Source organism: Pseudofrankia sp. EUN1h, assembly GCF_001854645.1.
GTDB lineage: Bacteria > Actinomycetota > Actinomycetes > Frankiales > Frankiaceae > Pseudofrankia > Pseudofrankia saprophytica.
Window position 1 is genome coordinate 1 of the sequence record NZ_MBLN01000003.1, and the last position, 115,343, is coordinate 115,343.

A 115,343-nucleotide genomic window follows, 5' to 3' on the forward strand; every position below is an offset into this window, starting at 1 on the left:
GTGGATTCCGCCCGCTTCTTCGGGCGAATCAATCCTCTTTAGGCTGGTGGAGTGCAGTTATTCGAACCGTGCGGTATTCACCCTGCTGTCGACCTTGAGGGCCTTCCGGGAACGGGCCGCGTGGGCGAGCTCGGGTGAGCTGGCACGGTCGCGCCCGCCCGTCTCCCCCTCCTCCGAGCTTGCGCTGAAGGGGACGGTTGGCCGTGGTGGCGCCAGATTTATCGCTTCGCAACGGGCAGCAGGCCGCGGGCCAACGACGTGTGACAGCCGGGTCGATGACCATGCATGCTGTCCGGGAGCATGCCGTGCGATCTCGTCGCGCATGCCTGGGATCGGGGGTACGCATGGGAGAAGGGCTCACGACTGGCGAGATCGGCGCACTCGCGGAGCTGTTCACGGATCCGCTGTCTGCCGGTCAGTTGTTGAACGGGGCCGGTCTTCGCCGAGCGCATCATCCAGCATGGGTGGCGGGACTGAGCGCGCACCTTTTCTGGTCGGAGGTGTCGCGCCTGCTTGCCGCGGGTGTGTTGGCTGACGGCCGGGACCGGCTTCTGGCCGCGGCGCATGCCTGGTTTCCCGCCAATCCGGCGTTCGTGGGTGGCCCGCTGCCCGGCGGCGCCGCGGGCGACGTGGTCGCCGCGGTCGTCGCCGCCCGCCTGGCCTGCCTAGAGGTCATGTGGCTGGTCGCAGACGCCACTGCCCGGTCGTTCGGTAGCGCCGTCGCCCGCAAGGGAGCCCGCAGGTTCGCCCAGCGCGCTGCCCGAGAACACGGCACTGACGCCGACGCCCTTCCGGCTGGCAACGCCCGAGGCCTCGCCCGCGCGGGCGGCGACCGACTCGCGGACTGGCTCGACCAAGGGCGTGGCCGTTCCCTTGACCGCGCGCACCAGCTGACCGACCAGCTGGCCGCCGCCTTGGACCGCGCCCGTGAACTTGGCGGCGATGACAGCCCCGGGCTCGACCGGGCGTGTTACCTGGCACACGATCTTGTCAACCGGCTACGGATCCCCGCCCTTCGCGATCTGCGGACAATGTTGGACACGCTCAACGACCTCGGCGAGCACCTGATGGGCACGGTCACGGTCGAGGCCTCCGGACTGGACCTGTCCGCGCTGAAGGGCGTCGGCCTCGACGGCCTCGACCTGCTGGCCGGCGTGACCTGGACCGAGGAGACAACCTGGCCACCTCACCTGACCGAACCTCTACGCGCACGGTCCATCGAGACCAGCCCCGGTATCTACCAGATACGCGGTGACGAGGCCTGGGCACTGGCCTTCGCGGACGTCGACCGGCAGCTCGACGACGTCACGGCCACGCCAGCTCCCACACAGCGTCGCGAGACGAGCGGACCAGAAGACATGACCAGCGACGAACCCGCCTGGGCGTATAGCCAAGAGCCCGAGCCTTTGCCGCATACAGACCAGTAGGCGGAACGTTAACGATGCGGGCGCGGTACCTTAATGACCCGCTGACGACCGGGCCCCACGGTCGCGGCGGCCTCGGCCAATAAAGCTCATTTTCCCGGACGTGTCGCTCCGAAATAGTCGTCTCCCGCCCACCTGTACGGGGCGACGTGTACCACCTTGCCCTGTCCCGGAGCGCTGATCATCTGGCCGTTTCCGATGTAGATCGCGACGTGGTGGATGTTGGTGGCGGTGCCGTAGTAGACAAGGTCGCCGATCTGGAGTGGTTCTCCGGGTGGGACTACGGGGCCGGCTTCGTACTGGGTCTGGGCGGTGCGGGGCAGGTCACGGCCGGCGGCGCGGTAGGCAGCACGGGTTAGGCCGGAGCAGTCCCAGCCGCCCTCGGCCGGCCCGTCTCCGCCCCACAGGTAGGGAAGGCCGACCTGTCCCTGGGCGTAGAGGACGGCGGCGTAGCCGGCGTCGGACGGCGCGGTGTCGGCGGCGAAGCCGCTGGTCGAGCTGTACTTGTCAACCGCACCCGAAGACTTCAGTCGGTCGGCGCCGTGAGCTGGACACTGAAATCTTGGAGTGCGCCTAGTTGTGTGCGATCGTCCGGTTGATCTTTCAGTCGGAGGTCCGGCCGGCGCTCGCCCGCGGATTCAGCGCGATGTAGCTGTAGCCGGTCCCCGATTCGGTGTGGGGTTTTCACTCGTCGCGCGGGGCTGTCTGGCGATGGCGCCAGTTGTCTATGTGGGTGAAGTGAAGGTGGGAGTCGTGTCGTCGGAGCCCCGCCACAGGTACGCGGTCAGCCGTTGCCCGCATGCGCGTTCCTCGTGCGGGTTGGTGGGTGGGGGCCAGCGAAGCTGTTGGTAGAGGGCGGCGCGGTGCAGGTCGTAAGCGGTCTCGATCAGGTCACCGAAGAGCTGCGCCCGGGTCGGGACGGTAACGACAATCGTCAGCGCGGCGACGCCGAGGCCGATCGGGACGGCCAGGTAGGTGAAGGGAGCGAACGCGCAGAACAGCAGGCCCCACATGGCGGTGGTGACGGCGGTGTCGAGGCTGGCACGGATGGTGAGAATCTCCTCGCGGATCGCGTCGGGGAGCAGTGTCCAGATCCTGGGCCACAGCGCGACGGTGTCCAGGCCGTACTTGTCTATGGGGCGGCGTTCGGCGGCGCGCAAGATGTTTCCGATCGGTGTGGGCATGAAGTAAGCGGGCGCGGCGGGCCGACGACGACGGCGACGTTCCAGCCGGGTATAGGTGGCGAGGTCCTCGGCGGTGGGGGCGGTTGACTCGTGGGCTCGGTTGTAGGCCTGCTGCCAGGCCGAGGCCTCGGCGGCGGCGCGGCGCGCGAGCCTGTCGGTGAGCCGGTGATGTAGCGGTCCGGCCCATGCCGGCCAGTAGCCCTCCAGCAGCCGCAGAGCGGGGGTGGCGAGTCGGTTCATGACGATCCCGGATGCGGCGACGGCGAGCAGGACGGTCAGGATGACCGCGACCTGGGTCGCGGGGGTCTGCCGGTCGAGCCAGCCGGTCTGGGTGGACAGGGTGTGCAGGCCGCCTCGATGGCGGGCGAAGGCAGCCAGCCCAGCTAGCCAGAAGACGAGTGCGGGGACGGAGGCGGTGGCCCATCGGTCGGCGAGCTTGTTCCCGGCGGCCTCCCAGAATGCGGTGAGCACGCGGCCGTCAGCTCCGGACCAGCGGGACCTGGTGGGTTTTGCAGTCCGGAACCGGGGTGCCGATTTCTGGCCGGTACCAGACGTAGTCGCCGCCGCGCGGGCAGGTGTAGCGGTTCGCGCCGATCAGTCCGGCGTCACCGGCTGGAGAGGCCATGCCGCCGGCGCCACGCGGCACGTAGGGCGGCTGAAGGTAGGGCGGCCTGTAGTGGGGTGCGTCGGCCAGCGTCTCGGCGAGGAACCAGCGGGTGTCCTCATGTTCGTCAAGCACCATCTGAAGCTGGCTGCTGGTCTGCACCCGGCCGGCGGAGCTGTTGAGGTGGTCGGCGATCTGCCGGTCCAGAGGTCCGGCGGCATCCGGTCCGACCAGGTCTGTCAGGTAGGGCCGGATCGTTCGCGCGGCTTCCAGCACCCCGTCGTCATAGGTTCCCATCAGTCCCCCTGCGCGCGTCGTACTGATCTCACGACCGAGTTTTCCAGGTTCACGTCAGGCGCCGCTGTGGATGTGCGACGCCCACACCGACGGCATGTGTGCCCATCGGTTGCGCAGCCGGCGGGTCGCGGCATGCAGCGCGGCAGCTGCGTCGATGACGCCGTCGGCGTCAGGGAGGGCGGTGTAGATATCGCGGGCGAGGGTCGCGGCGTGCCGATCATTGATCGGCGACAGGGTGCCGATCACGTGCCGGTAGCCGGCTAGTTGGAACGCCGAGGCGAGGTGGATCGCTTCGTCGGCCAGCCGGTTACCTGGGCGGGCTGTCGAGCAGGCCGATAGGAACGCCAGCTGAGCATCGTCCAGACGCAGCCGGGCCACGTCGACCACGGTCAACGGCTGCTGCCGGTGGTCTTGGAGGAGCAGCCGACTGGCAGAAGGGTGACTGGGGTCGCTCGACCCGTGGCAGGCGAGATGCGCCCACCCCGCCGTGGGCAGCGCGGCAAGCACCGCCGCGCGGGTGGCCTGAGGTCCGACAAGCGTGCTGGTCCGGTCCGGGAAACGCTGCTGGAGCATGGCGACCTCCGCATCCGCACCGGGAAGATCAGCGGCCTCAGGGGTGTGCGGCATCGCCACCACCAGCCGGCTGTCCGAACCGAGCCGTCCTCGGTCGACGTCTCTGTCGCCTGAGTGGGTCCGGCGGGCGTAGATCAGCGCCCGGATGGTCGGGGTGTAGGACGACACCACTCGGTCAACCACCGTTTTCGGGGCGGGATCGAAGCGGGTGGCGTGGTGGCCGGCGGCGTGCAATGGCAGGAACGACAGCAGTCCGGACACACACCACCACAGCCGCGGCCACTCCTCGTCCTTCTGGGGCGGTCCGGTGATGCCTAACCGGTCCAGGACCGGGCCGGTGACGGCGTCCCACAGCCAGCCGAGCGTGTCCGCCAGCCGCCGTTGCGCGGCACCCCAACCTTCGGTACCTCCGTCTGGCGAGGACACCTCGTCGAGGGCTGCGAGGAATCCGTCCGCCTGGTCGTAGACGGCCTCGGTAGTTAGAGCCACCAGCGGCACCGGCTCCAGGACACCTCCGGTGGTCAGGATCAGCGCGTGCGAGCCGAACCGGGAGACGTTGACGACGACGACCGGACCGCTCGCCGCAGCCGCCGTCAGGTCCTGCACCGGTGGTGGACGCAGGAAACGCGCGAAGGCCGGCAGGTCCCGGATCTCGCCGATCGTCTGGTCGAATGCGTCGGCTAGCTGCCGCCGTCGCTCCACGTCGCCGCGTGCTACGTCGACGTTATGGTCCCACCCGGGAGGTGTCGTCACCGGTCGCGTACCCAAGCCATCGGCCCTGTCGAGGTCGTCACGCAGAGCGATGAACCGTCTGGCTAGGTCCGGAAACTGCTCAGCGAGCGCGGTCAGGTCGGTGCGGGTGTCCAATGCCTGACCCAGCAGGACCCCACGGCCCTGCTCGAAGAGTTCGATCGCGCGTTCCGCTAGGCCGGCGTGCACGCAGCATGCCGCCGCTTGCGATCCCAGGCCGCCTAGCTCGGCGAGTAGATGTTCCTGGTCGCCTCGGGCGAGGCTACGCGGTGCCACCCGTCCCAGGAGGTCAACGGCTGCCGCGAAACCCGCGACGGCCTCGTCCCACCGCATCCCGTCGGCAGCGGTGTGTCCCCAACCGCGTGCGGCCCGCGCGCGAAGCCGAGGTGACGCCACCTCGACGGCCACGGCGGCCCGACTCGCGGCGATCGCCTCGTCTAGATCCGCCTGGTCGCCGTACTGCTCGAACCGGAGGCTTAGGGCGGTGCCCAGGTTAGAGAGCCATGCGGCGCGGTAGGGATGATCGGGCGGGCTGGCGTCCAGCGCCCCGCGGCACGCCATGACCGCCTCGTCTAGATCGGCCTGGCTGGGTGATCGCTCGAACCGGGTCAGCAGGGCGATGCCCAGATTGGAAAGCCACGCGGCGCGGTAGGGATGAGTGGGTGGGCTGGTGGCCACTGCGTCGCGGCCGGCGGTGACCGCCTCGTCCAGATCCGCCTGGCTGTCCAACAGTTCGAACCGGGTCAGCAGGGCGCGGCTGAGGTTGGACAGGTAGCTGGCCATGCCCGGATGGTCGGGTGGGCTGGTGGCCACTGCGTCGCGGCCGGCGGTGACCGCCTCGTCCAGATCCGCCTGGCTGTCCAACAGTTCGAACCGGGTCAGCAGGGCGCGGCTGAGGTTGGACAGGTAGCTGGCCATGCCCGGATGGTCGGGTGGGCTGSTGGCCACTGCGTCGCGGCCGGCGCTGACGGCGTCGTCCAGATCCGCCTGGCTTCCCGTCCACTCGGACCGGATAAGCAGCGCGGCGGCGAGGTTGGACAGCCATCCGGCCCGGTGGGGATGGTCAGGTGGGCTGGCTGCCAGCGCCGCCCGGCCGGTGCTCACGGCCTCATCCAGGTCTGCCTCGCTGCCCGTCCGCTGCGATCGGATACGGAGCGCAAGACCAAGATTCGCCCCTGCCGTGGCACGGTCGAGATGATCGGGTGGACTCGCCGTCACCGCGTCGCGGGCGGCGCCGATGGCCTCATCCAGATCCGCCCGGCTGCCCAACAGTTCGAACCGAGCCTGTAGCGCCGTGCCCAGGTTCGTTACCAGAGCGACCTTCGCAGGGTCGCCGGGTGCCCAGGCGGCCAGCGCCGCCCGGCCGGCTCTGATGGCCTCATCCAGGTCCGCTTGGCTGCCCGTCCGCTCGGACCGGAGACGTAGCGCGGCCACATGGTTAGCCACCATCGTGGTTCTTTCCGGGTGGTGTGAGCTGACAGCCAGCGCTTCGCGGCCTGCGCTCACGGCCTCGTCCAGATCCGCCTCGCTGCCCGTCCACTCGGACCGAATACGCAGCGCGGCGGCCAGGTTGCCCAGTCGTTTGATCATTTCCGGATGGTCGGGTGGGCTGGCAGCCACCGCGTCGCGACCCACGCTGATGGCCTCGTCCAGATCCGCCCTGCTGCCCCACCGCTCGGACCGGGTACGCAACGCCGCCCCGAGGTTGGACAGCCATCCGGCCAGGTTGGGATCGCCGGGTCGAAGGGCGGCCAGCGCCGCGCGGCCTGCGACGACTGCCTCATCCAGATCCGCCCTCCTGCCTGACCACTCGAACCGGACATACAGTGCGGCAGCCAGATTGGCCAGTATCCCGGCCTGCGCCGGATGGTCGGAAGGACAGATGTCCAGCGCCTGCCGATGCAGGTCGATCGCCGCGGTCAGCCCGGCACGGTCACCGGTACGCACCGTGTTCCGCATAAGTTCCTCGGCGCGCATCGCCGTGATCTGCAGACGGGCGATTAAGACGGGATTACGTCTGTCGAGTCGCGCTCGGAACTGTTCCAACCGTGCCCACACCTCTGCTACCGCCTTCATCGCGACGTTGCTACACGCCCCTGCTCGCCAAGTTAAGAGATCATATTGGCATCAAGGGTCGAGTTGGGTCCTGCCTACCGATCGGTCGGCTCCACTTAACGATCTAACCAGCACGATGATGGTGTCCGCCGCCCGAAGCCGGACATGGAGGACGCCGTAGGGGCCGAGGTCACCGCCGATCAGCGGACGACGCCCGACGCGTCCTCGCGCGCCACCTCGACCACCGACTCGGCCCACATCGCTGAACGGCGTGCACGGAGCGCGAGCGGCCGAGGCCGGCAAACGGCGCTCCAGGCTCCCGTCGTCCGCCGCCTGCGCCCGTGTCAGCCAGCGGTTGGCGTACTCGCTCCGAGGTAGAGCTCTGATCCCCATCGGGCACCCACCGTCGCGGGAAACGGTTCGACGCGGACGTAAGCCCCCTCGTGAGGCGCGTCCACCATCATCGCCTGGCCATTCTGGATACCAAGGAAGATGCCGACATGGGTGACCTTGGCTGGTCCGCCACCGAAGAACACCAGGTCCCCCGGCAGCAGGGGCCTATCAGCTGAAACAAGCGGGCCGGCGTTGTACTGGCCCTGGGCCGTACGAGGGATCTGGGMACCCGCGGCGGCATAGGCGGCAGCCGTCAGACCACTGCAGTCGAACCCGGGCTCGCCATTACCACCCCAGACGTAGGGCTTACCGATCTGCCCGCAAGCGAACTGAACGGCAGTCAGCGCGACGCTACTGAAATGATCTATCCCGGACTGAAACGATGACTGAAATGTAGCGCACGCTACTGAAGCGTTCGGGTTCGGTTCAGAGTACTGGGTGGCCTGGGTGAGGACCTGAGCGACGTAGGAATCGTCATGGTTATACGCCCACAGCGCCCCGGTCAGGTCGGTGGCGACGTGGTTGTCGCACAGGTAGGCCGCGGCGGCGTAGACGGCGTCCTGGGGGTTGTGGAGCGACGGCGGGTCCGCGCCGCCCGCTGGTAGCTGGTGGTGGGCGACGACCTCGGCGAAGGTCGGGGCGAGGAACTGCATGGGACCGCCGGCGCCGGCGCTGTTGGTGCCGCTGGCCACGCCCGGCAGCCGACTACGACCGTGATCGGATTCGACCTTGCCGATGGCGGCGATTGTCGTCCAGGACAGGCCGGGGCAGGTCGCGGCGGCCTGCATGTAGAGGTTCGGCGGCGGCACCTGTCATCACGATGAGCAGGACCACGGCGGCGACGGCGGCGGTGAGGTATTTGGTCGTGGTCGCTCACCCCCCGGTACCGCTCGGGGGCATCGGTGTGGGCGGGCGCAGGCCCGGYCGTGCCGAGGTGTCACCAGAGCGGCCGTCGATCGGGTCGGGGGGTCGTAGCCGGGGCCAAGCGGAGGTGAGCTGGTCGAGGGGGAGCCGTCCGCCGCGGGCCGTGGTCAGGGGCAGCCAGCGGGGAAGGGTGGGATCGAGCTGGGCGTCGGCGGGGGCGAGGGTGGCGGCGGTGGTGGCGACCGGGACCATGTCKGGCTGGTCGAGCCCGGCCAGCGCCGTGGCGAGCGTTCGCCGCGCGTTGGTCTCCCGTCCGGCGGTGGGGAACCAGAACAGCACCGGGGTGCTGATCCTGGTCGCCGCCGCGAGCCGGCCGTAGTCGCCGATCTTCAAAGCGAGCCGGCCCAGCTGTTCGGTGGCCCAGTCGAGTTCGAGGAACCATTCGATCTCGCCCCGGGCGGTGCTCCAGCGGCCGTAGGCGTCGGGGCGGACGATGTCGCCGAACGCGCGTAGGCAGCGGGTTTCTGACCACCAGGCGGTCAGGGTGCCKGGTGGGGTGGGGCGGCGGGCGTGGGCGATCAGGGCGGTGAAGAAGCCATTGACGGCGACCGTGTGCGCCAAGCGCAGCGAGTGGGCGACGGCCATCGCACGGGTGTGGCGGTAGCCGGTCTCCTTCAGCTCGATGCTGTCCTCGGCGGCGAGCACACTGGCGCCGGCGATGTCACAGACGTAGTGCGCCGGGGGCTGGCCCTGCCCGACGGGAACCAGGGGCTGGAAGCGGTCGAGGACCCGCCACCGGTAGAGCTCGAGTAGCCGGCGATTCGCGGCCCGTTGGCTGGACCAGCCGACCTCGACGATCTGGTGGGTGGTCAACACCCGGTGCTCGTGGGCCAGCCGGGTGATCCACCGGTCGCGGGGCGAGAGGTGGCGGGCGAGATAGGTGACCAGCGCGGCGTCGGCAACGACCCGGCCGGGGGCCCGGGGCGGGATGCGCAGGGCACGTTGGGGCTGCGGGTAGGCGACCATGAGAACTCCGTGGTGTCAGCTGGCGGATCGGCGGGGGTCGGCCTGTGGCTGCGGGGCCTGTGGGTCCGGCGGCGTCGGTGCAGGGGTGGGTGTGCGGCGGCGCAGCTCGCGGCGGATCTGCGCGGCCCGGCCGGGCACTGGGGCGGGGAGCTTCTCGGTGCGCAGCGTGAAGGCCGGTGCCTCTTCTCCGACGACGACGAGGCGGGTGGCCGCGTGGAAGCGGCCGAGGTTGGCCAGGTCGTGCTCGGACAGGCGGGGCTCGACGTGGCGGACGAGGCGCTTCGCGTCGGCCGGCGACATCGTGAAGTAGATCTTGCTGCGGGCGTTCGCGGCGATGCTCTCTTCAAGGTGCCGTGGCAGCTGGGCGAGGTTCTGGTGCGCCAGGGTGATCCCGAGGCGGTAGCCGCGGGCGGCGGCGAGCATGTCCTCCAGCGCGTACGGCAGCGTGAGGAAGTTGTGGGCCTCGTCCAAGAACAGGCTGGCGTCCGGCCGTTTCCCCTGGGGCATGCGGGCGCGGCGGGTGGTGGCCTGCCAGACCGAGGACACGACGATCGAGCCCATGAGTGCCGCGGTCTCGACCCCGAGGGCGTCTTGCGCGATGCGGACCAGGCACACCCCGCCGTTGTTGAGCACGGCGTCCATGTCCACTGTCGAGGGGCCGGCGGCGATCGCGGCCCGGACGAACGGCCGTAGCAGGAAGCCTCTGAGTTTGTTCATCAGCGGGGCGACGGCGTGCGCCCGCGCCGGTTCGGACAGCGCTTCGTACCACTGCCAGTGGATCGGCGGAATGACCAACCTTCCGGCAGACGAGGGTCGCCGTCGTGCATGATCCGGCCGACATCGGTGCTGGCTTTTCGGACGGCAACGGACTCGACCAAAGCGAAGACCCGCTCGAGGCCCACGGCGGCGATGATCCGCCCGACTCTGCCCTCGCAGACAGTCCAGCAGTCCTAGGTCGGCTTGCAACCGACGCAGACCGTGCGAGCCGAGTCGCGGCGAAGCGCGCGGCCTCTCCGAAAAAAATCAGGCACGAGTCCGCATCCGGACTCATTCCCAGTCCGACAACGGACCGAACAACAGATGCCTTTCCGGGCCCAGACCGGCCTTTCATATGCGCCAGATCAAGTTCCGGAGCCGACGATTTTCCCTGCACCTCCGGGCAATCGCCACACCTCGGCCGCGGTACTATTTCCACGCACGGCCCGGGTACCGCACCATGCCCTCCCGGCACTTCCTGCGCCGCTAGTCCGATCATCCCGACGGCCGCGCCGGTAACCGACGCACAACTCGCCCCGGCCCCGCGGTCCAAAAGGTCCAACAGCCGTTCCTCAGCCACATCCGTTCAGGTGATCGTTCCAAAGCAGTCAGCGGACGTGGCAGCGAACGTGGCGATGGCATTGCTGCGACTGATCCAACGGGTCATGGACCGACGCACAGGGGAGGCACCGACGGTGCCCGAGGAGATCTCGACGCCGCCCGAGTAGGCAGAAGGGAAACTCGCATGACGATCCGGTTCGCGTTCTACGGCCGCGTCTCGACCGAAGACCAGCAGGACCCGGAGGCATCCCGGGAATGGCAGCTGACCCGCGCGCGGGCGCTGACCGCGAGCCACGGTGCGATCGTCGCCGAGTACTTCGACATCGGCCACTCCCGGGCGCTCCCATGGAAGCGCCGCCCACAGTCGAACCTGCTCCTTCAGGAGCTACGCGACCCCGGGCGGGGCTTCGACGCGGTTGTCATCGGAGAGCCGCACCGGGCGTTCTACGGCAACCAGTTCAGCCTGATCTTCCCCGTGTTCACCCACTACCGCGTTGCTCTGTGGGTACCCGAGGTCGGCGGACCGATCGACCCGGACAGCGAAGCCCACGACCTGATCATGTCCGTCTTCGGCGGGATGTCCAAGGGCGAACGCCAACGCGTCAAGATCCGCGTGCGCACGGCCATGGAAACTCAGGCCCGCGTCGAGGGTCGGTTCCTCGGTGGCCGTCCGCCCTACGGCTACCAGCTCGCCGACGCCGGTCCGCACCCCAACCCAGGCAAGGCCGCCGATGGCAAGCGCCTTCATGCTCTGGAGAAGGACCCTGTCACCGCACCGGTAGTCGAGCGGATCTTCGCCCTGTTCCTCGACGRCATGGGCTTCTTCCTGATCGCGCAGACCCTGACCGACGAAGGCATCCCCTCACCATCTGCCTACGACCGGACCCGCAACCCCCATCGTGACGGCGTTGCTTGGTCCAAGAGTGCCGTGCAGGCGATCTTGGCCAACCGTCGATACACCGGCCACCAGGTGTGGAACAAGCAGCGCAAGCATGAGGAGCTACTCGACGTCGAGGACGTCGCCCTCGGCTACGAGACCAAGCTGAAGTGGAACGAGAAGGACAAGTGGGTCTGGTCGGAGCGCCCCGCGCACCCGGCAATCATCGACGAGAGCACCTTCCTCGCCACCCAACAGCGCCTCAGCACCCGCGGCCCGGCCTCAGGACGCATCGGTACGCCGCGAACACAGCATCCCTACGCGCTTCGAAGCCTGCTGTTCCACAAGCAGTGCGGCCGGCGCATGCAGGGCAACTGGAACCACGGCCATGCCCACTACCGATGCCGCTACCCCGAGGAGTACGCCCTCGCCAACCACGTCGACCATCCTCTAGCCGTCTACGTCCGCGAGGACGCCGTCCTCCCCGCGCTTGACGCCTGGCTCGCCACCGCGTTCGACCCCGACCACATCGAAGCAACGCTCACCGCGCTGGAACGGGCACAGCCCGACGACTCCCCCGCCGCGGACCCGCTGCGACAGACCATCGTCACCTGCGACCGCAAGCTCGCTCGACACCGCGCCGCCCTCGAAGCCGGCGCAGATCCGGCCATCGTCACCGGCTGGATCGCCGAGGTCCAAGCCGAACGCGCAGACGCCGTCGCGGCCCTCGAACGCCGAGGCGACCGCCACCCAAACCGGGCGAGGCTCACCCGCCTCCAGATCAAGGCGCTCGTGGACGGGTTCGGTGGGCTGCTCGCGATCCTGAAGGAGGCCGACCCGGCCGACAAGGCGGAGGTCTACCGCGAACTCGGCCTAAAATTGACGTACGACCACGAGACGGAGACGATCATGGCCGAAGCCAGACCAAGATCATCCGTGTGCGCAGTGTCTGTGTCCGAGGACGGACTCGACCCATTCCTACATGATCGGTCTACGTGAGGTCTTCGACCTCGCGCTCCTCGCCGGAGGGAACGGGGCATACCGATGACCCGCACCCCTATGACGGCTGCCTCAACCCGGCCTTGAGATCGCTCCTGCTCCTGACCCGCGCGTGTGGCGGTGCGCCAATGGCTGTCCGCTGGTGCTTCGCTACGTTCCCTGTATGAGCTACGACATCATCTTCCTGCGACGGGAGCCTGGCCAGTCGTGGGAAGACGCGATCAACGCGCTCGAGGGCCAGGACGACGCACCCGCAGACCCTGMACACCCGCCGAACTGGGATCAGGTGGTCGCGGGAGTACGCACGCTGCTCGGCGAGGTGTCAGTCCGAGAGAGTCCCCAGGCATGGGAGATCCACCATGAGCCGACCGCCATCCAGGTGAGCTGCTTCTCCGGCGAGTGGTCCATCACAGTGCCRTACTGGAGCGAGGGACACACCGCCAGGAAGATCGCCGAAGACCTGCGCGGTCTCGCCGCCATCGTCCACGCCTCGACTGGACTCGACGCATACGACCMGCAGGTCGGCGAGGCCGTCCTGTCCGATGTCTGGGCGCCGGCGCGGGCCGCCTCCGTCTTCGACCAGGTCGCCGAAAGCTTCAACACGCGAGGCATCACCCGCGGTTGAGGTCGTCGCCACCGCCCGGCTCCGGCATGTGCGAAAGGCGTGGCCTCGCTTGCCGAGGCCCGTCCAAGCGGACCGGCTCCAGACAGGTCTGGCCGTGCCGATGCGTAGGAAGGATTCCGGTGCCGCCAGGACTGATCTTTGTGTTGCACTCGATCGGAGTCGCCTCTGATCCAGACGAGTACCAGGAAACCGAGAGAGGGCTGGGCGGATCCTTCCGGCAGCTGTCAGAGCTACGGAGCGACCCGGACATCGAGCGCGACGTGTCGGAACTCGCCGGGCCGCAGCTCGGGACGTGGCTGGCAAGCCTTCCGGTAGGCCGGGACGTCGACGTGCGAGTCGCCTGGCCCGTCGACCGGATCGGCGCACGGATGACGTGGTCGACCTTCGTCGACCACGTGTCGGACCTCTGGTACCCGTCGATGGACGACGTCGTGATCCTCATCGAGGCGAACCGACTCCTCGTGCTCGACCACGAGGAGCGCATCACCCTGTCGCACCTGACCTCTCCGCCCCACAGCTCAGAAACCACGGCCGCCCCGGAGGCGGCGCCATGAGATGCCCAGTGTGCGCGTACACACCCTCAAGGTCGACCGCCGCGACGGAAGCCCTCCCCCAGCCCCGCCAAGGCGCAAAGCCCAACAGCCGTCCGATCACACGCGCCTAACAGCCATCAGCACGAACAACCTCATCCGCCACACAAAACCGCAGGTCAAGCAACCAGCAGCCAGTTGCGCGCAACACATTCAGAACCTATCTAGCCGCCCGATTACAAGACGGCCATTCCCGTGTTTCCTGCTACCGTCCAGTATCAGGAAATGCCGATTGGTCCACGTCGCGGCCACGATAGGTGTTGTGGCGGGTTTCCTGATGCCGGRAAATGCCGCGCCGTCCGTACGCACAATGAGCACACGTCGGCCACCGATGACCGTGATGCCCTACAGTCACGGCCGGTGATGGCGCGTCGTCAACTGCCGATCCGGACGGACTGGATCCGGCTACCTGGGGTGACGCTGCGCAGGTAGCCGGTGTGGGGGCTCGGAGGCCACGGCATGATCGGATGATGGCTCGCAGCCGTCCTCGTCCGCCGGTCCCGGTCTCGGAGTTCACCGGCTTCCGGTTCCCTCCCAAGGTGATCGTTCTGGGAGTTCGCTGGTACCTGCGATTTGCACTGTCGTACCGGGATGCCGAGGAGCTGCTGGCCGAACACGGCATCGAAGTTGATCACGTGACTGTGTACAGGTAGGTGCAGCCCTTCACGCCGCTGCTGGTCGACGCGGCCCGACCGTGCCGGCACCGCCCGGCCGACAGGTGRCACGTCGACGAAACCTACATCAAGATCGCCGGCAGATGGCGGTACCTGTATCGGGCCATCGACCAGCACGGCCAAGTCATCGACGTGCTCGCCAGCGAACGGCGCGACCAGCTCGCGGCCCGCCGGTTCTTCCAACGAGCGCTCATCCACGGCCGCCAACCAACCGAGGTCACCACAGACAAAGCGCCCGTCTACCCGCGGGTCCTCGACGAACTGCTGCCCGAGGCATGCCATGTCGACGCGCGGTGGGAGAACAACCGGATCGAGCCCGACCGCAGCCGACTCAAGGCCCGGCTACGGCCGATGCGCGGGCTCAAACGGCTGCGCTCGGCCCAGACAGTCAGCACCGGACACRCCTTGATCCAGAACATCCGCCGCGGTCACTACGAACTCGCCGTCGACACCGATCCACGACTGCGGCTGTCGGTCGCGTTCACCGAGCTCGCCGCATCGGTCTGATCCTCAAGCCTGCCAGGCCTCCGCGCGCACCCCGGCCCTCCGAATGCAACAGGCAGCGTTGAAGACGTCCGACGTCGTCGCTGCACGTGCCATGGCCGAATTATATGCCGATATCGGCATGCTTCAAGGGCGGTGGCTGGCCCTGAGCCGGCCCTGGCCTGACGAGTCGAGGACGGGCCCTCGCGCCGGCCGTCGCGCGCGGGCGGCTGCGAAGTTTTGCTTTCGGCCCGCGATGACGGGGTGGGATCGTCGAGGGCGACCGCCGGCCCGGCGGGGACCGACGACGCAGGACGCGATGACGGCGGACGACGGCCTGGCAGCGGGGGGAATCGGATGGGGTCCGACTGGTCCGGCCGGCCTGACATCGTCTGGGTGACGGCGCTGCGCGCCCTCGACGAGCAGCACCGGACCACGTCGCTGGTGCGGCTTGGCCTCCTCGCCGTCATGTGGGGGGCGGTCGCGACGCTGCCCGCCCACGAGATTCCCCGGGGCGCCGGTCAGCTGGCGATGGTGACGGTCGGCTGTGCGCTGTCCTGCGTGCACGCCCGGCCTGCGTTGATGGACGCGGTCGAACGGCTGCAGGGCGCCGGGCAGCTCGCGGACCATCTCGTCGGTACCCGCGGACGGGCGACGTTCGACGTGCCCGGCCTGTTGGAGGCGTTCGGGGTGGTGGCGGCGGGGCTGCTGTTCGCCGGCCCGTGGCCGGTCACCGGGTTGTCCGTCGCTGTGCGGTCGGCTGCGATCCTCGCGGCGGTGGCGTTCGCCTGGTTGGTCGGCTTGAACTCGCTGATCGACGCCGGCTGGTACGCGCCGTACGCCCCGGTCGTCATCGGGTCGGACCGGAGCGATCAGCCCGCGCCCCGGGTGCTGCTGTTGTTCCGCCGGCTGGGCGTGCTGCTGCTGGCCAGTCTGGTCGCGCTCATCGTCGCCGTTCCCTGGTCGCCGGAGGTGAGCGAGGTCCCCGTCGCGCTGCGCGTGGCGGCCGTCGGCAGCGTGCTCGCCCTGGAGATCGTGCGGATCTGCTTTGAGCAGCTGCTCGCCGCCACGGTTGCCACCGTGCGCGACGCCGAGGACATCGTGCGCAAAGGTGCCGCACAGGACCTCCACAGCCTCACCAAGAACGCGGTGCGCCTGGTCGCGCAGGCGGTCGAGGAGGCGGAACCGAACCCTGCCGAGCTCCGTGCGCGCGTCCGCGACCTGCTCGTCGTGGTCGAGGAAAACCGGCTGGAGATGCTGACCGGCGACGGCGCGGCCCGGGTCCAGGACGTGGCCGCGCTGTGGCAGGCGGTCGTCCGGGTCCTGCCCGAGGCGCGCCGCCACCGCTGCCGCCTGGTCGAGGGCGGGAGCATCGTGCTGAGCTCGACCGACTACCAGCTGGCCCGGCGTGCCCTGGCCGACCTGGTGATGAACGCGTTGAACGCGGGCGCGAGCCGGGTGGAGGTGCGCCTCGCGGTCGGCGCCATGGCGGCGGATGACCGGTTCGCGCGGTTCGAACTCGACGTGACCGACGACGGCCCGGGCATGCCGCCGGACGCTTTGGACGACCCGGCCGGCAGCCTCCGGCTGCTYGACTGGGAGCTGCACCGCTACGGCGGCGCCATCAGTTTCGAGCCGGCGCCGGATCGGGGCGCGACGGTACACGTCCGCTGGCGGTCCCCGCGGGGGAACCGCGATGGGACAGACGAACCTCGCTGCGCTGCGGATGGCTGCCAGCGACCCGGGCGCGCGGCTGACCCGACGCCCGATCGGGTTGGGGAGGGCCGATGACGATACGGGTGCTGGTCGTGGACGACTATCTGGGCGCCGAAACAGCCGTTGCGCGGGCGCTTGTCGACGCCCCCGACGTGGAGGTGCGCGGCGTGCGCAATCCACGGGATCTGGCGGATCTGCTGGCTGTGGACTGGGACTTCCAGCTCGCGTTCGTCGACCTGCATTACGGGCGGGGAGTGCGGGAGAGCGGGCTGGCCGCCCTGGACAGCCTCGCCCAGCGGGAGATCCCCTGCGTCGTCCAGACGGCGGACGGCGAGGACAACCGACTGTTGTTCTTGCTAGCCGTGTTCAAGTTCTTCCCGGACACCTGGACCCTGGCTCCGAAGTCCGCGGGCCATGAGCCGGTCCGGCGCGCCATCGCGGCGCTGCGGGCCGGTTACCGACCCGACGACGGGGCCGCCCGCCGGTACAAGAAGGCGGCGCCGCTGCTGGACCGGCTCATCACGCGCCCGAGCGATCTGCTGATCTGGCGCGCGCTGCTGAACAACTTCCGGGAACCACAGGTCGCGCAGGCCGCCCACGTCTCCAAACGAGTCGTCTCACAGTTCACCGCCGACCGTCGGCCGGTCGTCGCGCAGCTCGAGGCCGACCTGCTCGACCGGCGCGCCGATCCGGCGGCCGACGCGGACGAACGCGGTGCCAACCTGCTCGAGGTTTCCGCGTTCGCCCGGCTACACGCCGACTTCTTCAGCGCTCCTGACGTGGAACGGCTGTTCAGTCGGGCCCGCACGGCCGGATGAGCGACGACGAAGGCGGCTGGTTGCCCTGCCTCGGCCTCGCCCTGAGCCACGGCCCCCTTGTCGCCTTCGCCGTGTGCCTGGCTGTCAGCCCGGTCGTCCATGCGCTGATCGCCCGGATCCTGGAACGTCGCTGGCTCTCGCCGCGCGGCGAGTTCGTCGCGCTTCTCTACGGGGATCCGCTGCTCGCGGTGGCCGCGGGCTTTGGCGTCGTGCTGTGCCCGGACGGCCCGTCGGCGTCGGTCCGTGCCGTGGTGCGCGGCGCACCCGCGTGGGCCATGGTCGCGGCCTGGCTCGCCTTCGGGCTCTGGCAGTGGTGGGCGGAGGTGCACTCACGGCTGTACGTGCCCGCGCAGGCCGTGGCGCCTACGAAGATCTGGCACCAACTTGTCGTCTACCCGGTGCTGGGTTATCTCGTCGTCGCTGCGACGGTCGCCGGGCTGGCTTCGCCCGGCCTGTCCGTCGCCCGGGTGCTCGCCCGGATCACGATCGTGGCCTGCGTGGCTGCCTGGACGGTCGCGAACGTCTACGACCGCCGGCACACCAAGCTCGGCCACCCGCCCTACGACTGGCGCCGGCTGCGGCCTACTCCACCGCCTTGGCCTCGGTCTTCCCGCTCGCTGCGCGTCGGCGTCCACCCGGCCGACTGACCCCGTCCGTCGGCCACGCGTTGCCATCCAGGTGATGGCCATCCCACCGTGACCGTCGCCGCTTGACCGTCGCCGGCCGGCGCCGCGAGAGCCGGCTGCGAAGTTTCGCGGGCGGCGGCGCGCAGAATGGCATATCGCCGCGCGTTCTGGGCCGCCAGGCGTGACGGAAGTACGCGCCGCGGGGCGCGCATCTGATCGCTGTTTCGTCTCCAAATCCGCCGCATTCTGGATTCAGGCGCAATTCCGCAGGAAGCCAAGGAATTCAGAAAGAAGGCGGGGACGGAACCATGGAGACGCTGCAACAGGACGACCCGCAGCGGCTGGGAACGTACGAAATCGTCGGGCGGCTGGGTGCCGGGGGGATGGGGCAGGTCTTCCTGGCCAGGTCCCGATCGGGCCGGGCGGTGGCGATCAAAGTCATCCGGCCGGAGTTCGCGGGTGACCCCGAATTCCGGGGCCGCTTCGCGCGGGAGGTGGCGGCGGCGCGCGCCGTGAGCGGCGTGTTCACCGCCGCGGTCGTCGATGCCGATCCGCTCGGCCAGCGGCCGTGGCTGGCCACCGAGTACGTCCGCGGCCCGTCACTGCTCGCGGCGGTGACCCGCCACGGCCCGCTGCCGGCCGCCTCAGCCGCCGCCCTCGGTGCCGGCGTGGTCGAGGCGCTTGCCGCGGTGCACCAGGCAGGTCTGGTGCACCGCGACCTCAAACCGTCCAACATTCTGCTCGCCGCCGAGGGCCCGAAGGTCATCGACTTCGGGATCGCCCGATCGATGGAGGCCAACGCGGCGACGCGCACCGCCGGCATCATCGGCACGCCGGCATTCATGGCGCCCGAGCAGGCGGGCGGCCCCCCGGAACCGAGCCCGGCGAAGCCCCTGAGCCGCGCGGAGTGGTCTCCGACCGTGGCCATCGCACCCGACGTCACGCCCGCAGCGGATGTCTTCGCGTTCGGCGGAGTCCTGACGTTCGCGACTACCGGATATGGCCCGTTCGGCCACGGCTCTGTGCCCGAACTGCTGATGCGCGTCGTGTACGGCCAGCCGGATATCGGGCATGTCCCGCAGAGTCTGCGCGACATCGTCTACGACTGCCTGGACAAGGATCCAACCCGACGGCCGACGCTCGACCAGATCCTGGACCGGCTGACCGACGCCGTACCGAACGTGCCGGACCTGCATCACCCTGGCTGGCTGCCGCCGACCCTGACTCAGGTCATTCTCGCGACGCCGTCCGTCCCGCCCGACACCTTCCGGTCCGCCGCCACCCCGGCGGGCGGCGTCTCCTGGCCGCCGCACCCGACGGGCCAGCGAGCGTCGGCCAGTCAATCGCAGGCCAACGTGGCGGCGGGAGGATCAAGCATTCCAGGCGTCGCCGCCGACCCTGCGGCGAACGGCCGGCCGACGGGCACCGACTGGCGGAGCGATCCGGCGGTACCGCACTGGATGGAGGCCAGAGACGGTCCGGGGCCGTTCACCGGCACCGGCACCGACGCCGGCGGGAATGCGTTCAGCCGAGCGACGAACCCGCCGCCATTCGACTCGTCGGTAGCATCGAGCCGCGCACGCCGAACGGCGCGGCGCTCGGTCGGTGCCGCGGTCGCGGTCGGCGCGCTGCTCGCGACGGGCCTCACGCTGGGACAAGGCTGCGCCGGTCCCACGCCTCCCGACCCTCCCGTGCTCTCCTCGCCTCCCTCGACGACTCCGCCTTCCTCAACGACTCCGCCTTCCTCGCCGCCGCCAACCGCTGACAGCGACTTCTCTTTCAACTACGGTTCCTCCGCCCCGTACAGCTGCAACCCGAAGCCGAGGTCCCTGTGGGACAGCGATACGGCGCCGACCACGATCACCTTTGTCAACAACCGGTCCGAGCAGATACAGATCTTCGAGCACGACCAGTACGGGAACCGGCTGACGCTCCAATACAGCACGCTGCCGCCCGGCAAGCAGACCACGATCAGCACCTACACCACGTACGCGTACGAGGTCGCCGACGACGCGCTGCGCTGCCAGGAGGTGTTCGTCCCCGCATATGGCGGGAGCACCGTCGTCGTCCGCTGACCGGCATCGATGGAGCATGCCTACGCTCGCTCACTATGACTGCCGATCCGCGTCCGGGGACACRCGCAACGGTCATCGTCGAAGCCGACCAGCCGTCATCCTCACGAACAGTCTCCACGGAAACCACATGGCCTTCTACCGGCGCATTCCGCGAAACCGCTGCTGCGGGCCGCAGGACCATGCATGCCCGCTGGGGCCCGGCGCGTCGGGCCGGAACCACCGTTCGTGCGRCTCTGTCTCACTTTCGGCTCTGGCGCACATTCGGTGGTGACGCACAGTGATTGTGAGACGCAACATCGCCCACGCCGACTTCGTCCTCGTTTGCGGCTTTCCAAGGCCGCGCGGCGGCGACATCCCGACCTCGCGCACGATTGTGACGCCGAGGACGACCAGCTCGCCGTGTATCCGCCGATAGCCCCAGCCGGTGTTCTCGCGGGCCAGGCGCAGCACCAGGGCGCGGATCGAGCGCACGGTGCGAGGCCGTCCGCGCCGCTGGGGGCGGGAGATGGCGGCGTGGTGGCGGGCGATCAGGTTGCGATGCCAGCGAAGGACGGTCTCCGGACGCGCCAGCAGGTGCAGGCCGCGCAGCGTTGGCCGGGGCAACGCGTGCAGGAGTGCCGCCAGCAGCGCACGGTCGGTGGGCTGGAACCGGATCCGCTGGCCGTCGAGCTGGCGCTGCAGCACGGCGATCTGGTGCCGCAATGTGAGGATTTCGACATCCTTGTCACGATCACTGCGAGGCAGCAGGCGCAGCAGCGCGAACACGTTCGTGACACCGAGGTAGGTCAGTCGAAGCACCACGAAGCGGGATCCTCCCGCAGTCACCGCCCCCGACGGGCACCAGGCACCGGGAGGGCCCAGGATCGGCCGCGACCGTCCCGATCAGCCCGGATATACTTTTCGGCAAGTACAGGGCCAGCACCGCGGCCGCATGGTTCCACAGCCGGTCAGGCTCGGCGGTCCGCAAGGCCTGATGAGCCAAATTGGCGAGGACGCTCTGGTCGAAACGGGCCTGCTCACGATCGGTCACATCGGTACTGATCGATGCCACCTGGCTGACCTCGCCACAAGGATCGAAGATCGGCCTGATGTGTAACTCGTAGTGCCGCCCGAAGGCCTCATGGATGTCGCAGCCCGGTTCCCCGTCCATCGCTCGCCGTATCAGCTCCAGCGCCCGCGGCACGTAGGCGAACACCTCGAATATCGACGACTGCTCGGCGGCCTTCAGGTCATCGATCAGGTCGGGGACGCTCATCACCTGACGTCGACACCTGACGTCGACCCGCCTTCGTACAGTTCGGGCATGCCGTGCACCCAGAGTGCGAGGAGGGTCCGGCTGTCCGATGCCGGGACAGGGCCATCCCCGGCAAACCCGTCCAGCGCCKCGGGTCGGCTACAGGGTCGCGACGTCGGTCCGACGACGGTCCGGCTTGAACGGCAGCGTGGTGACCGTCGCTCGGATCTCCCGCTGGGGCGTTCCAGGTCGGCCCCAGACGACTACGACGTCCGCGCCGGCGACCGCGCGGTCACGGTCGATCACACAGAGCGAGATCATGGCCCGAAGGTTAGAACTCAGGCACCGGCCGGTCGAGACACCGACAGGGTTGCCACAGACCAGGACCTGATCGAAACTGGGGCCAAGACGGCGAGGAATGTCCATCTGTTCCGGGATGTCGCCGCCGTGTAGCAGCGACGCAAACACTTCGCCGACGTCATCCGCGTTCCACACGAGGCCAACGAGCAGTCGGGCCGGCCCTCCGATCTCAGCCTGCGAGACCAGCGCCTCCCGACCAAGGAAATCGTGATCTGAGATCTTTCCCGAGGTGCCCCAGCCGAGCTCGCCCGGTCTCCGGAAGTAGTCGGTCAACCCATTCTTGGGAACGAAGCTCCCACCCATCACTCCACGCCTGAACTGTCGCGGAGCTCCGGGCGTCACGATCGCCGCCGGCAGGTAGTCCAAGCCATTCGTCGCGATTCCCGCCTCGATGTGCTGCACAGGCTGTGAGCGGAATCCGAGCTGACGGATTCCGAAATCCTCACCAGCAGCCAGGATGGTCGACCAGATCCCGCTCGCGGCGTTCGCGGATCCATGCACCTCGTACCCGAGTTCTCCCGAGATTCCGGTCCGCAGGACGTGCACCGGAATCTGGCCGATCTTGGCGGGCCGGCTTCGGTTGAAATTGACGTCGCGAAGGCTTTCCCCGGTCGCCTTCTCGAGCACAGCCAGGGACGTGGGTCCCTGTACTCCGAAGATAAATCTGTCCGGGCTGATGTCCGACAGCTCCGCGTCCCAGCTTCCGCGACTGAACTGCCACTGCGCCCAGTCACAGCTTCCCGCGGTGTAGACGAACTCCTCTGGACCAAGCCTGCACAGGACGCCCTCGGAGGCCACCCAGCCGTTCTCGTCGAGCTGGACATGATGTTTGACCTGCCCGGTCTCGAACCGGGACAGGTCGTTCATGCCAATCCGGCTGAGGAATTCCAGTGCCCGCGGGCCCCGTAGGTGCAGTTTGCTGAGAGACGTCCAGTCGCCGATGTAGCAGGACTCGACGTGGGCAACGCTTTCCTCGACCCAGTTCGTGTACTCCAGCGGAAGTAATATCTGCGCGAAGCGCCCGAAAGTTCCCTTTAAGTTCGCTTCGTCCTGGATTGCGGCCGCCGGGCTGAACAGAGCCGGGCGCTCCATGATGAACGAGGCCTCGGGAAGGTCAAGCAGTTTCTTGTAGTCCTGGCGCTGTCGCGACAGCACGTCCATCGCATACCTCACAATATTCATCGAGACATCAAAAGAGACCTAGACTCCGACCCAGGTCGTCCGTACTCCTGCGATGCGGCGCCGAAAGGGTGGATCTAGCGTCCAGATTTCCGCGGGTGCCTGCCACCAGTCCCACCACAGAGCTGCACCGGACCGTTCCGACCTAGGGCGCTCCGGAGGGGCTCCCTGCTCAGATCCGCCTTTGGGCATCTCCATCGATGCTGCGCAACGGGGTTCCACGAGGATCGCCAGTCTATGACACCTCTACCCCGCGGAAGCGACGCCGGATGCAACCTTTGATTCTCGATCCGGCGCGACACCCAGACGGTGACCTCTTGACGTTCGTCCGACGATCTGGGAAACCCTAGGACCGGTCGAAGGTCGCGATGCCAACCTGCGCGCAGCTCGAGCTGACCAACCTGGCCACCGACCAGCGTGCGTGATCATTCACGCTTCGACCCCACGGGTTTTCGGGTCAGGTCGCCATGTCGGCTGGTAGGTGCAGGGCGTGGAGGGCGGTGAGGGCGTCGACAGATTGCTGGACGTCGTRCACGCGGACGGCCCACGCGCCGGCCATCGCCGCCCAGACGTCGACGGCCAATGAGGCGGCTGCCCGCCCCGGTATAGGCCGCGGGACTCCGTCCGGACCAGCGAGTAGCTGGCCGAGGAACGACTTGCGTGAGGCGCCGACAAGGACCGGCAGACCGAACGCGACCAACCGGTTCAGGCCAGCGAGCAGCGACCAGTCGTGCTCGCTTCGTTTGGCGAAACCGAGCCCGGGGTCAAGCACGAGTTGGCCGGGATCGACACCCGCGGCGACGACGGCGTCCACCCGTCGGCGCAGTTCGGTGAGGACCTCGGTGGTGACATCGCCGTACTCGGCCGCGGCGTACATCCGCCGGCTGTGGGCCCGCCAGTGGGTGAGTACCCACGGAACGCCGGCGTCCGCAAGCAGATCGACCATGCCGGCGTCGGCGAGCCCGCCGCTGACGTCATTGACCAGCACCGCGCCGGCGGCGAGCGCGGCCGCGGCGACCTCGGCCCGGGTGGTGTCGACGCTGACCTGCACGCCCGCCGCCGCGAGCTCCCTGATCACCGGCATGATCCGCCGGCGTTCCTCCGTGGCGTCGATGCGGGCCGCTCCCGGACGTGTCGATTCGCCGCCGACGTCCACGTAGGCGGCGCCGGCCTCGTGCATGGCCAGACCATGGGCAACGGCGGCTGCCTGGTCGAGGAACCGCCCGCCGTCGGAAAACGAGTCGGGTGTGACGTTCAGGATGCCCATGACCAGGCATTGGCCGGCTCTCGGCACAAAAGCCTGGCCACGGCGGTCGGCAACGTTTCTCGCGCTCTGCACGCTGCTAAGACACCTGCCTCGTTCGCTCTGATGATCTGTCGTGATGCCGTGCTTCCGCGAACTATCCGCTTCGTCGACCGCCGTGTTCACATCGACGCCCGCCGTCCGATGACCAGTCGGGACGGGCCTCCGGTGCCGGTGCGCGAGGGGTTCGGATCGTGCTCGCCCGGCACGGCGGAGGTGACTTGTACGGTGCGGTACGTCATGTCACGAGACCGCCGACGGGCGCAATGCCCGGGATGTCGGCACGACGGTCGGCCTGCATGGCCCTTCGAGTGAGCACCGCCGCCTTGGCGAGGAGTTCGGCCCACTCGGCGGCGGGCCGGGAATCCCAGGTGATGCCTCCGCCGGCGCCGTACACGCCGCAAGCCGTTTGCCGGTCGACCACCGCCGTTCGGATCGCGACGCTGAAACGGGCCCGGAACGGCGCGGACGGCGGTGCGACGAGACCGACCGCTCCGCAGTACACCCCGCGCGGGCCAGTCTCGACATCGCGGATTACCTCCATGCTGCGCCGCTTCGGCGCGCCGGTGACCGAGCCGCACGGGAACAGCGCGCGGAAGATGTCCACGAGGCCGCGATCCGGATGCAGACGGCTAGTGATCTCGGAGGTCAGCTGCCAGACGGTCGGATATCGCTCGAGGGCGAACAACCGCGTGACCTCGACGCTGCCCACGAGGGCGACCTTGGCGAGGTCGTTGCGCAGCAGATCGACGATCATGACGTTTTCGGCGAGCTCCTTGGGGCTCGTCCGCAGCCGTCGCGCCTGATCGCGGTCCTCCGCGGGGGTGCGACCGCGCGCGGCGGTGCCCTTCATGGGTCGCGTCCGGAGGCGGTCCCCGGCCCAGTCGAAGAACAGTTCCGGGCTGGCACTGATGACGACGAACCGGCCGAGGTCGAGGTAGGCGTTGTACGCCGCGAGTTGCGCGCGCGCGAGCCGGGCGTAGAGGAGGTAGGGGTCTGCGTCGACGGCGGCGCGTAGCCGGTCGGTGACGTTGCACTGGTACGTCTCTCCCGCCGCGATGTGCTCGCGTACACGGGCGACGACGCGGGCGTGATCGTCGGCGGTCCAGTCCGGCGTCCACCGCGCGGGGCCCTGGGCCGCCGACGGCGKGGGAACCGGCGGGACCTCGGTCGGATCGCCGCACAGGCCGAACCAGATCAGCGGCGGGTCATCGGCCGACGCCGGCGCCACGGCCAGCCCCTGGTCGAATCCCGGCGCTGCCTCGTAGGAGACGTATCCGAACGCCCAGGCACCCGCGGCGGTGGCGCGCTCTACCTCGGCCAGCACGGAGACTACCTCGTCTGGGCGCTCGGCCGTGAGTACCTGGTGCGGCGGCGGGAAGGCAAGGGCACGGCCCGCGACAAGGTCGTCGAAGCGAGCCCAGAGGTGCGGGATCGTCATGGGGTTTCTCTGTGGGAAGGGCGGCGCCGTGTTCTGGCTTGTGCGCCGCGCGACTCTGCTCTGGTGGTTCCGCTGGCTCTGACCGCCAGTGCGGCGCTGGGTGGCGGCCGACGTGCCTAYGGCTGTGGCTGCGTCCATTGAGCGGCGCGCAGCGTGTTGACCATGAGCATGGCGATCGTCATGGGTCCGACGCCGCCGGGCACCGGGGTGACGCGGTCGGCGATACCCTCGAGCTCCGCGGTGCGCACGTCGCCGGTCAGCCCGGTCCTCGTGCGGTGGATACCGACGTCGATGACGATGGCGCCGGGTTTGACGTGCTCGGCGCCGATCAGGCCGCGCACGCCGGTCGCCACGACCAGGATGTCCGCGAGTCGGGTCACCGCTGGCAGGTCCGAGGTCGGCCGGTGCGCGATGGTCACCGTGGCGTCGCGCTGCAGCAGCATCTCGGCCATGGGGTGGCCGACCAGCGCGGATCGGCCGACGACGACCGCGTGTCTTCCGGCGATCTTGATGCCATCGGCGTCCAGGAGCTCGATCACGCCGCTGGGCGTGCAGGGGCGCAGCCCGAACAGGCCGCGTGCGAGCAGGCCAGCGCTTTCGGTGGTGAGGCCGTCGACGTCTTTGGCCGCCGGGATCCGGTCGATGAGTGGGGCTGGGTCGAGGTGGGGAGGCAGCGGCAGTTGCAGCAGGATGCCGGAGACGGACGGGTCGGCGACCAGTTCGTCGATGACCGCGGCGACCTGCGTCTGGGTGGCGTCGGCTGGCAGGGAGCGGTGCAGGTCGCGCATGCCGGCCTCGCGGACGGCGCGGCGCTTGCTCGCGATGTAGACGGCGCTGGCCGGGTCGTCGCCGACGAGGATCGTGGCCAGGCCCGGAGCGGTGTCTGGCCCGGGGTAGGCGGCCGCGACGTCGGCAGCGACCTGAGCGCGAACCCGCCGCGCAATCGCCGTGCCGTCGATCTTCATGGTCATGAATCGGCTCCCGAGGCTGTCAGGCGAAGACGATGGTGCGGTTGGCGTGGCGGATGACACGGTCCTCGCTGTGCCAGCGCACGGCGCGGGACAGTACGAGCCGTTCGACGTCGGCGCCGCGGCGCTGCAGGTCGGCGACGGTGTCGGCGTGGGTGACCCGGACGACGTCCTGCTCGATGATCGGGCCCTCGTCGAGGTCCTCGGTGACGTAGTGCGCGGTGGCGCCGACGAGCTTCACACCGCGTTCTTTTGCCTTGGCGTACGGGCCGGCGCCGATGAAGGCCGGGAGGAAGGAATGGTGGATGTTGATGATGGGCACTCCGACCCGCGTGATGAGGTCGCCGGAGAGGATCTGCATGTAGCGGGCCAGCACGACGAAGTCCACGTTGCCGCGGAGCAGGCGGAGGTGCTCGGCCTCGGCGGCGGACTTGTCCGGGCCGGCCGACGGTACGAAGAAGAACGGGATGCCGAAGGCGCGCACCTCGTCGGCGACGTCGGTGTGGTTGGAGATGACCATGGACACGGTGATCGGGAGTTCGCCGCCGCGGTGCCGCCAGAGCAGGTCGAGCAGGCAGTGGTCGGCCTTGGAAACGAATATGGCGACGCGCTGGGGAATCGACGTGTCTCGCAGCGTGTAATGCAGCTCGAAGCCTTTGGTGAACTGCGCCCGCAGGTCTTTCTCGATCTGGGGCAGTATCGCCTTGAGCCGGTCGGAACTGAAGACCGTACGCTGGAAGAACGACCCACCCTGCGGATCGTCAGAGTACTGGTCCAACGACACGATGTTCGCCCCGTGCTGGCTGAGCACCGAGCCGACGGCCGCCACGATGCCGGTCCGGTCGCGGCCGTGCACGATCAGCGATGCCTGATTCCTGGTTCTCGTTGTTGGTGACGCCTGCGGCGCGGGAGCTTCCTGGGCGACCGTCACGTCAGCCTTCTTTCCTGAGATGATCGATCCATTCCGACGTGGTCCGCAGCCCCCCGAAGGTGTAGAAGTGCAGCTTGACCTCGCCGTGTCGCCGCGGGTCGTAATCCGTGGCGAGGGTGTGCAGGAAGCGGTCGGGCCCGGCGGTGCCCATGAGGTTGGTCAGCGACAGACCGTATTTCTTCGCGATCGAGGCGCTGGTACCGACGCCGAACCGCGCCGCGTAGCGCAGCAGCCGGCGCACCCCTGCCGGGCCGGGCACACCGATACGGACCGGCGCGTCGACGCCGCGTTCGCGGAGCGCCTCGGTCCAGGTCAGGACCGAGTCGACGTCGAATCCGAACTGCGTGATGACATCACCGGCCAGACCGCGTTCGGCAAGGGACGCGTGCTTGTCCCGCAGGGCAGGCCAGAGGATTCGGTCAGGAATATCGGGGTGGCCTTCGGGATAGCCGGCGACGCTGGCACGGCGGACGCCGTACTGCTCCAGCAGGCCGGACTGGATGACCGACAGCGCGTCGGCGTAGGGTCCATGTGGGACGCTCGGATCACCGCCGACGACGAAGACGTGCTCGCCGGTGCCGTCGGCCTGTAGAGCGGCGAGAAACACCTCCAGCGACGCACGCGACTCCAGGCGGCGGGCTGAGATGTGCGGCACCGGGACAAAGCCGTACGCCTTGACGGCCCTGGCGGCCGCCAGCCGCATCTGTAGATCCTCGTTGCCGAGGAAGGTCACGTTGATGCAGGTGCCCGTCGGGATGGACTCCCGCGCCAGGTCGAGTTCCTCAATGTCCTTGCCGGTCATTTCGAGGGATACGTCGTGCAACAGCGTGGCGAGACGCCCGGCCTGCTCGACGGGTAAGGAAGTCATCGTTCTCCTCGGTTCCAGGGTCCGTTCTGTGCCGGGGGCGAGGCAACAGGCCCCCTTCGCCGCCGCGACGCGGCCGTCACGCTGGGAGGGCTCGCCAGCTGGCCGCGCCGCGGCGGTGAGACGGAGGTCCGCTGCCGGCCGACCGGCAACGGACGACGTCGTGACACTTGCTGACCCGGTCGGCCCGTTTTGTTACTGCTGGATGTGTCGTTACTGGTCGTTGTGGCGGTACTGGGTGCGCGCGTGCTCGTTGTACGGCGCGGGCTGCACGGTGGCCCGGATGCGGGGGAATCCCAGATCAGCGTCGGCCGGTGTCCCCGAGCCGGGATGGTCGCCCCAGACGACCTCCACCCGGGTGCCGGGCGCGGCGTGCGCTTGGTCGACCAGCGACAGCGCGATGATCGATCGGTACGGGTGTGACGACGCGATGTGGTAGGTCGTGCCGACCAGCGCCGAGCTGGCCTCGACACGGTGGCGGGCGTAGCTGAGCACGAAGCCCGGCTCGTCGCCGAGCACGGAGCGAACGTCGTCGTTGTCGAAGACCAGCGTGACCTTCGCCCAGCGAACCGCGTCCTTCGCCTTCTCCAGCGCGTCGCGGCCGATGAAGTCGCGGTCCAGGCGGATCAGCCGGCCGTACCCGAGCTCGTACGGCGTGACGTAGTAATCCTCGATGTCGTCGGAGTAGAAGCTGCCGTGCAGCGGCCGCTGTCCCTCGATCCCGAACAGCGRCAGCCAACGGCGGTAGCCCAGCAGGTCCGGGTCGGTATAGATCGCGGGCGTCGGGGATGGGATCCAGCCGCTCTCCACGGACGCCGTGGTGTAAGCCAGCGCGCCGACATGCACGAGGCCGAACGGCTCGCCGGCCCGCATCAGCGTCTCCTTGACATACGCGCCATCCGCCCAGTCACCGATGAACTCGTAGCCAGGCTGCCCGGCCATGCCGTGCCGCAGGGCACGGAAGTTCCGTCCGCCGAGCGTGACCGCCGTGGCGTGGAAGAACCTGGTCGCGGGCAGCGGCCCGCCGAACGCGCGCTCGACCAGCTGCCGCGCGAGCGGTCCCTGGATCTGGTAACGGAACAGCTTCGGGTCGCCGCCACCGCGGAAGGCCGACGACGGGTCGGTGGTGAAGGTGACGTCGTAGCCACCCTGCTCACCGTGGTAGCGCACCCAGTGCTGGGACGCCGGAATGCCGCTGAGCGTGTACTGCTGCTCGGCCCGGCGCAGCAGGATCCCGTCGGTGACGATGAACCCCTCGTTCGTCACCGGGATGATCTGCTTGGCCTGACCGACCGCGAACGTCTCGTAGTTGTTCGCGCTCACCGCGGCGAGCAGCCTGGTCGCGTCCGGCCCATCGATGACCATGTCGTACATGTGATGCGACAGGTCCGAGATGGCCACCCCGTCATGCCAGGCCGCCTGCTCCTGCCGCCAGCCCACGTACTCGCGCTCGACAACCTCGGGCGTCCAGGGCGCCGCGCCTGGCTTCCACAGCAGGCGTAACGGCGAGCCGGCCTTGTCGATGCCGTCCTGAAGACTTGGAACTGTCATGCCTCTTCCTTATGTCGTCCACTGCATAGGTCCGCGTCTCAAACGAGCTGCGCATCGAGCTTGTTGTGGGTCCGCGCCGCGGCTCTCCGTAGGGCAAGTGGCACACCCTTTGCTTGGACAACCCGAGCACGGCCCTGTCCACGCCCGCTGGAAGCACCATCCATATCGACGCGGAAGCCCACGGCCCTCGCGCCGCCCGAAGCATGCTCGGTTTGCACACGGCGGGCCGCACGCCGCCGCCAGCCCAGGTGGTTGTCCATGAATCGGTGTGAGGTGGCGGACGACACGCAGGTCCCGACGCGGTGGTCAAGCTATACTTCCAGGGTGGATAGTGGGCGCCGGCGAGCGCGGATCCTGCGCGAGGCGGCCGCGCTCTTCATCGCGAACGGGTTTTCCGGAGTCACCATGGATGACGTGCAGACCGCCGTGGGTGGCTCGAAGGCGACGCTGTACAAGTACTTCAGCGACAAGAGCGACCTGTTTCGGTCCGCCGTGGAAATGCTTATCGACGAGCGCAGTCAACCCTTGACCTCCTTTCATCCAAGCGGCGGCGACCCCGTCGAAACACTCAAGGAGTTTGGGCGGCATTTTGCCGCGATCGTGCTCGATTCCGGAGCCATTGCGCTCCATCGTCTCGTGACATCGGAAGCGGAACGGGTCGACGGGCTGGGGCAGATGTTCTTCCAACACGGTCCCGCGGTGGGTAACGCCATCCTCGGCCGTTATCTTGGCACGCTGCGCGACGCGGGCATCATCGAAGTCGCGGACCCGGTGCTGGCGGCATCCCAGCTCTACCAGGCGATGCTGGGCTCGCTGCAGATGCGGCTGCTGATGAATACCGCCGACCGGCCCACCTCGCAGGAGATCGAGTCGAGCATCACCCACGCGGTGAACACGTTCGTCGACGGCACCCGGCTCCGGACACCGCAACCACGGGCCGCGGACGCGACAACGCGGTGATGGGCAGTGCCACGTCCGGCTCATCGCACTCACGACACCCACGCGCGTCGCGGATACCTCAGCTCAGCGCTTGTCGGCGGGAAACGGACGATCCACGACGGTGGCGCGAATCGTGGTCTGCGCGTGCCGCTCCACCGTGGGATTGGCGGAGCCGCCGTTCGGCTCACCCCAGACCAGCTCGACCTGGTCGCCGTAGGTCGCGCCATCCTCGTCGATCATGCAGATCGAAATCCAGCCGCGCACGTTCGACGTGTAGCTGCACAGCGTCGACACCCCGACGAGACGTCCGTCCTTCTCCACCCGGTCGAACTGCGACGCGGAGTAGAACGCGGCTGGCATGTCGATGTACTTGAACCGCTTGTCGGCCGGTTCGTACATGCTGGCGAAGATCCGGGCCACATCGTCGCGCTCCCAGGCGAGCCACGCCTTCCGGCGGTGCGGCTCGCCCTTCCGCCGCTGCAGCGCGTCGCGGCCGATGAAGTCGTGGTCGAACTTCAGGATGTGACCGTAGCCGAGATCCCAAGGTGTGGTGTAGTAGTCCTGCACCTTGTCCGAGGCGAAACTGCCGCCGAGCGAGAGGTTCGCCTCAAAGGTTCTGGCGTTCAGCCACTCCCGGTATGCCTTGAGGTCGTCCCCGGTGTAGACCGCCGGCACGGTGCTGGCGATCCAGCCGGACTCCGTGGCGACCGAGGCGTACGCGCGGGCACCGACCTGGCGGATGCCGAACTGCTCGCCGGCCTCGAGGAGCGTGTCCCGGACACCGTCGATCTCCGCGTACGGTCCGAAGAACTCCAGGCCGGGGAACCCCGACATCCGATGGTTGAGGGCGGTGACCTGGTGGCCGCCGATGGCGAACGTGCCCATCGTGAAGAAGGGGATATCGGGCATGGCGCCGCCGTTGACCTTCTCGAAGATCCGCGCCGCGTTCGGTCCTTGCAGCTGCAGGCGGAACAGCTCCCGGCCATGCGGGTTCTGCGCGGTGCGCTCGTCACGGCGCAAGGTGACGTCGTAGCCGCCGGTCTCGGCGTGGAACTGCACCCAGTTGAGCGCCGGTGGTCGCCCGACGAGCCGGACCAGGTTGTCGGCCAGGCAGAACAGGATACAGTCGCCGATCATGTAGCCGTCGTGGTTGCAGGCGATGAACTGCTTGGCCTTCATCGGGCCGAAGCCCTTGAAGGAGTTGGCGCCTAAATCGGACAGCAGGCGATAGCAGTCGGGGCCGGTGACCCTCAGGTCGGTCATGTGGTGYGACAGGTCCATCAGGGCGGCGGTGGTACGCCAGCTCTCCTGCTCATCGCGCCAGTTGGTGAACTCGGCCCGGATCGGGAACGGGTACGCTCCCGATCGGCCGCTGCGCATCAGCGTCAGCGGATCGCCAGCCTTACGAATTACGTCTTCAAGACTCGCCATGGGACATCCTTCCGGTCGTTGCCGCGTGCTCGGCCTTGCCCGGCCACGAACAAGGACACGAGGTCGGTGGCCGATGGTGCAGCCATCCGTCCACCAAGCGGTTGCCTCGCCTGAGGACTCGGCCCAGGACCTGCCGTCCTGGGATCACTGCGACGAGGAGGCGGTCAGGTGAGTAAGCCACGGGATAGGTGGAGGAGTTCTACAACTCAACGGCAGAATCGGTACTGTACCGTACAGTACTGCTTGTGGCTTGCGGCCGCAAGGTCGCCGTCACCTTCATGTCGTCGTTCTCCATGACGGTGAAAGGGGTCATCGAGGGAGCTGTGTTGGTTCCCGTGGCACCGACGTCGGGCAGGGCGATCTCGTGGGCTACGAAAGCCCCGTCAGCTCGACCGCGAGTACCGCTGCCTGTTCGGCGTCTCCCGTATCCGCGTCCGCGACGTGCTGAGGTGAGCGTCGGCGACCTGCCCGCGCCGCCGCTCCCTGTTGACGTGGATGGCCGGCCGGAACTCCGCGTCCGCTGGCGTGGCCGGGCGGTGTTCGGCGCGCCGCGGCGCGCCGAACACCCCTGGAACTCGTGCCGTCGTCGTCATGGAGCCGGCAGGTTCCCGGCCTCCCGACACCGATCGGCTGTCCTGACCGGCAAGGGAAGCACCCGCCCCGCCCGGAGTGGGTGGCCCGCGGTCAGGTGCTCAGCTCAGTCCCCAGAGAGTCTTGAACTTCGCTGGGAAGTCGGCCGGTCCGTACCACTCGCCCGAGGCCTCCGCCGCGGTGGTCACGGAGATGTCCTTGATGTTGTCCCGCGTGAAGATGCGGATGGGAATGTCATAGCTCGGAAGCTCCTTGCCCAGCATCATCCTGAGCGCGGCGTCCGCGTCCGCCCAGCCCTGGTAGGCCGCGGCCTGACCGACGTCCATGTGCAGGAACGTCCCGGCCGCCAGCATCTGCAGGCCGTTGATCTGAGCGGCCGTGGACACTCCCTTGACGGCGGCCGCCCGACCGGACTGCTGGACACCGGCGAACGTCGGCTGCAGGTACACCTCGAACTCGGAGACCACGTAGTTCACGCCGGGAGTCGAGAGGATCGCCGAGCTGGTTGACGGCGCGATCAGCTGGAAGTTCGCCGACGAGATCCTGTTGAGCGTGACCTTGCAGCCGGGGCAGCGAGCGCTGAACTCTTTTTGTGCGGCGGCCACGTAGGCCTGGGTCGAGGCTGTGTCCGTGGCGACGTTGATGACCACCGTCGCCTTCCCGCCGGAGTCGGCGATGATCCAGTCGGCGATGGCCAGCAGCCCCTTCGTGCCGGAACCCTCCAGGTATCCGAGCTTGGGGCCGGCCGGGTGCGCCGGGTCGGGGATCTGGTCGGTGATGAGGACCGGAATGTCCTTCGCCTGCGCGGCCGCGAAGCTGTTGGCGGCCAGCGCGTAGGGGATCGAGTCGGTGATGATCGCGCCCGCGCGCGCGCCGGTCGCCTGGTTGACGCACGCCGAGATATCGGACGGGTTCGCCTTGCCGTCGCAGGTCTGCACCTCGATCCCGACCGAGCCGAGCGCTTCGGTCAGCGCCTTTCCGGTCACGTTGAGCTGCGGCGCCTGCCGGGTGATGGGAATGAAGTAGACAACCTTTCCGCGCAGTTGCGCGACATCGCCCAGCGGTGTCGTCGGGACCGGGTAGGCCGGCCGCGGCTGGGACAGCTCGCTGACAATGGCCGCGGCGTCGCCAGAGGTTGGCGCCGAGCTGGATGCCGACGGCTGGTCGCCCGACGTCGAGCCGGAGGAGCCACAGGCCGCGGCCGGCAGAAGCGCGGCCAGCGCCGATAATAAGACGACTCTCATGCGTGCCTGGCGCCGCGCGGTCAGGCCGAAAATTCGTCGAGTAGTTCTCACGGGTTTTTCCTCTCACGTCTGGAGCCGCGATCCTCGTCACGCCCCGGGTGGGTCTGCCGGATCAGGTCGGCGGTATGTGCCGTGTTCCTGTGGTGCCATGCTCACTTCGGAGCGCCCGGTAGCGGAATCGGCGCGGAAATGAACGCGTGATGCCGAGCCCGGGACGCCCTCCGGGGCTCGGGCCTGCGCCCCGAGCTCCGGACGAGTCGATCTTGTTTTCGGAGGTCGCGGCCGCCCAGCCGCGGGCGCCGACGGGGGTCCGGGCCAGGTGAGCGCTGTCAGGACGGTCCTGGATGGCACCTCGATGGCCGTCGACATTCGTCGTGGCGGCTAGCATGGGATTCGTGTCGAGGATGAAAGCGGCGGACTATCGGAAGGCTCTCCTGCGGGCGGCCGGCGAGCTGTTCACGGCCCGCGGGTACGCCGGCGTGACGATGGAGGACGTGCTCGCCGAGGTCGGCGGGTCGAAGTCGACGATGTACAAACATTTCGGCGACAAGACCGAGCTATTTCGCGCCGCGGTCGAGAGCCTTCTTGACGAGGGGACAGCTCCGCTGCGCTCGTTCACGCCCGGCGGCACGGACCTGACGTCCACACTGATCGCGTTGGGCGAGCACTTCGCGACCGTCGTCCTCAACCCGGGGTCGATCGCGCTGCATCGGCTCGTCACCGCCGAGGCGGAACGCGTCCCGGGTCTGGGGGCGGCCTTTTTCGAACACGGACCAGCGTTCGGCCAGGCCGTTCTCGGCAGATATCTGCGGCAGGCTTGCGACGCCGGCCTCATAGCGTTGCCGGATCCGGTCAAAGCAGCCGCGCAGCTCTATCAGGCGATGCTCGGCGACGCCCAGATGCGCCTGCTGACCGGGGCGCCGAACCAGCCGACCGGAGCCGAGATCCGGGAGAGCATCGTGGACGCCGTCGACTTTTTCCTTCATGGTGTGTCCCGACGGCCGGCCGGTGGCACGGACGCGCGCCGTGCATAGCGGGAGCTGGGTGTGCCGGGTCCGGCGGTCACGCCGCGAGTTCCGGCATACTGGCCAGCCGGTCCTCCTGCTCGGCCATCAGGGCGAGGTGGCGGCGCAGTGTCAGGCCGGACCGGTCGGCGGCGACGCCGGTCTTCTGGACGCCGTCGCCGTCACAGAGCTGTTCGATCCAGCGCATTCCTTCTACGTCCTGGCGGAACCCGTAGCGCTGGGGGCGCCGGACCTCGTCCGAGATCGCGCCGTCACTGGTCACGCTATGACGCGAGACGGCCCAGGAGTAATCGTCCTCGACTTCACCCTTCGCGGGCGTGAACGAGCGGTGGGGACACCGGTTCGACAGCACGACGGGCGTTCCGTCGGCTCGGCGTATCAGGAGCATGCTGCGCTCCACTAACTGGCGCTCGACCGGAGTCGTCGTCAGTTCGTCCGTGCGGGCGATGAAGTACCAGTGATTACGCGGGAGAGGGATGATACTGCCGGCGAAGCGTTGCATGGCAGTTCTTTCTTTGTCGGGACGGCCGGACCGCTCGTTATTCCAAACCAGGTACCGTACCGTACAGTACGGATGGTGCCCTCGCAAGGACCTCACCGAACCAGGCAGGGAGCCGGCATCGCCGGCGCCATGCCCCAAAAGAACCAGGTGCCGGGCTGGCCGGCGCCGCGCGAGCCTATGGGCGGACAGGGCCTGCCCCGTCCGGGCACGCGGCGCCCACGCAACATCACCAAGAAAGACGATCAAAACCGAAGAAAGAGCACCTTCTGGGCCACTTAACCTCCACGGTTACGGGGAATGGGCACTCTGTGGCTCTCACGGCGGTCGACGGCTACGAGGCGTGGTCGCCAGCCGTAGCCGCGGCAGTTGGCGGCCCCAGTCCCGGCGGGACCGCGGACCGTCTCTGGACCGTCAGCCATAACAGCCACCGGCAGGTCACGGTAGATACGGTAGATGTCGAAAGACACAGACAGCCTGGTAGCAGCCATGATCCGTGATTCGTTCAGGCCGCCGGCCCCTACAGCTCGTTGCCCCAGAGGTAACGGGCGACCATCTCGACACGCTGCAGCTTGTCGTGCTGGGCGGTCTCGTCGAGTTCGGCGGCGGCCGCGTGGAAACCGCCGTTCGTCGAGATCGCGATGTTGTCGACGTCGATGATCTCGGCCGCGGCGTCGATCCGGCCGACCAGTTCGTCGACGTCCTCCAGCGCCGGGTCGCTCACGTCCACGACACCGAGGGACATCACGAGGCCGACCGGCAGCTCGCCGAGCGGGAACCGCGCGGCGGCGTCACGAGGGAACTCGACGCACAGCCGGCCGAACGGCGACCGGCCAAGGAAGTCGGCCACCGCCGCGGCGTCACAGGGGCCGCCGGCCGCGCCCGCGGTCGTGATGTCCAGGCCGACGCGGAACTCCTGCGGCGCCTCCAGGCCAGCGAGCACCTGCCCGTCGGCGGCGAGCATCCGCTCGATCACCGCGTCCGGGTCCAAGCCCAACTCGACGGCCCGGGCGCGGCCCCGCGCGGTGAGCAGGAAGCCGTACGCCGGGTTGGTGAGCAGCACGTAGCGGACGCCGTCCGCCGCGACCGCGGTGATCTCATCGCGCAGGATCCGCGCGAGCCGCTCCCCCGCCTCCGACGACGCGTCCGCGGTCGCGGTCGCCCCGCCCGCCTCCGCGGCCAGCTCCGCGACGTAGCCGGGTGAGGGAAGGGCCACCAGGACGGGCCGTTGCATCGCCGAGAGCATGAAGTCGGTCTCGTGCTTGACCAGCCGGCCGCGCTCGGCCGGCGCCTCGACGAGCGTCCTGATCTCCGGGGCGTGCCGTTCGCCGACCAGCTGGGCCAGCGGGCCGCCGGCCGCGCCGGCGGGGCCGAAGCCGGCCACACCGTCATAGACGACGGACAGGTGGTTGCGTCGGCGGTACTCGCCGTCGGACAGCGCCGCCAGCCCCAGGCGACGCTGCGTGCGCAGCGCCCGGCTGACCGCCGCGTCCTCGGCGGCCCGCAGATCGACGTCGCCACCCACGGCACGCGCCTCGACGATCTCCGGCGGCGTCAGCAGGCTCGCGTGGTGGTCGATGTGATACTTGAAGTCGTCAGCCACGGCCAGCCTCCTTCTTCGCGCCGGCCCACGCGGCGAAGTCGAGCTCGAAGCCAGCCGACTTGACAATCTGCTCGCAGATCCGCTGGTCCTCGTCGGGGCTACCGCCGGAGATCCCGACACCCCCGAGAATCTCGCCGGCACGCTTGAGGGTGATGCCACCCTTGGTGGCGATGATCGGCTGGTGGCCCATCCGGCCGACCTGGGCGAAGAACACCGGGTCAGAGTCACGCCAGCCCTCCAGCATCYCGGTCGGCCGCTGCATGACGGCCGCCGAGTAGGCCTTCGCGAGGGCGATGCTCGGCGTCATCGGCCGGGCGCCATCCATCCGCTCGACGAGCACGACGAAACCGCCGTAGTCGACGACAGCGACGCTGATCGCCTTACCGAGGTCGAGCGCGAGCGCCCGGGCCTCGTCAACGAGGGCGCGCGCCTCGGCGAGGGTCGGAGAAGAGGTCATGCGGACACTCCAGAGCTCGACAGCGCGCCCGACAGCTCGGCGCCGTACACGGAGGTGAGGAATCGGTCGAGGGCGGCGTTGAACAACTCCGGGGCCTCCCAGTACATCGAGTGCGGCGCGGCGGGAACGATGTCGATCGTCGCGCCCGGAAGCAGCGCGGCCGCGGCCCGGACCGTGTCCGGGCGCAGCACCGCGTCGTTCTCGCCAGCGAGCAGACAGATCGGGATGCCCGAGGCGACGACCTCCGCGGCGGTCGGGCCGTCGGTGTTGAGATTGCGCAGGTCGGCCATCTTCGCCGTGTTGAAGGTGCCCATCTGCTGGAAGAGGAACGTGCGCGCCGGGTCAGCGGCCCGGAAACGCGGGCTGAGCAGCCGGTCGAGCACCGGCAGCTTCTCGGCCTCGGCCCGATCGGCAAGTACCCGGGCGGCCAGGTCCGGATGGTCGATGCCGCCGAGCGAATGGGCGAGCACGACGCCGGCGGCGCGCGCCGGGTCGCGCAGCGCCGCCTTCAACGCCGCGGCGGCGCCGATCGACTGGCCGACCAGCACGGCCCGGGAGATGTCGGCCGCGTCGAGGACGGCGGCGATGTCGTCGGGAAAGATCCGGCTGTCGTACTCGGCCATCGCCGAGTCGGACCGGCCGAAGCCGCGCAGGTCCAGCGTCACCACGGTGAACCGGTCGCGCAGGTGCGGGACCTGCTGCCACCAGGCGGCATGGTGGCCACCGGAACCGTGCACGAACAGGACCGCCGGCCCGGCACCGTGTGTCTCGTAGTAGATCCGGGCGCCGTCCACCGAGGTCGCGTAGGGCACGTCAGCCTCCCTGGCCATTCGCGGCGGACGATCCCGCCGCGCCACCCGCACCCGCGGCACCCGGGCTGCCCGAGCCGCCTGGACCACCCGCGCCGGGCCTGCCCGCGCCCGGGCCGCCGGGCGCTCCGGGGCCGCCAGCGCCCGGGCCACCTGGCCGGTTGCCGTGGTAGACGACCTCGATCATGGTGTGGTCGGGGTCGTGGATGTAGCAGAACTTGGAGTTGTTCTCCGGCCGCTCGATCGGGCGGGTGTGGCGCACGCCCAGCTCGCGCAGGTGCGCGAGGAAGCCGTCCCAGTCCTCCACTTCCATGGCGAAGTGGTAGGGCGACATGCGGTCCATCTCCTCGACCGGGGTGAAGTGCAGGTCGAAGTTGCCTCGGGTCATCAGGACGACCTTGGTGTTGCTCTTCGGGGTGACGGCTTTGAGGCCGAAGACCTTGGAGTACCACTCCCTGGTCCGCTCGGGGTCGGTGGTCGGGAAGTTGACGTGGTGGATATAGGCGGGACGGCTGCTCATGACCACTCTCCTGGATTTCCGTTCGCCAGGTTCTCCTGCACTGCTTCTCCTGCGCCGCACATCTCCGGTGCTACATTTCCTGGACAACCGGGTTGGAAAGGGTGCCGATCCCGGTGATGGTCACGTCGAGAGTTTTACCCACCGGCATCTCCACGACGGCGTCGGTGCCCATCCAGAGCACGTCGCCGGGTGACAGCGTGATATATCGGGAGATCTCCACGATGTAGTCGTACGGGTCGAAGACCATGCCGCCGGTGGCGAACTCGGCGGCCGTCGCCGCACCGACGGCGACGAGCGTGCGCGAACCCATCGGGTCGACATCGGTCTCGATCCACGGGCCCATCGGCTTGAAGGTGTCGCTGTTCTTTGCCCGCCACAGGGTCCGGTCGGCGTGCTGCCAGTCGCGGGCGCTGACGTCGTTGCCGATCGTCCAGCCGAAGACCGCGTCCCGCGCCTGCGCCCGGGTGCACCGGCGCACCGGCCGGCCGATGACCGCGACCAGTTCGCCCTCGGCCTCGAACCGGCCGGCGCAGTCCGCGGGCTTGACGACGGTGGCGCCGTGGCCGACGAGGGCGCTGTTGGCCCGGTAGCCGACCTCCGGCCGCTCCGGGACGGCGGCGCCCGCCATCCCGTGCTCGCGCGCGTGCCGGATGTGGGCGGTGTAGTTCAGACCGACGGCGAAGAACGTGTTCGGAACGACCGGCGGCAGCAACTCCACCTCGGCGAGCGGGCGGCGCTCGCGCTCGGCGCGCGGCCGGTACTCGCCGAACGGGCCGCCGTCGACGGGCCGGATCGTCTCGTCGTCCTCGACGATCCCGAACCGCGCCGCGCCACCGCCGCCGACGCGCCCGGTCAACTCGTCTCGACCGCCGATGGCGCGGCCGGGGACACCTGGGGCGGCGAGGTCTCGGAACCGGCACCAGCGCATCAGATCTGCATCCGGTGCGAGACCCGCTTGGTGACCAGGTAGCCCTCCAGACCCTCCGAGCCGCCCTCGCGGCCGTGACCGCTCTCCTTGAGGCCGCCCGAGGGCGCCTGCGGCACCGAGCCGCCGACATGGTTGATCGACAGGATGCCCGCCTCGAACGCGCCGGTCAGCTTCGCCGCGACGTCCGCGCGGTGCGTGAAGCCATAAGCGGCCAGGCCGTACGGCAGCGCGTTGGCCCGCCCGATCGCCTCGTCCAGGTCGGCGAACGTCATGATCGGCGCTACCGGGCCGAACGGCTCGTCGCGCAGCATCACCGCGTCCTCCGGCACGTCCACGAGCACCGTCGGCGGGTAGAAGAACCCGGCCCCGTCCGGCACCTCGCCGCCGGTGAGCACCCGCGCTCCGCGCGCTCGCGCGTCCTCGACCAGCGCGTGTACGGCCGCGCGTCGCCGCGGGTTGGCGAGCGGGCCCATCTGGACGCCGGGTTCCAGCCCGTTCCCCACCCTGACGGCCTCGGCGGCCTCGACGAACGCGTCCACGAACGCGTCGTGGTGGCTCTCGTGGACGTAGAACCGGCTCGGCGACGTGCAGACCTGGCCCGCGTTGACGAACTTCCCGCGCACGCAGGATCTCGCCGCCTCGACCGGGTCGACGTCCGCGCAGACGATCACCGGGGCGTGCCCGCCCAGCTCCATGATCGTCGGCTTCATCACGGCCGCGGCGAGGCCCGCCAGGTGCTTGCCGACCGGGATCGACCCGGTGAACGCCACGAACCGGATCACCGGCGAGGCGATCAGCCGCTCGGAGACCTCGCTCGGCACCCCGAACACCAGGTTGAGCACACCGGCCGGCAGGCCGGCCTCTTCGAAGGCCCTTACCAGGAGGTTCGCGGTCCCCGGCGTCTCCTCGGAGGCCTTGATGACGATGGAGCAGCCGGCCGCGAGCGCCGCCGCGATCTTGCGCATCGGGCCGCCGGCGGGGAAGTTCCACGGGGTGAACGCCGCCACCGGGCCGACGGGCGCGCGGGTGACAGTGAGCGTCTCCCCTGGCCCGGTCGGGATGATCCGGCCGTAGGCGCGCCGGCCCTCCTCGGCGTCCCAGTCCAGCAGCGTGGCGACGCGCGTCACCTCGCCGGTGGCCTCGCCGTACGGCTTGCCCTCCTCCTGGGTCATCACCCGGCCGATCTCGCCGGCCCGAGCGCGCAGCAGGTCGGCCGCCCGACGCAGGATCGCGGTGCGCCGCTCGACCGGCAGGTGCCGCCACAGCGCGAAACCCCGCTCGGCGGCGGCGGTCGCCGCGTCCAGGTCGGTTGCCTCGGCCAGCGGTACCTGGCCGAGCACCTCGCCGGTCGCCGGGTTCAGCACCGGCTCGCGCCGGCTCCCACTCCCCTGCGTCCACCGGCCGTCGATGTACATCGCCGACTCGGGATAGCTGGCACTGGCAGTCGCGTTGGCCGGTGAGCCGGCATCCGCCGGCGCTGGCGGGATCGTCTGTGTGCTCATTCGTCACCGTCCCGGTTGGTCAGCAGGGTCCAGAGGTGGTGTGGCGGGGTGGTCTCGTGGACGCGGGCCGGGTAGGAGGCGTCGACGCGGTCCATGTCGGCGGCGTACTCGACGCGGCCGCCGCACGGGGCGTGAACGAACCGGAAGACGTTCGAACCGACGGTGTGCCGGCCGAGGCGGCGGGCCTCCCGCCAGCCCTTGGCGATCATCTGGTTGCCGCCGAGGATCACCTCGTCGAAGCCGGCGACCTCGTAGGCGGTGTGGTTCACGCCGGCCCGGTCCGGGCGGTGGCACAACAGCAGGGTGTGCTGGTCCTGGTCGCCATCGGCCCGCAGGAACGTGCCCATGGGCAGGACGTCGTCGGTGATCCGGAAACCGAGCCGGTCGACGTAGAAGGCGACCGCCTCGGCGCGGCCCTTCTTCGGGATGTTCCAGGCGACGTGGCAGATCCGCAACGGCTGGACCGCGCCGTCGGGCGGCGGCAGCGGCGCGTTCCAGCGGCGCAGCGCGCCGGGCCGGTTGACCGCCGCCGCCGGCACGTCCACCGGGACGACGGCGGCGACGGCGAGGCCGAGGCCGAAGCCGGCCTCATCGTGGGTGTGCGCGACGCCCCGCGCGTCGACGGCCACGGTCCGGTCCTTGCGGAGGTTCTCGACCAGCCGGTCGAGCGCCGCCTGGTCGTCGACACCCCAGACGAGCTCGCGCAGCGTCGACCCCGGTTCCACGGCCGGTGGAAGGGCCATGTCGTCGCGGCGGCGCAGCTCCACGACCTGGTTCGTCCGTGTCGTGAGTACCACGCATTCGTCGGAGCCGTCGGAGCCGTCGGCGGCCTCCGCGGTAAGACCAAAATCCTCGAAGAACCGGCGACAGGTCGCCACGTCGTCCACTCCGTAGACGGCCCGCTCGATACGAAGGATCGTCACCGGTCAGGCACTCCAATCTCGACACGCGTCGTGCGTCGACACGCATTCGGACGAGGCGACACTATGGCCGCCGTGAACGACGGATCAACGCCTGGCCCTGGGTTTTGGCGAACTCTAAAGATGCGGAAACGGTCAGGTCGCGGTCATCGGGTTGCGGGTGAACCAGGTGGTGATGTAGTCGAGGAAGACCCGGACGCGGCGCAGCGTGTGCGCCCCCGGCGAGTGCACCRCGTACAGCGAGCGGGCCGGCCCGCGGTGGTCCGGCAGCGCACGCTCCAGCAGACCCGCGTCCAGATCCGCCGCGACCGTCCGGATCGGCATGAGCGCGAGCCCCCGACCGCGCACCGCGGCCTTGCGCAGCGTCAGGTAGCTGTTCGACGAGTACACCGCCGTCAGCACCTTCGAATGCACCTCCCGGCCGTTCCCGTGCAGGTGCCAGATGGGGTCGTTCAGGTGCACGAGACAGTCGTGGTCGGCGAGCTGCGCCGGCTCCGTCAGCGGCGGCCGCCCGGCCAGGTACTCCGGCGACGCGCACAGCACGTAGTCGATGTCGGCGAGCTTGCGGATGAGCATCGTCGAGTCGCGCAGGTCGCGGGTGTGGAACGCGACGTCGTATCCCTGGTCCAGGAAGTCGAACGCCCGATCCGACATCCCGCCGACCTCGAACCGCACGTGGATCTTCGGATGGTCGACCGCGAAGTCGGCGATCGCCTCCCCGAGGTCCAGGTTCCCGATCCACTTCGGACAGATCACCGCCAGCGGGCCTTCCGCGCGTTCCCGCATGCCGCGCAGCGCGGCGTCCTCCGCGTCGAGGTCGTGCAGCATCCGGTCCGCGAAGTCGTAGTACCTGCGCCCGGCCGCCGTCAGCGTCACCGCCCGGGCGGTCCGGTTCACCAGCCGGATGTCGAGCTGGCGTTCCAGCTCTGCGACGTGTCGGGACACCAGCGAGCCGGACAAGCCGAGCCTGCGCGCGGCCCGGCTGAAGCTGCCCTCCTCGCCGACCTGGACGAAGCTGCGCATGACGGTGATCCGGTCCACGGTCCCCGTCCTTCCTGGTCTGAGCCTGACGCGTGGAGCGGACCGGCTGGCGCGGCCGCACCGTCGCCACCGCCGGGTACCGGAAGATCAGCACCGGCCGGTCCGCTGGAGGAGCGCCATCGGTCCTGGTCAGCACGGCGGCGCCGTGCGCTGGAAACTACTCCGGCGCGCTCCCGTCCGTCGCCCCTCCCACGGACTCGGCGACGCCGAAACGGGTCGGCGAGCGCAGGGCACGACGGTCGCCGGTGCTGAAGGTCGCGGCGACGATCGCGTCCGGCTCGAGATCGCCGGTCAGCTCCTCGGCGACCCGGCCGTCCCGGAAGACGAGTACCCGGTCGCACAGCAGCGCCAGCTCGTGCTCGTCGCTGCCGGCCACCAGTACAGCGGCGCCGCGCGCGGCCGCCTCCCGGATCGTGCTGATGATGGCGTGCCGGGCACCGACGTCGACGGCCTGGGTCGGCTCGTGCAGCACCAGCAGCCGCGGCCGCACCGCCAGCCACTTCGCCAGCAGCACCTTCTGCTGGTTGCCACCGGAGAGCTTCCCGGCCGCCAGCTCCGGCGCCGGCGGGCGCACGTCGACGGCGTTGATCCAGTGCTTCACGAGCGCCCGCTCGGCGTCCCGATCCACCGGCATCAGCCCGCCGCGCGGCCGGCGCGGCTCCTCGTGGCGGTACCAGTCCCGCTCCCCGCCCGGGTCGCGTCGCCCGCGCCGCCGCGAGCCCGCGGGGCTCCCACCGCCGCGGCCGCCAGTCCGTCCGATGACCGCCTCCGGCCGGTCGTCACCCACCGCCACCGTCACCCGAGGCAGCACGACGTTCTCGCCGACGGTCAGCTCGAGCGCGAGCCCGGCGTGCTCGCGCGCCTCCGGCACGAGCGCCACCCCCGCGGCGATCGCCGACCGGCTGTCGAGGGACGTCAGGTCCAGCGACGCCCCGGCGATGGTGAGCCGGCCCGCGCCGGCCCGGCGCGCTCCCGTCACCAGGTAGGGCAGCTCGTCGTACCCGCTCGCCGTCAGCCCGGTCACGCCCACGACCTCGCCCGGTTCCAGCCGCAGCGACACGTCCCGCGCAACCGCGCCGGACACCCCCACCAGTTCGATCACCGCCGCCGCCGGCTCGGCGGCCACCGCCGGCTCGGCCGACGACGCCGCCGCCGGTTCCGCGGCATCCCTCGCCGGCGCGGGCGCGGTGGCCGGGTTGGGCGAGGTCCGGGACGGGCCCGGAAGGGACGTGAGAGCGCGGCCGAGAACGAGGCGAGCCAGGTCGGTCGCGCGCAGGTCCCGTGTGGGCAGGCCGGATTCGGCGGCCACGCCGTCGCGCAGCACGGTGACCCGGTCCGCGGCCTCGAGGACCTCCTCCAACCGGTGGGTGATCATCAGGACGGCCGTGCCGGTCGCGACCACCTCGTCGAGGATGCCGTAGAAGTGCTCGAGCGCCTCCCGGCCGAGCGAACGGGTCGACTCGTCGAAGATGATCATTCCGCGGCCGCGGTGCGCGTCCTGCAGCGCCCGGGCGATCGCGACCGTCGCCTTGGCCTCCTCGGGCAGCGAGGCGACCGGGACGTGCAGCGGCAGCGGCCGGCCGAGGCGTTCGAGGACCGCGAGCGCCGCCGCCCGCTCCTCGCGCCAGCGGATCCGCCGGGAGAACCGGCCGGCACGGAACCGCCCGACCCGCAGGTTCTCCACGACGCTCGCCTCCCCGACGAGGCCGAGGCTCTGGTGGACGACGGCGACCCCGGCGGCACGCGCCTGGCGCGGCCGGACCGGCAGGCGCAGCTCGACGCCGTCGACCAGCACCCGCCCGCCCGGGTCGGGCGCGTGATAGCCGGTCAGAACCTTGGCCAGTGTCGACTTGCCCGAGCCGTTCTGGCCGACGAGGGCGTGGATCTCGCCTGGTCGCAGGTCGAGGCCGACTTCGCGCAGCGCCCGGTACCGGCCAAAGGTCTTCGAGACGTTCTCGACGCTCAGCCGGGGCGGGTCGCCCGCCTCGGCCGAGTCGGGACGGGTGGTCTGCGGGGAGGGCTGCATGGGTCAGCTCAGTCCCCACAGCGCCTTGAACTGCACCGGGAAGCTGGTCGGGCCGTACCACTCGCCGGAGGCCTCGCCGTCGGCGGTCAGTTTCAGCCCGGAGACGTTGTCACGGGTGAACAGCCGCACGACCGAGTCGTACGCGGGCAGCGGCTTGTCGAGCATCAGCCGCAGCACCGCGTCGGCGTCCACCCAGCCCTGGAAGGTCGACGCCTGACCGGCGTCCACGTGTAGGAAGTTCTTCGACGCGAGCATCTGCAGGCCGGCGAGCTGCGCCGAGCCGGACGCGCCCTTCACCGACGTGAGTTTTCCGGCCTGTTGGACGCCGCCGAGCGTCGGCTGCAGGTACTGGTCGAACTCCGACAGGACGTAGTTCACGCCCGGGGTGCGCAGGATCGCGGAGCTCGTGGACGGGGCGATCAGCGGGAAGTTCGCCGACGAGATCGAGTTCACCGTCACCTTGCAGCCGGGGCAGTGGTCGGAGAACTCGTCCCTGGCGGCCTGGACGTAGGCCTGCGACGACGGCGAGTCGGTGCTGCCGTTGATGAGGACGTTCGCCTTGCCGCCGGAGTCGACGATGATCCAGTCGGCGACGGCCTTGAGCTGGGCGGTGCCGCCGCCCTCGACGTAGCCGAGGGTCTTGCTGACGGGGTGGGCCGGGTCGGCGATCTGGTTGGTGATGAGGACCGGGATGTTCTTCGCCTGCGCGGCGCCGAGGGCGTTGGCGGCCAGCGCGTACGGAATCGCGTCGGTGACGATCGCGCCGGCGTTCGCGCCGACGGCCTGGTTGACGCAGGCGGTGATCTGCGTCGGGTTGGCGCCGCCGTTGCAGATCTGCAGCGAGATCCCGACCGCGTCCAGGGCGCTCGCCAGCGCGTCTCCGATGATCTTGAACTGCGAGGACTGCTGGGTGACCGGGACGTAGTAGACGGTCTTGCCTTTCAGGCCGGCGACGCCGTCAAGCTTGGTGGTCGGCACCGGAATGCGGGCGATGGGCTCGAGCAGCTTGTCGACGGTGGCGGTCAGCGTGTCGTCGCTCGCCGAGGCACTCGCGGCACCGGTGGCCGAGGTGCCCGCGCCGTCGTCGTCCGAGCCAGAGGAGCCGCAGGCGGCAAGGACGACCGCGGTCGCTAACGCGGCGGCGGCCGCGACACCGTAGCGGGATAACGGTAGGCGGTCGGGGCGTCCCAGAGATGTCCGCATCGTCGGAGAACCTTTCGGGAGTGGTACGCCAGATTCGGGAGTGGCTCGGGCGGGGTCAGCCGGAACGCTGGTGCAGAAGGGTGGAGATCGTCACGGCGACCACCAGGACACCGCCGTAGAAGACGTTGGAGACCCAGCCGGCCACGCCCATCAGCTGCAGGCCGAGGATGCCGGTGGCGAGGAAGTAGACGGCGATGAGCGTCCCCAGCGGGTTGAACCGGCCGGGCTGCAGGATCGCGGTGCCGAGGAACGTGGAGGCGAACACCGGCAGCAGGTAGCTCTGCGAGACGGTCGGGTCGAAGCCGCCGGTCGCGGCGGTGGCGAGCACCCCGCCGACGCCGCTGATCAGGCCGGCCGCGACGAACGCGCCGAAGCGGATCCCGTTCACCCGGACCCCGGCGAGCCGGCTGACCTCGCGGTTCGCCGAGACGAAACGCATGTTCCGCCCCAGCGGGGTGGCCAGGTGGACGTAGGCGAACGCCAGCATGAGGGCGACGCCCTCGTAGAAGCTGACCGGCAGGCCGCCGACGTCGAGCAACGAGATCTTCGAGAAGTCGCTGGACAGACCGCTCACCGGCGTCAGGTTGCTGACCCACAACGCGACGCCGAGCAGCAGCGTCCCCATGCCGAGCGTCACGACGATCGTGTTCACGCCGAGGCGCACGATCAGGGCGCCGTTGACCGCCCCCACGACGGTCGCGACGACGATCGCGACCAGGCTCGCGAGCCAGACGTTCCAGCCATGCTGGACGGTCAGCACTGGCACGAGGATCGCGGCGAGGCCGAAGACCGACGGCACCGACAGGTCGACGAACTCCCCGATGCAGATCGTGCACAGCAGCGCCGCGGTCAGGAACACCAGTGCCTGCTGGCTTCCGAAGATCGTCTGAAAGGTGCCGGTCGTCAGGAACCTGTCCGGCTCGGTCAGGCCGTAGACGCCGATCAGTAGCAGCCAGACGCCGACGACCGCGAACCGGGCTCCCTGGTACCCCCAGGAGTGCCCATGCCCATGCCCATGCCCGGGATGGCGCCCCCGGCCCTGGGCCCGCCCGGGCCAGGGGCCGGCGCCAGAACGCCCGCGCCCGGCCGAGTCGGCGTCCACGGGAGCCGAGCCCGCGGGGTCGGCTCCCGTGCCCGTGGCCGGGAGCCCGGTGCCCCGAGGCGTTCCCTGCTCAGGGGCCGCGGTGGTCACGGCGTCTCCGACCGCTGTGGGCCGACCAGCTCCGGCTCACGTCCGGCCTCGGCGGCGGAGCCGGGGTCGAGGCCGGGGGCCGGGCCGATCTTGGCGTAGCCACGGACGTCCGGGAACGGCGGGGTGCGGTTCGCCTGCAGGTCGACCTGGAAGGTATTGAGCAGCATGGCCAGCATCGAGAAGTTGCCGAGGCAGCCGATGAGGTCCACCAAGCCCTGCTCGCCGAACGCGGCGAGCCCGGCGGCGAACGTCTCGTCGCTGACGAAGTGCCACTCGAGGATCTCGGTGGCGAACTGGTGGAGCAGTTGCTCGTCGGCGGCCGGGAACTGGGGGTCCTCGCGGCGCGCGAGCCGTTCCAGCCCCTCGCGTGACACACCCACCTCGACCGCCTTGTCGACATGGGCGTTCCACGAGTACTGGGCGTCGAAGTGGCGCGCGGCGATCAGCAGGGAGAGTTCTCGCAGCCGTGGTGAAAGCGCGGACTCGAACCGGCAGTAGGCACCGAGCGCCTCTACCCGCTCACATAGCTCGGGGCTGCGCAGCCAGACCAGGAAAGGGCCGCGCGTGCCGCCGCGCCGGGCGGTGATCCGCTCACTGATCTCCGCCTGCCGCGGGGTCATTTCCTGAATAGGTCCCAAGCGCACCTGCATCCTCCTTCAGATGATCTTGACAAGAGTTCCCATAAGGGTTCCCAAACGGCTCGGAGCTGTCCAGGGGAATCTCGCCGAGCTGGTTCCCGTCGGCGAAACATTAGGCTTCGGGTTGTGCGCTCGCGGCCCCTCACCTGCGCCTTCTACGGTCGATGGCGGCCCGCGCGTCGAAGCAAGGACTCACCGAGCCGACGCCGGATCTGGGAGGAGCCCCGGTGACCATCATCAAGGCGAGCCAGGTGGAACGGCTCGACCGCGGTGGGAGCGTCCGCACGCTGCCGCTCATCACCCGCGCCAGCGCGACCGAGCAGATCACCCTCACCTCCGGAATCAGTACCTATCCCGTGGGGACCGGAGCGCCGCTGCACACCCACAACTGCGTGGAGCACGTGACGCTGCTGTCCGGCGACGCCGAGGTCGAGATCGACGGGAAGACGACCCGCCTCGAGCCGTTCGACACCACCTACGTCGAGGCCGGCATCCCGCATCTGTTCCGCAATGTCGGCCAGGTTCCGATGACGATCCTGTGGGTCTACGACTCGGCCTACGTCACCCGCACGTTCGTCGCCACCGGCCGCACCGTCGAGCATCTGTCCGACCACGACCGGATGGTCGCCGACTGAGTTCTCCCGACCGCCGGGAAACCGGCCGGGAAAACCGGCCGGGCAGGGCGGCCGGCCTGGCCGCGGGAATCGGGCGACCGGTTCCCGCGGCCGGGTTCACAGGCCCTCGGGGACCGGGGCGCCGAGCGCCCGCGCCTGCCCGACCAGCTTGGCGACCAGGCCCGGCGCCAGCGGCACCCCGTTCGTGAGCCGCTCGGTGAACGTCCGCGCCCCCCGCTCGCCGGGGACCAGCAGCTCCCGGTCCGGGTCGCTCGCCGGCAGCGCCTTGATCGCGTCGACGGTCTCGTCGACGATCCCGCGGAACCGCTCGACCGGGACGAACGCCGAGATGTCGACCGCTACCAGGACCGCGTTCTGCCTGTGCCGGCGGCCCTCCGGCGTCCCCGAGTGGTAGGACGACACGATCGGGTTGGCCGCGAGGCCGCTCGCGAGCAGTTCGAAGACCAGCGACATCCCGGCGCCCTTCGCCCCGCCGACCGGCAGCGGCACCGCGGCCTCGGCCGGGTCGGTCGTCGGCCGGCCGTCCTTCGTCAGTGCCGCCCCTTCGGGCAGTGGCGTCCCGGACGCCTTGTGCTGGGCGATCCGGCCGAGCGCGATCACGGCGGTCGCCATGTCCAGCAGCACGGTCGGGTGCCGGCCCGCCGGGATGGCCACCGACAGCGGGCTCGTCGCCACCCCGGCGCCGGTGGAGCCGGGGTAGGCCATGTTCGGCACGCCGGCGACGATCCCGAGACCGGCCATGCCGTAACTCGCGGCGCGCTCGGTGTAGTAGCCGATCGCGCCGGTGTGGACCGTGCCGCGCACGGTCACCCAGGCGACGCCGGTCGAGCGGGCCATGCTGACGGCCTGGTCCATCGCCAGCGAGAGCGCGACCGGGCCGGGCGCGGCGTCCGCGTCGACGACGGCCACCGCCGAGCGCAGCTCGTCGACGGCGATGGTGGGCGTCGGGTTCGCCTCGCCCTTCTCGAACAGTTCCAGGTAGCGGGGCACTCGGGAGACGCCGTGCGAGTCGACGCCGCGCAGGTTCGCCCAGACGAGGACGTCGGCGACGGTGTCGGCGTGCTCCCGGCTGGTGCCGGCGGCCACGAAGATGTCGCTGACCAGCGTGCGCAGCGTCTTGTCCGGCACGAGGGTGCGGGGGGCTGCCATGAACGCTCCAGACGGGTAGACAGGAAACTTCCAGGTAACGGGCGGTAACGGACGCGGGCCCGCCCGCGGGCATCGCGGGTCGCGGCGGTTATCGGGTGAGGCGGACGTCTACCAGCGCGGTCGTGCCCGAGCGGACGGACGCCAGGGCGCGCGCGAGCGTCGGGCGCAGGTCCGCCGGGTCGGTGACGGTCGCGCCGAACATGCCGAAGGGGCCGACCAGGGCCGCGAGTTCGGGTGCGTCGGGCAGGTTGACGCCGCGGAAGTCGTTCTCGGTGACGGCGGCGCCGTCCGGGTAGAAGCGCAGGTGGTTGAGCTTCATCGACCGGTACTGCCCGTTGTTGAAGACGACGACCAGGATCGGCAGGCCGAGGCCGCGCGCGGCCGCGAACGACTGGATGATCGGGTTGTAGAGCAGCGAGCCGTCGCCGACCGTCAGCGCCACCTCTCGGTCCGGGTCGGCGAGCTTCACACCGAGCGCCACACCCAGCCCCTGGCCGAGCCCGCCCTGCACGTAGCTGTAGCGCAGCGGCTCCTCGGCGCGCAGGTGCTCGGCGACGACCCGGCTGTGGGTGATCGTCTCGTCGACGACCGCGGCCCGCCCGTCGAGCAGCTCGCGCAGCGCCGCCGCGACGTCCGCCGCGGCCAGCCCGCCGCCCGAGTCGGCCGCGCCACCGGCACCGGCCGGGCCGCCGGCACGGGTCGCCGCCGGCGACGGCGTGGCGAGCTGGGCACGCCGGGCCGCGACCCGCTGCTCGTCGACACCCAGCGCCTTGATCTTCGCGCTGAGCGCCCGCAGGGTGGGGCCGACGTCGCCCTCCAGGTACTGGTCGGCGCCGAGCACCTGGTAGGCCATCACCGGCCGCTGCGGCACGTCGTCGATCACCAGCACCTCGGCGTCCGCGGGCCGGTTGCTCGGCGGGTACCAGGGCGCCCGGCAGCAGGCGAGCACGATCAGGTCCGCGTCGCGGGTGAGCGCCCCGGCCTCGCCGCCGCGGTGCAGCGGGCTGGTGCGCGGGAAGTTCGCGCACACCGCCGACTGCGGCTCCACCACCGGGACCGCGAGCAGCTCGGCGAGCTCGACCAGCGCCCCGAACCCGTCCGGCGCCCGCCCCACCGACTCGGTGATCAGCACCGGCCGTTCGGCGGCCAGCAGCCGGCGGGCGGCCCGCTCCAGCTCATCGTCGGTGCTGACCCGCCGCCCCGCCGGCGCCACCGGCCGCACGTCCGCCCGGGCCGCGTCCCAGGGCGCGAGCAGCACCTCGACGGGCACGTTCAGGTACACCGGCCCGGCGGGCCCGCGCACCGCCAGCTCCGCGGCGCGCACCACCGACCCGTACAGCGTGCCGACGTCGCCGACCTGCGACGACCACTTCACCCACGGTGCCGCGAACGCCTGCGGCCCGCCGACCATCGACAGGTTGCGGTACCACTGCGACCCCGGGTCCACGGCGCCCGCGCCGGCCGACAGACCTTCGCCGTAGGTCAGCGACTCGGCCGAGCAGACGACCATCCCGGCCCCGGCGAGCAGCGCGCCGTGGATGCCGCAGKCACCCTGCAACAGGCCGGGGCCGGCGTGCAGCAGCACCAGCTGCGGGCGGCCGGTGACCAGGCCGTAGCCGGTCGCCATCGCCACGGCGAGCGTCTCGTGCATGAGGTCCAGGTAGCGGGGGCCCTCGGCGCCGTCGCGTGCCTGGCGGGCGAGCGCCTCCCACACCGGGGCCCACTCGGACCCCGGCGAGGAGAAGATCACGTCGACGCCGAGGCTTCGGCAGGCGGCGAGGATCGCCTCGCCGCCGTCGGCCCGGTCGACCCCCGCCCGGCCGCCAGCCGCGCCGCCGGTGCCCGGACCGGTCACGGGGCCGGCTCCGCGACCGAGGCGGCCTCGGCGGCGACCGGCACCGGCCAGTCGAGGCACTCGCAGATCCCTCGGCCCATGACCCATTCGAGCTCCTCGGCGGTGAGGCCGAAGTGCTCGGTGAACTGGGCGATCGTGTCGGCGTAGGTCAGGCCGTGGCCCATGAGTCGGGTGAGGTCGGTACCCCAGAAGCAGCGCTTCGGGCCCATCGCGTCGACCATCTCTCGGACGTACTTGGCGAGGTTCAGATTCGGGAACGGGTGGGTCGAGTAGCCGGGGATCGCCGAGACCTTGACGTAGATGTTCGGGTGGACGTGCAGGTCGGCGGTCTCCTTGACCCAGTAGCCGATCGCGTCGTCGACGCAGCGGGCCATAATCCCCATGTGGTCGATGATGATCCGCAGCTCGGGGTGGCGGGTGGCGATGGCGCCGAGCTCGGCCTTCCAGATCGGGGCGTGCACCATCGTCCGGATGCCGAGCTCCTCGGCCAGCGGCCAGTACCAGTCGTTCGTGCCGTCGATCATCCAGTTCCGGTCGATCGGCCGGTGAAACGTGAGGCGCGTGCCCTTCACATACGGGTTCTGCGCGAAGTCCCGCATCATCGCCGCGCCCTCGGCGGGCTTGTTCTGCGGAATCCGCGCCATCACGCCGAACCGGTCCGGGTACGCCGCGCAGGCCTCGAGCGCGTAGTCGGTCCGGTCGCCCTCCCAGCTTGGCGGCAGGATCAGCGCCCGGTCCACCCCGGCGGCGTCCATCAGGCTCAGCGCCTCCTCGTAGGAGAACGCCTCCTCACGGTGCCCGTTGAGCCGGATCCGTTCCCGGGCGCCCGGGACCCAGGGACGGTCGGGCGTCTCTTCCTTCCAGATGTGGATCTGGGAGTCGACGATGAACATCGGTGCGGTTCCTCGCTTCGCTCGGTGGAGGCGGACTGGACCTTGGAAACCAGCCCGGCGGCGGACGGCCGGGACGGCGCGACGGCGGCGGTTCGGGGACCGGCGGCTCGGCGATGGCGGTTCGTAGCGACGGCGGTTCGGGGCGATGGCGCGCGGATCGCGGCTCAGGCGACGGCGGCCAAGCGGTCGACGACGTGCTCGGCGATCGCGAGCGACGACGTCGCCGCCGGCGACGGGGCGTTGCGGACCGCGGTCACCGGGCCGAGGCGGCTGATCCGGAAGTCGTCGACGAGCGCGCCGTCGGCGTCCACCGCCTGCGCCCGCACGCCGGCGGGAGCGCGCACGACGTCAGGGGCCCGCAGCTCGGGCACATAGGCGCGGGCGGCGGCGACGAACGCCCGTTTGGACAGCGACCCGCGCAGCTCCCGCGCCCCGGCCCGCCAGTGCTGGCGGAACAGCCGGCGGGCCCCCGGCCAGCGCAGCACCGCCGCGAACTCCCGCGGGCTGACGTCACGGCGTCGATATCCCTCGCGGGCCGCGGCGAGGACGGCGTTGGGGCCGATGTCCACGCTGCCGTCCACCCGCGGAGTCAGGTGCACGCCGAGGAACGGATAGGCCGGGTCCGGCACCGGATAGACGAGGCCGCACACCAGGCCCGCCCGCTCGGGGACAAGCCGGTAGTACTCGCCGCGGAACGGTACGATCGCCGGCCCCGCGTCATCACCCGCGAGCCGCGCGACGACGTCGGACTGCAGCCCGGCGCACAGCACCACCCGGTCGAACCGGTACCGCTCCTCGCCGGCCCGCACCGACACACCGTCGACACCGTCCGGGGTCACGGCGGCGACCGGGGAGGCGAACAGCACCCGTCCGCCGGCGGCGCGCACGTCGTCCGCCATCGCGCGCGCCACGGCCCGGTAGTCGACGATCGCGGTCGTCGGCGAGTGCAGCGCCGCGACGCCGGTGACGTTCGGTTCCAGCTCCCGCAGCGCCGCCGGGTCGAGCCAGCGCACGCCCGGCACACCGTTGGCCTTCGCCCGCGCCTCGATACCGGCGAGCCGGCCGCGCTCGACCCCGTCGCGGGCCACGACGACCTTGCCGATCTCCTTGAACACCAGCCCGTGCTCGGCGCAGAACTCGCGCAGCAGCCCCGCGCCGCGCCGGCACAGCGTCGCCTTCAGTGAGCCGGGCTGGTAGTAGAGCCCGGCGTGGACGACCCCCGAGTTGTGCCCGGACTGGTGGGTGGCGACGTCGTCCTCCTTCTCCAGGACCGTCACCTCGGCGCCGAGCTGGGCGAGCCGGCGGGCGACCGCGAGTCCGACCAGCCCCGCCCCGACCACCCCGACCCGCCATCCCGACCCCGCCGGCAAGACCTCCGTCACCGGGCGCTCGGACTGGCCGTTCCGCTCGGCGTCCACGCTCACAGCGCGCCGCCGTGGCGGATCGCGACGGTCTTCACCCGGGTGTAGAAACGCGGACCTTCCAGGCCCTGTTCCTTGAATGGTGACCCGGAGTCGCCGAAGCCGCCGAAGGGCATGTGGACGTCCCATCCCGAGGTCGGCAGGTTCACCGAGACCTGCCCCGTGTTCGCCCGGTCGGCGAACGCGTGCGCCCGCGCCAGGCTGGTGGTGAAGACGGCGGCGGCGAGGCCGAAGGCCGAGTCGTTGGTCGCGGCCACCGCGGCGTCGAACCCGTCGACGACCTGGACGACGACGACCGGGCCGAAAACCTCCTCGCGCCAGATGTCCATGGTCGTCTCGACGTCGGTGAGGACGGTCGGGGTGACGTAGCAGCCGTGCGCGAGCGGCTCGTCGCTCGGCGCCTCGCCCCCGGTGACGACGTGGGCTCCCTGCGCCCGTGCCCGGCCGATGTGCTCCAGCACGTCGGCGCGGTGGCGGGCGGAGACGAGCGGGCCCATGGTGGTCGCCGGCTCCGCGCCCGGGCCGAGGCGCACCTCGGCGGCGGCGCGCGCCAGACCGTCGACGACCTGGCCGGCGACCGCACGATCGACGATGACCCGGCTGGTGGCGGTGCAGCGCTGGCCCGCCTGGCCGAACGCGGCGGCGGCGACCGTCGCCACGGCGAGGTCGACGTCCGCGTCCTCGAGCACCACCGAGGCGTTCTTGCCACCCATCTCGGTCTGCAGGCGCACGTTGCGGTCGGCGAGCCGCCGCTTGATCCGCTGGCCGACCGCGTTGCTGCCGGTGAACGACACGGCGGCCAGCCGCGGGTCGTCCAGCAGCGCGGCCTCGATCTCGCTCACCCGACCGGTCACCGTCGCGAAAACGCCGGACGGCAGGCCCGCCTCCCGCAATGCCTGTTCCAGGCGCAGGGCGACAAGTGGTGTCTCCGTCGCCGGCTTCAGAATCACCGCGTTTCCGGTCGCCAGCGCCGGCGCGATCTTTCTCGCCGGGGTGAGCAGCGGGTCGTTCCACGGGGTGATGAGGCAGACGACGCCGAGCGGCTCTGTGCGCACACTCGTCTGCGTTCCGGGCCGGGAATCGACAAGCAGATAGCCGTAGGGCGCACGTGCCAGGCCCGCGTAGTAGTCAAGAAAGTCCGCGGACTTCTCGACCTCGATGGTCGCCTCGGCACGGGTCTTGCCCATCTCGGCGACCAGGTCCGCGGCGACGTCCTCCCGGCGGCTGCGCAGGTTGGCCGCGCCCGCCGCCAGCACCCGCGCCCGCTCGAGCGGCGACGTGTCCCGCCAGCGCGCCGCTCCCTCGGCCGCCGCGTCGTAGAGGGTGGTGACCTCCGCCGGCGACATGGCCGGTACCCGCCCCACCACCCGCCGCAGGTCGGCTGGGTCCAGCACGTCGATGAAGACGCCCTCGGGCGGTGACATGAGGGCCAAGCCCGGGCCTGTCGGCGCCGTTGGTGCCATGGGCTCCCGACCGTCCTCTCGCTCGCTACCGCGCCAGGGGCTGGTGCCCCGGCCGCTGATCGAGCACGATGGTAGGAGCGGTCCGCCGTCAGCGGACACACACAGAACCGCAAGCTAAGGTGTACGCCGCGGGCCACGACGGACGGCACGGACGGCGGGCGAGACGGTCCATGATGGGTTTCGTACGCCTGTCTATCCGCCGCCGGAGGATTTATGAGCCACGTCGTCATCGTGCATTACCGGGCGCGCCCGGGCGCCGAGCAGAAGGTGGCGGACTCGCTGCGCGAAATGGTCAGGCACACCCGGGCAGAGCCCGGCAACACCGCCTATCACGTCGCTCGGTCGCCGACGGATCCAGTGGTTTTCGCTATCTACGAGGAATACGTCGACGAGGCGGCGATGCGTGCGCACACCGAATCCGCGCATTTCGCCCGCTGGCTGCGCGAGGGCACCCTGYCGTACCTCGCCGAACGGATCCGCCACGACCTGGCCGGCCTCGACCCGGCCGACCACGCCAGCCCAGCGGGCCAGCCCGGCGCGGGCCGGGCGGTGTCACGAGACTGAGGCGGCAACAAAGCCGTCAGGCAGTCAGGCAGCCGGACCCTCAAGGAGGTCAACGATGGTCGACATGCTCGAAGCGGACGCCCGGGTGGCGACCGACGCCGCGCCGCGCTACCTCAAGCAGCTCGCCTCCCACCTCGGCCGGCACTCCGAACCGGTCGAGACTCCCCACGGCACCATGCTGACGATCGCCGGCGGCACCTGCCTGCTCACCGCCACTGGCGACGCACTCGTGCTGCACGCGACCGCGCCCGCGGCCGAGGACCTCGACCGCGTCAAGGACGTCGTCGGCCGCCACCTGGAACGCTTCGGCGCCCGCAACGAACTCACCGTCACCTGGACCTGACCATCCGGGCCTTCCCGCGCCCCGCGCTTCCCGCGGGCTGTGCATGCCGATAATGCCATCCGCCCTGGTCAGGGTGGCCGCAGCCGTTGGGGCCGGTGGCTGCGCGAGGATGCCACCTCATGGTGCTTCGGCTGACCTACCTCGGTGTCACGAACGCGTTCGCGCTGCTGCGCCTGCTGCCCCGCAGCGATCACGACAAGGACATCGAGATCCTCACCCTGCGACACCAGATCGCCGTGCTGCACCGCCAACTCGACGGCCACCGGCTCCAATTCCAACCCGCCGACCGCGCCCTGCTCGCCGCACTCCTGCACACGCTGCCGCGGCCAACCCTGCGCGACCTGCGRCTACTCGTGCGCCCGGAGACGGTGCTGCGCTGGCACCACACAACCTGATCGCCCGCTACCACGCCAGAGCTTCCCGCCCCAGACGGCGTGGCCGGCCCCGCACCGTGGCCTCGATCCGCACCCTGGTGCTGCGGCTGGCCCGGGAGAACAGCAGCTGGGGCTACCGGCGGATCCACGGCGAACTGCTGACCCTCGGCATCAAAGTCGCCCCGTCCACCGTCTGGGAGATCCTGTACCAGGCAGGCATCGACCCCGTGCCCGAGCGGACCGCTACCACCTGGGCCGGCTTCCTGCGGTCCCAGGCCCACGCGATCCTCGCCGCCGACTTCTTCGAAACGGTGACCCTGGCTGGGACCCGCCTGTACATCCTCGCGGTGATCGAACATTCCAGCCGCCGTATCCGGATCCTCGGCGCCACTGCTCATCCCACCACCGCGTGGGTGACCCAGGCCGCCCGTAACCTCGCCATGGACCTCCAGGACGCCRGCTCGACCGCCCGCTACCTCATCCGCGACCGCGACGGCAAGTACCCCGCCCTGTTCGACGCGATCCTGGCTGACGTCGGGATCGCAGTCGTGCGCAGCGGCGTCCGAGTCCCACGGATGAACGCGATCATGGAGCGGTGGGTGCGCAGCTGCCGCCGGGAACTCCTCGACCGAACCCTCATCTACAACCAGCGCCATCTCCTGCACACCCTGCGCACCTATGAGGCGTTCTATAACGCGCACCGTCCCCACCAGGGCATTGCCAACTCCAGACCGCTCCGGCCGCCGCCCGAACCGATCACCGCCCCGGACCGGCTCACCCACCTCGACATCCGCCGGCGCGACCGGCTCGGCGGCATCCTGCACGAGTACGAACATGCGGCCTGACCTGCCCGGACGTACTTTTCGGCAGGTACAAGGTCTGGAACCGCCAACGCAAGGACGAGGTCCTCCTCGACGTCGAGGACGTCGGCCTCGGGCACACCACCAAACTGCGCTGGAACCCCGCCGACGAATGGGTCTGGTCGGAGGAGACCGCCCACCCGGAGATCATCGACACCGAGACGTTCACCCAGGCACAACAACTCCTCGCCGGCCGGGGACGCGGCCCCGGCGACCAGAAGCGACCGCGCACCCGCCAGCCCTACGCGCTCCGGGGAGCGCTCTACTGCGGCGTTTGCGACCGCAAGATGCAAGGCCACACCGCCCGAGGCGTCGCCTACTACCGCTGCCGCTACCCACAGGAATACGCCCTCGCGAACACCGTCAGCCACCCCACCAACGTCTACCTCCGCGAGGACGCCATCCTGCCCGCCCTCGACAGCTGGCTCGCCCGCGCCCTCGCTCCCCCGCAGCTCTCCACGACTCTCGACGCCATGGTCGCGGCCCAGACCAGCACGACAGCCGATGATCTCGCCTGCGAACAGGCCCGACGGGCCATCGAGGACAGCAACGCCAAACTGGCCCGCTACCGAGCCGCGCTGGACGCCGGAGCCGACCCCGCAGTCGTCACCGGCTGGATCGCACAGGCCCAAGCGGAGAAGACCACCGCCGAGCGGGATCTCCGCGAGGCACGGCAAGGACAGGAGCGGCAGCTCACGCGCGAGGAGATCAGCAGCCTGGTCGCGTCCCTGGGCGAGGCAGCCAAGGCGTTCGCCGAGGTGGAACCAGTGGAGAAGACGGACTTGTACCGCCATCTAGGCCTACGCCTGACCTATCAGGTCGAGACCAACACGGTGAAGGCCTACCTGAAGATCGACGATGCCTACCGTGGGGTAATGGATCGTGTCCGAGGGGGGACTTGAACCCCCACGCCCGTTAAAGGGCACTAGCACCTCAAGCTAGCGCGTCTGCCATTCCGCCACCCGGACCGGTGACTCCCGGGCTCACCGCCCGAGTGCAAAGCAGATGCTACACGGTCTCGCAGGGTGCCTGTCGCAACCCCAGACCACGGCTGGATCAAGGCCCGACAGCGGCCAGCACAGGCATCCGACGAGGTGGTGGAGGCGTCCGGCGTGCCATCGGCGACACGTTGCGCGGCTGGGCGATGGGCGATGGGCCTAGCTCTGGCGATGCAGATCGGCGTCGGTAGCGCGCTGGTGATCGACAGCGTCGGACTGCTACGCGAGCTCACTGGCGCACTACGCCCCGTCAGCCCCTGGCTGCGTGGACGTGACGACAAGCGTGTTGTTCTGGTGGCGCTTCRCCAAGGACATGGCCTCATCGGCATGGTGAGCGTGCCCTTGGCGGTGACGGCCTTGGCGACCTTAGCGACGACCACCATGCCGGCTGGCCCCGATCGGGTGCACCCGTCCATCGCCGTGACAGGGCACGGGTACCGGCTCGCCCGCGGCTCGCGTCGCGTTGACGCCGAGAGCGGCCGAGGTCGCGCTGCTCTGGGTTGTCAGTGCTCTTTGCGGCCCCAGGCGGAGATGACCGGGAAGGCCGCGAGGTCAAGCCGGCCGCGTCGAGGTCCGCCAGGTGCTGGTCGATGTCTTCTTCCGTGGCCAACCCCGCGGCGGTCAGGTGGCTACGCGCCCGTTCGATCAAGGTGCGCTGGAGCCGGGCCGGGGCGGGGCCGGCGAGAGAGAAGCAGGCTTGGGCTTGGGCTTCGACGTCGGTGAGGCCGACGCCGCGGAGCCGGTGAGGAAGCGTGCGCGCATAGCCGAGGTCGGTGCGGCGGGCCTGGAGTGTCCAGCAGGCGTTGCGGAGCCGGTTCGCGCGGGCTTGGGCGGGGCTATCGCGTCGGGGCAGGCGAGAGGCTGGAGTGGGGGTCGGCGGACTCGATCAGTGGCCAGCCTCCTGGCCGCAGGGTCTGAGCCATTGTGCGCAGGGCCGGGTCGCGGCTGGGGGCGTGTTCCAGCACCAGGCGGGCATGCGCGAGGTCGAAGGCGCCCGGCGGGGCGGGGTCGGCTCCGATGTCGTGTAGGGCGACCTCGAAGGACAGGTCGCCGGCCTCCCGCAGAAAGGTCACGTCGACGACGGTGGCCAGCACACAGCCGGCTAGCCCGACGCGTCGGGCTAGCCATGCCGGCACGGTCGCCGCTCCCGCGCCGATCTCCCAGCAGCGACGCCCGGCAGCGACGCCCGGCAGCGACGCCGAGCCTGTCCAGGTGGCGGAAGGTGTTCGCGTCGAGCAGGGCGGCGAGCGTCTCGTAGTGCTCGCGCAGAAGCCTGTTGGCCGCCGGTCGCGGGGCGGCGCCGGCCACGTGATCGGTCACGGCGTGGCCTTTCCATCGCCGAAGTTTCTGCGCAGCGTCTCGCCGTTCGGGCTTCCCCCGAGGGCGGCTGAGATCTTGTCCCAGGACCAGCCCTGGGCGCGGGCCTCACGGACCGCCAGCGCCATCGCCGTCTGGGCGACACGGCGCGCGTCGACGGCGTTCTTCATCAGCTCCCCAGTCGTTACCACGCCAACAAGTGTGGCACATAATGTGGCACCAAACGAGGGATCGCGGATTCGTTGACCGCATACCTCCCATTCCGGAGAAGCACACGCCTCCGCAGCCCGCGCCTCATCGCCACCGGCAGGTCGCCGAGTCGTTCGGCCAGGGCGCCGCACGCTACGACCGCGTCCGGCCGCCCTATCCCGCCGATCTGGTGAACGCGATCCTTGCCGCCAGCCCCGGCCGCGATGTCCTCGATGTCGACTGCGGAACCGGCATCGAAGCCCGACAGTTCCAGGCGGCTGGATGCCGGGTACTCGGCGTCGAGCCCGACGCACGAATGGCCGCGTTCGCGCGGCGCGCTGGGATCGAGGTCGAGGAGGCGACGTTCGAGGTGTGGGATCCGGCCGGCCGGAACTTCGACGCGGTCATCGCCGGCACGGCCTGGCACTGGGTCGACCCGGTCGCCGGAGCGGCCAAGGCCGCACAGGTGCTACGGCCCCGCGGCCTACTCGCGCCCTTCATCACGTGTTCCAGTACCAACCCGCGGTGCTGGACGCCCTTGCCACCGCCTACCAGCAGGCCGCACCGGACACGCCGGTCAACCTCGAGTCCCTGAGGCATGCCCTCGACGCCTACCAGACGCTGTTCACCACGATCGCCGACGGGATCCGCCAGGCAGACAGGCTCAGCGAACCGAAACAGCGACAGTTCGCGCGGGAACGCACCTACACCCGCGACGAATGGTTCGACCAACTGCCCACACACGGCCGCCTCAACCTGCTTCCACCCTGCGACTGGGACGCGATCCGCCGCACCGGGCGTGGTGACGGCCGGACTCAGCCTGCTAGAGGGTCGCGATGACGCTGGTGACGCGATAACGCGATGACGCTGGTGAAACGAACGACGGCCCACCGGCGGTCAGGCCTTGGCGTCCGACCAGCGGTCAACGACCGCGATGTCGACGACGAAGCGGACCGGGCTGCCGGCGGCCCAGTAGGCGGCGGTGGCGGCGAGCGCGTGCCGGGTCGCGGCGACGGCCTGGTCCGCGTGCTGCGCGGGGACGTGCAGGAGCAGCTCGTCGTGCAGGCAGAGCACGATCTCGCCGCCGAGCGGCCCGAGGGCCTGACGGACCGTCACCGCCCAGGCCTTGAACAGCTCGGCGGCGGCGCCCTGGACGACGGCGTTGCGCGCGAACCGGCCCCACGCCGCGCTCGCCCGGCCCAGGTCCAGGTCCGTGTCCAGGTCCGCGTTCGTGGCCCCCGCTCCAGCTCGGGCTCCCGCCCCGGCCCCGGCCCCGGCCCCGGCCCCGGCTCCGGCTCCGGCTCCGGCCATGTTCGTCGCCCCGGTCGTGGCGGCCGCGAGGGCGCGCAGCGGAATCCGACGGCCGCCGAACGTCCGCAGCGCAGCCTCGGCCTCCCCATCCGGTCGGGTCGGGGCCGGCCGGTTCTGGCCCACAACGGCGACGGACGACGGGCGCTGGAGCGCGGCGCCGGGCGGCGGCGATGTCGGCTCGAGCGGGCGGCCGAGGGCGGCGGCGCGGCCGGCGGCGTCAGCCGCGTCCAGATAGGCCAGCGCCACCGGGTAGGTCTCGCGCATCTGGCGTAGTGCCTGGCCGGCGGCGCCCGTCGTCTGGCCGTACATCGCGGCGAGGACCGCGACCTTCGCCGTCGGGCGGTCGACCCCGAGCCGGGCCGCGACCGGGGCGTACAGATCGTCCTGCGCGGTCGCTTTCGCGAGCTCCGGGTCGCCGGAGACGACGGCCAGCACCCGCGGCTCGATCTGGCCGAGGTCGGCGCGCACGAACCTGTACCCAGGCTCCGCGACCACCAGGACCCGCAGGTCGGCGGGCAGGTTGTGCAGCCCGGCCGCGGCGGTCATCCGCCCGGCGGCGCCGTCGCTGCCATGCCACTCGCCGCGCAGCCGGCCGTCGGCGCCGACGTGGGTGTCCAGCCAGCGGAAACCGTAGGTCGTCGCGATCCGCTCGGCCTTGCGCCAGGTCAGCAGCTCGTCGACCACCGGGTGTGTCCCGCGCAGCGGCGTCAGCCGCCCCGCCCTGGTATCGGGCACATCGATCCCCAGCGCGGCCAGGCCCGCCCGGATCGACGCCGGGTTGCGCAGGTCGACCGACGAGCCGAGATGCCGCAGCACCGGGGCGTCCCGCTCCCGCCGCGCCGCCGCCTCCCCGACGGCGTCGCGGGACCGCGGCCCGACGATCTCGCCGATCGTCACCTCGGCCGTCGCCCGGTCGACGGGCAGCCCGACGCGCCACAGCTCGTGGGCGAGCAGCTCGGCGGCCGACTCGGCCCGCGCCGTCAGCACCGCGAGCGGGAGCCGGCCCGGCCGCGTCCGTGGGTCGGGCAATGCCCGCAACGCCTCCTCCTGCGCGGCCATCACGACCAGCGCGAGCCGAGCGAACCGCCCCGCCCTGGCCAGCCGCTCACCCAACCCGCCCGCGGCGGTGCCGCGCAGCGTCTCCTCGACCCAGCCCGTCCGCAGCTGCCCGTCCGGCCCGACCGGGTCGTCCGCCTCCGGGTCGTCGGCGTCCTCGTCGTCGACGATCGCGAGCAGGTCGAGCTGCCCGTCCCGCCGCGGCCGGTGCGGCGCGGGCGGGACCGGCAGGCCGCGCACAGCCGCCCACACCGCCCCCGGATCGTCCCGGTGCCCGCCGCGCAGCACCCGGTGCACCGCCGCCAGGTCCCAGCACAGCGCCGGCCCGCCACCGCCGACCCGCACCGCGCCACCGACGCCGGCCGTCAAGGTCAGCGGCGACCCCGAGCCTCGCGTCGACCACCACACCCAGCGGGGCCCGACCGCGGCCTCCACCTCCGCCAGCAGCCCACCGGCCTCGGCCGCCTCGGCCCATCCCCCGCCGTCCCACGCCAGCGCCGTCCCGACCCCGGCGACCGTGACCACGGCCACCGCGTCCCCACGCCCTACCCCGGCCGCGCGCAGCACCTCGACCGCGCGGACGGCGTCACCACCCGATGCCGCCGCACCGGGGAGACGCGCTACCGAGGCCACACCCGCATGCTGCCGCACGCCACCGACAAACCGGCGCCGCACCTGCGCCGTCGGCGTCCGCCCGACGGCACGTGACCGATTGATCACCATCTCCGTGTCGCCGCGGTCGCGAACTCGGCCGAATCACGCCCGCGACGACACACCCGCGACGATCATGAGTGGAGGCGGGTGACCGCGGGTGCGGCGAGAGGTGTCAGCCGAGGTCGGCGAGGCGGCGAGCGGCGCCGGCGCCCTCGTGCTCGATCCAGGCGGCTGGCTCGGGGCCTGGCGGGGTGACGATCACGGTGTCGATGCCGAGCTTCGCGTAGTCGACCATGCCGTGAGCGAAGGCGTCGAGGTCACCCTCGCGCGGCGGCCCCCCGACGTGGATGATCGTCTTGCGGATCTCGGCATGGTCGCGACCGGCCTCGTCGCAGTGCCGGCGCAGCACGTCCAGCTTGTGCGCGATCTCCTCGACGGACGCAGCCGCCAGGTTGCAGGCGTCGGCGTACCGCGCCACGAGCCGCAGCGTCTTGCGCTCGCCACCCCCGCCGATCATGATCTCCGGATGGGGCGTGCGGACCGGACCGGGTACGCACCATGTCTCGGCGAGCTGGTAGTGCCTGCCCTCGAACGGCCCGTTGTCATCCGGGTCCCACATCTGCAGGCAGATCCGTAGCGCCTCCTCCAGGCGTTCGAACCGCTCGGCCGTCGGCGGGAACGGAACCCCGAGCCCCAGATGCTCGCGCTCGTACCAGGCCGCGCCGATCCCGAGCGTCGCCCGGCCGCCGGACAGGTTGTCGAGCGTCGTGGCGATCTTGGCCATCAGCCCCGGGTGACGGTAGGTGACCCCGCCGACGAGGGCCCCGATCTGGACCGTGGACGTGTGCGCGGCGAGGAAGCCCAGCGTCGTGTAGCACTCGAGCATCGCGTGCTCGGGCCCACCAAGCGGCTCCATCTGGAAGTAGTGATCCATCACCGACAGCCAGCCCACCCCGGCCGCCTCGGCGGCCGCGCCGACGTCGGCGAGCCGCGGTCCCAGCCCCGCCGGCCCGTCCGGATGATCGAACCCGACGATATGGATCCCCAACCGCATGTCAGCCTCCCGCCCGGAGCATAGGCACGCCCTCCCCCACCCACACCAGGGCCGAGAGCCGAGCAGCCAGGGCTCCGACGTGGGTCCGACCGAGCTGGGACTCGGCCGCCGGCGTCCCCTGGAGGGACCTCGGACATCGACTACAGAAGGTGCTCGGACGCACACGGCTGAACCGGCCGCAGGCAGCCGATCGCGGCCAGGGCGGGGTCATTCCACCCGAGGCCGGCACGCCCAGGCGGGGTGGCCGTCCACCACGACCCCTGGGCGAACGCGGATCGTGGCAGACCGCCGCGCCCATAGCCCCACCCAACCAACACACATCGATAGCACTGCCGCGAAGCGTGTCAGCTCAGGCTGTCCATGTGCTTGACCATCTGCCACGATCCGTCAGCGGTGGTGGGCCTGTCATCGACCGCGGTGTTCACGGGTGCCCATATGCCGTGCCTCACGGTCAGCTCCCGGGGCATGACGGTGAAGGGGCGATGGAAAAGGTCACACCACCGACAAACCGGCGCCCCGAGCCCCACCCGGCGAAACTCAGGCAAGCGGCGAGTCGTCCGGCAGGCGGCGGACGGCGGGCAGGTATCCATCCAGGTCGCCGGGCTCGAACCGGCGTTCCCGCACCGACCACCAGAGCCGGCCGCCGGGGTCCCCCCGCAGCTTGTAGGACCCGTCCGGGCGTAGGACGGCCCAGCCGTCCGGCGGCAGGTGGACCAGCGTCGCGGCGGGGGTGAACGGCAGCTGCCAGAGCCGGATCGTGCCGTCGCTGCCGCCGCTGTACAGGCCGGTGCCGTCTGGTGTGAACGCGACCGACCAGACCCACTCGGCGTGGCCGGACAGGACCGCGGGCTCCCGGTCACCGTCGAGATCCCAGACCCGGACCGTCCCGTCCTGCCCACCGCTGGCCAGCCGGGTGCCGTCCGGCGAGAAGGCGAGGCAGGCGACCGCCGGTGGATGGACGAGCAGGCGGGCGCGTTCCTGGCCGGTTGTCACGTCCCACAGGCGGACCCTGCCGCCGTCGCCGCCGCTGGCGAACTGCGTTCCGTCCGGTGAGAAGGCGACGGCTCGCACCCAGTAGGCATAGCTGCGCAGCCGGGTCAGCTGACGTCCGGAGGCGACGTCCCACATCCGGACCCAGCCGTCGCTGCCGCCGGTCGCCAGCCGCCGGCCGTCCGGCGCGTAGGCGACCGCCAGCGCCCAGGGAGTGGTGAGGGCCGGGCCCACCTCCTCGCCGGTGGCGGTGTCCCAGCGGCGGACGGTCCCGTCGCGGCCCGCGGTCGCGAGGTGGGCACCGTCGGGCGAGAAGGCGACGGCGTGGATCGGCGCGCCGTGGCCCTCCAGGCGGACCTCGGGGGCGGCGGGCAGGCCCTCCTCGCCGGGCTGTCCGCCGGGCTGTCCGCCGAGCGGGCGCGGAACCTGGCGGATGGCGGCCACACCGTCGTCGCCGCCGTGAGCGAGGAACCGGCCATCGGGTGAGTAGGCGACCGAGCGCACCCACGGAGTGCCGTCCGCCATCCGCTCCAGCTGGCCTTCGACCCCGGTCGACCAGACCTGGACCGACACGCCGCCCGCGACAACCTGCGAGCCGTCGGGGTGACAGGCCAGCGAGAGGACGGCCCCGCCGCCAGCCGCGACCATCTTCCGCCGTTCACGCGAACGGACGGTCCACACCCGGACGGTGCCGTCGTCACCAGCCGAGGCCAGCAGCTCGGTGTCGGGCGAGAACGTCACCGCCGACACCCGGCCGGCATGGCCGACGAGGCGGGCCCGCGGCGATCCGTCGGCGAGGTCCCAGACCAGCAGGCCCTGCGCGCCACCGGCGGCGAGGAGGGTGCCGTCGGGGCTGACACACAGGCCGCCCGCCGGACCCACCGAGCCGATCAGCGACGCCTCCGCCCGGCCGTCGAGAACGTTCACCAGGCCGACCCGGCCGTCCTCGTGTAGATACGCGAGCCGACCGTCGGGCGCGAAGGCCAGCGCCACCACAGCCGCTTCCGGTGTGGTGAGGCGGGCTCGCTCCAGGCCTGTGACCGCCTCCCAGACCACCAGCTCTCCCGCCGCGCCCGCCGCCGCGAGCAGCGCCCCGCCGGGCTGGAAGCCGACGGCCGTCGCGCCGCCGCGGGGCGCGGCGAGGCGAACGATGACATCGCCGGTGCCGGCCGCCCACACCGTGACCACGTCCTGCCCACCGCCGGCCAGCAGGCTCGTGTCCGAGCTGAACGAGAAGATCCGCGCGGTCTGGTCGGCGCCGCTCATCGCCCGGCAGGCCCCGGTGGTCAGGTCGACGACCTGCGGCCTGCCGTCGACGTGTCCCGCCGCCCGCTGGCCGTCCGGCGCCAGCACCGCTCGCGGCGCCGGCGCGAGGCCGACCGTCGGCGGTCCCGCGGGTGTCGACGGCGCCACGGCCGCCGCCAGTGGCACGGCCGCCGCCAGTGGCACGGCAGCGATTGTCGGCACGGCGCTCGGCGTCGACGCGGCCCCGGTGCCGCGGTCCCAGGTCACGGTCGTGCCGTCGGCGGTGAGGGCGCGCAGCCGGCCACCGTCCGCGGTGAACGCGAGATCCAGCGCACCCGGCTGGGGGGCGACACCCACCGTGGCCGCGTCGCGGCCGACGACGGCGGCGGCGGCGAGCTCCGGGCTGCCGGCGACCCGCTCGTCGAGGTCGGTTCCGACGAGGGCCGCGCCGTCCCAGCGAGAACCCGTCACCACCGCGCCGACCAACGAACAGCCGACGAACGTGGCGCCGGTCAGGTCGGCGCCGCTGAGGTCGGCGCCGACGAGCCGTGAGTACTCGAACCGGGCACCGGCGAGCCGCGCACCGGCGAGACAGGCCCCCGTGAAATCGGAGCCGAGCGCCGTGAGGCCGGCCATGTCCGACCCGGTGAGGTCGGCGTTGCTGACGACGCAGTCGGCGAGCGTCGACCCGGTCAGCTCGACGCCGCGCAGCTCGCGGCGGGACAGGTCCAGGCCCTCGTGCCGGCCCCGGGCCAGCCCGGTGGCCGCCGGGACCGGCGCGCCGAGGTGGCGCGCCACCGCCAACGCGTTCGTCCGCTCGGGTCCCGACGTCCCGGGCGCGTCCAGCACGGACCGCGCCCAGGCCAGCGCCGCGTCGCCACCGGCCTCGGCGGCGAGGAACTCGACCATCAGGGGGGACATCTCGCGCAGGGCCAGCAGGCGGGGCCGGCCGCCGCCGGCCAGCTCGGTCGCCAGCTCGGCGGCGACCAGGTAGTCGGCCACCGAGTCGTGCACGAACCCGAAACGTCCGTCCTCTCCGCGGGTCAGCAGCGTCCCCGAGCCGACGAGGTGGGCGGCATGGTCGGGTTCCAGCACCGCGTCGGACAGCGCGGCCAGGGTCTCGGCGGCGGTGCCGGTGAGCTCGGAGAGGCTGACGGTGCCAACGCCGTCCCGCCACATCCGCACGGCGAGCACCGTCACCATCCGCCGACGTTGGACGGCGCCGAGCGTCTCGGCCGCGCCGGGTGGCCGAGCGCGGGCCACCTCGACGTCGATCCAGGCCGACACCAGCTCCCGGTAGAGCCCGGCCGCGTCGGATCCGTCCCCGGGCGTGGCGACCCGCAGCAGCCGGTCGGGGTCGAGGGTGGCGACGAAACCAAGCATCCGGGGGTTGCGGGCGAGGGCCACCAGATCGTGCGCGGACCGGATCGCCGCGAGGCATTCCCGCGCGCGCCGCTCGGCCAGGCGACCGGGGCCGGGGGAAGGGCCGAGGGAAGGGTCGGGGGCGGTGCCGGGGGCCGCGTCGGAACCGGCGTCGCCGGATTCGAGGTCATCGGCGGTGTCGGGATCGCTGAACAGGTTGGTGAGGAAGGCCAGGATCTGTTCCTCGGTGAACTCCTCCAGCCGGGCCAGGCGGCTTCCCGGCTCCAGTTCGACCCGGCGCGCGAGCGCGGTCCGCACCTGGTCGGTCGAGCGGAAGTGCTCGAGCCGACTGGTGATGACGATCTTCGCTTCCCCCGTCGCGCCGGCCAGCAGGCGGTCGAGGTGCTCCGCGGCCTTCTCGTACGTGACGCGGAAGGAAAGCTCGTCGAATCCGTCGAACAGCAGCACGAGCCGTCCGGTCCGCAGCAGGTACTGGAACCGCCGACGGTCGAATTGCTCCTCCCCCGCGGCGATGAAGTGCGCGGCGACCAGCTCGTCGAGCGAGTGGGCCTTCTCATGGCCACGCAGGTCGATGAGCACGGGCGTCAGGTGCGGGTAGCGATGAGGAAGCGCTCGGGCGACCTGGCGAAGCAGGAACGTCTTTCCCTGGCCCGCTCCACCGAGCAGGACGACCACTCTGGCGCCGTCGCCGACCAGCCAGCCGATGACCTGGTCGACCGCGTCGTTCGCGATCCGATCGCCGCCGGGCTCGAGGCGACGCAGCCGCTGGGCGACGTACAACGACGGCGGGTATCGCGCGTCGGCGGCCAGGCGGGCGGCCTGCCGCGCCTGATAGGGCCTCAGGTCGTACAGCCCCTGATATTCCGGAAAGCTGGTCAGTCGGACACCCCGCCGGCTGGCCGCGGCGACCAGGTCGTCGGCCGCGCGCGGGCCGCCGTAGACCAGCTCGGAGACGACGTTCGGATCGGCGGCGGAGTACGCGCGGTGAACGCCGTCCACGAAGTCCCACAGCCCGGCCTCGTCGATGCCGTGCTCGTAGACGCCGACCGCGATCTGCGCGATGACCCCGTCCCGTTCCCGCGCGACGCGAAGGTACGGTGCGTCTCCGGGCGAGGTGCGCAGGATCGTCACCTTCGCGGCGGAGTGCCGTAGTCGGGTGGCCTCGACGACGCGGGCGAGAAATCCATCGGCCTCTGCCGTCTCGACGGCCAGAGCCGGCAGGTCGGCCGGGGCGGATGGGGCGTCCGGACCGGGGAGGGATGCCGGGGTCGGCCGGGTGGAGGTCGTGCCGGCACGCCGGGGCAGTGCCGTCCCGACGTCGCGCCATGCCCGCCGCACGCTCGCCGGCCCGGCCCGTTCGTCCTCGCCCGTCGGGGCCCACCCCGCCGGCCCCGGCTGGTACGTCCGGCCGATCCGCCGCAGGCCGTCCGCGTCGACGCGGACGAGTTGGTAATGGCCGGCGCCCGCGGGCAGCGGCCGGTCCGGGACAGCGCCCAGCGCGAGCGGGCCGGCCGGTGTCGTCGGCGACGGCGGCGACGTGAACGCCCGGGTGTCGGCACTCTCCGGCTCGCCGTGTAGCAGCAGGTTGAGCCGCCCGCCCTCGGGCGTCGAGTCCGCCCCGGCCGCGGGCCCGGGACGACCGTCACCGCCGCGCGGCGGTTCGGGCGCGTGATGGCGGATGCCGATCCGCAGCCATCCGCGCTGCTCGTACGGGGCCAGCGCGGCGTCGAACCAGCGCTCCTGCCGGGGTCCCAGCGTCGCCGGTGGCGACGTCAGATGGGTGGTCGCGAAGGTCGTGTTGAGCCCGGCGACGGCCACCCAGAGCCGCGGCATCTCGAACAGGGACCACTGCTGGTCGACCAGGAATCCGCAGTCGGTCGTGTCCGGGTAGAACGCGGTCAGCAGGGCTCGGTAGTGCTTCCACTTCGGCCAGAACGGAGGCTCGGGTTCCTCGTCGTCGCCGGCGCAGCTCGCGAAGTAGCCACGGCACAGGTCGTGGTTCACGTCCCGGGGGCCCGGCACGATCGCGACGTGCTCGCGCGGGATGTCCAGCGCCTCCGCGAGGTCGGCGAGCACCGTCGCGGCCTGGGTGAACTCCGGCCTGCGCGCACTCGCCGTCAGGTCGCCGGTGACCACGACGAGGTCCGGCCCGTGCCCCGCCTCGTCGGCCATCCGGCGGACGTCGTCGACGAGGTCGCGGCCGAGGGCCCGCAGCGGCGCGCCGGTCTGCCCCGGGCCGGCGACGAAGGCCTCGCCGTCGCCGATCCGTAGGTTCGGCAGGTGCAGCACGGTCACGGCCGACCGGACGGCGGACTCGGCCGGATCGACGGGCTCGGCCGGGCCTTCCGGTCCAGTCAGGGCCCGTCCAGCGGCATCGGCGGCCGCGGCGGGATCCGCCCCATCGGAGCCCGAGGGAGGCACGGCCACGGCGACGGGACCCGCCAGGGCGCGAGGCGTGCCATCCAGGCCGGGCCTGGGACCGGCTCCCCCACCGCGCGCGCCGCCCCCGGCGGGCGGCCGGTCGCCGTCCTCCGCGACGGCGGCGAGGATCCGCCGGGCCAGCGCGGCGACATGCTCGCGTTGCCGCGCCACGTCGAAGCGGCGATCCCGCCAGTCCTCGTACTGCCGGCCGGCGAGTACCGCGACCACGTCGTGGACGGCCCCATGGTCCGCGGGCTCCAACGAGCCGATGTCGATCCAGTAGATCGGCAGAACCAGACCGGCGCGATGAAGCCRCCGTTCCCGGCTCAGGAACCGCCGAAGCTCCGCGACACACTGCRCACTCGCCAGGTAGCTCGGCGAGATGATGGGCACCAGCACGCTGGCGGTGTCGAGAGCACCGCTGATCCGTTCCTCCCAGGCCTGACCCCACACGAGATGGTCACGGTCCCGGAACACGGGCATGTCGCGTCCGGCGTGGACGCGCAGCTCCTGGGAGAGCATCCTGTGCAGCAGCCCAAGCTGGGCTCCGCCCTGATCCTCGTCAGCGTGCGCGTAGCTGAAGAAACAGGCTGGCTCGGCCAACAGCACCCCCGTGGCGTGGCGAGTCCGTCAGGCGTGTGGACGGTCCGCACACCATCATTGTGCCTACGGTAATGGGGCTGATGGCCTTAGTGACACGGCCGTCGCCATCGTGACTACGCCGGCGCCGATGCCGCCCTACCTCAACCCCGCGACGGGGCCGCCGTCAGCTGRCTCTCGGCTCACCGATGCTGGCCGGACGTCTCCCGCGCATGGCCCAGCCCGGCGAGCGCGGCCTCGCGCGCGGTGCGCACGGTCGGCCGGGTTCCGATGCCCGGACGCAACCGCAGCGCATTGTCCAGGTCGTCGAGCGCGTCGGCGTAGTCCCGCAGCGCGGCGTGTATCTCGCCACGGCCGGCGAGCGCCTCGACCGCGTCCGGCGCGATGGTGAGTACCGAGCCGAAGCAGGCCACCGCCGCCCGCAGGTTGCCCGCCAACCGCAGCGCCCGGGCCAGCTCGATCTTCACCACGAGCTCGGAGGGCAGCCGCCCCACCGCGGCGCCGAGCTGCGCGGTCGCGCCCGCGTACTGCCCCGTCTCGAGCAGCAGGCGCCCCTGCGCCACGAGCAGCCAGCCGACCGCCGCGTGGTCCTGCGCCATCTCGTAGTAGTTCGCGGCGAGCCGGTACTTGTCACCGGCCTCGTCGAGGCGCCCGCCGCGGAAGTACACGTCCCCGAGCAGTGACGCGGCGCGGCCCAGGTCCCGGGTCGTGACCGCCTGCGGATCGGCGACCACGCGTAGAGCCTGGCGTTCGGCCAGCATCAGGTCGTCGTCGGCGAGCGCCGCCTCGGCTGTCTCCAGGAGGGCCGAGACCGTCGCGGTCGCCGGGCGGCCCGCTCCAGACCCGCCGGGGACGACGAGGTCACGCGACGGYCCGCGGAACCGCCCGCTCAACAGCGTCGGGTCACGCCGCCCGCCGGGGGGCTCCGGAGCGTCCGACGTCGGCGGCGCGACACGAATCACATGCCGGTCCACCAGTGCGCGGATCACCGACGCGGAGGGACGTTCCTCCTCCGGACGCCACCCCGGCGATTCACCCGGTTGTCCCGGGGCCACCACGCGCAGCCAGTCACCCAGTCGGGGCGCCGACACGCCGCACAGGTCGGCGACCTCGGTCACCGCCGCGGCCAGGAACGCGCCGATGGCCCCGTCGACGTCGACGTGCCGGCGCACGTCGTCGGCATCGATCATGGTCAGGTCGACGGGCAGCGCCGCCCAGAGCGCCTGGCAGGCGATCTGTACCAACACCGGCTCGACCGCCTCGGCGAGCACCGGGCGCCGGGTGGCGAAGGCCCCCGTCGCCGTCTCGCTGCGTATCGCGCGCAGCAGCTCCTCGGCCGCGTCGACGGACATGGAGCGCCCCGTCCCGGCGGTCGGCGCGAGAATCGCCTGGAAGGCTTCGTGCGGAGCCAGGCGGGACACGCCGAACGTCATCGCCGCGTGCCCMCCCAGGGTCGCGACGAATGGCTCCAGGGCGGGCAGCGACTCATCCCTAACACAGAGGACGAGGCGGAAGTCCGAAAAAACGTCGATCAATTCGGCGAGTTGGTCGAAAAACGTCAGCCGATTGACGCCCACACGACCGTTGCCACTGACGACGCTGTCCAGGCGGTCGATGACCGCCACCATCGGCCGGGAACCATCCACATACCGTGATACCCGCAGGCGTCGGACGAACTCGGCGATCGAAAACTCGACCAGCTGTCCCGGCGACTCGGCCGGCGACCAGGATGACAGCAGGGCAAAGATGTAGGGGTTGTGTTCGGGCATGGCCGCCAACGGCACCGACAGCCGGCCCGTCACCTGCCCTACGGGAAGTACGTCGACGCCACGCGCCTGCAACAACGGCATGGCACCGGCCTGTACCAGCGACGTCTTGCCGACACCCGACGGGCCATGTACCACGACGACCCTGTTGTCCGCGCACAGGTCGACCAGTTCCTGCGACGCGGCCGCCCGACCGTGAAAAATCCGGTGCTCATGCGTCTGATATGGGCGGGCGCCGACATAGGGACCAACCACGGACGCCGGGAGGGTCGTCACGTTCCGCTCCGCCGCCACGAACCCTTCGCGTCAGGTTCCCGGCCGGTCGGCGCCGCGCGGCGGTCGGCGCGCCGACCGGCCGTCGCGGGGGGCGCKGATGCGGCGCGAAGTGGGCCGCCCGCAACAGGTCCGCGCATCCCCCTCACCGCTATACCCGCCCTACCATGTCTCGACGTGCCAACCGGCACCTGATCGGACACAAGCTCATCATCGACCGCGACCCCGCCTCGCGGCTGTTGACTCTGGGTGTCCGCAGCAGTCTTATCAGGTCTGCTGCATGCCGTGTCAACTGGGCTCGGACGCGCTTCGAGCCACCGCTCGCACGAGGTACGCGGTCGTGCGCCTTGCGCCCTTGACGACAGCTCTCCCGCCCATTTCTCGGGCCGCGACATTACCGACATGTTGCCCAGGCCGTCGCTCGTCCGGCCGTTCCAGGATCGTGCGGCGGAATCACCCGTCGACGGTGCCTCCCGCGCCGCGGCGGTACCTGGATCGCGGGCTTGGGGCACGTCCGTTTGACAGGTCATGCAGCGGGCCTGATAAGACTGCTGCGGACCCCCCTGGTCAACAGTCGCCGCGCGGAGAGGCACCTGCGGCCATGCACGAGGAGCCGTTTCTCATCCACATGGCAACCTTCGCCCCTAGCCGCGGTGACTGGCTATCCTCCGTCAGGACCGGTCCATGTCAGGCACGGCGGCTCTCCTCGGCCGGTACTGAAAAGCAGGTGGCGAAACTCGCGCGGCCGCGCCTGCCTAGCCGTTGCTAGGGGGACGCGCCAGCGTATCATCATGCATCATCTGGATCTGAACGAGCAGCCGGGGGCCCCCGTGACGGAGATGGTGGATACGACCGCGCCGGTGACCCGCGGCGTGCCGTCCGTCTGGGGAAGCGTCCCCCAACGAAACAAGAACTTCACCGGCCGGGAGACGCTTCTCGCCGATCTTCGGGAGCGGCTCACCGGGAAGGTCACCGCTGTTCTCCCGCATGCCCTCCACGGGCTCGGGGGTGTCGGAAAGACGCAGCTCGCCATTGAATACGCCTACCGGTACGCCGAGGACTACGACCTGGTGTGGTGGGTGTCGGCCGACCAGCAGCCGCTGGCCCGCTCCGCGCTCGCCGGCTTGGCGCCCCGGCTGGGTCTCACCGGTGTCGCGGCCGGCCGGCTCGAGGACGTGGTGCCCGCGGTGCTGGACGCGCTGCGCACCGGCCGGCCCTACGCGCGCTGGCTGCTCATCTTCGACAACGCCGACCAGCCGGAGACGATTCGGGAGCTGATCCCGCAGCTCATCGAGGGCACGACCCACTCGCCGGGGCACGTGCTGGTGACCTCCCGTAACCATCGTTGGGAGAGCCAGGCGGACGTCGTCGAGGTGGACGTGTTCGACCGTGACGAGAGCCTGGCCTTCCTGAAGCGCCGCGTACCAGGCATCGGCACGGACGACGCGGACCGCCTGGCCGTGGAGCTCGGCGACCTCCCGCTGGCGCTGGAGCAGGCCGGCGCTCTGCAGGCCGAGACCGGCATGCGAGTGGAGGACTACCTGCGGCTGCTCGCGAAGGAGGCGAGCAAGCTGCTGGCGGAGAACCCGCCCTCCGACTACCCGGTTCCGGTCGCCGCCGCCTGGGCGCTGTCGGTGAGCCGTCTCAGCGAGCAGCTGCCGTTCGCCATGGACCTTCTGCGCCGATGTGCCTTCTTCGGTCCGGAGCCGATCCCGCGTGACGTGTTCGACCGCGGCCGGTCCGTGATCGACTCACCGCTACGGGCGTCCCTCGAGGATCCGATCCTGGTCAGTCGCGCCATGCGCGAGCTGGGACGTTACGCCCTCGCCCGCATCGACAACCGGAACAAGTCGGTGCAGGTCCATCGCCTCATCCAAAGACTCATCCGCGAAGAACTCGACGAGGAGCAGTCCGCCGGCATGCAGCGTGAGGTTCACGAACTGTTGGCCGCCGCGGACCCACTGGACGCCAGCGACCCGGCCAACTGGCCGAGGTACGAGGAACTGCTGGCGCACGTGATCCCAGCCGAGGTCGTGTCCAGCGCCCACCCCAGGGTCCGGCGGCTGTTCTCCAACATGGTGCAGTACCTCTACGAGACCGGTGACTACACCACCTGCCGGCAACTGGTGGAGCTGGCGATCGACCAGTGGACCGCCGACCCCGGTCAGGACGAGCGGGACGTACTGCGGATGCGTGCCCTCAAAACGGACGTCCTCTGGCAGCTTGGCCACTATTCGGAGGCCTACAACCTGCGTCGGCCCACCCTCGACCGAATGCGGGACACCCTCGGGTACGAGGACGAGGACACTCTCATCGTCACCAGCGGACATGGTGCCGACCTGCGGGTCCGCGGCGAGTTCGCGGCGGCGCGCGACCTCGATGAGGACTCGCTCGCGCGCCATCTGCGGATCTTCACCGCCGAACATCCCAGAACGTTCAACATCGCCAACAACCTGGCCGTCGACTGTGGCCTCAACAGCGAGTACCGACGCGCACGCGAGCTGGACGAGAAGACCTACCAGGATCGGCTCGACTTCTACGGCGCCGACGATCACCCGTCCGTCATCTTCTCGCTCAGCGCCTGGGCGCGGGACATGCGGCAGGCCGGCGACTACGTCGCCGGTCGGAAGACCGCCGAGCAGGCCTACCAGCGATACCAGGTCCTGCTGAAATCCGGTGGGCGGCGGTTCACCGAGACCCACCCGTGGGTGCTGCTGGCGGCCAAGGACCTCTCGGTCGCGCGGCGCAAGGCCGGTGAGTTCGAGTCCGCGCTCGACCTGGGCAAGGAGGTGCACGAGAAGTACGAGCGCACCTACGACAAGCGGCACCTCGACCGCCTCGCGGCGGGCATGAACCTCGGCAACGCCCTGCGGGCCAGGGACGAGCTCGAGGAGGCGGCCAACGTGATCATGGAGACGGTGGCGCGCTACAAGGAGTCACTCGCCCCCAGCCATCCGTACGTGCACGGGTGCGCGCTGAACCTCGCCCTGRTGCAGCGCCAGCTCGGTGAGGTGGCCGCGGCCCGAGAGCTGTTGGAGACCTCACGCGCGGGCCTGGAGACGAGCCTGGGCCAGACGCACCACTACTCCCTGACCTGCGTGTTCAACCTCGCCAACGTCCACGCGGAGCTGGGCGACTGGGAGCGGGCACGGCAGCTCGACGAGGAGGCCCTCGCGGGGCTGGAGAAGCGGCTCGGTCAGCAGCATCCGCACACGATCGCCTGCGCGGCCAACCTGTCGCTCGACCTGAGTGCGCTGGGCAAGACCGAGGAGGCCGAGCAGCGCCAGGCGGAGGCGCTCCAGCAGTACACGGCGGTACTCGGCCCGGATCATCCGGACGTTCAGGCGGCCGCGGCGGGCCGCCGGGTCGACTTCGACTTCGAGCCGCCGCCGCTCTAGGCACGAGGGGCCGATCGCCCGGTTGAGGTTATCGGGCCGCTGCCGCCGGTCTGGCGTATACGCGCGCGGCGGGCGTCAGCGCCTGTTTCGGCGTGGAGGTCCCGGAGGCCGCAGGTCCCGAATCGGTCACCACGCGATCCAATGCGCCAGCGTGACCGGGTTCGGTGCAGCTGGGTTCGGCGCGTCTGGGTTCGGCGCGACCAGGTTCGGGCGGCTCGGCGTCCGCCGGATCTCCGCGTGCAGCGCGGCGAGCTGCGCTGGGCAGCGATGCAACGGCGCGGCCTCGTCCAGTCGCCCGCTCACCACCGCCAGTCCCTCCCAGGCGCCCGCCGAACCGTCTTCGCGGATCTCCGCGGCATAGCGGACGGCCGCCTCGGCATGGCGCCCGGCGATGAGAAGCACGTCGCCGGAACTGGCCACCGCCGCCGCGGCCGCGGCCAGCCGAGCGGGCTCCGATGCCTGCTTCTCGAACCCGTCGGGATCGCGGATGCGCTGATACGCGAGTTCGAGGCGGACGTCGTCGACCTCCCGTTCGGCGGTGGGGGTCACCCGCCCGCGCGGCATGTCCCGAGGACACGGCGCGCCGGCCCGCCACGCCCGGGCGGCCAGTTCGATCGCCGCCTCGTCCGGTCGGACGTTGCGTAGCTGCCACCCCGCCCGATGGCTCGCGGCGACGTCGTCGGCGAGGCACTCGACCCACGGCCGGACCGGTTCGTCGAGCATCGGCCTGAGACGGGCCCGCATGCCCGCGACGAACCGTTCGCCGAGCGCGGTAAGCCGTCCGGACCCGGCCACCGTGTCCATCGCCGTCCACACGGCCCGTCGCCAGCGGGCGAACTCGAAGTCGGCATGTCGGCACAGCGCGCGATCAGCATCGATGTCACGCAGAGTTATTCGTCGCATCCTCCAGTAATCGACAATGCCTAGGTAGGCATAGCAGCCCTGTAGGAGGTTCCCCACTGGCCGTGGGTCGGGCCGCCACGGCGCATAGCAGGTGGCGGGCGACGGCCCATCCACCAGGTTGACCAGATGGGACAGTGCCGCCAACTTGCCGTGCTGCGCCTCGTGTACCAGCGCCAGCGCCAGCGCCGGCCCGCTCACCGGGGTGGTGGACGYCATGGCACCGAACGCGTGCCCCGACGTCCCGCTCGTCTCCTGCCCCGTCGGGCCGAAACGCAGGGGGACCACGGAGGTGACCAACTCGCGGATCACCTCGGCGCGCGGCCGATGGTGACAGACCAGCTGCCGCCACGCCTGCGCCAGGAAGTGCTCCCACCGTGCCGCCGTGGCCTCGTCGAGACGGGGATGCGACGGCAGGCCGCCGAAGCCGCGATAGGGGTCGAGGTCGTCCAGAGCGAGGTCGATCTCCAGGCCATCCGCCGCTGTCCGCAGTCGCCGGACGGGCAACCAGCGGGCGTCAGCCGAACCCGCCTGGATCGGCCGCTCGCCGTCGAGACCAGGCCCATCCACCGTGGCCCCGGCCGGTCCGCCGCGGATGACGTACCAGCCGTCGCGGCCCACGGCCGCGRCTCCCAGGCCCGGAAGGTGCACCAGCCCGGCGCGGGCCGGCACCCGCACCTCGAAGCACGCGCCGACCCGCACCGCGGCCGAGGCGGCCATGCCGCCGAGGTAGCCGAGGTCGACCGCGAGCGATGGCGCGCCTCGGCCGGTGCCGGTGCCGGTGCCAGCGGCGTCGTCCCCGTCGCCGGCGCCGGCAGCGCCCAGGCGGCGGAGGCAGAGCATGCCCCACGTACCAAGCGGAGGATGCAGCAGCAGAGTCGTGATCGTCGCCAGATGCGCCCGATGTAGCTCGGCGATCAGATCGAAGGCGGTCTCGGCACCGCTCTCGGTGAGGTCCAGCGGACGGAGCCGGCGGGCGGTGTCCACGACTGTGCGCAACAGCACCAGGCGCAGGCTGCCCTCGGCCGCCCGCAGCGCGCCCGTCGCACYGCCGTCCCCCGAGGCCAGAGCGTCGAACTCGGCGATGGAGATGCGGTGTGTGCCGCCGGTCACCGGCCCACCGCCGGAGGTGCCGCTCTGAGATCCTGAGCGACCCGCCCGCGAACATGCTCGATCAGCGCCAGGAGATCGGCGCAGTACACCGAAGGGTTACGGAATCCGCTGCCCGCCCGGTAACGGTGTGGGTAATAGCCACCACCGCAGACATCACGCACCCGGCAGTCCTGGCAGACCGGCGCGAGCGCCGCCACACCGAGCTGACGTGCCGCGATCCCAGGATGGGCGAGGACGTCGTCGAAGGAGTGCCCAGTGACCGTCAGACCGGTCGCGGCGGCACCCGGATATGACGACTTCAGAGTGTCAACCTGTTCAAGAGCGCCGTTGGTCTCCACGACGACGAGATCGACCGGCGTCAGTCCTAGCGATTCGGACCGGCTCTGACCGCCGAGCAGCAGGTTGATGATTTCGGAGAACAGACGGACGTCGGTCGGGCACGGCCGGGCGTCATACCAGCGGTCGAAGGCGCGAGCCAGCCATGAGCCATAGGGCACCACCCGGCCGTCGCCGCCATGACCGGGTGGTGGCGTGGTCCAGTTCCCATGCGGAAGCAGGAAGTCGATCCGCGGTGCGCCGAACGCCGCGAGCTCGTCGAATGTGGCCGCCGGATCGGTGTCGAGGCTGATGGTGCTAAGAATTCCACGGAATATCCGTCGGAAGCGGAATTCGCCGAGCAACCGCAGGGCACGGACGACCGCGGGTCCGCTGGGGGCGCCGCCGGCGAAGCGCCGGTGGTCGCTGCCGGCCGTGCCGTCGAAGCTCACGCTGACGCCGATGTCGTGCGACACGAGAGCGCGCAGGAAGGACTCGTCCAGCTGGACGGCATTGGTCTGGATGGTCACGACGACCTGCGTCGGAGGCGCGACGGCCCGACGCAGCGCCGCCGCGAAGGAGCACAGCGTCTCCTTGCCCGCGAGCAGCGGCTCACCGCCGTGCAGCACGACGTGGACGCGCGCCAGCCGGTGCGTGGCGGCGTGCTCGGCGATCCGCCGCACCACCGCGTCGATGACCGCCGGTGGCATCACCCGCGGCTGGTCCCGCCAGGTCTGGTCGCCCATCTCATAGACGTAGCAGTAGTCGCAGGCCAGGTTGCACCGACTGTGTATCTTGACGACGAACTGCCGGATCGGGACCGGCCGCCAGCCGCCGGCCTGTAGCTCGGCGACATCGAGAAGATCACGCGGCCATTCGACAGATGCGGCCCGCCGACCAGGCATGGGCGCTGACCCGGCGAGAGGCAGCACGGTGACGCTGATCTCAGAGCGAGCTTTGAAATCCGGACGTGTCCTCGTCCAGATTCGCGGCAATGGCGAGAACCCGTGCCACCGAGCGGCCGAGCGCCGAATCCGGCGAACATTGCTCGTCAAGCAGCTGAACGAGGTCGACGGCGCGCAGGTCGATGAGACCTGAGTCGACATAGCCGATGCCGGTGGGATCGGGGTCGACGACGCCCGGGACCACCGCACAGGGATCGGATCGCATCGCAGGTCCCTCCTCGGGCATTCCTAGCGCCATAAATTTACCGCGCTGGCACACGAAACGCGCCATGATCGGAGGACGTGGGATCCGCGCGGACCTTCCGCATGCCCGGCGGACACTCACCGCGGGCGACCCGAGGCGCGGCCGTGGCCCGCGCGGTGGGAGGGTCGCGGTATGGCGACGGTGCCGACGCGGGTGATGAACGACGGCCATGAGCTGCCGGTGGTGGGACTCGGGACGTACAAGATGGCGGATCCGGCGGCCGAGGTCCGGGCCGCGCTGCAGGCGGGCTACCGGCTCGTCGACACCGCCGCCGCGTATGGAAACGAGGACGCCGTCGGCGAGGGCATCGCGACCAGCGGTGTCGGGCGGCAGCAGATCGTGGTGACGACCAAGCTGCGCGGCGCCGACCAGGGCTACGAACCGGCCCTGCGCGCGTTCGAGGAGTCGCGCGGGCGGCTCGGGCTCGAGTACGTGGACCTTTTCCTCATCCACTGGCCACTACCTCGACTGGACCGCTACGTCGACTCCTGGCGCGCCATGATCAGGCTTCGCGACGACGGGTTGGTGCGCTCTGTCGGCGTCTCGAACTTCACCCCCGCGCACCTCGGCCGGCTCGTCGCCGAGACCGGTGTCGTTCCCGCCGTCAACCAGGTCGAGCTGCACCCGTACTTCACCCAGGACGCCCAGCTCGCCCACGACACCGGGCTCGGCATCGTCACCCAGGCCTGGCAGCCGCTGGCCCGCAAGACGGCCCTGCTGTCCGACCCGGCCCTCGCCGTGATCGCCGAACGTCACCGGGTCACGCCCGCCCAGGTCGTCCTGCGCTGGCACCTTCAGCGCGGAGTCGTCCCCATCCCGAAGTCGTCCTCGCCCACCCGCCAGCGGGCCAACCTCGACGTCTTCGGCTTCGAGTTGACCGCCGACGAGATGGTGACGGTCGCCGATCGCCCTCAGTCCCGCGGCGGCGGCGACCCCGACATCGACGAGATCCGCTGACCCGCGCCAGACCCGACCCGCGCCAGACCCGACCCGCGCCAGACCCGACCCGCGCCAGACCCGACCCGCGCCAGACCCGACCCGCGCCAGACCCGACCCGCGCCAGACCCGACCCGCGCCGGACCCGACCCGCGCCAGCGCCACGGCGGGCGCGGCCTGTGCGCCGGTCAGTCCTGGATGCCGCCCGCGGCCGTGGCGCGAGCCCGCAACTCGGCAAGGCGGTCACGGCTGACGTCGTCGATCGGCGTGTAGACCACCATGCGGACGCCGGGCAGCGTGCCGACGTCGAGATGGGTCGCCCGCGTCGTGACCTCGCCGACCTCCGGGAAGCGGAAGCGCTTGTTGCAGGGACGCGGCGGGGCGACGTTGTGCGTCGCCCAGAGGCGGGCGAACAGGGGGCTCGCGGCGCAGAGCCGGTGGACGAAGTCCTGCCACTCCGGGTCACCCAGGTGCTGGCTGTAGCGGTAACGGAACACGGCCACGCCCTCGGGGGCCTGCTCGTCGAGGTTCAGGACCGGGTTGATCTCCGCCGGCGCGGTGAACATGAACCACATCGAGTTCCGCTCGGCGGCCGGGGCGTTCACGATGTGCGGGAACATCGCCGCGTAGGCGTCGTTCCAGGCGAGCACGTCGGAGCGGGCGTTCACGAGCGAGGCCGGCAGCGGGTCGAGGCCGTCCAGGATGACGCGCAGGTCCCGCGTCGCCTCCTGCGGCTCGTCCGGGGCGGCCGCCGTCTGTGGCACGTCGGCCAGCCGGAACAGGTGCTCGCGCTCGGCGACGTCGAGCCGCAGCGTCCGCGCCACCGCGCCGAGCACCTGGACGCTGGCGTTGATCGGCCGCCCCTGCTCGAGCCAGGTGTACCAGGTGACGCCGACGCCGGAGAGCTGGGCGACCTCCTCGCGGCGAAGCCCGGGAGTGCGCCGGCGGGGGCCGGGCGGCATGCCGACGTCCTCGGGGGTGACGCGCTCACGCCGGCTGCGCAGGAACGACCCCAGCTCCGCGCGGCGCTCGTTCGCCAGCGTCCCGGGCCGCCGTGCCTCGCCAAGGGGCCGCTCCCCCGGCCGCCGCTGCCGGGGCGCCGTGGGCGGGTGCTCGATCTCCATCGGCTGCGCCATGCTCACGCCCTCCAGGTTGCCTGACGACGGTCCGCCGTGCCTGGTGCTGTCAGTACCAGTATGAGCAGGCTCTCGTTACTGGTATCCATCGGGGCGCAGGCTGACAACCATGACAGAGACGACCGAGATGGCCGGGCATCAGGTGCCCAACCCGGCCCCGGGCGGGCCAGTCGAGGCCCGCACCCCCGCGGACCTGCAGCTCGTCCCCCCCCGCGCACCTCAGCAACCCACGGCCCAGCCTCGTTCCCAACCGCCGGAACTCCGCCTCGCCCCGAACCTCCAGCTCCCGGCCCAGAGCACCCGGACCGGCGAGGCCGCGGCCCCGGTCTCAGCCCCGGCCCCGACACCGGCCCGACGCGGCGGCGGGCTCGCGCTCGCGGTACTTCTCCTGGGCCAGTTCATGGCGATCCTGGACGTCAGCATCGTCAACGTCGCCCTGCCGACGCTGCGCACCGACCTGAGCACCTCCGACGCCGGTCTGCAGCTCATCGTCGCCGGTTACGTGCTCTCCTACGCGGTGCTGCTGATCACCGGCGCGCGCCTCGGCGCGATGCTCGGGCATCGGTCGACGTTCCTCGTCGGGCTCGCCGTGTTCACCGTCACCTCCGGCGCCTGCGGCCTCGCGCCCGGCTCCGGTGCGCTGATCGGATTCCGGTTCGTCCAGGGCGCCGGTGCCGCGCTGATGACCCCGCAGGTCATGAGCATGATCCAGCGGACGTTCACCGGCCCGGCCCGAGCCAGGGCGCTGGGCCTCTTCACCGCCGTCGTCGCCGGTGGCGTCGTGGTCGGTCAGGCGGCCGGCGGCCTGCTGGTCAGCGCCGACCTGTTCGGCTCCGGCTGGCGTCCGGTGTTCCTGCTCAACGTCCCGATCGGCGCGGTGCTGCTCGCGATCGGCCCCCGCGTCCTGCCCAGGGACGGCGGGCGGCACGGCGTCAGCCTCGACCTGCCAGGCCTGCTCGTGATCAGCCCCGCCGTACTGCTCGTCGTGCTGCCCCTGATCCTCGGCCACGACGAGGGCTGGCCGGCGTGGTGCATCGCGTCGATGGCCGCCGGTGTGGTGCTGTTCGGCCTGTTCGCCGTGGTGGAACGCCGCGTCGCCGCCCGCGGCGGCCAGCCGCTGATCTCCGGCCCGGTAGTGCGCGCGCCCGGACTGCTGCCAGCCATGGGCGTGCTGACGCTCGCGCCGGCAACCTGGGGCGCGTTCCTGTTCACCACGACGCTGCACCTGCAGGGCGACCTGGGCATGGGCCCGCTCGGCTCGGGGCTTGCCTTCATACCGTGCGTCGCCGCGTTCGCCCTGGTCAGCCTCAACTGGCAGCGGCTCCCGGGCCACTGGCACAGCCGCCTGGTTCCGGCCGGGTTCGCCCTGGCCGCGGTCTCCTACCTGTGGGTTGGCCCGCTCGCCGGCGGCGGCGTCGGCTACGAGGTGCTCACCGCCGTGATCGGCCTGGGCCTCGGCGTGATGCCGATCGTCATGACCGTCGCCCTGCAGCACGTCCCGTTCGAGAACGCGCCCGACGCCAGCGGCCTGCTGCTGACCGTCATGCAGCTCGGCCAGGTCATCGGGATCGCCACCGTCGGCACCATCTTCCTGACGGCTGCCGAGAACAGCCACTCCACCCGCCACGCCGAGTACGCCACCGGCTGGGCCCTCGCCGTCACCGCCGTCGCCGCGGCCGCGACCGCCCTCATCCTCGCCCGCAAGCGAGCCTCCCTCGCGGGTTAGAGCATGGAGCGCAGGCCCCGGGTGGCCGGCCATCGAGGCCGGCCACCCGGGGCTTTCCCGTCACCGGGCCTTACCCCGCTCTTGGGGCTTCGCGGCCTCGCGGCCTCAGGGCTTCGCGGCTCTGGGGCCTCGCGGCTTCAGGGGCTCGGGCGTTGCCGCCCCCGAGCTTCCAGCGCCCGCTTCTGGTGCTCGCGCTTCTGGCGCTCGATGTCGCGTTCAGCCGGCTCGGTCCGGGTCGGGGAGGGGCGGAGAGCGGATGGTAAGGACGGCCTCGACGGCAGCGGGGCCGAGCGCCTGGTAGCCATGCTCGGCGCTGCTCTCCCACACGGCGGTCTCGCCGGGGCCGACCTCGGTCTCCTGGCCGGGCAGGCCGGCGCGGGCACGGCCGTGGGTGACGAGGAAGTGCTCGACGACGCCGGGGCCGTGCGCGGTCGAGACATGCCGGGCGCCCGGGTCGAGGTGCAGCAGGTAGACCTCGACGGTGGTGCCGTCGGGATGGCGGGTCGCGTCGAGCAGGCGCGCGCCGATGCCCGGGGAGGCGATCTCGGCACCGCCACGCTCGGCGAGCAGCGTCGAGAGCGGAACGCCGAGCGCCCCGGCGAGCGCGTAGAGCGTCGACAGGGTCGGGTTGCGGGCGCCGTTCTCGATCTCCGACAGCGACCCCTTGCCGACCCGGGCCCGCGCCGCGAGCGCGCCCAGCGACAGGCCACTGGCCTGGCGGGTCGCGCGCAGCCGGGCGCCGACGGCGGCCGCGGCGTCGGGTTCCATGGCCGGCAGCCTATCGATCGTTCTGTTTTCAGAACGATCGATAGGTACTGTTCTGTATATGGAACAGCACTACCTCGACGCGCCCAGCGGCCCAACCGACACGGTCGATGCCGTCGACACAGCGAGCCCGGGCAGAACGACCGGCGTGTCGGGCGAGCTGCCCGACCGGGCCGGGCTGGGCGACCACGCAGCTCCGGGAGTGCCGGTCGTCGACGGAGTACCGGTCGTCCACCTGGTCAGCGCGGGCGTCGTCGTGGCTCTGGTCGGGTTCGCGAGCGCGTCCGTCGTCGTGCTGGCCGGGCTGCGCGCGGTCGGGGCCAGCCCGACGCAGGCAGCCTCGGGCCTGCTCGCCGTCACCGTCACCCAGGCGCTTGGGACCCTGTGGCTAAGCCGCCGGCACCGGATGCCGGTGCTGCTCGCCTGGTCGACCCCGGGCGCGGCGCTGCTCGCCTCGACCGGCGCGGTCGACGGCGGCTGGCCGGCCGCCGTCGGGGCCTTCCTCGTCGTCGGCGGACTGATCCTGCTCACGGCGCTGTGGCCACGTCTCGGCGGGCTCATCGCGTCGATCCCGGCGCCGATCGCGCAGGCCATGCTCGCTGGCATCCTGCTCACGCTGTGCCTGGCGCCGGTCCACGGGCTGGTCGACCATCCGGCGCTCGTCGCGCCGGCGGTCGTGGCGTGGCTGGTGCTGCTGCGGCTCGCGCCGCGTTGGGCGGTGCCGGTGGCATTCGCCGCCGCCGTGGTGGCCATGGGGATCTGGCTCGGCCGCCACGGGGGTCTCGACGGGCCGCTCCTGCCACGCGTCGAGCTGACCGCGCCGACGCTGACCTGGGCCTCGGTGCTGTCGCTCGCCATCCCGCTCTACGTCGTCACGATGGCCTCGCAGAACGTCCCCGGCGTCGCGGTGCTGTCCTCCTACGGCTACGCCGTTCCTTGGCGCGAGTCGATGACGGTGACCGGGGTCGCCACCGTCGTCGGCGCGTTCGCCGGCGGCCACGCGATCAACCTGGCCGCGATCACCGCGGCGCTCGCCGCGAGCCCCGACGCGCACCCGGACCCAAAGCGGCGCTGGCTCGTCGCGCACCTCGCCGGCTGGACCTTCCTCGTCCTCGCCCTGGGCTCGACGGTCCTGGTGACCGTCGTGACCGCCGCCCCCGCCGGTGTCACCACCGCCGTCGCCGGCCTCGCCCTCGTCGGCACGCTCGCCTCGTCCCTGACCTCGGCCCTCGCCGACCCGGACGACCGCCAGGCCGCGATCGTCACCTTCGTCGTCGCGGCCAGCGGCATCACCCTCGCCAGCGTCGGCGCCGCCTTCTGGGCACTCGCCGCCGGCCTCCTGGTCCGCTCAACCCTGCGCCGCCGCAGGCCCGCCGTCCCGACGGCCGCCGCCACCGGGGCGGGCGCGGCCGCTCCGCCGGGCGCGGCCGCTCCGCCGCGAGACTGACCGACCGGTACTACAACCGGCAGTCCACGGCCGGCAGTCGACCGACCCCGCACCCCCGCTACGGTGCGCCACGAATCGGACACGGCTGTACGGGCTCCTGAGGCCTTTTCGCGGAGCGGCCGGGCTGCCGGGGGGCCTGCCCACCAGCCAAGCGACAGCAATGCCCCCGCGCCGAGACCCAACCGTGTCATCTCAACAAGCCCATGGGCTTGCCCATCTCACACAGTCCGACCGCATGCCTCGCCACTGTGTCGGATGAACGAGCGTAGAGACACGCTCATCCGCCACGATCGGGTCTCGCGCGCCGCCCGCGGCGGGGCTTGGGGGGTCAGGGGAGGGTGTAGGCGGCGCGCTGGCGGGCCAGGACATGGTCGCGGGCGCCTACGCCCGGGCCTTCAGTGGCGGAGCGGCCTTCGACAGCGCAGTCGGAGTCCTCGGTGGGTGAGCCGGCCGCGGTCCGCTCGGGGGACGCGGGAAGCGCGGGGGCGACCCAGGTATCGAGGTCGGGGTGGTGGAAGAACACGACCGAGTAGCGGTCGGTCTGCGCGGCGCCGGGAGTGCGCGGCGGGTTGACGACCCGGTGCAGGTTTTTCGGGATCTGGCCGCGGGTCCACAGGTGCAGCAGGTCGCCGGCCTGCAGCAGGATCGCGCCGGGCGGGAAGTCGACCGGCACCCAGGCGCCGTCCGCGCCGAGCGCAGCCTCCAGCCCGGACCGGCCGTCGGCCCAGAGCAGGGTCAGCCCGCCGATGTCGGCGTGCGGGCGCTGCCGCGTCTGGCCGGGAGCCGGGGCCTCCGGCTGGGCGAGGTAGTGGTTGACGCACAGGTTCGAGTGCTGCCGCGTCGTCCAGGCGGGCAGGTCCGCGACGGGCAGTCCAAGCGCCTCGCCGATCATCTCGACGAGCCGGTTCGTCAGCGCCCGCGCCGTCCGGTAGTACGCCGTCCAGCTCGCCGTCAGCCGCGCCGGCCGCTTCGGCCACAGGGGGAACGACGCCGCCCACCCGGCATCGTCGGCATAGGCCGCCGGATCGGGAAGCGCCAGCTCGTAGCGCTCCAGCAGCAGCGCGTCCGGGCCGCCCTCGTAGAGCGGCTGCCAGCCGGCCCACTCCCCCGTGCCCGGCCAGCGCACCGGCGTCTTCTGCTCCGGTTCGAGGGCGAAGAACTCCTGGGACGCCTCGAGCATCGCGGTCAGGTCAGCGCCGAACGAGCCGCCGGTGGAGAACTCGTCGAGGCCGGTGAGGAACACGCACGAGTTCCGTCGCAGCGCGTCCACCAGGGTGTCGGCGGTGGTCGCCGGAAGGTCGAGCACGGGTACCCGCGCGGCAGGAATGGCGGGAACGGCGGTGGAGTCCATCGCGTCTCCAGGTCGGTGCTGGGTGACCAGGGCTGGGAGGCCAGGGCTGGCGACCGGGGCTGGGTAACCGGGCCGCCGTTCCGACGCTGGAGGTAGATACCCGAGGACGCCTCCGACGCTAGCCGCGCCCGCGGGCCCAGGTCAACGACGGGCACGATCATGCGGGCGCGCCGAGCGAACAGCCGGCGTGGCCACGGGCGCCACCGGCGCTCTCGCGGCCTGGTCCCTCGGTCCACGGCCCAAAACCGCTGGCGAGCCGCCCCGTAGGTAACCGTCAGACAGTCGCTGACCACCGGACGCCACGGAGAGCCGCCGGATCGAACGTCATCGAGCGGGACTTGGCGGCACCGGGCTGGCGAGCGTCACCGGCCTCGCCTCGCCTTGTTTCGTCCGGCCGCGCCGTCGCCGGGCGTTTACGGCGCCGTCAGGGTACGGCCCGCTGGGAGGGCTAGCCTGATACGCATGGTCCCGGGTGTGCACGACGGTGCGGCGGCGGTGCTGGAGCAGTGCTGGCGCGATGGCTACTGCGTGCCGAACCCGGACGTGTACCCGCACCTGTGGCTGTGGGACTCGTGCTTCCACTCGATCTCGTGGGCCGCGCTCGGTGACCCGCGCGGGGCGATGGAGCTCGCCTCGTGCCTGGACGCGCAGCTGCCCGGCGGCTTCGTCCCGCACATGCGCTACGCCGAGCCGTCGGAGGGCAGCGGCCCGCTGGCCGACCGCTCCTCCTACACCCAGCCGCCGATCTACGCCCATGCCGCCCGAGTGCTCACCGCGCGCGGGCTGACGCTCGTGCCCGGCACGCTCGAGCGGATCGAGCGCGCTTTGGACTATCTGTGGAACCAGCGGATGACGGCGGACGGGCTGCTGTTCATCGTTCATCCGTGGGAGTCCGGGTCGGACGACTCGCCACGGTTCGACGACTGGATCGGACGGTCGTCCTGGTCGCGGCTGCCGTACACGATCTTCGACCACCAGCTGGCGGAGGCGACGAAGTTCGACGAGGAGGGCGCGGCCGTCTGGTCACGGGAGTTCGTCGTCGCCCCGGCCGCCATCAACGCGTTCGCCGCGCACGCGGCCGGCGAGCTCGCCGCGCTCACCGGCAAGCAGGAATGGCGCCGCCGTGCCGATGGGCTGGCTGCGGCCATCGACGGCATCCTGTGGGACGCCGAGCAGCACCACTGGGTGGACAAGCCGATCGTCGGCGGTGGCCCGAGCGCCGCCCTGCCGACGCTCGACGGGCTCATGCCGGCCCTCGTCACCGCCGACCCGGAGCGGGCCCGGCTCGCGCTTGCCCAGGCGGAGGACACCGGTCGCTACGCGGCCCCCTTCGGCTCGCGATTCGTGCCCGCCGACCATCCCCGCTACCAGCCCGAGCAGTACTGGCGCGGCCCCGCCTGGCCACAGCTGAACTACATGCTCCACCAGGCCGCCCGCCGCTGGGAGGCGAACACGCTCGCCGACGCGATCGCCGACGCCAGCCACCGCGCCGCGCTCGTCTCCGGCTTCGCCGAGTACTGGAACCCGGAGACGGGCGCCGGCCTGGGCGCCGTCCCGCAGGGCTGGGCCGCGCTCGCCGCGACCTACCCCGTCACCCCGGCGCAGGCCAACCCCCCAACCGCGGGCTGACCTGCGCGGACGATCGCCGCGACTGGCTCGTGACCACGAAAGGATCACCACTCCGGTCCGGTACCGCCGTGGCCGTGGCCATGGCGACGGTGATCGGGCCAGGCCGCGCCGTCGGGCGCGTCGGCGGCGCCGTCGGGCCCGCGGGAGCCGGCGGCGGGCTCGCGGGAGTTGCCAGCGAACCGACCGCACCGACCGGCGCTACCGGCCCGACTGGAGTGACCGGAGTGACCGGCGCGACGGGAGCGGGGCGGGGGGCGGGCCTGGAGCGCGGGCCGGGCTGGGGAACGAGCAGGTAACGCTGAACGATCGTGGCGACGTCCCACAGGTACGGGTTGGCGAACATCGTGATGTGGTCGCCCGGGATGACGGCGGTCGTCAGGTCGGCGATGTCCGCGTTCTCCCAACCGAGACCTGGTGACGCGGACAGGCGCAGCTGGGACGGCAGGCCCCACGGGTTCGCCGTGTTGGCCGGGCGGACGAGGACCACGGGCAGGTCCGACGGCGGCGGCCGGTAGGCCGCGTAGGCGCGCACGGCGGCCGAGTAGGTGTCGACGGCGGCGAGCAGATGGTCCTCGTAGCCGTCGGGGTCGGTGCCGCCGAGCGCGCGGGCGATCGCGGCGCCCTGCAGGCTGAGCGGCACCGCGTGGTCGACGCCGCAGCGGCAGGCACCCTGCCAGACGCAGGCCACGTGGCGCATCCGGGCGAGCTCGCGGACCGCCAACGTCGGGTTGTCGGCCGGCGGGTCCTGGCCGGGCAGCGGCAGCGCGGCGTCGAACAGGAAGACCCGGGCCACCTGCTGGCCGAGGCCGCGCAGCAGCCGGCCCAGCTCGTAGGCCACGACTCCGCCGAACCCGTACCCGCCCAGCTGGTAGGGGCCGCCTCCCGGCTGGTCGAGCAGCACCGCCGGCAGCAGGTGCACCGCCATCGCGCGCACGTCGTCGAGCGGCGGGCGGGCGCCGTCCCGGCCGGGCAGGTCGAGCCCGCGGCACACGGTGCTGATGCTGAGCGCTCCGGCGAGCGGGAGGCCCGGATGCGGTGGGCCCTCCAGACCGCCGACGAGGAACAGCGGAGCGCGGCGGGTGCGTCGCGGCGCCAGCGGTGGCGGGCCGGCGGGCGCGAGCGGTGGCCGCCCGGCGGCCGGACGCGGTGGTGCGCTGGCCGGCGCGCGCGGCGTCGAGGCCCGTTTGGCCATGGGCACGTCGGTGGGTTTCAATCCGGGCCTGCCCAGGCGAMGGTGACCCGGCCGGCGGCGACCCGGCCGGCGCTGACGGCCGACAGGACCGCGAACGTGGCCGCCGGCGACGTCGCCGAGGCGACGCGCGGCCTGGCGGGCCGCCGGGCCGGGACGGTCGAGGGACCGCCCGGCGAGGATGGGGACGGCGGGGTTGGTGACGGCGGGCGGGGCGCGGGCAGGTACGGGGCGCGCACGGCGGTGGACAGGCCCATTCGGCCGACGAGCAGGGTCACCTGGTTCCCGGCGGCCCGCACTGCGGCACGCCATTCCGCCGGGATCGTGTGGCGCAGGCGCTCGATCCCCTGCCGCCCGTCGGCCCTCGGGTGGATCAGGTCGAGCAGGGTCGGGCCGATCCGGACGGTCCAGCCGGCCACGAACGGCGGGTCGACCCGCAGCGACGTGTGCAGCGCGAGCCCGGTCGCGAGCGCGTGGGACACCGCCGGGTCGATGAGCTCCCCTGGCCGCAGCCGGCCCGGATCGCCGGAGGCGCGTGGGTCGGTCGTCATCAGGTCGTCGTCATCGTCGACGGACAGGAGCGGCTGCGGTCGGCAGCCGGTGAGCGCCGCGGTGCCGATGCCCAGCAGGTCCGCGTAGACGATGCTCGACCCGCTGGCGGCGAGCTCCGCGTCCGCGAGGACCGGCGGCGCGACGGTGACCGTGGACTGCGCGCAGTCGGCGTGGACGAGCTGGATGCGCCGCACGAAACGGTGCGGGTAGCGGCGCAGCACTACCGACGTCGCGTCACCCATCGCGAGATCGCCCTCGCCCTCACAGACCGGGCACCGATAGGTGCTGGGATGCGGCCCGCGGCGCAGGGCCGCGAGCAGATCGGTTGGCAGCAGCGCGGCGACCGTGGGGTCGACACGCAGGTCACGCGCACTCGTCACCGGAACGACGCCCGTCTACGAGCGTGCCGGCGACGGGGCTTCTCGCGGCGTCGCCGCCGCCGTGCGGGCCGGTGAGCCCACTGACGCGGCGACCGTCGACGGCGCTGGCGGCCGGGCGCGGCTCGGTGACCGTGGCCGTCCCGCGCCCGCCCGCGGGGACCCTGGCGACGCGGCGGCCGTCGCCGCGCCGGCCGGCGGCCGGCGGCTCGACAGCCGCAGGGGCGCGCTGACCGAGGGGCCGGCCGGTGACGCGGTGGTCGTCCGCGCGGCCGACCGAGGCCGCCGGCTCGGCGGGCATCCCGGCGGCCGACGGCGGCGACGGGATGGCCGGGACGGGCGGAACCGGCGGGACCGGCAGAACCGGCGGAAGCAGCGGGGCGACGGGAGCGGCGACGGCGCCGTCGGCGGGGTACCCGGCGAGGGTGTCCGGGATGGCATGGCGCAGGTCGGACAGCTCGGGGTACGGGATGCCGTCGGCGGCCTCTCGGCCGGCGAGCAGGAGGGCGTGGGCGGCGCTCACCCATTCGGTCGTGTCGTCGGAGCCGGCCGCCTGGCACACGATCGCCCAGGTGTCGAGCACCTTGGCGAGCGCGCCCGCGACGTAGGCCGGCATCCGCACGACGACGGCGGGCAGCGCGTCGCCGCCCGGCTCGTCGGCGTCGATCAACCGGGCCCGGTCGACGTCGACCTCCATCTCGATGACGGTCAGCGTCAGCGGTAGCGCGGGGTACTCGGGCATCACCGGCGGTGCCATGGGCATCGACCGTGTCGGCGGCTTCATCGTTACTCGCCCTCCCTCGAGGGTTAGAGCCAGACGGTGCGCGGCGACGACGAGGCCTCGCGCGCCCGGGGGCCCACTCCTGGTGTCACGTTCTCTGCGGGGTTGGCTGGGACTGGGCGGCGCGGGCCTCTTCGGCGAGGGTCGCCTCCAGCGCGTGGCGGACGAGGGCGATGAGCGCCGACCGGGTGGACGGTTGGTGGCGGGCATCGCAGATGAGCACCGGGTGGTCGATGTCGAGTGCCTTCCGCACGTCGGTGACGGGGTGGACGAGGGCGCCGTCGAACTGGTTGACGGCGACGACGAAGGGCAGCTTCCGGTCCTCGAAGAAGTCGATCGCGGCGAAGCAGTCGGTCAGGCGGCGGGTGTCGGCGAGCACGACCGCGCCGACGGCGCCGAGCGTCAACTCGTCCCACATGAACCAGAAGCGGTCCTGGCCGGGGGTGCCGAACAGGTAGAGGACGACGTCCTGCTCGGGCAGCGTGATCCGACCGAAGTCCATCGCGACGGTCGTCGTGGTCTTCCCCGCGATCCTGCTGGTGTCGTCGACGCCGACGCTCGCCGCGGTCATGTGCGCCTCGGTCGTCAGCGGCGGGATCTCGCTGACGGAGCCGACGAACGTTGTCTTACCGACCCCGAAGCCACCAGCGATGATGATCTTCAACGGGGTGGTGGTGACGTCCGGGTCGGCCTCCCCTCCGGCCGGGCCGATCGGGGGGCCACCCGGGCGGGTCGGGCCGTTAGAGCCGCTGAAGGCCATCGAGCACCTTTCGGAGCAGTTCGGAATCGGGCCGCCAGTCGGGGCGCTCGGGCCGGTGYACGACCACGAGACCGTCGCGGGCCATGTCGGCGACGAGCACCTGGGCGACACCCAGCGGCAGGTCAAGGCGCGCCGAGATCTCGGCGACGGACTGGAGCTGACGGCACAGGAAGGCGATCTCACGCTGCTCGGGGGGCATGCCGGCAGGTGGGCGCCGCGCGACGGCCACCCCACGGGTGGTGGTCGCCACCAGCGCGACCAGTTCCAACGCGCTATGAGGCCGGGTACGCCCGCCGGTCACGGCGTACGGGCGGACGACCGGTCCGGCTGCCTCGTCGGGCAGCTCCTCGTCGTCCCGTGGCACGGCGCACCCCCCGTCGTCAGACCTGGACGCGCATCGGCGGGGTCAGGACCTGGCCGGCGCGCGTCACGAGTCTGGCCATCTCGAAGGCGATCATCCCCGGGTCCGCGGCGGCCGAGGCGGCGACCGCCAGGCAGGACCCCTCGCCGATCGCGGCGACGAACAGGTAGCCGTCGTCCATTTCCACAATCGTCTGGCGGACGTCCCCGCCACTCATGTACCGGGACGCGCCGAGCGCGAGCGAGCGGAATCCGGACGCGACCGCCGCGATGTGGTCGCCGCCTTCCCGAGAAAGCCCGGAGGAACGGGCGAGCTGCAGGCCGTCCGAGGACAGTGCTACCGCCCATTGAACGTCGGAGATACGTCTCTCCAGATCGTTCAGCAGGAATCCGAGATTACCGGTGGGAGGCATCGCCCATCCTTTCGTCGTCGCCAGGAAGGCCCTGACGGAAGCCGGCCCGGAATGAGGTCACCAGGTTGCGGGCCTTCTCGGGGTCCGGCCCGGCGTTCTTGGCGTTCTTGGCGCTCGCCGTCGCCGGGGCGGCCGAGCGCCGGCCGCCGCGCAGCTCCGCGGACAGGTGCTCGCCGCGGCGGCGGTGCGGCAGGTGGCCGAGCGGTGGCTCGACCAGGCCGGCCGCTCCGGCAAGACTGGTCACTCCCGCCATGGCCGGGGGCCCCGCCGGGCCGGCCGCGCCCACCGGGGTGGGCGGAGCCTGCGGGCGCGGCGCGAACGGCGGTGGGGCCGGCCTTGACGCGCCCGGTCCCGCCGGCGGCGGCATCTTCGGCGCGGACAGTCCGGCCGGCGCCGCCGGGCGCACCGGCGGCCTCGTTCCCGCCGGCGCGGCCGGCCTGGCGGGCAGGGGCGGCGCGGTCGACGCCGGTGGGGCCGACGCGGCCGACGGGACTGGCGACGGTGGCGGGGTGCGCGGCGGGGCTGGCGGGTTGTTGGGCGGGGCCGGTGGGCGCTGGGTGGATGGGCCCGGCGAGCCGACCGTGATCGGTGGCAGCTCGAGCGTGTTGCCCCAGTCCGCCCGGACCGCGTCGAACAGCGTCGGACCCGTCGTGCCGGCGCCCACCTCGTCCGCCTCGTCGGAGCCCGCCCCGTCCGGGCCAGGGCCGCCGGCGCCGTTCGGGATGCCCTCGCCGGATCCGAGGTGGTCGCCGCGGCGCGGCGGTGGGTGGAAGAAGCTCTCGCGCACGCTGAGGACCTGTGACGGGTCCGCGTCGTAGCCGACGTCGAGACCGTCGAGGTACGCCCCGTCGTCCGCGAGGTCGTCGCCGTTCGCCGCGGCCCCCGTGGTGGCCAGACCGCCGGTGTTCACCGCGAACGGGTTCTCGTAGCCCACCCCGACGGCGTCGAGGCGCTCCAGGGCGGAGATCCGGTCGAGCGCCGCGCGCAGCGGGTCGTCGACGACGGGTGGCACCGCGGTGCTGTCGTCGACGAGCACCTCGGAGGGCAGCAGCACTACCGCGGTGACGCCGCCGTAGGCGCTGCGGGTCAGCTGCACGTCGATCGCGTGCCGGGCCGCCAGGTTCGCGACGACCCACAGGCCGAGCTTGTCGCCCTGCTGCTCCGGGTTGAACGGCGGCGGGTCGGCGAGGCGGGCGTTGAGCTCGGTCATCGTGTTCGTCGGGATCCCGATGCCACGGTCGGAGATCTCGACCGCGATGCCGGTGCCGACCGGGCTCCCGGACACCGTGACCACGGTGTTCTCCGGCGACATCTGGGTGGCGTTCTCCACCAGCTCGGCGAGCAGGTGGATGACGTCGCCGACGACCGGGCCGACGATCCGGATGTCGATCGTGGTACTGACCTCGACCCGGGTGTACGCCTCCACCTCGGCGACCGCCGCGCGCAGCGCGTCGACCAGCTTCACCGGGGAGCGGAACACCCGGCTCGGCCGGCCGCCCGACAGGGCGATCTGGCCCTCGACCTCCCGGCGCATGCGGGTCGCCAGGTGGTCGAGCCGGAACAGCCGATCGAGCATGTCCGGGTCCTGCTGGTCGCGTTCCAGGTCCGTGATCAGCTTGAGCTGGCGGTGGATCAGCGTCTGGCTGCGCCGCGCCAGGTTGCGCATCGAGGCCGACAGCGAGTGCTGCGCCGCGACCTCCGTCGCCGACTGGACGGCCGCCGAGTACACCTCGCGCAGCGACCGGGCGACGTCGCCAATCTCGTCGGCGGGACCGCGCGTCCCGTCGTCGCGGCCGATGTCAGCGTCCACCGGCCTGCGGTCGCGGATCGCGGCGGCGACCGCGGGCAGCCGCTGCTCGGCCATGTCGATGGCGTCCTCCCGCAGCGCCCGCAGCTGCCGGGCCAACCGGCGCGCGATCATGACCGACACCGCGAGCGTCAGGATCATCACGACCCCGGCGAGCAGACCGGCCAGCCAGGCTCGGGTCCGCGCCGTCGAGACGAGCGCGCTGCTGCGGTCCGACAGGTCCTGGGTGATCTGGGCCTCGACGTTGCGCAGCTGGTCGATCTTGGCGTTGGCGGCGGCGAGCCAGTCGGTCGGCGTGACGTCGACCGGCTGCTCGCTCTGCGCCTCGCGCAGCGCGCGGTCCTGCAGGGAGGTCACCGGGCCGAGCGTCGGACCGACGGCCTGGTCGTAGAGCTGGCGCTGGCCGGCGTCGGCGTAGACGTCGAACTGGCCGACCCAGGCGGCCTCGGCGCCGCTCGCGGCGCGGATGAGACCGAAGTTGTTGGAGTCGAGATGCTTGAGGATCACCAGGATGCTGACGTAGCCGCGCTGCTGGGCGGACTGCTCGGTGACGTTGCTGATCGCCGTCAGGGCCGCGACGGTGCGGACCACCTCGGGGTCGGTGGTGCCGACGCCGGACTGGGCAGGCGTGACGGCAAGCCAGGCGCGGACGATGCCGTTGTAGAGGTTCTGGCCGGCGTCCACGGCGTACTGGTGCGCGTCGATCTTGCGGCGTTCGGCGACCAGCTTGTCGGTCTGGGTCTCAGCGGTCGTCACGGCGGCACGCAGGCGCTCGTCGTCCGGCAGCGAGGCCGCGAACGTCTTCACGTCGCCGTACGCCCGGTCCACCTGGGGCCGGGCGGCCACCGTCTCCGCCTGCAGGACCCGGTAGCCCGAGCCGATGTAGGACAGCGACGCGTAACGCTCCTGGGACAACGCCCGGACCAGGGCGTTCACCTTGATAGTCAGCTGAGCGGCTGACTCGCTGCGGCTCGCCGCGTGCGCCGCGCCCACCTGCCCGGTCACGAGCAGCGTGGCGAGCCCAGCGAGCGCCAGCAGCGGCACGACCAGCGCGACCGCCAGCCGGTACCGAACCGGCCAGTTCTCCATCTCGCTCCCATCGGCGGATGCGGCACGACGACATTGGGGACCCGGGTCAGTGGGTGAAGAACAGGGTCAGGATGTGAGACGTGATCGGAGTAGCGGGGCCCAGAGGGGTGGGATCGGAATTCGACGGGGTGGGCATTGCGGGCGGGTGGGTCAGGGCCGCCGGAGCCGCGCCGGCACAGGAGGGGGGTGCACCGACGGCACCGACAGGAACGGAGGGGGTCGTGGCTGCGGCGAGGCGGCACCCCTTTGTCGCCATTGATTGCGGGTGCCGTCCCGAGCTCCGGCGGCGTTGCAAAAGCTAGCCCGCCCCGGACGGCGCCGATAGGTGAGCCAACGGTCCTATGTGGGACATGCGTCCTATAGGGGTCAGCTGGCACGGTCCTATGTGGGACACGCGTCCTATAGGGGTCAGCGAGGACCGTCCTATGTGGGACACGCGTCCTATTGGGGTCATTGAAGCCCCCTCACCTGGATAGTCCGTACTCGTGTCTTGGTGTAGCCTGCCCCGCACAGCCCTTCGACCAGGCGTAGCGGGGCAGCCACGCCGGTCGTGGACCGGCCGAAACAGTCCTCCCGCGTCCCGCCCCGCCCCACCTCGAACCCGTGCCGTGCCACCTACGGAGGGAGACGCCTGGTGCTGCTGGAGAAGCTGTTCGGTCTCGACGAGTTCGGCGTCGCCGTCTACCGGGCGGCCGCCGGGCACCGCTACTCCGACATCGAGTCGCTGGCCGAATGGGTCGGCCGGCCGGTGGCACAGGTCCAGGCCGAGGTGCACCGGCAGACGCAGCGCGGCCTGCTGCGCCTCGTCGGCGACACGTGGGAGGCCCAGGACCCGGCGCTGGTGCTCGAGGCGGAGCACGCGGCCGAACGCGTCGAGCTGGAGGCCACCCGCTCGGTCATGGTCGAACAGCGCGCGGCGCTATACCGAAGCGGGCTGTTCGCGGACTACCTGGCCGGCCGGCGCCGCCCAGGCCCCCACGACCGGGTCGTCACGATCCTCGATCACCACCAGATCCTGCTGAAGATCGCCGAGCTGGTCGAGAACGCCGAGTCCCAGGTGCACTTCCTGCTCGGCGGGCCAAGCCCGGCCGGCCCGGGGCAGGTCCAGTACATCCAGGACCTGGTGTGGGGGATGGCGCGCGCGGTGGAGCGTGGGGTACGGGTCGCCTCCGTGTGGGCGCCCGAGTACGTCGCGGCCGCCCGCGCGGCCAGCGGGACGCGGCGGCTGCCTCCGCTGGGCTGGGTCCGACAGAGCACCCAGGTGCCGATGCGGGCCGTCGTGGCCGACGCCCGCGCGGCCATCCTGCCGGTCGACCCGGACAACCTGGACCGGGGGGCGCTCGTCGTCGAGGCCCCCAGCCTGCTCGCCATCCTCGCCGACATGATCGAACGCATTCACCGCGACGCGCAGCCGTTGGCGGCGCCCCCGCCCGCCGCGGACCCCGCCGTGCAGCGCCGCCAGAACGCGGTGCTCGCGCTGCTGGCGCAGGGCCACACCGACCACGTGATCGCCACCCAGCTGGGCGTCACCATCCGGACCGTCCGCCGGGACGTCGCCGACCTCTACGAGGCGCACAACGTGACCAGCCGCTTCGAGCTCGGCGCCGTTACGGCCAGCCTCGGCCTCCTCCCGCCCATCGAGGTTTGAGCGCTCCCGCGGCCGGGAGCTCCGCGCCCCAGACCTCCCAGCAGACCTCCAGATCGCTTCGCGATCCGGCAGGAACCCCGGCTTCGTGATCCGGCAGGACCCTGCTCCCCACGTGGTTCCGGGCACTGGCATATGACGGTGGTTCGGCTGAGTCCGGGCTGACGAGGTGGCTAGGTTGGCACAGCGCTGATGCGCCGTCACTGGTGGTCGCTGAGTTGCATGAAGGGATTGCCGGTGTGCGTCTACGCCCTTGTCGCCGGCCGCCTGTCGGTGGCGGGACCGTTAGGTAGGGCGGCCGGCGACGGTGGCGGCGTGGCGGCGGAAGCTGGCGAGGGCGCGGCGGACGACGAGACGTTCCGCGCGGTCGGGGCGTAGCAGCGCGATCAGGTAGCGGGCGGTCTCGATGCCGGCGATCTCGCGCAAGGTGATCGCGCCGCCGGTCGGTGTGGTGTAGCGCGGCAGGACGGCGACCCGGTCGCCGCGGGCGACAAGGGCCTCGACCAGCCGGTTGTCGCGCAGCCGCTGGACGACGGACACGCCTCGCCCGGTCACCTCCTCGACGGCCAGCCGGACGGTGTCGAACGGGTAGCCGACCGGAACGCCGTACCACTCGACCTCGACGAGGTCGTCGGCCGCCACCTGCTCCAGGCGGGCCAACGGATGACCGACGCGCATCGCGATGTCGAGCGGTTCACGGGCAAGCGGCACGGTGACGAGGCCGTCGGCGCCCGGCGGCGGCCCCTTCCCGAGGCTGTGACCGATGACGATGTCGTAGTCGGTCACCAGCGCGGCGTACTCGTGCTCGGCGAGGTCCACGTCGTCGCATTCCAGCCGGACCGCCGTCGTCTCAAGCTCGGCCAGCACGTCCGGGAGCAGGAACGTCGCGGCGCTCGGAAGGGCGGCCACCCGTACGACGCCGGCGGGCTCACCGCGAAACTCGTCGAACCGCGCCTGCACCTCGGCCAGTACCCGGGCGACGTCGCGGCCGGCGTCGGCCAGCAGCCGGCCGGCCTCGGTGAGCCGGATCCCCCGGCCGTGCGGCTCGACGAGCCGGACGCCGAACTCGCGCTGAGCGGTGCGCAACTGCTGGGAGACGGCGGACGGGGTGCGATGGGTGGCCGCGGCGACCGCGGTGACGCTGCCGCGCGCGGCGAGCTCGCACAGCAGGTCCAGATGGCGGACGTCCACGCCGCCAGACTACCGACCTTGTAGGAGACCTACAGGTATATACGTATTAGTTTCACTTGTTCTTACAGCTCGTTGTCCGCGACAGTCGCGGTATGCCGCCCCGTCACCGCCTCCTCGCCCTGATCGTCGCGGTCGCCTGGGGCCTGAACTTCCTCGCCATCGACGCGTCGCTCGAACACTTCCCGCCGTTCCTGCTGGCCGCGGCGCGGTTCGCCATCATCGCGGTACCGACGCTGCTACTGGTGCCCCGTCCGCGGGTGCCGGCGCGGTGGCTGTTCGGCTATGGCCTCGGCTTCGGGACGTTGCAGTTCCTGTTCCTGTACTGGGCGATGCACGCGGGGATCCAGCCAGGGCTTGCCTCCCTGGTGCTTCAGTCATCGGCGCCGTTCACGGTGCTGCTGGGGGTGTCGCTGTTCGGCGACAGGGTTACGCCGCGGCGGCTCGCGGGCCTGGCGGTCGCGGTGCTCGGGCTCGCGGTCGTCGGCTGGGAACGGTCACACACGGCGGCGATCGGGCCGTTCCTGCTGGTGCTGGCCGGCGGATTCGGCTGGGCGATCGGAAACATCTGCAACGCCCGGGCGAAGGCATCCAACCCGTTCCACCTGACCCTCTGGATGTCGGTGGTGCCGCCGATCCCGATGTTCGGCCTCTCGCTGCTGGTGGAGGGCCCGCACCGGATCGGCGCCGCGTTCTCCACGACGGGGCACCTGCTCGGAGCGCTGGTCGGGCTCGCCTACACCGTGCTGATCGGCACCCTGCTTGGTTCGGGTCTCTGGAGCTGGCTGATGGCGCGGCATCCCGCCGGGCTCGTCGCACCGTTCTCCATGCTCGTCCCCGTCGTCGGCCTGTCGACCTCGGCCCTTGTTCTCGGCGAGCACGTCACCGCGCTCGAGATCGCCGGCGCCGCACTGGTCGTCGGCGGCGTCCTGTCTGGCTCGACGACCCGAACCGTGCCGATCCCCCTCCGCTGGCGTCGGCGACGCCAGGAACGACGTCAGGAACACCGCGGCCCGACCACGCCGACCGCCCCGACCGCTTCGACTGGCCCGACCTCGCCGGCTGGCCCGACCGTCTCGGCTGGCCCGGCCATGGYCGCGACGGTCGCCACGGGCCGGCAAAACAGGCTGTGACCACCGAGGCGACCGGGACCTACGCCCGTAGCCGCCTCTTCGGACCGCCCACCCGCAGGGAAATGCTGGTCAGCCCGCGCCCGAGGAGCTCGCCAAAGACCGAACCGTGGTGCGTCGCCACGCCTATCGGCACGCTGAACCAACACGCTTCACAGCAACGCCATCTATGTGTGTTGGATCAGCGGGTGTATAGGCACGCCTGCCTGCCACACATCGCCGTCCGGGCAGAGGCCGAGCTGGCGGACACCCGCCGCGGGCTCGGCGATCCACACCGGCCCGCCCCCGATCACCCGCCAGCGGCCACCTCAGCCGTATGCACACAACTACTTGGCGTATCAGTCCAGCGAGCCACCGGAAGGCGGACGCGTCGCGGCGCGCGCCCCTGATCGTGGCGTCCGGCAGGGCGAAGCCCGCCGGGGCGAAGGCGTCAAAGGAGGCCCGCGAGGCGGTAGAGGACGAGCGAGCCGGCAACGGCGACGTTCAGCGAATGTCCGGTGCCCACCATGGGGATCTCGACGACCGTGTCCAGCAGGGGCATGGCGCCGTCGGGAATTCCGGTGCCCTCGTGGCCGAGCACCATCACGGTGCGGCCGCCCGCCGCCGGCAGGTCGCCGAGGCGGATCGAGCCCTCCGCGAGCTCCACTCCGACGATCGCCGCTCCGGCGGCGCGCTGGGCGGCGAGCCAGTCGAGCGGATCAGCCACGCGGTGCACGCATGACCGGTGGCGCAGGGTGTTTCCCTTGGCGAGCGCCTCGGAGATCCAGGACGGCCGGCGCGGCACGGCGAGACAGGCCCCGACAGCGTCGCAGGTGCGCAGCAGCGTGCCCAGATTGACGCCATGCTTTGGCCACAACGGCGCGGCCACCAGGTGGTTCCAGCAGTGATGCGGCCGCTGGCGGCGAAGCCGGCGCAGCTCGGCCGGCGTACGCACGGATGCGCCGCTCATGGGGCGATGCGGAGCACAGCCCCCTTGTCTACGGGTGACGTCATGCGATCAACGGTATCGCGCGGGCGGTCCACCAGCACCGCCAGACCGCCGTCGGACCCGCCCTCGAACGACTCGGCTGGGCCACATCTCGACACCGTCTGAGGCGGGGCATTTCAGCCTTACCGCCCACACGGGGCCCCGCCGTCCAGGAGAATGGAATAACAACAGATGATCAATTGCCATGGGGCGGTCGGGGGGACGCCGCACCGGGGAGCTCACCGATGCATGACATGTTMAATGACCCTGCCCGCCGTCTGCTCATTGTCGCCCAGGAGGAGGCCCTCGGCTTTGGCCACGACCAGATCGGCACCGAGCACCTGCTGCTCGCCCTGCTCAACCGGCGCGCCGGCGCCGGAACCCAGGTGCTGGCTTCCCTCGGCGTCACCCTGGAACGCGCCCGCTCCGAGGTCGAGGCCATCGTCGGCCGCGGCCTGACGAGGCCGGCCGCCGTGCGCGGGAAGGCTCGCCGCGACCGCCGCCTGTCCTTCACCCAGCGGGCCGAATGGATCCTGGAACGCGCGCGGCTCGAGGCGAAGGCGGCCGAGCATTCCTACGTCGGCCCGGAGCACATCCTGCTCAGCCTGCTGCGCGAGGACGGCGGCGAGGGCGCCAAGATCCTCGACCGGCTGCGGCTCAACCGGGACGAGGCACGCCGGCGGACGCTGGTCGCGCTGCGCGTCCTGCCCTATCCGGGCCCAACTCTGCTGGACTCGGTCTCTGGCGACCTCGACGCCCAGATAGCGGCCCTGCGTGAGGCGAAGGACGAGGCCCTGGACAACCGCGACTTCGCCCTGGCGGTCGAGGTCCGCCAGAACGAGCGGACCCTCCTGGCCCAGCGCGCGAGCGTCGCCGCCCCGTCCTAGAGGTGCCGCCCCGTCCTGGAAGACAGCCCGTCCAGGACGGGCCTGACCACCAGCGGCGGGGCCCGGCGCCGTGCACACGCAGCGCCGCTGACGCCCGGTGCCACCGGAGGCTCTGTGGGTGCCGCCGAGGCTCGGAGTCCCGGCCACAACGGTCGGTCAGCGGCGCCGGTCAACCTCCTCGATGGTTCTGGTGTAGTTTGGCCGCCAGCCGGCCCGGGTGTGCATGGTTCCCCCCGTACCGCGCATACCCGGGCCGCGTCCGTTCGACGATTTCCTAGACACCCGCACGGTCATAGACGGTGAGCGCCTCGCGGACGACGAGCTCCACGTCGTCCGCGACCAGGAAACGTGACTCGACCAGCCGCCTGGCGGCGGCACGGACCGCCGACTCGTAGGCATCGCGCGTCGGGAGCACCGGGCGGGTGAGCAGGGGCAGTCTGCTGCCGAGGAACTCGTACAACGGGTTCGGCAGTCCGTCGACGGGGCGGCGCGGGTTCCAACCGGTGTAGGCCGCGACCGGAACCGCGACGACGGGTAGCGCGACGCCCGCGGTCTCGTTGCCGTCCGCGTCGACCGCGGCGACCACCGCCGGCTTCGCCGCGCCGAACACCGGCGGCCAGCGGCCGACACCGCGTCCCGCGTCAGGGCCGAGATCCATGTCCCTGGTGACGTTCAGCGCGCCGAGATCCGGGATCCGCACACCGTCGCCGACGGCGGCAGCGCCGCTGGCGACGGCAGCGCCGTCGGCCGCGGCCGCGAACCGTTTCAGGACGGCGTCGCGCGTCGACGCCGTTCCGTCCCGCCAGCGGGGAACCTCGCTGGCCGGCGGGTCGACGCCCACGCGGACCCATTCCACCAGCGCGACGAACAGGGCGCGCAGAATCGGTCCGACGTCGTGTGTGTGCGTCGGGTTCGCCGCCGGCATGAACTCCTTGAGCGGTATCGCGCCGAAGTGGTCCGTGCCTCGCAGCAGGTATACGCGCGTGTCCGGGTCGTCCGGCAGGTCCTCGCCGGTCTCCGGGTCGATGTGCACCAGCGCGCCGTCGCCGCGCCAGTACTCCCAGGAACTGTTGGTGAGAAACAGTTTCGGCACCGCGCCGGGGACGCCCGCCCCTCTGCTCGACGCCTCGCCTCTGCTCGACGCCTCACCGCTCCTCGTCCCGTCGCCCGCCCCTCCCCTGCCCGCCGCGTCGTCGTTCGCCGCATCGCTGCCGGCCGCGACTGYGGCCGCGCGGGCGGGGGCGAGGAGGCTGGTCGTGTCATACGGGGGAAGGTTCGAGAAGCCGGACGGGTGGGTGAGCGAGGGCTGGGCGTATCGGTGGTTGAACTCGCCCCGCCKGGCACCCGCGATATGTGCGAAGACGCCGTCGAAGACAACCGAGCCTGCCTCGTCGACGTTGCGGCCCTCGTGCAGGAACTGCCGCAGGAACCGGCCGGACTGGGAGACGCCGAACGCGAACGCGTGCGCCAGGCCGCCCGTGCGGCGCAGCCACGAGGCCGTGTCCCGGACCGCGAGCAGTCCGGTTCCCGTGACCGGGCACAGCGACGTGCGGTAGGTCAGCGTGTACCAGTGAAAGGCGCGGAACCCGCCGTCGAGCGCCACCGTCGTCGGGTCGACGAACCGCCACCGGTCACGGGGAACCGGCCGGGGAGCCCCGTCGGGGGCCAGCCGCTCGGCGAGGAACGCGTCCGGGTCGTCGACGTCGACGGTCGGGAGGTCTGCGAAGGTGAAGAACTGCGACGAGTCGGAAAGCGGATGGTCTGGCTGGTCCGTGTCCGGACGGAACTCGACCCGCAGCCATCCCGGCCCGACGTCGACCGTCGGTGCGGTGAGCCCGATGCTCGCGCGGCCGCGCGTCACGTCCCATTGCCAGCCGCACCAGACGATCGTCCAGCCCCGGGCGAGCAGAAATCCGTCGCCCGGATTGAGCCTGTCCAGGTCGACGAGCTGGGTGGGCGCGCCCGCGGAGAACGGGACCCCGCCGAGCAGGCCCCGGTTCGCGATGACGAGGACCAGACCGCCGTTGCCGCCGGCGCGCGGGCGCAGTACTCGCAGGTCGGCGTCGAAACGGGCCAGCCCATCCGGGCCGGCGGCGCGCTCGAGGTCGACGATCCCTCGGTTGGCCCCGGCGCCCGGGTCGACGGCGAACTCGGCCACCGCCGACACCGCCTCGTAGGCGCCGACCGTGCCCCACTCTCGCCCGTCCGCGAACGCCGACACGTTCTCGTCCCGCAGGCCGACCAACGCCACGCCCCGGATAGTCACACACCGCCGGACCGGCCGCCACGCATCCGATCACGACGCGCCAGGCGCCACGTACCAGGCGCCACGTACCAGGCGCCGTGAAAGGCCAGAGTCGTCTCAGGCAGCACCGACCCGAATGCGTCAGCATCAGCATCAGCCAGCTTGATCACCAGACGTGTATTCGGATCCGAACCAGCGCGGGCTTGGAGTTCGGATCAGATTTCAGCTCTGGCGATCTTCCGCGGCGGGCGCCGGACGGACGTTGCCGAGGATCGCGCTAGGCGTGCTCTGCGTTGGCGGGCGCCCGGGTCGCGGCCGCCGTCGTGGAACGCGTGGCGGGTGCGGGTGCGGCGCCACCGAGACCAGTGAGGCAGAAGGACCAGACGTGTTCGGCGATGACCGCGGTGGCCTCGCCCGCGGGGGCGAAGGCGTAGTGGTGGTAGACGGTCATGATCAGCTTCGTGATGAGGGCGGCGTCGCGGTCCGGGTCGATCGGGTGCAGCAGGCCGGCCGCCTGCGCCTCACGCAGCTCGCGGGCGATTAAATCGGTGATCGGCTGGATGGCGTGTGCCATGTCCTCCGGGAAACGCTGGTGCAGCCGCCAGTGCTGGGCGGTGATGAAACGCGGTCCGGTGCCGAGACGTCCGGCGGCGTCCGCCGCGTCGCCGTCGGCGCCAGTGGCGCCGACGACCCTGGCGGCGAGATCGCCCACGCCACCGTCACCCGCACCGCTCGCACCCGCACCGTTCACACCCACGCCGCCGGCATCCGCGCCGCCGTTGTCGGTCAGGCCCGAGAGGATCTCGGTCACGTAGAAGCGCAGGCGGGCCACCGGATCGGACAGGTGGCTGGCGGCGGCGGCGTAGCGCTCCGCGTTTTCGGCGATCATGTCCTCGATGACAGCGACCAGCAGCTGGTCCTTGCCGGGAAAATGCCGATAGAACGTCTGCAACGCGACGCCGGCCTCACGGGCCAGTTCCTGGGTGGTGAACTGGTCGCCTTTCTCGTCGACCAGCCGCCGGGCCGCCTCGACGATCACTTTTGCCTGCTGGATCGTGCGCAGGCGTGAGCGACGGACCGACGGCGAACGGTCGGCGGCGCGTTCTGCCCAGGACACAGGCTCGACGCTACCTTTCGTCGGGGCCGCCGCGGCCCGCGGTCCGGGCGGGTCGCCCGGACTGTGGCCGCGGTTACCCGGTTCAGCCGCCACGAGCGGAGACGAGGGCGCCGCGGTTGACCTTTGTCGCCTCGCTGCGAGGAATCGCGGCGACGAACTCGACGGTCTTGGGTGCCTTGTAGTGCGCGAGGCGGTTCTTGGCGTAGGCGATGACGTCGTCCGCGGACGGAGGGCTCGCGGGGTCGGCCGGTTCGACGATGGCGTGCACCCGGCGGCCCCACTCGGGGTCACGCAGGCCGACGACGACCACGTCGGCGATGGCGGGATGGTCGATGAGCGCGGACTCGACCTCGGCGGGGAACACGTTGGCGCCGCCGGTGACGATCAGGTCGACCCTGCGGTCGACGAGGTACAGGAAGCCCTCGGCATCCAGGTAGCCCATGTCCCCGGCGGTGTGGAAGCCGTCGTCGGTGCCGCGCAGGCGCGGGGCGTCGCCCAGGTACCGGTATCCGCCGTAGGACGGGGAGCGCAGGTAGATCTCGCCTATCTCGCCGAGTGGTGACTCGGCGCCGTCGGCGTCCAGGACGCGCAGCTCCGTGCCGCCAATGCCGCGCCCGACGCTGCCCTGATGGGTGAGCCACTCGTCGCCGCGGATCGCGGCGAGCCCGAGCCCCTCGGTCATGCCGTAGGCCATGACGATGCGTTCGGGGCCGACGAGCCCGGCCCATCGGTGGACGAGCGACGGCGGCATGGGAGCCGCGCCCTGAATGAACCAGTCGATGCTCGACAGGTCGCGGCCGTCGATGCCGGGAAGGTCAGCGATCCGCTGCAGCATCGTCGGGGTCGCGGTGAACGTCGTGATCCGGTGTCGTTCGATGACGTCGACGACCCGGGCGGCGTCGAACTTCTCCATCACCACCAGCCGGTCGCCCATCAGCAGGCTGAACAGCGTGGAGAAGCCGTTCGTGTGGTACATCGGCGCGAGCACCAGGATCGTCTGCGGCTCGCGCACCGGGCGCCAGTTCTCGAGCAGCCGACCGGCATAGCGCGGGTCGTGGACGCCGCGCCGCTCGGAAAGGATGATCTTCGGGGTCCCGGTCGAACCACTGCTGCAGATGCCGTTGACGTGCGGCGAGACGAGGTCGGGCAGATCGGGGACCGCGCGCCCTTCCGATTCGTCGATCCAGGTGAGGTCCGGCGGGCCCAGGTAGATCCGCGGGTCGATCACCTGACGCAGCCGCTCGAGCTCCCAGTCAGGCACATCCCAACGGACCGGCACCGGCACCGCGCCCAGCTTCCAGGCCGCGAGCGCGGACAACAGGAACTGCGGCGAGTTGCGCAGCCCGAGCCCGAGCCGGTCGCCACGGCGCAGACCACGGTCCGCGAGCGCGCCGGCCAGCTGGCTGGCGCGTCGGTCGAGCATCGGCCAGGTGAAGGCCGGCTCGGAGCCGTCCAGCCCGATGTGGCGGAACACCACCTCGCTCGGGTTCTCCTCGACGAGCTGCCGGATCCGTCGGGCGATGCTGACCTCGCCCTCGCCGGCCTCACCCTCGGCGGCCTCGGCTTTGCCGGTTTCGGTCTCGAAGGCGGCTTCCACGACCCGTCCCTTCCACGTCCCGTCCAGAGTTTCACTTCGGAGTCTCACGTTCGGAGCTGTCGCGCGGAGCCACTGTCACGCGGAGCCACTGTCACGCGGAGCCGCTGTCGCGCGGAGCCGCTGTCGCGCAGGGCTGCCCACCGTGGGCCGGGCTCGTTCCGCGGAAGGTGCCGGCTTCGCCGGCACCTGGTGGGAACCTCGCCGATCGGCACACGTGGGCGGCGCGGGCCCGGGGCCGGGACGGAATCCCGGCCCCGGGTCGCGAGCCGGCTCAGCCGGCGGAGGCGCCAACCACCTCGTAGGCGCTCGGCTGACCCTTGGCGTCGAGGGTCGCGGCCAGCGAGCCGCGGGTGCACACGGCGCTCGACAGCTCGGTGGCCGTCCCGTCGCACTTGAACTTCAGCCCACCGGCGCCGGGAAGCTCCGACTCCGGCATCGCCCGGATCGTGCTGATGATGCTCGCGGGCGTGATCTCGCCGCTGAGCTTGGAGGTCGCGAGCTGGAAGCCGGCGAGCGCGCTGAACATGCTCATCCCGCCGATCTGGCTGGTGTCCACGCCCTTGGCGTACTGGCTGACCACGGCCTTGTAGAGCTGGGTGGACGGGTTGTCGGTCCCGATTGGCGCCGACGCCGTGATCTCGATGCCGTTGAGCAGGTCACCCGGCACCGCCTTGCGGGTGGCGTCGGTGATGCACTGGGCGATGCTGGTGATCTGACCCTTGTACCCGACCGCGCGCAGGCCGTTGAAGGCGCTGATGCAGAACGAGTCGTTACCGAGCACGAACACCAGGCCGGGGTCGCCCGCGACGACCGGTCCCAGCTGCGGCGTCATGTCGGCGGTGCCCAGCGCGATCCGGACGAGGTCGTGCTCCAGGCCCGCCGCCTTGTACTTCCCGGGCGCGATCGTCTGCTCCAGGCCAAGGGCGGCCGGAACGTCGATCACGATCGACGTCACCTTCTTGAAGCCCTTCTCCTTGGCCACCGTGATCGGCAGGCCGATAGGCCCGGCTGACGGGTCGGACAGGATGAAGGTCGAGGCCTTGTCGGCCAGCAGCTCGGTCTCGCTGGTGGCGTAGAGCATCACCGGGATGCCGGCGTCGTGCAACGGCTTCCAGGCATCCTGCATGACGGCCGACTCGCCGAACACGGCGGCGACGACCCCGGCCTCGATCAGGTGGTTCCCGCAGTCGGTCGCCTTGCCGGGATCACCCAGGGCGTCGCACACGACCAGCTCGATCGGCCGGCCGGCGATGCCGCCCCGGTGCTCGTTGAGCCACTTCGCGGTGCCATTGGCGACCGTGTCCTGGGCGGACATGTCCGAGGACGGACCCTTGCCCTCGGTGACGATTCCGATCTTGACGGCCGCGCCCTTCGCCGGGTCGGACGGACCGAGCAGGGACGTCGCGGCGTTCGCCGAGGCGGATGGCGTGCTGCCGCCGCCGCCACCGTCGTCGTCGCTCCCGCAGGCCGCGACGAGACCAACGGTCGCGGCCAGCGCCAGGACCAGACCGGATAAGCCGGCCGACCTGGATAAGCCGGATAACCTGCCGGTTGTCCGCCGCGCTCGGCGCCGGTTCGGCCTACCCGGCAGGACCCTTGTGTGTGCCACTTGCCCTCATCTCGTGGTCGAAGCCCCCGCCCAGCGGCGACGGCCTGGGAATGACGAGTCGGGACGACGAGCAGGGCGGGCAACCGCGCCCAGGGCACGCCGCAGCCGTCGGTCGAAGCATTGAGCGACGTGCCACGGATCGGGGACTCGTCGCGAGTGTGTGAGCAGCCGGAGCCGGCCGCCGAACAAGACCTCGGTACCGGCTCGAGCCGTCTGGTACCGGGAGTGCACGCATGCTCGCAACATTCAACGGAGACGTCAAGCTCTACTGAAAAGTGAATTGGGGGCTTCTCAGCAACGAGAGTCCCGTTCTACAGTGCGGTCGTCGTGACAGTCCGCGGCGCGGCCGAGGGGCTCGACACGACGCGAGGGGAGGTCCGTCGAGTGGACGACGCCGAGTTAGACCCGTCAGACCCGTCAGGCCAGGTAGACCGCTCAGGCCAGGTAGACCGCTCAGGACAGGTAGACCGCTCAGACCCACCCGAGGCTCCAGGTGCGTTGGACGGCGTCCGCGTCGTGGAGCTGGCGCAATGGGTGTTCGTCCCGGTGGCCGGCGCGCTGCTGGCGGACTGGGGCGCGGATGTCATCCGGATCGAACGCCTGGAAGGCGACCCGTACCGAGGCCTGGCCACCCAGGGCATCGGAACCGACAGCGGCGGGGTCAACCTGTCCGTCGCCCTGGCCAACCGCGGCAAACGCTCGATCGCCCTCGACCTGCGCCGCGAGCAGGGACGAGCACTGCTCGACGAGCTGCTCGCGACCGCCGACGTGTTCCTGACGAACTTCCGGCCCGGCGCGCTCACCCGTCTCGGCCTCGACGCCGACACGCTGCGCCGGCGCTTCCCCCGGCTGGTCTACGCCCGTGGCCACGGCTACGGGGTCCGCGGTCCGGATGCTGATCTGCCCGGCTACGACTCGTCGGCCTTCTTCGCGCGCGGCGGCATGGCCCATGTGCTGACCCCGCCCGAGCGGGACTATCCCATCAGCCAGCGCGGCGCGATGGGCGACCGCAACGGCGCGATGGCGCTGGCGTTCGGTGTGGCGGCGGCCCTGCTGCGCAGGGAACGGACGGGCTCCGGCTCGGTCGTCGACGTCTCGCTGCTCGCGACGGCGATGTGGACGCTGTCGTCCGACGTGCTCTCGGCCCTGTCCGGCAGCGAGCCACGAGCCATGCCCGGCCGCACCGGCGGCCCGAACCCGCTGGTCGGCAACTACCGGACGAAGGACGGGCGCCACATCCAGCTGGTGTTCCTGGAGGCCGACCGCTACTGGGCCGACTTCTGCCGGCTGCTCGGACGCGACGACCTGGCCGCCGACCCGCGGTTCGCGGACCTGCGGACGCGCGGCGCGAATCGGGACGCCTGCGTCGCCGAGCTGGACGCCGAGTTCGCCAGCCGCACCTTCGAGGAGTGGAAGGACCTGCTGTCCGGGATCGACGCGCCCTGGGCACCCGTACAGGCGGTCGAGGAGCTGCTCACCGACCCGCAGGTGCTGGCGAACGGCTACCTGGGCGAGGTTCACGTCGACGACGGGCCCACCTACCAGCTGCCGACCGTTCCGGTGCAGTTCGACGAGCGTCCGCCGCCGCTGCGGCGTGCCCCCGAGCATGGCGAGCACACCGAGGAGATCCTGCTGGAGCTTGGCCGCACCTGGGAACAGATCGCCGAGCTGAACGAAGCGAAGGTCATCCCGTGACCGCACCGGCGCCGGCGCCCGCGACCACGCCGGCCACCACCTCTGCGGCCCCGGCCGACCCATCCGCGACACCAGCCGACCCATCCGCGGCCCCGGCCGACGCATCCGCGACGTCACCGGCCGCTACGCCCACCCGTCGGCCGCTGCCGGTGTCGGACGAGCAGTCCGCGCCGTTCTGGGCCGCCGCCGCCCGCCACGAGTTGGTGATCGCTCGCTGTGCCCGCTGCGGCGCCTTCACCCACCCACCTGACATCATCTGCCCGCACTGCGGCAGCACCGACCCGGGCTTTACCTTCCAGCCAGTCAGCGGCCGCGGGACCGTCAGGTCGTGGACGGTGGTTCGCCAGTCGTTCCTCCCAGGCTTCGACGTGCCCTTCGTCCTGGTCGACGTCGAGCTCGCCGAACAGTCCGAGCTGCGCCTGATCGGCCGGCTCGTGGACGGGCCCGACGCGCCGCTCCGCGTCGGCGCACCGGTCACCGTCGCGTTCGAGGACGTGGCGCCAGAGGTCGCCATTCCCGCCTTCGAGCTGGCGGGTGACGCATGAGCGAGAACGACCCGGTGCTCGACGACCAGGCGCAAAGGAGCCAGGCACAGGAGAGCCAGGCACAAGAGACCCGGGTGCGAGGCGACGAGCGGCACGGCAGTGCCGATGGGGCGACCAGTGACCGGCAGCGGCATAGCTGGGCGCGAAGCGGCCAGCAACGACGCGGCCGGCCGAGCAACGAGGTGGCCATCGTCGGGTACGCCCACAGCCTGGTCCGCCGGCACGCGCCCGAACCGCTGGGTGTCCTCGCCGTCGACACGGCCCGCCGGGCGATCGCAGACGCGGGCCTCCAGGTCGCCGACGTCGACGGGTTCGTCAGCGCTTCCATGTTCCCGACGGCCGGCGCGCACACGGTCGAGGACGGGACGAGCATCGTCTCGTCGCAGTGGATGGCCGCGCATCTCGGCGCCGACGCGCGCTACACCGCCGGCTTCGACGGTGTGGGTGCGCTGACCGGGTCGTTGGCACTCGGGGTGAACGCGGTCGCGAGCGGGGYCGCCGACTACGTGCTGCTGCACCGGGCCCTGCACAACCCGGTGGGCAGCTACCACGCGAACCCAATGACGTCGGCGGTCGGTTGGCAGCAGTGGACCGCTCCGCAGGGCTTCTTCGGCCCGCTGCAGATGATCGCGCTTCCGTACAACGAGTACCTGGCGCGCTACGGCGCGAGCCGGGAGGCGATGGCGGCGGTGCTGGTGGAGGCACGCAAGAACGGCGCGCGCATCCCCTGGTCGTACTGGCATGGCAAGCCGCTCACCGCCGAGGAGTACCTGGCCGCACAGACGCTGGTGGACCCGATCTGCCGGTACGACTGCGACATCCCCGTCGACGGCGTCGCCACGTTCGTCCTGACCTCAGCCGAGCGGGCCGCCGACCTGCCGAACAAGCCGGTCTACATCGCCGGCTACGCGTCCGGCCTGCCGCCGCGGCGCCGGCTCGCGCAGCACTGGCCGCTCGACGACATCATGGACGCCGGATTCGGCCTGGTCAGCAGGTTGTGGGAGCGTTCCGGGGTCGGGCCGGCCGAGATCGACCTTCCGCAGGTGTACGACGGGTTCTCACCGTTCGTGTACTTCTGGCTAGAGGTTCTCGGCCTCTGCCCGGTCGGTGAGGCGCATCGCTTCGTCCAGTCCGGTGGCATCGACGCCGACCGCCCAGACGGGCTGCCGGCGCTGTCCGGCGGCGGCGCGCTCGGGAACGGCCGCATGCATGGCGTCCCCCAGATGCTCGAGTGCTACCTGCAGCTTTCCGGCCGCGCGGGCGAACGCCAGCGCGACAAGGCAACCATTGGCGTCGCCTGCCACTCGTCGCCGCACTACGGCGGCGCCGTCGTCTACAGCGCCGTCCCGTTCTGAAGTTCTGACCCGTCCCGACGTCCTGACGCCCCGACGTCCGACGTCCCGACCCGTGTTGGCGCGCGGTTCCGCGGGGCGCGCATCCAGGTACGTGAATCCAGCAAGCAAGGGAGGCCGGGGTGCCGGCAATCATCGAGGAACGGCGTTCATACGTCGCCGGACGGTGGGTCCACGGCGATGGTTCGTTCGCCGTGGAGAACCCGGCCGACGAGTCGACGGTCGCCGAGATCGGCGTGACACCGCTCGCCGAGATCGAGCGGGCCATCACCGAGGCGCGGCGCAGCTTCGACGAGGGCGTGTGGGCCGACAAGCCCGCGGCCGAACGCGCGAGGATCCTCCTGGCGTTCCTCGACCACATCGAGGCCTCGCACGACGCGCTCGTCGCCACGATGATCGCCGAGGCCGGCCAGCCGGTCGCGTACGCGGAACGGGCGCAGTTCGCCTCCGGCCTGGCGCTCGGGCGCGCGACGATCGACCTCTACCAGTCGATGCGGCACGAGGAAGCAAGCCCCGTGCCCGTCAACGAGCTGGTGCTCGGCCGGGTGGCGCTCAGCGTGCGCCGCCACGAGCCGATCGGCGTGGTCGCGGCCATCACGCCGTACAACGGCGCGATCATCATGGCGTTCCAGAAGGTCATCCCGGCGCTGATGGCGGGCAACTCGGTCGTCCTGCGGCCCAGCCCGCTGACGCCGATCTCCTCGCTGGTGTTCGGCGCCGCGGCCGAGGCGGTCGGCCTACCGCCGGGAGTCCTGTCCGTCGTCGTGGAACAGGGCGCCGCCGGCGCCGAGCTGCTCACGACGCACCCAGCCGTCGACATGGTGTCGTTCACCGGCTCCACCGCCGTCGGGAAGCGGATCCTCGCCCAGGCGGCGCCGACGGTGAAGCGGGTCTCGCTGGAGCTCGGTGGCAAGTCGGCGCAGATCTACCTGCCGGACGCCGTCGACCGCGTCGCGACCGGGGCGATCATGGTCGTGGCCACCACCGCCGGCCAGGCCTGCGTCGCCGCCACCCGGATGCTCGTGCCGGCGGACCGCAAGGAAGAGGTGGTCGAGGCGGTCAGCCGCGTCTACGGGTCGTTGAAGGTCGGTCCGCCGTCGGACCCGGCCTCGATGATGGGCCCGGTCATCAACGACGCCGCCCGGGCGCGCTGCGAGCGGTACGTCGCCCTGGCCGAGCAGCACGGCGGCAAGGTCACCACCGGCGGCGGCCGGCCCGCCGGGCTGGAGCGCGGCTACTACTTCGAGCCCACCGTCCTGGACGTGCCTGACAACGCCAACCCGGCGGCCCAGGAGGAGATCTTCGGCCCGGTGCTGTCGGTGATCGGCTACCGCGATCTCGACGACGCCGTCCGGATCGCGAACGACAGCGTCTACGGCCTGTCCGGCCAGGTCTACGGCAAGGACGTCGCCGCGGCCACCGCCGTCGCCCGCAGGCTGCGCACCGGCGCGGTCAACGTCAACACGTCCGTGTTCAGCGCCTATGCCCCCAGCGGGGGCTACAAGCAGAGCGGTCTCGACCGCGAGCGCGGCCCCGACGGCATCCGCGCCTTCCAGGAGGTCAAGCACATGTCCATCGGGGAGCTGCGCTAGCGCGGCCAAAACCGCAAGGCCCCGCCCTGGCCCTGCCTGCCCTGGCGGGGCGCCCCGGATGGCCCCGGCACCGACCACGGACCACGGACCAGACCTCGAACCCACGAGGAGGAGACATGACCTCAGAACTGAACCTCGACTGGCTGATCTCGGTCGACGACCACATCCTCGAGCCGCCACACGTGTGGATCGACCGCGTCCCCAGCAAGGACCGTGACCGCGCCCCGCACATGATCAACGAAAACGGCCTGGACTACTGGGTGTACGACGGCAAGAAGTACCCCAGCTCGGGACTGTCGGCGGTCGCCGGCAAGTCCAAGGAGGAGTTCAGCCCCGAGCCGCTGCCCTACAGCGAAATGCGGCCCGGCTGCTACGACCCGACCGAGCGGGTCAAGGACATGGACCGCGCCGGCATCCTCGCCTCGCTCTGCTTCCCGACGATCACCCGGTTCTGCGGCCAGCTGTTCATGGAGGCCTCCGACCAGGAGTTCGGCCTCGTCTGCCTCAAGGCCTACAACGACTGGATGATCGACGAGTGGTGCGCCGCCGCGCCCGGCCGCTACATCCCGCTCGCGCTCATCCCGCTGTGGGACCCGAAGCTCGCCGCCGCGGAGCTGGAGCGGACCGCCGCGAAGGGCGCGACCACGTTCGCGTTCTCGGAGAACCCGGAGCCGCTGGGCCTGCCCACCATCCATGACCCGTCTGGTTACTGGGACCCGGTCATGGCCGCGGCCAACGAGCTGCACATGGTCGCCTCCATGCACGTCGGCTCCTCCTCCCAGGTACCGAAGATCGCGAGCAACGCGCCGTTCCTCGCCAACCTCACCTGGGGCGCGATGCGCACCTCCGGCGCCATGCTCTCCTGGCTGTTCTCCGGCATGTTCCAGCGCTACCCCAACCTGAAGATCGCGCTGTCCGAGGGCGAGATCGGCTGGATGCCGTACTACCTGGAGCGGGCCGAGCAGGTCCTCGACAAGCAGCGCTACTGGGTCCAGCGCGGCGCGAAGTTCATGGACCACGGCGGCTCCACCGGCGTCGACCTGGACACCCTCGACGTGCGCGCCACCTTCCGCGACCACATCTACGGCTGCTTCATCGAGGACCACCACGGCATCGCCAGCCTCGCCGAGATCGGCGAGGACAACATCATGTGCGAGACCGACTACCCCCACTCCGACTCCACCTGGCCCAACTGCATCCAGACAGTCAAGAACGTCATCGGCCACCTGCCAGCCGAGACCCAGTACAAACTGCTGCGCGGCAACGCCGAACGCCTCTACCGGTTCACCGCGGCCGAGCCGCCCGTCCTGGCCGGAGCCTGAGCCGATGTCCGGATC

The 115,343-nt window shown here is 71.3% G+C and carries 87 protein-coding genes, 1 tRNA gene and 5 pseudogenes (1 of these 93 running past the window's edge); 31 read left to right on the forward strand and 62 right to left on the reverse strand.

Translation table 11 applies throughout. The annotated features are described in order from the left end of the window. Positions 1-344: 344 nt before the first annotated feature. Positions 345-1,427, forward strand: a complete 1,083-nt coding sequence (locus BCD49_RS03205; RefSeq protein ID WP_007516026.1) for an effector-associated domain EAD1-containing protein — start codon at positions 345-347, stop codon at positions 1,425-1,427. 86 nt (positions 1,428-1,513) lie between these two features. Here BCD49_RS03205 and BCD49_RS46085 read toward each other — a convergent pair whose 3' ends face one another. The 7 genes and pseudogenes from BCD49_RS46085 to BCD49_RS03235 form a co-directional block, all read right to left on the reverse strand. Further along, a complete protein-coding gene (locus BCD49_RS46085; RefSeq protein WP_335341671.1) occupies positions 1,514-2,062 on the reverse strand; it encodes a C40 family peptidase in 549 nt (182 codons plus the stop codon). 87 nt (positions 2,063-2,149) lie between these two features. Continuing rightward, positions 2,150-3,079: a hypothetical protein gene (locus BCD49_RS03210; protein ID WP_007516027.1), complete on the reverse strand. Its 930-nt coding sequence runs from the start codon at positions 3,077-3,079 to the stop codon at positions 2,150-2,152. A 7-nt stretch (positions 3,080-3,086) separates the two neighbouring features. Continuing rightward, positions 3,087-3,509, reverse strand: a complete 423-nt coding sequence (locus BCD49_RS03215; protein WP_007516028.1) for a hypothetical protein — start codon at positions 3,507-3,509, stop codon at positions 3,087-3,089. 54 nt (positions 3,510-3,563) lie between these two features. Next, entirely contained in the window at positions 3,564-6,908 is a 3,345-nt protein-coding gene (locus BCD49_RS03220; RefSeq protein ID WP_241832241.1) for a CHAT domain-containing tetratricopeptide repeat protein, read from the reverse strand. 323 nt (positions 6,909-7,231) lie between these two features. Beyond that, positions 7,232-8,089 carry a C40 family peptidase gene (locus BCD49_RS03225; protein ID WP_083401220.1) on the reverse strand — a complete coding sequence of 286 codons (858 nt, stop codon included), beginning with the start codon at positions 8,087-8,089 and terminating at the stop codon, positions 7,232-7,234. Positions 8,090-8,153: 64 nt separating this feature from the next. Beyond that, positions 8,154-9,170 (reverse strand): replication-relaxation family protein, encoded by a 1,017-nt coding sequence (locus BCD49_RS03230; RefSeq protein ID WP_007516031.1) that lies wholly within the window; start codon positions 9,168-9,170, stop codon positions 8,154-8,156. Positions 9,171-9,185: 15 nt separating this feature from the next. Beyond that, positions 9,186-9,944, reverse strand: a pseudogene (locus tag BCD49_RS03235) (TraM recognition domain-containing protein); the annotation flags it as partial. 727 nt (positions 9,945-10,671) lie between these two features. Here BCD49_RS03235 and BCD49_RS03240 point away from each other — a divergent pair. The 8 genes and pseudogenes from BCD49_RS03240 (at position 10,672) to BCD49_RS03275 (ending at position 19,970) form a co-directional block, all read left to right on the forward strand. After that, positions 10,672-12,363: a recombinase family protein gene (locus tag BCD49_RS03240; protein WP_083401221.1), complete on the forward strand. Its 1,692-nt coding sequence runs from the start codon at positions 10,672-10,674 to the stop codon at positions 12,361-12,363. A gap of 163 nt (positions 12,364-12,526) precedes the next feature. Continuing rightward, complete coding sequence (locus tag BCD49_RS03245) at positions 12,527-12,988, forward strand: hypothetical protein (RefSeq protein ID WP_071041104.1); 462 nt, start codon at positions 12,527-12,529, stop codon at positions 12,986-12,988. 119 nt (positions 12,989-13,107) lie between these two features. After that, positions 13,108-13,542, forward strand: coding sequence for a hypothetical protein (locus BCD49_RS03250; protein WP_007516036.1), 435 nt, complete (start codon positions 13,108-13,110; stop codon positions 13,540-13,542). 506 nt (positions 13,543-14,048) lie between these two features. Then, positions 14,049-14,759: pseudogene (locus BCD49_RS03255) on the forward strand (IS6 family transposase). A gap of 333 nt (positions 14,760-15,092) precedes the next feature. Next, a complete protein-coding gene (locus tag BCD49_RS03260) occupies positions 15,093-16,526 on the forward strand; it encodes an ATP-binding protein (protein ID WP_007516038.1) in 1,434 nt (477 codons plus the stop codon). Continuing rightward, complete coding sequence (locus tag BCD49_RS03265) at positions 16,523-17,269, forward strand: hypothetical protein (protein ID WP_007516039.1); 747 nt, start codon at positions 16,523-16,525, stop codon at positions 17,267-17,269. Before BCD49_RS03260 ends, BCD49_RS03265 begins: the two co-directional genes overlap by 4 nt. Then, a complete protein-coding gene (locus BCD49_RS03270) occupies positions 17,266-17,916 on the forward strand; it encodes a hypothetical protein (protein ID WP_007516040.1) in 651 nt (216 codons plus the stop codon). The genes BCD49_RS03265 and BCD49_RS03270 overlap by 4 nt, the downstream gene beginning before the upstream one ends. 287 nt (positions 17,917-18,203) lie before the next feature. Further along, on the forward strand, positions 18,204-19,970 hold the full coding sequence (locus tag BCD49_RS03275) for a protein kinase domain-containing protein (RefSeq protein WP_007516041.1): 1,767 nt from the start codon (positions 18,204-18,206) through the stop codon (positions 19,968-19,970). A 297-nt stretch (positions 19,971-20,267) separates the two neighbouring features. On the opposite strand, the pseudogene BCD49_RS44755 reads toward BCD49_RS03275, so the two are convergent. From BCD49_RS44755 to BCD49_RS03320, 9 genes and pseudogenes are all read right to left on the reverse strand, one after another. Then, positions 20,268-20,771: pseudogene (locus BCD49_RS44755) on the reverse strand (integrase); the annotation flags it as partial. Then, complete coding sequence (locus BCD49_RS03285) at positions 20,701-21,225, reverse strand: PAS domain-containing protein (RefSeq protein ID WP_131803358.1); 525 nt, start codon at positions 21,223-21,225, stop codon at positions 20,701-20,703. The gene BCD49_RS03285 and the pseudogene BCD49_RS44755, both read right to left, overlap by 71 nt. 138 nt (positions 21,226-21,363) lie before the next feature. Continuing rightward, positions 21,364-22,725, reverse strand: a complete 1,362-nt coding sequence (locus tag BCD49_RS03290) for a glycine cleavage system protein T (RefSeq protein WP_007516043.1) — start codon at positions 22,723-22,725, stop codon at positions 21,364-21,366. A gap of 475 nt (positions 22,726-23,200) precedes the next feature. After that, complete coding sequence (folP, locus tag BCD49_RS03295) at positions 23,201-24,010, reverse strand: dihydropteroate synthase (RefSeq protein WP_071041106.1); 810 nt, start codon at positions 24,008-24,010, stop codon at positions 23,201-23,203. 274 nt (positions 24,011-24,284) lie between these two features. Beyond that, positions 24,285-25,487 carry an aminodeoxychorismate synthase component I gene (gene pabB, locus BCD49_RS03300; RefSeq protein WP_071041107.1) on the reverse strand — a complete coding sequence of 401 codons (1,203 nt, stop codon included), beginning with the start codon at positions 25,485-25,487 and terminating at the stop codon, positions 24,285-24,287. Positions 25,488-25,603: 116 nt separating this feature from the next. Continuing rightward, complete coding sequence (locus BCD49_RS03305) at positions 25,604-26,458, reverse strand: bifunctional 5,10-methylenetetrahydrofolate dehydrogenase/5,10-methenyltetrahydrofolate cyclohydrolase (protein ID WP_007516046.1); 855 nt, start codon at positions 26,456-26,458, stop codon at positions 25,604-25,606. A 19-nt stretch (positions 26,459-26,477) separates the two neighbouring features. After that, complete coding sequence (gene purU / locus BCD49_RS03310; RefSeq protein ID WP_007516047.1) at positions 26,478-27,386, reverse strand: formyltetrahydrofolate deformylase; 909 nt, start codon at positions 27,384-27,386, stop codon at positions 26,478-26,480. Position 27,387: 1 nt separating this feature from the next. After that, the gene (locus BCD49_RS03315; RefSeq protein ID WP_007516048.1) at positions 27,388-28,254 is read right to left on the reverse strand and encodes a methylenetetrahydrofolate reductase; all 867 of its coding nucleotides are present in this window, start codon (positions 28,252-28,254) and stop codon (positions 27,388-27,390) included. Positions 28,255-28,464: 210 nt separating this feature from the next. After that, positions 28,465-29,802, reverse strand: a complete 1,338-nt coding sequence (locus BCD49_RS03320) for an aminomethyltransferase family protein (protein ID WP_071041108.1) — start codon at positions 29,800-29,802, stop codon at positions 28,465-28,467. 273 nt (positions 29,803-30,075) lie between these two features. On the opposite strand from BCD49_RS03320, the gene BCD49_RS03325 reads away from it, so the two are divergent. Continuing rightward, positions 30,076-30,762: a TetR/AcrR family transcriptional regulator gene (locus tag BCD49_RS03325; RefSeq protein ID WP_241832244.1), complete on the forward strand. Its 687-nt coding sequence runs from the start codon at positions 30,076-30,078 to the stop codon at positions 30,760-30,762. Positions 30,763-30,825: 63 nt separating this feature from the next. On the opposite strand, the gene BCD49_RS03330 is transcribed toward BCD49_RS03325, so the two are convergent. Both BCD49_RS03330 and BCD49_RS03340 read right to left on the reverse strand, forming a co-directional pair. After that, a complete protein-coding gene (locus tag BCD49_RS03330) occupies positions 30,826-32,172 on the reverse strand; it encodes an aminomethyltransferase family protein (protein WP_007516051.1) in 1,347 nt (448 codons plus the stop codon). 692 nt (positions 32,173-32,864) lie between these two features. Further along, positions 32,865-34,058 carry a sugar ABC transporter substrate-binding protein gene (locus tag BCD49_RS03340; protein WP_232794144.1) on the reverse strand — a complete coding sequence of 398 codons (1,194 nt, stop codon included), beginning with the start codon at positions 34,056-34,058 and terminating at the stop codon, positions 32,865-32,867. 353 nt (positions 34,059-34,411) lie between these two features. On the opposite strand from BCD49_RS03340, the gene BCD49_RS03345 reads away from it, so the two are divergent. Further along, the gene (locus tag BCD49_RS03345; RefSeq protein ID WP_106410519.1) at positions 34,412-35,041 is read left to right on the forward strand and encodes a TetR/AcrR family transcriptional regulator; all 630 of its coding nucleotides are present in this window, start codon (positions 34,412-34,414) and stop codon (positions 35,039-35,041) included. Between the two features lie 28 nt (positions 35,042-35,069). Here the strand turns inward: BCD49_RS03345 and BCD49_RS03350 are convergent, their stop codons facing one another. From BCD49_RS03350 to BCD49_RS03410, 13 genes are all read right to left on the reverse strand, one after another. Further along, positions 35,070-35,534: a Rieske 2Fe-2S domain-containing protein gene (locus BCD49_RS03350; RefSeq protein WP_007516056.1), complete on the reverse strand. Its 465-nt coding sequence runs from the start codon at positions 35,532-35,534 to the stop codon at positions 35,070-35,072. A 517-nt stretch (positions 35,535-36,051) separates the two neighbouring features. Then, on the reverse strand, positions 36,052-37,134 hold the full coding sequence (locus BCD49_RS03355; protein WP_007516057.1) for a hypothetical protein: 1,083 nt from the start codon (positions 37,132-37,134) through the stop codon (positions 36,052-36,054). Continuing rightward, on the reverse strand, positions 37,127-37,591 hold the full coding sequence (locus BCD49_RS03360) for a GlcG/HbpS family heme-binding protein (RefSeq protein WP_071041109.1): 465 nt from the start codon (positions 37,589-37,591) through the stop codon (positions 37,127-37,129). The genes BCD49_RS03355 and BCD49_RS03360 overlap by 8 nt, the downstream gene beginning before the upstream one ends. Beyond that, positions 37,588-38,403, reverse strand: a complete 816-nt coding sequence (locus BCD49_RS03365) for an alpha/beta fold hydrolase (protein ID WP_007516059.1) — start codon at positions 38,401-38,403, stop codon at positions 37,588-37,590. Before BCD49_RS03365 ends, BCD49_RS03360 begins: the two co-directional genes overlap by 4 nt. A 1-nt stretch (position 38,404) precedes the next feature. After that, complete coding sequence (locus tag BCD49_RS03370; protein ID WP_007516060.1) at positions 38,405-38,920, reverse strand: VOC family protein; 516 nt, start codon at positions 38,918-38,920, stop codon at positions 38,405-38,407. A gap of 70 nt (positions 38,921-38,990) precedes the next feature. Further along, positions 38,991-39,848: a fumarylacetoacetate hydrolase family protein gene (locus BCD49_RS03375; RefSeq protein WP_007516061.1), complete on the reverse strand. Its 858-nt coding sequence runs from the start codon at positions 39,846-39,848 to the stop codon at positions 38,991-38,993. Then, positions 39,848-41,350: an NAD-dependent succinate-semialdehyde dehydrogenase gene (locus tag BCD49_RS03380; protein ID WP_007516062.1), complete on the reverse strand. Its 1,503-nt coding sequence runs from the start codon at positions 41,348-41,350 to the stop codon at positions 39,848-39,850. Before BCD49_RS03380 ends, BCD49_RS03375 begins: the two co-directional genes overlap by 1 nt. Next, positions 41,347-42,273 (reverse strand): VOC family protein, encoded by a 927-nt coding sequence (locus BCD49_RS03385; RefSeq protein ID WP_007516063.1) that lies wholly within the window; start codon positions 42,271-42,273, stop codon positions 41,347-41,349. The genes BCD49_RS03380 and BCD49_RS03385 overlap by 4 nt, the downstream gene beginning before the upstream one ends. 132 nt (positions 42,274-42,405) lie before the next feature. Next, on the reverse strand, positions 42,406-43,311 hold the full coding sequence (locus tag BCD49_RS03390; RefSeq protein ID WP_071041110.1) for a LysR family transcriptional regulator: 906 nt from the start codon (positions 43,309-43,311) through the stop codon (positions 42,406-42,408). Positions 43,312-43,468: 157 nt separating this feature from the next. Continuing rightward, positions 43,469-45,337 carry a sugar ABC transporter ATP-binding protein gene (locus BCD49_RS03395; RefSeq protein ID WP_007516065.1) on the reverse strand — a complete coding sequence of 623 codons (1,869 nt, stop codon included), beginning with the start codon at positions 45,335-45,337 and terminating at the stop codon, positions 43,469-43,471. 3 nt (positions 45,338-45,340) lie between these two features. Next, positions 45,341-46,540 (reverse strand): sugar ABC transporter substrate-binding protein, encoded by a 1,200-nt coding sequence (locus BCD49_RS03400; protein WP_007516066.1) that lies wholly within the window; start codon positions 46,538-46,540, stop codon positions 45,341-45,343. A 55-nt stretch (positions 46,541-46,595) separates the two neighbouring features. Further along, positions 46,596-47,732, reverse strand: a complete 1,137-nt coding sequence (locus tag BCD49_RS03405) for an ABC transporter permease (RefSeq protein WP_007516067.1) — start codon at positions 47,730-47,732, stop codon at positions 46,596-46,598. Continuing rightward, positions 47,729-48,382 (reverse strand): carboxymuconolactone decarboxylase family protein, encoded by a 654-nt coding sequence (locus tag BCD49_RS03410; RefSeq protein ID WP_051466369.1) that lies wholly within the window; start codon positions 48,380-48,382, stop codon positions 47,729-47,731. Before BCD49_RS03410 ends, BCD49_RS03405 begins: the two co-directional genes overlap by 4 nt. Before the next feature lie 215 nt (positions 48,383-48,597). Here BCD49_RS03410 and BCD49_RS03415 point away from each other — a divergent pair, with 215 nt between their 5' ends. Next, positions 48,598-49,005, forward strand: coding sequence for a cupin domain-containing protein (locus tag BCD49_RS03415; RefSeq protein WP_007516069.1), 408 nt, complete (start codon positions 48,598-48,600; stop codon positions 49,003-49,005). A gap of 96 nt (positions 49,006-49,101) precedes the next feature. Here the strand turns inward: BCD49_RS03415 and BCD49_RS03420 are convergent, their stop codons facing one another. The 5 genes from BCD49_RS03420 to BCD49_RS03440 all read right to left on the reverse strand — a co-directional run bounded on the left by BCD49_RS03420 (position 49,102) and on the right by BCD49_RS03440 (position 55,747). After that, positions 49,102-50,154 (reverse strand): Ldh family oxidoreductase, encoded by a 1,053-nt coding sequence (locus BCD49_RS03420; protein WP_007516070.1) that lies wholly within the window; start codon positions 50,152-50,154, stop codon positions 49,102-49,104. An 88-nt stretch (positions 50,155-50,242) separates the two neighbouring features. Next, entirely contained in the window at positions 50,243-52,009 is a 1,767-nt protein-coding gene (locus BCD49_RS03425) for a thiamine pyrophosphate-dependent enzyme (protein WP_071041137.1), read from the reverse strand. Beyond that, positions 52,006-52,902: an amidohydrolase family protein gene (locus tag BCD49_RS03430; protein WP_007517356.1), complete on the reverse strand. Its 897-nt coding sequence runs from the start codon at positions 52,900-52,902 to the stop codon at positions 52,006-52,008. The genes BCD49_RS03425 and BCD49_RS03430 overlap by 4 nt, the downstream gene beginning before the upstream one ends. Positions 52,903-53,066: 164 nt before the next feature. Next, complete coding sequence (gene lhgO / locus BCD49_RS03435) at positions 53,067-54,284, reverse strand: L-2-hydroxyglutarate oxidase (protein WP_241832245.1); 1,218 nt, start codon at positions 54,282-54,284, stop codon at positions 53,067-53,069. Positions 54,285-54,322: 38 nt separating this feature from the next. Continuing rightward, on the reverse strand, positions 54,323-55,747 hold the full coding sequence (locus BCD49_RS03440; RefSeq protein ID WP_106410265.1) for an aldehyde dehydrogenase family protein: 1,425 nt from the start codon (positions 55,745-55,747) through the stop codon (positions 54,323-54,325). A gap of 252 nt (positions 55,748-55,999) precedes the next feature. Between BCD49_RS03440 and BCD49_RS03445 the strand changes: the two genes are divergently transcribed. From BCD49_RS03445 to BCD49_RS40180, 4 genes and pseudogenes are all read left to right on the forward strand, one after another. Next, the gene (locus BCD49_RS03445; protein WP_083401224.1) at positions 56,000-56,350 is read left to right on the forward strand and encodes a putative quinol monooxygenase; all 351 of its coding nucleotides are present in this window, start codon (positions 56,000-56,002) and stop codon (positions 56,348-56,350) included. Between the two features lie 55 nt (positions 56,351-56,405). Next, positions 56,406-56,693: a DUF2218 domain-containing protein gene (locus BCD49_RS03450; protein WP_007517364.1), complete on the forward strand. Its 288-nt coding sequence runs from the start codon at positions 56,406-56,408 to the stop codon at positions 56,691-56,693. Between the two features lie 119 nt (positions 56,694-56,812). Then, positions 56,813-57,912: pseudogene (locus BCD49_RS43950) on the forward strand (integrase core domain-containing protein). Between the two features lie 164 nt (positions 57,913-58,076). Then, positions 58,077-58,829, forward strand: coding sequence for a zinc ribbon domain-containing protein (locus tag BCD49_RS40180; RefSeq protein WP_269799866.1), 753 nt, complete (start codon positions 58,077-58,079; stop codon positions 58,827-58,829). Here BCD49_RS40180 and BCD49_RS03465 read toward each other — a convergent pair. The 3 genes from BCD49_RS03465 to BCD49_RS43055 form a co-directional block, all read right to left on the reverse strand. After that, a tRNA-Leu gene (locus BCD49_RS03465) sits at positions 58,811-58,895 on the reverse strand. The two genes, BCD49_RS40180 and BCD49_RS03465, sit on opposite strands and share 19 nt — an antisense overlap. A gap of 866 nt (positions 58,896-59,761) precedes the next feature. Next, complete coding sequence (locus BCD49_RS46305; RefSeq protein ID WP_007517368.1) at positions 59,762-60,061, reverse strand: methyltransferase domain-containing protein; 300 nt, start codon at positions 60,059-60,061, stop codon at positions 59,762-59,764. 180 nt (positions 60,062-60,241) lie between these two features. Continuing rightward, positions 60,242-60,433 (reverse strand): hypothetical protein, encoded by a 192-nt coding sequence (locus BCD49_RS43055; RefSeq protein WP_131803359.1) that lies wholly within the window; start codon positions 60,431-60,433, stop codon positions 60,242-60,244. Positions 60,434-60,492: 59 nt separating this feature from the next. Here BCD49_RS43055 and BCD49_RS03475 point away from each other — a divergent pair. Beyond that, a pseudogene (locus tag BCD49_RS03475) lies at positions 60,493-61,196 on the forward strand (class I SAM-dependent methyltransferase); the annotation flags it as partial. Positions 61,197-61,328: 132 nt separating this feature from the next. Here the strand turns inward: BCD49_RS03475 and BCD49_RS03480 are convergent. The 4 genes from BCD49_RS03480 to BCD49_RS03500 all read right to left on the reverse strand — a co-directional run bounded on the left by BCD49_RS03480 (position 61,329) and on the right by BCD49_RS03500 (position 73,187). Further along, positions 61,329-63,521: a DNA polymerase gene (locus BCD49_RS03480; RefSeq protein WP_007517373.1), complete on the reverse strand. Its 2,193-nt coding sequence runs from the start codon at positions 63,519-63,521 to the stop codon at positions 61,329-61,331. Positions 63,522-63,624: 103 nt separating this feature from the next. Then, positions 63,625-64,506 (reverse strand): LLM class F420-dependent oxidoreductase, encoded by an 882-nt coding sequence (locus BCD49_RS03485; protein ID WP_007517374.1) that lies wholly within the window; start codon positions 64,504-64,506, stop codon positions 63,625-63,627. A gap of 537 nt (positions 64,507-65,043) precedes the next feature. Next, the gene (locus tag BCD49_RS03495; RefSeq protein WP_158072924.1) at positions 65,044-71,148 is read right to left on the reverse strand and encodes a pentapeptide repeat-containing protein; all 6,105 of its coding nucleotides are present in this window, start codon (positions 71,146-71,148) and stop codon (positions 65,044-65,046) included. A gap of 179 nt (positions 71,149-71,327) precedes the next feature. Next, positions 71,328-73,187: a tetratricopeptide repeat protein gene (locus BCD49_RS03500; protein WP_007517379.1), complete on the reverse strand. Its 1,860-nt coding sequence runs from the start codon at positions 73,185-73,187 to the stop codon at positions 71,328-71,330. 788 nt (positions 73,188-73,975) lie between these two features. On the opposite strand from BCD49_RS03500, the gene fxsT reads away from it, so the two are divergent. Beyond that, positions 73,976-76,582, forward strand: coding sequence for an FxSxx-COOH system tetratricopeptide repeat protein (gene fxsT, locus BCD49_RS03505; RefSeq protein ID WP_083401226.1), 2,607 nt, complete (start codon positions 73,976-73,978; stop codon positions 76,580-76,582). Positions 76,583-76,708: 126 nt separating this feature from the next. Here fxsT and BCD49_RS03510 read toward each other — a convergent pair whose 3' ends face one another. From BCD49_RS03510 to fxsA, 3 genes are read right to left on the reverse strand one after another with little or no spacing between them, the layout of a single operon-like run. Further along, the gene (locus tag BCD49_RS03510; RefSeq protein WP_071041113.1) at positions 76,709-78,595 is read right to left on the reverse strand and encodes an HEXXH motif domain-containing protein; all 1,887 of its coding nucleotides are present in this window, start codon (positions 78,593-78,595) and stop codon (positions 76,709-76,711) included. Further along, the gene (locus BCD49_RS03515) at positions 78,592-79,815 is read right to left on the reverse strand and encodes an FxsB family cyclophane-forming radical SAM/SPASM peptide maturase (RefSeq protein ID WP_007517383.1); all 1,224 of its coding nucleotides are present in this window, start codon (positions 79,813-79,815) and stop codon (positions 78,592-78,594) included. The genes BCD49_RS03510 and BCD49_RS03515 overlap by 4 nt, the downstream gene beginning before the upstream one ends. 40 nt (positions 79,816-79,855) lie before the next feature. Further along, positions 79,856-80,101: an FxSxx-COOH cyclophane-containing RiPP peptide gene (gene fxsA, locus BCD49_RS43380; protein WP_157845260.1), complete on the reverse strand. Its 246-nt coding sequence runs from the start codon at positions 80,099-80,101 to the stop codon at positions 79,856-79,858. A gap of 150 nt (positions 80,102-80,251) precedes the next feature. On the opposite strand from fxsA, the gene BCD49_RS03525 reads away from it, so the two are divergent. Further along, positions 80,252-81,076, forward strand: coding sequence for an aldo/keto reductase (locus BCD49_RS03525; protein WP_007517385.1), 825 nt, complete (start codon positions 80,252-80,254; stop codon positions 81,074-81,076). Between the two features lie 167 nt (positions 81,077-81,243). Here BCD49_RS03525 and BCD49_RS03530 read toward each other — a convergent pair whose 3' ends face one another. Further along, positions 81,244-82,191 carry a helix-turn-helix transcriptional regulator gene (locus BCD49_RS03530; protein ID WP_007517386.1) on the reverse strand — a complete coding sequence of 316 codons (948 nt, stop codon included), beginning with the start codon at positions 82,189-82,191 and terminating at the stop codon, positions 81,244-81,246. Positions 82,192-82,300: 109 nt separating this feature from the next. Between BCD49_RS03530 and BCD49_RS03535 the strand changes: the two genes are divergently transcribed. After that, positions 82,301-83,917, forward strand: a complete 1,617-nt coding sequence (locus BCD49_RS03535) for an MFS transporter (protein WP_007517387.1) — start codon at positions 82,301-82,303, stop codon at positions 83,915-83,917. A gap of 216 nt (positions 83,918-84,133) precedes the next feature. On the opposite strand, the gene BCD49_RS03540 is transcribed toward BCD49_RS03535, so the two are convergent. Further along, positions 84,134-84,685, reverse strand: a complete 552-nt coding sequence (locus tag BCD49_RS03540) for an XRE family transcriptional regulator (RefSeq protein WP_007517390.1) — start codon at positions 84,683-84,685, stop codon at positions 84,134-84,136. Between the two features lie 58 nt (positions 84,686-84,743). Between BCD49_RS03540 and BCD49_RS03545 the strand changes: the two genes are divergently transcribed. Beyond that, positions 84,744-86,129 (forward strand): benzoate/H(+) symporter BenE family transporter, encoded by a 1,386-nt coding sequence (locus BCD49_RS03545; RefSeq protein WP_007517392.1) that lies wholly within the window; start codon positions 84,744-84,746, stop codon positions 86,127-86,129. A gap of 328 nt (positions 86,130-86,457) precedes the next feature. Here BCD49_RS03545 and BCD49_RS03550 read toward each other — a convergent pair whose 3' ends face one another. Further along, positions 86,458-87,480, reverse strand: a complete 1,023-nt coding sequence (locus tag BCD49_RS03550; protein ID WP_007517398.1) for a 2OG-Fe(II) oxygenase family protein — start codon at positions 87,478-87,480, stop codon at positions 86,458-86,460. 474 nt (positions 87,481-87,954) lie between these two features. Here BCD49_RS03550 and BCD49_RS03555 point away from each other — a divergent pair, with 474 nt between their 5' ends. Continuing rightward, positions 87,955-89,109 (forward strand): MGH1-like glycoside hydrolase domain-containing protein, encoded by a 1,155-nt coding sequence (locus BCD49_RS03555; RefSeq protein WP_241832246.1) that lies wholly within the window; start codon positions 87,955-87,957, stop codon positions 89,107-89,109. Here the strand turns inward: BCD49_RS03555 and BCD49_RS03560 are convergent. The 7 genes from BCD49_RS03560 to BCD49_RS45785 form a co-directional block, all read right to left on the reverse strand. Then, the gene (locus tag BCD49_RS03560) at positions 89,072-90,301 is read right to left on the reverse strand and encodes a thioesterase domain-containing protein (protein ID WP_007517402.1); all 1,230 of its coding nucleotides are present in this window, start codon (positions 90,299-90,301) and stop codon (positions 89,072-89,074) included. The genes BCD49_RS03555 and BCD49_RS03560 overlap by 38 nt on opposite strands. Before the next feature lie 17 nt (positions 90,302-90,318). Next, positions 90,319-91,230, reverse strand: a complete 912-nt coding sequence (locus tag BCD49_RS03565; RefSeq protein ID WP_071041114.1) for a hypothetical protein — start codon at positions 91,228-91,230, stop codon at positions 90,319-90,321. Beyond that, on the reverse strand, positions 91,214-91,984 hold the full coding sequence (locus BCD49_RS03570) for a hypothetical protein (RefSeq protein WP_071041115.1): 771 nt from the start codon (positions 91,982-91,984) through the stop codon (positions 91,214-91,216). The genes BCD49_RS03565 and BCD49_RS03570 overlap by 17 nt, the downstream gene beginning before the upstream one ends. Positions 91,985-92,096: 112 nt before the next feature. Continuing rightward, positions 92,097-92,768 (reverse strand): GTP-binding protein, encoded by a 672-nt coding sequence (locus BCD49_RS03575; RefSeq protein WP_007520782.1) that lies wholly within the window; start codon positions 92,766-92,768, stop codon positions 92,097-92,099. Continuing rightward, a complete protein-coding gene (locus tag BCD49_RS03580) occupies positions 92,749-93,132 on the reverse strand; it encodes a DUF742 domain-containing protein (protein WP_007520783.1) in 384 nt (127 codons plus the stop codon). Before BCD49_RS03580 ends, BCD49_RS03575 begins: the two co-directional genes overlap by 20 nt. Positions 93,133-93,148: 16 nt before the next feature. Continuing rightward, positions 93,149-93,541: a roadblock/LC7 domain-containing protein gene (locus BCD49_RS03585; protein WP_007520785.1), complete on the reverse strand. Its 393-nt coding sequence runs from the start codon at positions 93,539-93,541 to the stop codon at positions 93,149-93,151. After that, the gene (locus BCD49_RS45785; protein ID WP_051466371.1) at positions 93,525-96,437 is read right to left on the reverse strand and encodes a sensor histidine kinase; all 2,913 of its coding nucleotides are present in this window, start codon (positions 96,435-96,437) and stop codon (positions 93,525-93,527) included. The genes BCD49_RS03585 and BCD49_RS45785 overlap by 17 nt, the downstream gene beginning before the upstream one ends. 634 nt (positions 96,438-97,071) lie before the next feature. Between BCD49_RS45785 and BCD49_RS03595 the strand changes: the two genes are divergently transcribed. Then, positions 97,072-98,085: a helix-turn-helix transcriptional regulator gene (locus tag BCD49_RS03595; RefSeq protein WP_007517594.1), complete on the forward strand. Its 1,014-nt coding sequence runs from the start codon at positions 97,072-97,074 to the stop codon at positions 98,083-98,085. Positions 98,086-98,367: 282 nt separating this feature from the next. Here the strand turns inward: BCD49_RS03595 and BCD49_RS03600 are convergent, their stop codons facing one another. Further along, on the reverse strand, positions 98,368-99,273 hold the full coding sequence (locus tag BCD49_RS03600; RefSeq protein WP_007517590.1) for a LysR family transcriptional regulator: 906 nt from the start codon (positions 99,271-99,273) through the stop codon (positions 98,368-98,370). A gap of 92 nt (positions 99,274-99,365) precedes the next feature. Between BCD49_RS03600 and BCD49_RS03605 the strand changes: the two genes are divergently transcribed. Beyond that, positions 99,366-100,403, forward strand: coding sequence for an EamA family transporter (locus tag BCD49_RS03605; protein ID WP_071041116.1), 1,038 nt, complete (start codon positions 99,366-99,368; stop codon positions 100,401-100,403). A gap of 427 nt (positions 100,404-100,830) precedes the next feature. Here the strand turns inward: BCD49_RS03605 and BCD49_RS03610 are convergent, their stop codons facing one another. Then, complete coding sequence (locus BCD49_RS03610) at positions 100,831-101,349, reverse strand: TrmH family RNA methyltransferase (protein WP_027140935.1); 519 nt, start codon at positions 101,347-101,349, stop codon at positions 100,831-100,833. A gap of 263 nt (positions 101,350-101,612) precedes the next feature. Between BCD49_RS03610 and BCD49_RS03615 the strand changes: the two genes are divergently transcribed. Then, positions 101,613-102,254 carry a Clp protease N-terminal domain-containing protein gene (locus BCD49_RS03615; RefSeq protein WP_071041117.1) on the forward strand — a complete coding sequence of 214 codons (642 nt, stop codon included), beginning with the start codon at positions 101,613-101,615 and terminating at the stop codon, positions 102,252-102,254. A gap of 274 nt (positions 102,255-102,528) precedes the next feature. Here the strand turns inward: BCD49_RS03615 and BCD49_RS40190 are convergent, their stop codons facing one another. From BCD49_RS40190 to BCD49_RS03640, 4 genes are all read right to left on the reverse strand, one after another. After that, a complete protein-coding gene (locus tag BCD49_RS40190; RefSeq protein ID WP_083401227.1) occupies positions 102,529-104,505 on the reverse strand; it encodes an alpha/beta hydrolase domain-containing protein in 1,977 nt (658 codons plus the stop codon). Between the two features lie 271 nt (positions 104,506-104,776). Further along, complete coding sequence (locus BCD49_RS40195; RefSeq protein WP_106410266.1) at positions 104,777-105,616, reverse strand: TetR/AcrR family transcriptional regulator; 840 nt, start codon at positions 105,614-105,616, stop codon at positions 104,777-104,779. A gap of 82 nt (positions 105,617-105,698) precedes the next feature. After that, positions 105,699-107,213: an AMP-binding protein gene (locus BCD49_RS03635; protein ID WP_007517576.1), complete on the reverse strand. Its 1,515-nt coding sequence runs from the start codon at positions 107,211-107,213 to the stop codon at positions 105,699-105,701. Positions 107,214-107,484: 271 nt separating this feature from the next. Next, positions 107,485-108,822 carry an ABC transporter substrate-binding protein gene (locus tag BCD49_RS03640; protein ID WP_007517574.1) on the reverse strand — a complete coding sequence of 446 codons (1,338 nt, stop codon included), beginning with the start codon at positions 108,820-108,822 and terminating at the stop codon, positions 107,485-107,487. A gap of 498 nt (positions 108,823-109,320) precedes the next feature. Here BCD49_RS03640 and BCD49_RS03645 point away from each other — a divergent pair, with 498 nt between their 5' ends. The 6 genes from BCD49_RS03645 to BCD49_RS03670 form a co-directional block, all read left to right on the forward strand. Continuing rightward, positions 109,321-110,517 (forward strand): CaiB/BaiF CoA transferase family protein, encoded by a 1,197-nt coding sequence (locus BCD49_RS03645; RefSeq protein WP_027140937.1) that lies wholly within the window; start codon positions 109,321-109,323, stop codon positions 110,515-110,517. 143 nt (positions 110,518-110,660) lie between these two features. Next, a complete protein-coding gene (locus tag BCD49_RS03650; protein WP_027140938.1) occupies positions 110,661-111,062 on the forward strand; it encodes a Zn-ribbon domain-containing OB-fold protein in 402 nt (133 codons plus the stop codon). Continuing rightward, positions 111,059-112,417, forward strand: a complete 1,359-nt coding sequence (locus BCD49_RS03655; protein WP_241832247.1) for a thiolase family protein — start codon at positions 111,059-111,061, stop codon at positions 112,415-112,417. Before BCD49_RS03650 ends, BCD49_RS03655 begins: the two co-directional genes overlap by 4 nt. A gap of 119 nt (positions 112,418-112,536) precedes the next feature. Beyond that, complete coding sequence (locus tag BCD49_RS03660) at positions 112,537-114,006, forward strand: aldehyde dehydrogenase family protein (protein ID WP_007517567.1); 1,470 nt, start codon at positions 112,537-112,539, stop codon at positions 114,004-114,006. Between the two features lie 116 nt (positions 114,007-114,122). Next, the gene (locus BCD49_RS03665; protein ID WP_007517565.1) at positions 114,123-115,328 is read left to right on the forward strand and encodes an amidohydrolase family protein; all 1,206 of its coding nucleotides are present in this window, start codon (positions 114,123-114,125) and stop codon (positions 115,326-115,328) included. Between the two features lie 4 nt (positions 115,329-115,332). After that, positions 115,333-115,343 carry the beginning of a ferredoxin gene (locus BCD49_RS03670; protein WP_007517563.1) on the forward strand. Its footprint extends 226 nt past the window's final position, so 11 of the gene's 237 nt are visible here — the first part of the coding sequence; its start codon is at positions 115,333-115,335; its stop codon lies off the right edge, out of view.

Bases quoted from the DNA above. Each gene is read 5' to 3' on its own strand.
- BCD49_RS03205 (WP_007516026.1), top strand. From the start codon at position 345: ATGGGAGAAGGGCTCACGACTGGCGAGATCGGCGCACTCGCGGAGCTG.
- BCD49_RS03215 (WP_007516028.1), bottom strand. From the start codon at position 3,509: ATGGGAACCTATGACGACGGGGTGCTGGAAGCCGCGCGAACGATCCGG.
- BCD49_RS03265 (WP_007516039.1), top strand. From the start codon at position 16,523: ATGACGATACGGGTGCTGGTCGTGGACGACTATCTGGGCGCCGAAACA.
- BCD49_RS03270 (WP_007516040.1), top strand. From the start codon at position 17,266: ATGAGCGACGACGAAGGCGGCTGGTTGCCCTGCCTCGGCCTCGCCCTG.
- BCD49_RS03275 (WP_007516041.1), top strand. From the start codon at position 18,204: ATGGAGACGCTGCAACAGGACGACCCGCAGCGGCTGGGAACGTACGAA.
- BCD49_RS03285 (WP_131803358.1), bottom strand. From the start codon at position 21,225: ATGAGCGTCCCCGACCTGATCGATGACCTGAAGGCCGCCGAGCAGTCG.
- BCD49_RS03290 (WP_007516043.1), bottom strand. From the start codon at position 22,725: ATGGACGTGCTGTCGCGACAGCGCCAGGACTACAAGAAACTGCTTGAC.
- BCD49_RS03315 (WP_007516048.1), bottom strand. From the start codon at position 28,254: ATGACTTCCTTACCCGTCGAGCAGGCCGGGCGTCTCGCCACGCTGTTG.
- BCD49_RS03345 (WP_106410519.1), top strand. From the start codon at position 34,412: ATGAAAGCGGCGGACTATCGGAAGGCTCTCCTGCGGGCGGCCGGCGAG.
- BCD49_RS03350 (WP_007516056.1), bottom strand. From the start codon at position 35,534: ATGCAACGCTTCGCCGGCAGTATCATCCCTCTCCCGCGTAATCACTGG.
- BCD49_RS03370 (WP_007516060.1), bottom strand. From the start codon at position 38,920: ATGAGCAGCCGTCCCGCCTATATCCACCACGTCAACTTCCCGACCACC.
- BCD49_RS03375 (WP_007516061.1), bottom strand. From the start codon at position 39,848: ATGCGCTGGTGCCGGTTCCGAGACCTCGCCGCCCCAGGTGTCCCCGGC.
- BCD49_RS03380 (WP_007516062.1), bottom strand. From the start codon at position 41,350: ATGAGCACACAGACGATCCCGCCAGCGCCGGCGGATGCCGGCTCACCG.
- BCD49_RS03395 (WP_007516065.1), bottom strand. From the start codon at position 45,337: ATGCAGCCCTCCCCGCAGACCACCCGTCCCGACTCGGCCGAGGCGGGC.
- BCD49_RS03400 (WP_007516066.1), bottom strand. From the start codon at position 46,540: ATGCGGACATCTCTGGGACGCCCCGACCGCCTACCGTTATCCCGCTAC.
- BCD49_RS03410 (WP_051466369.1), bottom strand. From the start codon at position 48,382: ATGCAGGTGCGCTTGGGACCTATTCAGGAAATGACCCCGCGGCAGGCG.
- BCD49_RS03420 (WP_007516070.1), bottom strand. From the start codon at position 50,154: ATGGCAGCCCCCCGCACCCTCGTGCCGGACAAGACGCTGCGCACGCTG.
- BCD49_RS03430 (WP_007517356.1), bottom strand. From the start codon at position 52,902: ATGTTCATCGTCGACTCCCAGATCCACATCTGGAAGGAAGAGACGCCC.
- BCD49_RS03440 (WP_106410265.1), bottom strand. From the start codon at position 55,747: ATGTCACCGCCCGAGGGCGTCTTCATCGACGTGCTGGACCCAGCCGAC.
- BCD49_RS03450 (WP_007517364.1), top strand. From the start codon at position 56,406: ATGGTCGACATGCTCGAAGCGGACGCCCGGGTGGCGACCGACGCCGCG.
- BCD49_RS03480 (WP_007517373.1), bottom strand. From the start codon at position 63,521: ATGGTGATCAATCGGTCACGTGCCGTCGGGCGGACGCCGACGGCGCAG.
- BCD49_RS03485 (WP_007517374.1), bottom strand. From the start codon at position 64,506: ATGCGGTTGGGGATCCATATCGTCGGGTTCGATCATCCGGACGGGCCG.
- BCD49_RS03515 (WP_007517383.1), bottom strand. From the start codon at position 79,815: ATGCCTGGTCGGCGGGCCGCATCTGTCGAATGGCCGCGTGATCTTCTC.
- fxsA (WP_157845260.1), bottom strand. From the start codon at position 80,101: ATGCCCGAGGAGGGACCTGCGATGCGATCCGATCCCTGTGCGGTGGTC.
- BCD49_RS03525 (WP_007517385.1), top strand. From the start codon at position 80,252: ATGGCGACGGTGCCGACGCGGGTGATGAACGACGGCCATGAGCTGCCG.
- BCD49_RS03530 (WP_007517386.1), bottom strand. From the start codon at position 82,191: ATGGCGCAGCCGATGGAGATCGAGCACCCGCCCACGGCGCCCCGGCAG.
- BCD49_RS03535 (WP_007517387.1), top strand. From the start codon at position 82,301: ATGACAGAGACGACCGAGATGGCCGGGCATCAGGTGCCCAACCCGGCC.
- BCD49_RS03540 (WP_007517390.1), bottom strand. From the start codon at position 84,685: ATGGAACCCGACGCCGCGGCCGCCGTCGGCGCCCGGCTGCGCGCGACC.
- BCD49_RS03545 (WP_007517392.1), top strand. From the start codon at position 84,744: ATGGAACAGCACTACCTCGACGCGCCCAGCGGCCCAACCGACACGGTC.
- BCD49_RS03550 (WP_007517398.1), bottom strand. From the start codon at position 87,480: ATGGACTCCACCGCCGTTCCCGCCATTCCTGCCGCGCGGGTACCCGTG.
- BCD49_RS03560 (WP_007517402.1), bottom strand. From the start codon at position 90,301: ATGGCCAAACGGGCCTCGACGCCGCGCGCGCCGGCCAGCGCACCACCG.
- BCD49_RS03570 (WP_071041115.1), bottom strand. From the start codon at position 91,984: ATGGCACCGCCGGTGATGCCCGAGTACCCCGCGCTACCGCTGACGCTG.
- BCD49_RS03575 (WP_007520782.1), bottom strand. From the start codon at position 92,768: ATGGCCTTCAGCGGCTCTAACGGCCCGACCCGCCCGGGTGGCCCCCCG.
- BCD49_RS03585 (WP_007520785.1), bottom strand. From the start codon at position 93,541: ATGCCTCCCACCGGTAATCTCGGATTCCTGCTGAACGATCTGGAGAGA.
- BCD49_RS45785 (WP_051466371.1), bottom strand. From the start codon at position 96,437: ATGGAGAACTGGCCGGTTCGGTACCGGCTGGCGGTCGCGCTGGTCGTG.
- BCD49_RS03610 (WP_027140935.1), bottom strand. From the start codon at position 101,349: ATGAGCGGCGCATCCGTGCGTACGCCGGCCGAGCTGCGCCGGCTTCGC.
- BCD49_RS03665 (WP_007517565.1), top strand. From the start codon at position 114,123: ATGACCTCAGAACTGAACCTCGACTGGCTGATCTCGGTCGACGACCAC.